General features: G+C 63.0%; 103 protein-coding genes, 5 tRNA genes and 2 pseudogenes (2 of these 110 cut by a window edge). 39 read left to right on the top strand and 71 right to left on the bottom strand.

Annotated features, from left to right (window positions below):
* Positions 1 to 406, top strand: partial view of a DNA cytosine methyltransferase gene (locus tag ACFQ24_RS02230; protein ID WP_380908781.1) — the 3' portion only. The gene continues 533 nt to the left of window position 1, outside the view; 406 of the gene's 939 nt are visible here — the last part of the coding sequence; its start codon lies beyond the left edge, outside the window; it ends in the stop codon at positions 404 to 406.
* Positions 407 to 496: 90 nt separating this feature from the next.
* The gene (locus ACFQ24_RS02235) at positions 497 to 1312 is read left to right on the top strand and encodes a DNA adenine methylase (RefSeq protein WP_380909036.1); all 816 of its coding nucleotides are present in this window, start codon (positions 497 to 499) and stop codon (positions 1310 to 1312) included.
* 172 nt (positions 1313 to 1484) lie between these two features.
* Here ACFQ24_RS02235 and ACFQ24_RS02240 read toward each other — a convergent pair whose 3' ends face one another.
* The 3 genes from ACFQ24_RS02240 to ACFQ24_RS02250 form a co-directional block, all read right to left on the bottom strand.
* Positions 1485 to 2207, bottom strand: a complete 723-nt coding sequence (locus tag ACFQ24_RS02240) for a hypothetical protein (RefSeq protein ID WP_380908783.1) — start codon at positions 2205 to 2207, stop codon at positions 1485 to 1487.
* 19 nt (positions 2208 to 2226) lie between these two features.
* Positions 2227 to 3480 (bottom strand): tyrosine-type recombinase/integrase, encoded by a 1254-nt coding sequence (locus tag ACFQ24_RS02245; RefSeq protein ID WP_380908784.1) that lies wholly within the window; start codon positions 3478 to 3480, stop codon positions 2227 to 2229.
* A 158-nt stretch (positions 3481 to 3638) separates the two neighbouring features.
* Positions 3639 to 3715, bottom strand: a tRNA-Pro gene (locus ACFQ24_RS02250).
* 159 nt (positions 3716 to 3874) lie between these two features.
* Here ACFQ24_RS02250 and ACFQ24_RS02255 point away from each other — a divergent pair.
* On the top strand, positions 3875 to 4183 hold the full coding sequence (locus ACFQ24_RS02255) for a hypothetical protein (protein WP_380908786.1): 309 nt from the start codon (positions 3875 to 3877) through the stop codon (positions 4181 to 4183).
* Positions 4184 to 4262: 79 nt separating this feature from the next.
* Here ACFQ24_RS02255 and ACFQ24_RS02260 read toward each other — a convergent pair whose 3' ends face one another.
* Both ACFQ24_RS02260 and ACFQ24_RS02265 read right to left on the bottom strand, forming a co-directional pair.
* Positions 4263 to 4475, bottom strand: a complete 213-nt coding sequence (locus ACFQ24_RS02260; RefSeq protein WP_380908788.1) for a hypothetical protein — start codon at positions 4473 to 4475, stop codon at positions 4263 to 4265.
* Positions 4476 to 4631: 156 nt separating this feature from the next.
* Entirely contained in the window at positions 4632 to 6005 is a 1374-nt protein-coding gene (locus ACFQ24_RS02265; RefSeq protein ID WP_380908790.1) for a M28 family peptidase, read from the bottom strand.
* 113 nt (positions 6006 to 6118) lie between these two features.
* Between ACFQ24_RS02265 and ettA the strand changes: the two genes are divergently transcribed.
* Together ettA and ACFQ24_RS02275 are read left to right on the top strand one after the other, a co-directional pair.
* Entirely contained in the window at positions 6119 to 7804 is a 1686-nt protein-coding gene (gene ettA, locus ACFQ24_RS02270) for an energy-dependent translational throttle protein EttA (RefSeq protein WP_380908792.1), read from the top strand.
* A 384-nt stretch (positions 7805 to 8188) separates the two neighbouring features.
* Positions 8189 to 9130, top strand: a complete 942-nt coding sequence (locus tag ACFQ24_RS02275; RefSeq protein WP_380908793.1) for a glutaminase — start codon at positions 8189 to 8191, stop codon at positions 9128 to 9130.
* 3 nt (positions 9131 to 9133) lie between these two features.
* On the opposite strand, the gene ACFQ24_RS02280 is transcribed toward ACFQ24_RS02275, so the two are convergent.
* The 7 genes from ACFQ24_RS02280 to aroA all read right to left on the bottom strand — a co-directional run bounded on the left by ACFQ24_RS02280 (position 9134) and on the right by aroA (position 15712).
* Positions 9134 to 10918, bottom strand: coding sequence for a cation:proton antiporter domain-containing protein (locus tag ACFQ24_RS02280; protein WP_380908795.1), 1785 nt, complete (start codon positions 10916 to 10918; stop codon positions 9134 to 9136).
* 80 nt (positions 10919 to 10998) lie between these two features.
* Positions 10999 to 11084: transfer RNA gene (locus ACFQ24_RS02285), tRNA-Leu, on the bottom strand.
* 58 nt (positions 11085 to 11142) lie between these two features.
* Positions 11143 to 11433 carry an integration host factor subunit beta gene (locus ACFQ24_RS02290; protein WP_066766338.1) on the bottom strand — a complete coding sequence of 97 codons (291 nt, stop codon included), beginning with the start codon at positions 11431 to 11433 and terminating at the stop codon, positions 11143 to 11145.
* A gap of 177 nt (positions 11434 to 11610) precedes the next feature.
* Positions 11611 to 13323 (bottom strand): 30S ribosomal protein S1, encoded by a 1713-nt coding sequence (gene rpsA / locus ACFQ24_RS02295; protein WP_380908797.1) that lies wholly within the window; start codon positions 13321 to 13323, stop codon positions 11611 to 11613.
* Between the two features lie 162 nt (positions 13324 to 13485).
* Complete coding sequence (gene cmk / locus ACFQ24_RS02300; RefSeq protein WP_380908799.1) at positions 13486 to 14130, bottom strand: (d)CMP kinase; 645 nt, start codon at positions 14128 to 14130, stop codon at positions 13486 to 13488.
* Entirely contained in the window at positions 14127 to 14375 is a 249-nt protein-coding gene (locus ACFQ24_RS02305; RefSeq protein WP_380908801.1) for a CBU_0592 family membrane protein, read from the bottom strand. Before ACFQ24_RS02305 ends, cmk begins: the two co-directional genes overlap by 4 nt.
* Entirely contained in the window at positions 14372 to 15712 is a 1341-nt protein-coding gene (aroA, locus tag ACFQ24_RS02310) for a 3-phosphoshikimate 1-carboxyvinyltransferase (protein WP_380908803.1), read from the bottom strand. The genes ACFQ24_RS02305 and aroA overlap by 4 nt, the downstream gene beginning before the upstream one ends.
* Before the next feature lie 145 nt (positions 15713 to 15857).
* On the opposite strand from aroA, the gene ACFQ24_RS02315 reads away from it, so the two are divergent.
* The 3 genes from ACFQ24_RS02315 (at position 15858) to ACFQ24_RS02325 (ending at position 16625) form a co-directional block, all read left to right on the top strand.
* On the top strand, positions 15858 to 16193 hold the full coding sequence (locus tag ACFQ24_RS02315) for a TIGR02300 family protein (RefSeq protein WP_380908805.1): 336 nt from the start codon (positions 15858 to 15860) through the stop codon (positions 16191 to 16193).
* Positions 16194 to 16285: 92 nt separating this feature from the next.
* Positions 16286 to 16361 (top strand) — tRNA-Ala (locus tag ACFQ24_RS02320).
* Between the two features lie 188 nt (positions 16362 to 16549).
* Positions 16550 to 16625 (top strand) — tRNA-Ala (locus tag ACFQ24_RS02325).
* Here ACFQ24_RS02325 and ACFQ24_RS02330 read toward each other — a convergent pair.
* Both ACFQ24_RS02330 and ACFQ24_RS02335 read right to left on the bottom strand, forming a co-directional pair.
* Positions 16613 to 17083 carry a hypothetical protein gene (locus tag ACFQ24_RS02330; RefSeq protein ID WP_380908807.1) on the bottom strand — a complete coding sequence of 157 codons (471 nt, stop codon included), beginning with the start codon at positions 17081 to 17083 and terminating at the stop codon, positions 16613 to 16615. The genes ACFQ24_RS02325 and ACFQ24_RS02330 overlap by 13 nt on opposite strands.
* A gap of 8 nt (positions 17084 to 17091) precedes the next feature.
* Entirely contained in the window at positions 17092 to 19368 is a 2277-nt protein-coding gene (locus tag ACFQ24_RS02335; RefSeq protein WP_380908809.1) for an ATP-dependent helicase, read from the bottom strand.
* A gap of 112 nt (positions 19369 to 19480) precedes the next feature.
* On the opposite strand from ACFQ24_RS02335, the gene ACFQ24_RS02340 reads away from it, so the two are divergent.
* Together ACFQ24_RS02340 and ACFQ24_RS02345 are read left to right on the top strand one after the other, a co-directional pair.
* A complete protein-coding gene (locus ACFQ24_RS02340; RefSeq protein WP_380908811.1) occupies positions 19481 to 19885 on the top strand; it encodes a GFA family protein in 405 nt (134 codons plus the stop codon).
* A 116-nt stretch (positions 19886 to 20001) separates the two neighbouring features.
* Positions 20002 to 20457, top strand: coding sequence for a Fe-S oxidoreductase (locus ACFQ24_RS02345; protein ID WP_380908813.1), 456 nt, complete (start codon positions 20002 to 20004; stop codon positions 20455 to 20457).
* Positions 20458 to 20531: 74 nt separating this feature from the next.
* Here the strand turns inward: ACFQ24_RS02345 and rsmD are convergent, their stop codons facing one another.
* Both rsmD and ACFQ24_RS02355 read right to left on the bottom strand, forming a co-directional pair.
* Entirely contained in the window at positions 20532 to 21071 is a 540-nt protein-coding gene (gene rsmD / locus ACFQ24_RS02350; RefSeq protein ID WP_380908815.1) for a 16S rRNA (guanine(966)-N(2))-methyltransferase RsmD, read from the bottom strand.
* Positions 21068 to 22162 carry a pseudouridine synthase gene (locus tag ACFQ24_RS02355; RefSeq protein WP_380908817.1) on the bottom strand — a complete coding sequence of 365 codons (1095 nt, stop codon included), beginning with the start codon at positions 22160 to 22162 and terminating at the stop codon, positions 21068 to 21070. The genes rsmD and ACFQ24_RS02355 overlap by 4 nt, the downstream gene beginning before the upstream one ends.
* Positions 22163 to 22337: 175 nt before the next feature.
* Between ACFQ24_RS02355 and ACFQ24_RS02360 the strand changes: the two genes are divergently transcribed.
* Both ACFQ24_RS02360 and ACFQ24_RS02365 read left to right on the top strand, forming a co-directional pair.
* Complete coding sequence (locus tag ACFQ24_RS02360; protein WP_380908819.1) at positions 22338 to 22796, top strand: response regulator; 459 nt, start codon at positions 22338 to 22340, stop codon at positions 22794 to 22796.
* A 78-nt stretch (positions 22797 to 22874) separates the two neighbouring features.
* A complete protein-coding gene (locus tag ACFQ24_RS02365) occupies positions 22875 to 24197 on the top strand; it encodes an AmpG family muropeptide MFS transporter (RefSeq protein ID WP_380908821.1) in 1323 nt (440 codons plus the stop codon).
* Here the strand turns inward: ACFQ24_RS02365 and ACFQ24_RS02370 are convergent.
* From ACFQ24_RS02370 to ACFQ24_RS02400, 7 genes are all read right to left on the bottom strand, one after another.
* Positions 24185 to 24622 carry a DUF6628 family protein gene (locus tag ACFQ24_RS02370; RefSeq protein WP_380908823.1) on the bottom strand — a complete coding sequence of 146 codons (438 nt, stop codon included), beginning with the start codon at positions 24620 to 24622 and terminating at the stop codon, positions 24185 to 24187. The genes ACFQ24_RS02365 and ACFQ24_RS02370 overlap by 13 nt on opposite strands.
* A 67-nt stretch (positions 24623 to 24689) precedes the next feature.
* Positions 24690 to 26024: a bifunctional folylpolyglutamate synthase/dihydrofolate synthase gene (locus tag ACFQ24_RS02375; RefSeq protein ID WP_380908825.1), complete on the bottom strand. Its 1335-nt coding sequence runs from the start codon at positions 26022 to 26024 to the stop codon at positions 24690 to 24692.
* Between the two features lie 37 nt (positions 26025 to 26061).
* Complete coding sequence (gene accD, locus ACFQ24_RS02380) at positions 26062 to 26913, bottom strand: acetyl-CoA carboxylase, carboxyltransferase subunit beta (protein WP_380908827.1); 852 nt, start codon at positions 26911 to 26913, stop codon at positions 26062 to 26064.
* Positions 26910 to 27725: a tryptophan synthase subunit alpha gene (trpA, locus tag ACFQ24_RS02385; protein WP_380908829.1), complete on the bottom strand. Its 816-nt coding sequence runs from the start codon at positions 27723 to 27725 to the stop codon at positions 26910 to 26912. The genes accD and trpA overlap by 4 nt, the downstream gene beginning before the upstream one ends.
* Positions 27725 to 28966 carry a tryptophan synthase subunit beta gene (gene trpB / locus ACFQ24_RS02390; RefSeq protein ID WP_380908831.1) on the bottom strand — a complete coding sequence of 414 codons (1242 nt, stop codon included), beginning with the start codon at positions 28964 to 28966 and terminating at the stop codon, positions 27725 to 27727. The genes trpA and trpB overlap by 1 nt, the downstream gene beginning before the upstream one ends.
* Before the next feature lie 99 nt (positions 28967 to 29065).
* Entirely contained in the window at positions 29066 to 29707 is a 642-nt protein-coding gene (locus ACFQ24_RS02395; RefSeq protein ID WP_380908833.1) for a phosphoribosylanthranilate isomerase, read from the bottom strand.
* A 28-nt stretch (positions 29708 to 29735) separates the two neighbouring features.
* Complete coding sequence (locus ACFQ24_RS02400) at positions 29736 to 30599, bottom strand: lysophospholipid acyltransferase family protein (RefSeq protein WP_380908835.1); 864 nt, start codon at positions 30597 to 30599, stop codon at positions 29736 to 29738.
* A 53-nt stretch (positions 30600 to 30652) separates the two neighbouring features.
* On the opposite strand from ACFQ24_RS02400, the gene ACFQ24_RS02405 reads away from it, so the two are divergent.
* Entirely contained in the window at positions 30653 to 31759 is a 1107-nt protein-coding gene (locus tag ACFQ24_RS02405; RefSeq protein WP_380909038.1) for a glycosyltransferase, read from the top strand.
* A 117-nt stretch (positions 31760 to 31876) separates the two neighbouring features.
* Here ACFQ24_RS02405 and ACFQ24_RS02410 read toward each other — a convergent pair whose 3' ends face one another.
* Together ACFQ24_RS02410 and gyrA are read right to left on the bottom strand one after the other, a co-directional pair.
* Complete coding sequence (locus tag ACFQ24_RS02410; RefSeq protein WP_380908837.1) at positions 31877 to 32224, bottom strand: DUF952 domain-containing protein; 348 nt, start codon at positions 32222 to 32224, stop codon at positions 31877 to 31879.
* Positions 32221 to 34914, bottom strand: a complete 2694-nt coding sequence (gene gyrA, locus ACFQ24_RS02415; protein ID WP_380908839.1) for a DNA gyrase subunit A — start codon at positions 34912 to 34914, stop codon at positions 32221 to 32223. The genes ACFQ24_RS02410 and gyrA overlap by 4 nt, the downstream gene beginning before the upstream one ends.
* A 261-nt stretch (positions 34915 to 35175) precedes the next feature.
* Between gyrA and ACFQ24_RS02420 the strand changes: the two genes are divergently transcribed.
* Both ACFQ24_RS02420 and ACFQ24_RS02425 read left to right on the top strand, forming a co-directional pair.
* Complete coding sequence (locus ACFQ24_RS02420; protein WP_380908841.1) at positions 35176 to 36453, top strand: hypothetical protein; 1278 nt, start codon at positions 35176 to 35178, stop codon at positions 36451 to 36453.
* Between the two features lie 77 nt (positions 36454 to 36530).
* Positions 36531 to 37775 carry a tetratricopeptide repeat protein gene (locus ACFQ24_RS02425; protein ID WP_380909040.1) on the top strand — a complete coding sequence of 415 codons (1245 nt, stop codon included), beginning with the start codon at positions 36531 to 36533 and terminating at the stop codon, positions 37773 to 37775.
* Between the two features lie 26 nt (positions 37776 to 37801).
* Here ACFQ24_RS02425 and ACFQ24_RS02430 read toward each other — a convergent pair whose 3' ends face one another.
* Positions 37802 to 38275 carry an Lrp/AsnC family transcriptional regulator gene (locus ACFQ24_RS02430; protein ID WP_066766295.1) on the bottom strand — a complete coding sequence of 158 codons (474 nt, stop codon included), beginning with the start codon at positions 38273 to 38275 and terminating at the stop codon, positions 37802 to 37804.
* A 190-nt stretch (positions 38276 to 38465) separates the two neighbouring features.
* Between ACFQ24_RS02430 and ACFQ24_RS02435 the strand changes: the two genes are divergently transcribed.
* The 4 genes from ACFQ24_RS02435 to ACFQ24_RS02450 all read left to right on the top strand — a co-directional run bounded on the left by ACFQ24_RS02435 (position 38466) and on the right by ACFQ24_RS02450 (position 42885).
* Positions 38466 to 40196 (top strand): sensor histidine kinase, encoded by a 1731-nt coding sequence (locus ACFQ24_RS02435; protein ID WP_380908843.1) that lies wholly within the window; start codon positions 38466 to 38468, stop codon positions 40194 to 40196.
* A 48-nt stretch (positions 40197 to 40244) separates the two neighbouring features.
* On the top strand, positions 40245 to 41285 hold the full coding sequence (locus ACFQ24_RS02440; RefSeq protein ID WP_380908845.1) for a polysaccharide deacetylase family protein: 1041 nt from the start codon (positions 40245 to 40247) through the stop codon (positions 41283 to 41285).
* Positions 41286 to 41315: 30 nt separating this feature from the next.
* Positions 41316 to 41391: transfer RNA gene (locus tag ACFQ24_RS02445), tRNA-Ile, on the top strand.
* Positions 41392 to 41553: 162 nt separating this feature from the next.
* A complete protein-coding gene (locus tag ACFQ24_RS02450) occupies positions 41554 to 42885 on the top strand; it encodes a tyrosine-type recombinase/integrase (protein ID WP_380908847.1) in 1332 nt (443 codons plus the stop codon).
* Positions 42886 to 42947: 62 nt separating this feature from the next.
* On the opposite strand, the gene ACFQ24_RS02455 is transcribed toward ACFQ24_RS02450, so the two are convergent.
* Positions 42948 to 43247: a helix-turn-helix transcriptional regulator gene (locus tag ACFQ24_RS02455; protein ID WP_380908848.1), complete on the bottom strand. Its 300-nt coding sequence runs from the start codon at positions 43245 to 43247 to the stop codon at positions 42948 to 42950.
* Positions 43248 to 43404: 157 nt separating this feature from the next.
* Between ACFQ24_RS02455 and ACFQ24_RS02460 the strand changes: the two genes are divergently transcribed.
* On the top strand, positions 43405 to 43851 hold the full coding sequence (locus ACFQ24_RS02460) for a hypothetical protein (protein ID WP_380908850.1): 447 nt from the start codon (positions 43405 to 43407) through the stop codon (positions 43849 to 43851).
* Here the strand turns inward: ACFQ24_RS02460 and ACFQ24_RS02465 are convergent.
* The 21 genes from ACFQ24_RS02465 to ACFQ24_RS02565 all read right to left on the bottom strand — a co-directional run bounded on the left by ACFQ24_RS02465 (position 43835) and on the right by ACFQ24_RS02565 (position 65438).
* The gene (locus ACFQ24_RS02465; protein ID WP_380908852.1) at positions 43835 to 47554 is read right to left on the bottom strand and encodes a conjugal transfer protein TraG N-terminal domain-containing protein; all 3720 of its coding nucleotides are present in this window, start codon (positions 47552 to 47554) and stop codon (positions 43835 to 43837) included. The two genes, ACFQ24_RS02460 and ACFQ24_RS02465, sit on opposite strands and share 17 nt — an antisense overlap.
* A gap of 16 nt (positions 47555 to 47570) precedes the next feature.
* Positions 47571 to 48935, bottom strand: a complete 1365-nt coding sequence (locus ACFQ24_RS02470; protein WP_380909042.1) for a conjugal transfer protein TraH — start codon at positions 48933 to 48935, stop codon at positions 47571 to 47573.
* Positions 48936 to 49081: 146 nt separating this feature from the next.
* Positions 49082 to 49627, bottom strand: coding sequence for a hypothetical protein (locus tag ACFQ24_RS02475; protein WP_380908854.1), 546 nt, complete (start codon positions 49625 to 49627; stop codon positions 49082 to 49084).
* A gap of 38 nt (positions 49628 to 49665) precedes the next feature.
* On the bottom strand, positions 49666 to 50517 hold the full coding sequence (locus ACFQ24_RS02480) for a conjugal transfer protein TraF (RefSeq protein WP_380908856.1): 852 nt from the start codon (positions 50515 to 50517) through the stop codon (positions 49666 to 49668).
* Positions 50514 to 50993, bottom strand: a complete 480-nt coding sequence (locus ACFQ24_RS02485; protein ID WP_380908858.1) for a S26 family signal peptidase — start codon at positions 50991 to 50993, stop codon at positions 50514 to 50516. Before ACFQ24_RS02485 ends, ACFQ24_RS02480 begins: the two co-directional genes overlap by 4 nt.
* Before the next feature lie 91 nt (positions 50994 to 51084).
* Complete coding sequence (locus tag ACFQ24_RS02490; RefSeq protein ID WP_380908859.1) at positions 51085 to 51924, bottom strand: type-F conjugative transfer system pilin assembly protein TrbC; 840 nt, start codon at positions 51922 to 51924, stop codon at positions 51085 to 51087.
* Complete coding sequence (gene traN, locus ACFQ24_RS02495) at positions 51896 to 52981, bottom strand: conjugal transfer protein TraN (protein WP_380908861.1); 1086 nt, start codon at positions 52979 to 52981, stop codon at positions 51896 to 51898. Before traN ends, ACFQ24_RS02490 begins: the two co-directional genes overlap by 29 nt.
* Positions 52978 to 54915, bottom strand: a complete 1938-nt coding sequence (locus ACFQ24_RS02500) for a hypothetical protein (protein ID WP_380908863.1) — start codon at positions 54913 to 54915, stop codon at positions 52978 to 52980. The genes traN and ACFQ24_RS02500 overlap by 4 nt, the downstream gene beginning before the upstream one ends.
* 406 nt (positions 54916 to 55321) lie before the next feature.
* Positions 55322 to 56335, bottom strand: coding sequence for a TraU family protein (locus ACFQ24_RS02505; RefSeq protein ID WP_380908865.1), 1014 nt, complete (start codon positions 56333 to 56335; stop codon positions 55322 to 55324).
* On the bottom strand, positions 56332 to 56919 hold the full coding sequence (locus tag ACFQ24_RS02510) for a conjugal transfer protein TraW (RefSeq protein ID WP_380909044.1): 588 nt from the start codon (positions 56917 to 56919) through the stop codon (positions 56332 to 56334). Before ACFQ24_RS02510 ends, ACFQ24_RS02505 begins: the two co-directional genes overlap by 4 nt.
* 46 nt (positions 56920 to 56965) lie before the next feature.
* Positions 56966 to 57139 carry a hypothetical protein gene (locus ACFQ24_RS02515; RefSeq protein ID WP_380908867.1) on the bottom strand — a complete coding sequence of 58 codons (174 nt, stop codon included), beginning with the start codon at positions 57137 to 57139 and terminating at the stop codon, positions 56966 to 56968.
* A 62-nt stretch (positions 57140 to 57201) separates the two neighbouring features.
* Positions 57202 to 57531: a hypothetical protein gene (locus ACFQ24_RS02520; RefSeq protein WP_380908869.1), complete on the bottom strand. Its 330-nt coding sequence runs from the start codon at positions 57529 to 57531 to the stop codon at positions 57202 to 57204.
* Complete coding sequence (locus ACFQ24_RS02525) at positions 57531 to 60059, bottom strand: TraC family protein (protein WP_380908871.1); 2529 nt, start codon at positions 60057 to 60059, stop codon at positions 57531 to 57533. Before ACFQ24_RS02525 ends, ACFQ24_RS02520 begins: the two co-directional genes overlap by 1 nt.
* Positions 60056 to 60664 carry a TraV family lipoprotein gene (locus ACFQ24_RS02530; protein ID WP_380909046.1) on the bottom strand — a complete coding sequence of 203 codons (609 nt, stop codon included), beginning with the start codon at positions 60662 to 60664 and terminating at the stop codon, positions 60056 to 60058. The genes ACFQ24_RS02525 and ACFQ24_RS02530 overlap by 4 nt, the downstream gene beginning before the upstream one ends.
* 32 nt (positions 60665 to 60696) lie before the next feature.
* The gene (locus ACFQ24_RS02535; RefSeq protein ID WP_380909048.1) at positions 60697 to 62055 is read right to left on the bottom strand and encodes a TraB/VirB10 family protein; all 1359 of its coding nucleotides are present in this window, start codon (positions 62053 to 62055) and stop codon (positions 60697 to 60699) included.
* Positions 62056 to 62078: 23 nt separating this feature from the next.
* On the bottom strand, positions 62079 to 62846 hold the full coding sequence (locus ACFQ24_RS02540) for a type-F conjugative transfer system secretin TraK (RefSeq protein WP_380908873.1): 768 nt from the start codon (positions 62844 to 62846) through the stop codon (positions 62079 to 62081).
* Positions 62830 to 63462: a TraE/TraK family type IV conjugative transfer system protein gene (locus ACFQ24_RS02545; protein ID WP_380908875.1), complete on the bottom strand. Its 633-nt coding sequence runs from the start codon at positions 63460 to 63462 to the stop codon at positions 62830 to 62832. Before ACFQ24_RS02545 ends, ACFQ24_RS02540 begins: the two co-directional genes overlap by 17 nt.
* A gap of 8 nt (positions 63463 to 63470) precedes the next feature.
* Positions 63471 to 63737, bottom strand: a complete 267-nt coding sequence (locus ACFQ24_RS02550; RefSeq protein ID WP_380908877.1) for a type IV conjugative transfer system protein TraL — start codon at positions 63735 to 63737, stop codon at positions 63471 to 63473.
* A gap of 113 nt (positions 63738 to 63850) precedes the next feature.
* Complete coding sequence (locus ACFQ24_RS02555) at positions 63851 to 64183, bottom strand: hypothetical protein (protein ID WP_380908879.1); 333 nt, start codon at positions 64181 to 64183, stop codon at positions 63851 to 63853.
* Positions 64184 to 64374: 191 nt separating this feature from the next.
* Positions 64375 to 65154 (bottom strand): DsbC family protein, encoded by a 780-nt coding sequence (locus tag ACFQ24_RS02560; protein WP_380908881.1) that lies wholly within the window; start codon positions 65152 to 65154, stop codon positions 64375 to 64377.
* Positions 65151 to 65438 carry a hypothetical protein gene (locus ACFQ24_RS02565; protein ID WP_380908883.1) on the bottom strand — a complete coding sequence of 96 codons (288 nt, stop codon included), beginning with the start codon at positions 65436 to 65438 and terminating at the stop codon, positions 65151 to 65153. The genes ACFQ24_RS02560 and ACFQ24_RS02565 overlap by 4 nt, the downstream gene beginning before the upstream one ends.
* A gap of 70 nt (positions 65439 to 65508) precedes the next feature.
* On the opposite strand from ACFQ24_RS02565, the gene ACFQ24_RS02570 reads away from it, so the two are divergent.
* Entirely contained in the window at positions 65509 to 66132 is a 624-nt protein-coding gene (locus ACFQ24_RS02570; protein ID WP_380908885.1) for a hypothetical protein, read from the top strand.
* Positions 66133 to 66295: 163 nt separating this feature from the next.
* Here the strand turns inward: ACFQ24_RS02570 and ACFQ24_RS02575 are convergent, their stop codons facing one another.
* A complete protein-coding gene (locus ACFQ24_RS02575; protein ID WP_380908887.1) occupies positions 66296 to 66643 on the bottom strand; it encodes a hypothetical protein in 348 nt (115 codons plus the stop codon).
* 59 nt (positions 66644 to 66702) lie between these two features.
* Between ACFQ24_RS02575 and ACFQ24_RS02580 the strand changes: the two are divergent.
* The 5 genes and pseudogenes from ACFQ24_RS02580 to ACFQ24_RS02600 form a co-directional block, all read left to right on the top strand.
* Positions 66703 to 66894 (top strand): annotated as a pseudogene (locus ACFQ24_RS02580) (GntR family transcriptional regulator); the annotation flags it as partial.
* Between the two features lie 36 nt (positions 66895 to 66930).
* The gene (locus ACFQ24_RS02585) at positions 66931 to 67380 is read left to right on the top strand and encodes a hypothetical protein (RefSeq protein ID WP_380909054.1); all 450 of its coding nucleotides are present in this window, start codon (positions 66931 to 66933) and stop codon (positions 67378 to 67380) included.
* 125 nt (positions 67381 to 67505) lie between these two features.
* Positions 67506 to 67640, top strand: coding sequence for a benenodin family lasso peptide (locus tag ACFQ24_RS02590; protein WP_380908889.1), 135 nt, complete (start codon positions 67506 to 67508; stop codon positions 67638 to 67640).
* 64 nt (positions 67641 to 67704) lie between these two features.
* On the top strand, positions 67705 to 68370 hold the full coding sequence (locus tag ACFQ24_RS02595) for a lasso peptide biosynthesis B2 protein (protein ID WP_380908891.1): 666 nt from the start codon (positions 67705 to 67707) through the stop codon (positions 68368 to 68370).
* Positions 68370 to 70187 carry an asparagine synthase-related protein gene (locus ACFQ24_RS02600; protein WP_380908893.1) on the top strand — a complete coding sequence of 606 codons (1818 nt, stop codon included), beginning with the start codon at positions 68370 to 68372 and terminating at the stop codon, positions 70185 to 70187. The genes ACFQ24_RS02595 and ACFQ24_RS02600 overlap by 1 nt, the downstream gene beginning before the upstream one ends.
* 17 nt (positions 70188 to 70204) lie before the next feature.
* Here ACFQ24_RS02600 and ACFQ24_RS02605 read toward each other — a convergent pair.
* From ACFQ24_RS02605 to ACFQ24_RS02620, 4 genes and pseudogenes are all read right to left on the bottom strand, one after another.
* A pseudogene (locus ACFQ24_RS02605) lies at positions 70205 to 72229 on the bottom strand (Atxe2 family lasso peptide isopeptidase); the annotation flags it as partial.
* Positions 72226 to 74817, bottom strand: coding sequence for a TonB-dependent receptor domain-containing protein (locus ACFQ24_RS02610; protein ID WP_380908895.1), 2592 nt, complete (start codon positions 74815 to 74817; stop codon positions 72226 to 72228). The pseudogene ACFQ24_RS02605 and the gene ACFQ24_RS02610, both read right to left, overlap by 4 nt.
* 83 nt (positions 74818 to 74900) lie before the next feature.
* Positions 74901 to 75884 (bottom strand): FecR family protein, encoded by a 984-nt coding sequence (locus ACFQ24_RS02615; RefSeq protein ID WP_380908897.1) that lies wholly within the window; start codon positions 75882 to 75884, stop codon positions 74901 to 74903.
* 52 nt (positions 75885 to 75936) lie between these two features.
* The gene (locus ACFQ24_RS02620; protein ID WP_380908899.1) at positions 75937 to 76575 is read right to left on the bottom strand and encodes an RNA polymerase sigma factor; all 639 of its coding nucleotides are present in this window, start codon (positions 76573 to 76575) and stop codon (positions 75937 to 75939) included.
* A 474-nt stretch (positions 76576 to 77049) separates the two neighbouring features.
* Here ACFQ24_RS02620 and ACFQ24_RS02625 point away from each other — a divergent pair, with 474 nt between their 5' ends.
* Positions 77050 to 77385 carry a sigma factor-like helix-turn-helix DNA-binding protein gene (locus ACFQ24_RS02625; protein ID WP_380908901.1) on the top strand — a complete coding sequence of 112 codons (336 nt, stop codon included), beginning with the start codon at positions 77050 to 77052 and terminating at the stop codon, positions 77383 to 77385.
* Positions 77386 to 77490: 105 nt separating this feature from the next.
* Entirely contained in the window at positions 77491 to 78888 is a 1398-nt protein-coding gene (nhaA, locus tag ACFQ24_RS02630; RefSeq protein ID WP_380908903.1) for a Na+/H+ antiporter NhaA, read from the top strand.
* Here the strand turns inward: nhaA and ACFQ24_RS02635 are convergent.
* Positions 78885 to 79694, bottom strand: coding sequence for an N-formylglutamate amidohydrolase (locus ACFQ24_RS02635; protein WP_380908905.1), 810 nt, complete (start codon positions 79692 to 79694; stop codon positions 78885 to 78887). The two genes, nhaA and ACFQ24_RS02635, sit on opposite strands and share 4 nt — an antisense overlap.
* Positions 79695 to 79709: 15 nt before the next feature.
* Here ACFQ24_RS02635 and ACFQ24_RS02640 point away from each other — a divergent pair, with 15 nt between their 5' ends.
* The 3 genes from ACFQ24_RS02640 to ACFQ24_RS02650 are packed head-to-tail and all read left to right on the top strand — an operon-like array spanning position 79710 to position 83486.
* Positions 79710 to 80660: a transglutaminase family protein gene (locus ACFQ24_RS02640; RefSeq protein ID WP_380908907.1), complete on the top strand. Its 951-nt coding sequence runs from the start codon at positions 79710 to 79712 to the stop codon at positions 80658 to 80660.
* Positions 80654 to 81469, top strand: a complete 816-nt coding sequence (locus ACFQ24_RS02645; protein ID WP_380908909.1) for a transglutaminase-like domain-containing protein — start codon at positions 80654 to 80656, stop codon at positions 81467 to 81469. Before ACFQ24_RS02640 ends, ACFQ24_RS02645 begins: the two co-directional genes overlap by 7 nt.
* Positions 81447 to 83486: a M3 family metallopeptidase gene (locus tag ACFQ24_RS02650; RefSeq protein WP_380908911.1), complete on the top strand. Its 2040-nt coding sequence runs from the start codon at positions 81447 to 81449 to the stop codon at positions 83484 to 83486. Before ACFQ24_RS02645 ends, ACFQ24_RS02650 begins: the two co-directional genes overlap by 23 nt.
* A gap of 336 nt (positions 83487 to 83822) precedes the next feature.
* Here the strand turns inward: ACFQ24_RS02650 and ACFQ24_RS02655 are convergent, their stop codons facing one another.
* The gene (locus ACFQ24_RS02655) at positions 83823 to 85034 is read right to left on the bottom strand and encodes a phospholipase D family protein (RefSeq protein WP_380908913.1); all 1212 of its coding nucleotides are present in this window, start codon (positions 85032 to 85034) and stop codon (positions 83823 to 83825) included.
* Between the two features lie 332 nt (positions 85035 to 85366).
* On the opposite strand from ACFQ24_RS02655, the gene ACFQ24_RS02660 reads away from it, so the two are divergent.
* Both ACFQ24_RS02660 and ACFQ24_RS02665 read left to right on the top strand, forming a co-directional pair.
* A complete protein-coding gene (locus ACFQ24_RS02660; RefSeq protein ID WP_380908915.1) occupies positions 85367 to 86542 on the top strand; it encodes a nucleoside triphosphate pyrophosphohydrolase family protein in 1176 nt (391 codons plus the stop codon).
* A complete protein-coding gene (locus ACFQ24_RS02665; protein WP_380908917.1) occupies positions 86539 to 87243 on the top strand; it encodes a uracil-DNA glycosylase in 705 nt (234 codons plus the stop codon). The genes ACFQ24_RS02660 and ACFQ24_RS02665 overlap by 4 nt, the downstream gene beginning before the upstream one ends.
* On the opposite strand, the gene ACFQ24_RS02670 is transcribed toward ACFQ24_RS02665, so the two are convergent.
* On the bottom strand, positions 87210 to 87998 hold the full coding sequence (locus tag ACFQ24_RS02670; protein ID WP_380908919.1) for a hypothetical protein: 789 nt from the start codon (positions 87996 to 87998) through the stop codon (positions 87210 to 87212). The two genes, ACFQ24_RS02665 and ACFQ24_RS02670, sit on opposite strands and share 34 nt — an antisense overlap.
* On the bottom strand, positions 87970 to 88305 hold the full coding sequence (locus ACFQ24_RS02675) for a C1 family peptidase (RefSeq protein WP_380908921.1): 336 nt from the start codon (positions 88303 to 88305) through the stop codon (positions 87970 to 87972). The genes ACFQ24_RS02670 and ACFQ24_RS02675 overlap by 29 nt, the downstream gene beginning before the upstream one ends.
* Before the next feature lie 202 nt (positions 88306 to 88507).
* Between ACFQ24_RS02675 and istA the strand changes: the two genes are divergently transcribed.
* Together istA and istB are read left to right on the top strand one after the other, a co-directional pair.
* Positions 88508 to 90013 (top strand): IS21 family transposase, encoded by a 1506-nt coding sequence (gene istA, locus ACFQ24_RS02680; protein WP_429614824.1) that lies wholly within the window; start codon positions 88508 to 88510, stop codon positions 90011 to 90013.
* Positions 90013 to 90822 (top strand): IS21-like element helper ATPase IstB, encoded by an 810-nt coding sequence (gene istB, locus ACFQ24_RS02685; RefSeq protein ID WP_380908923.1) that lies wholly within the window; start codon positions 90013 to 90015, stop codon positions 90820 to 90822. The genes istA and istB overlap by 1 nt, the downstream gene beginning before the upstream one ends.
* A 217-nt stretch (positions 90823 to 91039) precedes the next feature.
* Here istB and ACFQ24_RS02690 read toward each other — a convergent pair whose 3' ends face one another.
* The 6 genes from ACFQ24_RS02690 to ACFQ24_RS02715 all read right to left on the bottom strand — a co-directional run bounded on the left by ACFQ24_RS02690 (position 91040) and on the right by ACFQ24_RS02715 (position 96624).
* A complete protein-coding gene (locus tag ACFQ24_RS02690; protein WP_380908925.1) occupies positions 91040 to 91450 on the bottom strand; it encodes a hypothetical protein in 411 nt (136 codons plus the stop codon).
* Complete coding sequence (locus ACFQ24_RS02695; RefSeq protein ID WP_380908927.1) at positions 91447 to 92457, bottom strand: ImmA/IrrE family metallo-endopeptidase; 1011 nt, start codon at positions 92455 to 92457, stop codon at positions 91447 to 91449. Before ACFQ24_RS02695 ends, ACFQ24_RS02690 begins: the two co-directional genes overlap by 4 nt.
* 2 nt (positions 92458 to 92459) lie before the next feature.
* Positions 92460 to 92822 (bottom strand): helix-turn-helix domain-containing protein, encoded by a 363-nt coding sequence (locus tag ACFQ24_RS02700; RefSeq protein ID WP_380908929.1) that lies wholly within the window; start codon positions 92820 to 92822, stop codon positions 92460 to 92462.
* Positions 92819 to 93160: a hypothetical protein gene (locus ACFQ24_RS02705; RefSeq protein WP_380908931.1), complete on the bottom strand. Its 342-nt coding sequence runs from the start codon at positions 93158 to 93160 to the stop codon at positions 92819 to 92821. Before ACFQ24_RS02705 ends, ACFQ24_RS02700 begins: the two co-directional genes overlap by 4 nt.
* A 73-nt stretch (positions 93161 to 93233) precedes the next feature.
* Complete coding sequence (locus ACFQ24_RS02710) at positions 93234 to 95378, bottom strand: caspase family protein (RefSeq protein WP_380908933.1); 2145 nt, start codon at positions 95376 to 95378, stop codon at positions 93234 to 93236.
* Between the two features lie 31 nt (positions 95379 to 95409).
* On the bottom strand, positions 95410 to 96624 hold the full coding sequence (locus tag ACFQ24_RS02715) for a hypothetical protein (RefSeq protein WP_380908935.1): 1215 nt from the start codon (positions 96622 to 96624) through the stop codon (positions 95410 to 95412).
* Between the two features lie 379 nt (positions 96625 to 97003).
* Here ACFQ24_RS02715 and ACFQ24_RS02720 point away from each other — a divergent pair, with 379 nt between their 5' ends.
* Positions 97004 to 98719: a KAP family P-loop NTPase fold protein gene (locus ACFQ24_RS02720; RefSeq protein ID WP_380908937.1), complete on the top strand. Its 1716-nt coding sequence runs from the start codon at positions 97004 to 97006 to the stop codon at positions 98717 to 98719.
* 5 nt (positions 98720 to 98724) lie between these two features.
* Entirely contained in the window at positions 98725 to 99177 is a 453-nt protein-coding gene (locus ACFQ24_RS02725) for a hypothetical protein (protein ID WP_380908939.1), read from the top strand.
* Positions 99178 to 99425: 248 nt separating this feature from the next.
* On the opposite strand, the gene ACFQ24_RS02730 is transcribed toward ACFQ24_RS02725, so the two are convergent.
* The 4 genes from ACFQ24_RS02730 to ACFQ24_RS02745 all read right to left on the bottom strand — a co-directional run bounded on the left by ACFQ24_RS02730 (position 99426) and on the right by ACFQ24_RS02745 (position 104754).
* Positions 99426 to 100394, bottom strand: a complete 969-nt coding sequence (locus ACFQ24_RS02730) for a hypothetical protein (RefSeq protein WP_380908941.1) — start codon at positions 100392 to 100394, stop codon at positions 99426 to 99428.
* 419 nt (positions 100395 to 100813) lie between these two features.
* Positions 100814 to 101566, bottom strand: coding sequence for a tetratricopeptide repeat protein (locus ACFQ24_RS02735; RefSeq protein WP_380908943.1), 753 nt, complete (start codon positions 101564 to 101566; stop codon positions 100814 to 100816).
* A gap of 76 nt (positions 101567 to 101642) precedes the next feature.
* Positions 101643 to 104090 (bottom strand): TonB-dependent receptor, encoded by a 2448-nt coding sequence (locus ACFQ24_RS02740; protein WP_380908945.1) that lies wholly within the window; start codon positions 104088 to 104090, stop codon positions 101643 to 101645.
* A gap of 55 nt (positions 104091 to 104145) precedes the next feature.
* Entirely contained in the window at positions 104146 to 104754 is a 609-nt protein-coding gene (locus ACFQ24_RS02745; protein WP_380908947.1) for a type IV toxin-antitoxin system AbiEi family antitoxin domain-containing protein, read from the bottom strand.
* Positions 104755 to 105006: 252 nt separating this feature from the next.
* On the opposite strand from ACFQ24_RS02745, the gene ACFQ24_RS02750 reads away from it, so the two are divergent.
* Positions 105007 to 105696: a response regulator transcription factor gene (locus tag ACFQ24_RS02750; RefSeq protein ID WP_380908949.1), complete on the top strand. Its 690-nt coding sequence runs from the start codon at positions 105007 to 105009 to the stop codon at positions 105694 to 105696.
* Between the two features lie 3 nt (positions 105697 to 105699).
* Positions 105700 to 107085, top strand: a complete 1386-nt coding sequence (locus tag ACFQ24_RS02755; RefSeq protein ID WP_380908951.1) for a sensor histidine kinase — start codon at positions 105700 to 105702, stop codon at positions 107083 to 107085.
* A gap of 376 nt (positions 107086 to 107461) precedes the next feature.
* On the opposite strand, the gene ACFQ24_RS02760 is transcribed toward ACFQ24_RS02755, so the two are convergent.
* From ACFQ24_RS02760 to ACFQ24_RS02775, 4 genes are all read right to left on the bottom strand, one after another.
* Entirely contained in the window at positions 107462 to 109648 is a 2187-nt protein-coding gene (locus tag ACFQ24_RS02760) for a TonB-dependent receptor (protein ID WP_380908953.1), read from the bottom strand.
* Positions 109649 to 109774: 126 nt separating this feature from the next.
* Positions 109775 to 111106 (bottom strand): sensor histidine kinase, encoded by a 1332-nt coding sequence (locus tag ACFQ24_RS02765; RefSeq protein WP_380908955.1) that lies wholly within the window; start codon positions 111104 to 111106, stop codon positions 109775 to 109777.
* On the bottom strand, positions 111103 to 111777 hold the full coding sequence (locus ACFQ24_RS02770; protein WP_380908957.1) for a response regulator transcription factor: 675 nt from the start codon (positions 111775 to 111777) through the stop codon (positions 111103 to 111105). Before ACFQ24_RS02770 ends, ACFQ24_RS02765 begins: the two co-directional genes overlap by 4 nt.
* An 8-nt stretch (positions 111778 to 111785) precedes the next feature.
* A protein-coding gene (locus ACFQ24_RS02775) for an efflux transporter outer membrane subunit (RefSeq protein ID WP_380908959.1) crosses the window boundary here: on the bottom strand, positions 111786 to 113033 show its 3' portion. 147 nt of this gene lie beyond the right edge of the window; only the last 1248 of its 1395 coding nucleotides appear in the window; the start codon falls outside the window, past its right edge; its stop codon occupies positions 111786 to 111788.

A 113033-nucleotide genomic window follows, 5' to 3' on the forward strand; every position in this document is an offset into this window, starting at 1 on the left:
CGCCAACGGCGAGCGACGGGGGATATTTTCCGGATCTGGTGATTGCGGACCAGGCGCTGACAATGACGGGGCCTTTCGACTGCTCGATGGGGAGTGGTGGACAGTTCGGCCTCAGCACGTCGGCGCGCAGCTGGACGTCGCTGTGGTTGACGATGAAGGCGCTGGGCTGGACGCCTGCCGCCAGATCGACCGCATCTTCCCCCCGGGTCCGGGTGAGTTTCAGGAGTGGGACAGGATCCTTCATCGCCGACCTGACCTCCAACCCGCGCTTCTCCGATCAGATGATGGGGTGGCCGATCGGGTGGAGCGATCCCGGGCGGCCGGCAACGGGGTTTGCAGCCTGGCTGCAGCTGTCGCGTGGAAGACTCTCTCAGCTGCTCACCTCGGCCGCGCAGCGGCCCCCTGAATAAGGATTTCCGACGAGGCCACCGAGCCCGCACTCAGACCGCCGGTTGAGCGGCCGAATGAGGCAACTTCATTGTCCCTTACCAACGTCATGCCCGTATCTCCTGCCGCCGGTTATCTAGGCGGCAAGCGCAACCTGGCCCGCCGGGTCTGCGCGATCATCCAGTCCGTCGATCATGACGGCTATGCCGAGCCGTTTGTCGGCATGGGCGGCATTTTCTTCCGACGCGCTGCGCGCCCGCGCTTCGAAGCGATCAACGATATTTCCGGCGACGTGACCACGCTTTTCCGCGTGGTGCGCCGTCACTATCAGGCGCTCGTCGACGAGCTCGACTGGCTGCCGGCGAGCCGCGAGGAATTCGACCGGCTGAAGTCGATCGACCCAGCCTCCCTCACCGATGTCGAGCGCGCCGCGCGTTTCCTGTATCTCCAGCGCCTGGCGTTCGGCGGCAAGGTCGTCGGGCGCAACTTCGGCGTCTCGACGACATCGCCGGCCCGGTTCAATCTCGCGCGGCTGCGCGCCACGCTCGCGGCGATCCGTGACCGGCTTCAGCCGGTCGTCATCGAGCGGCTGCCCTATGGCGACTTCATCCGGCGCTATGACCGCGCCGGCATGTTGTTCTATCTCGACCCGCCATATTGGAACTGCGAGGAGGATTATGGTGCCGGCGTCTTCGATCGGGCCGACTTCGAGCGCCTGGCCGAGCAGCTGCTCGGCATCCGCGGCAAGTTCCTTCTCTCCATCAACGACACGCCCGGCGCGCGCGCGGTCTTTTCGCCGTTCCACATGCGCGGCGTCGGTGTGACCTACACCGTCGCCTCCGGCACAAATGCGACGCGCGCGGGCGAGCTCCTGATCGCCAATTTTCCGCTCGACGAAGCCGCCGGGGCTGTCCTGGGCGGGTAAAGGACCGTCCCGACCTCTTGGTCCCCCTGGGGAGCCAAGCGGGGAGGCCAAAGCCTCCCCGTCCCCCGCTGCCAAGGAGAGCGGGGGGTGCCAAAGTGCAGAGCAAAGGGTGCGCCGTAGTATGGCCGACTAGGCCATTCCTTATCCTCTTAAACCCCTGTGAGGGTAAACATCATGATTTCCAAACTCGCGCCTCTCCCGCGGCTTCGACCCGTTTGAGGGCCGCCTCCAGCGCGGGATCGGTGGGTTTTTCGGCCGCAGGAGCCGCGTGGGGCGTGGGGTTGGCAGGGACCGGGGCTTTAGCCGCGCGACGGCGGCGGGCCTCTCTGAGGTTCAGGAAGCGCGCCTTGACGGCCTTGCCAGCGTCACCGACTGCGCGGCCGAGGCGGCCGATGTCGAAATGATAGGCGTTGGTCGCCTGCATGCGCTGGGGGCCGGCCTCACCGACGTTGGTCGTCTTCTCGCTTCGTCGGACCCAATCCAGGAAGCCATGTTCGCGCAGCCGCTTGAGCGCATCGACCACCGCATTCTTTGAAAGGGCCGTACGCTTCATCAGCGCGGTGATCGCCGGGTCCAGTTGCCCGGTCTTGAAGTCGAGAAATTCGCGGAGCAGCACCTCGAGCACGCGAATGCCGTTCGCCATGAGGGGGCTGCGCTCGCCCTTCTTCTTGTGGACGAGATCATATTCCTTCGCGAGGCGAAGGTAATCGTCAGCCCAGGCAAGGCCACCGGCCTTGGTCCCATCGGCGATCGGGCGGAAGACGTCCGCCTGGCGGCTGTCCACGTCGAAGCTATGCCGCCAGACCGGATCGGCGCCGCGGCGTTTGCCGCCCAGCTTGCCGCCGGCATCCCTGATGAGCCTGCGCGTATCTCGCGCGATGGAGGCGGCGCTCATGCGCGTGCCTCCCGCCGCGTTACTTGCGCGGCGTCATGAGAATGGACGAAACCGGGGGAAAGCCGAGAAGCAGCAGGTCGGCCCATTCCTGCGCGATCTCGGCGCGACGCTTCATGTAAGCGGAGCGATTGTAGATCGGTTCGATACCGCGCTGCCGGTGGGCGAGCATCAGGTCGATGACGACGCGGTCGCCCGGCCGCTCCTCCTTCATGGCGATCTCGTTCATGATCGTCGAGAAGGCGCTGCGCCATCCATGAGGGACGTGCTGATCGGCGAACCCGGCCTGCCGGTAGAGTTTTGAGACGGACACGTCGCTGATGTGCTTTTGCGGGCTGTTCGGGCTGCAAAAAGCGTAGGGCGAATGTCCCGTGAGCAGCTTCAGTGTGTCCAGCAGTTCCACCGCCTGCCGCGCCAACGGTACCGGATGCTCCATCAGGCTGTTCAGCTTCTCCTGCACCGTCAGCTTCATCCGGGCAGCCGGAATCCTCCAGATCGGATCGGCGCGGTCCATGTCCGAGAATTCCGCCCATGGTGTCGCCTGCACCACGCCGGGCCTCACGGCTGTCAGCGCCGTTAGCCGTGAGGCGAGCTTGGCGATCGGATGCCCGGAAGCATTTTCGATCTTCCAGAGCATGGCGCGCAACTGCTCGATCTGAGTCAGCGCGGGATGCCGCTTCAGCGGCGCGACCTTCACCGGGATTTCGTCCGCCGCCGGGTTGTCCAGTGCGAAGCCCATCCCCCGCGCATAGTCGAACACCGATGAAAGCGTGGTGCGATACCGCCGCGCCATTTCCAGCGCGCCACGCGCCTCGATCTTCTTGACTTGCTGCACAATCATCGGCCGTGTGATGGCCGTGATCGGCAGGCCGCCGATCGACGCGAACACCTCGCGCTCCAGCATGTTGAGTGTCCGGTCGGAATGCGATCGGCTCCACATGCCCGATCGTTCCTGATACCAGGCGCGGGCCACGATCTCGACGGTCGTCTCCGACGCCGCCAGCGCGGCCGCCTTCTTCTGATGCTTGTCGATCGCTGGGTCGATGCCACGCGCCAGCAGACGCCGCGCGTCGTCGCGCATTTCCCGCGCTTCCCTGAGCGAGATGGCCGGGTAGGGGCCGAAGACGATCCGCTTCTTCTTGCCGAGGAAGCTGTATGCCAGCCTCCAGCTTTTGTAGCCGGTCCTGGTGACGTAGAGGTGCAGCCCCTGCGCGTCGGTCAGCTTGTAATCGGATTCGCCCGGCTTGCTGGTGCGGCAGGCCGCGTCCGTCAGCAACCGATGACTCCCGTGCCCAAACCCAATGCCCCCCTGATGTCTTCCCATGCCATGAGCTTGTAAGAGAATGTATGAGAAGGCATGGCAACCCTAAATCGCGCTTATCCGCCGATTTTTGGCTCAAGTGAGAAGCCATGGCAGGCCATGGCAAGGGTAGGTGGTCGGGGAGACAGGATTCGAACCTGCGACATCCTGCTCCCAAAGCAGGCGCGCTACCAGACTGCGCTACTCCCCGGCCGCTGGTCCCTTAGGGTCTGGAGACGGATAACGCAACGCCGCTTCTCCGTCGCTCGCATATTAAATGCCGGTCGTCGCGAATCTCAATCAAATGAGTAGACATTGGATTGTGTCAACGGCACCATCCCGACGAACGACTCATGAGGATGAGGCAGGCATGTTCGGTAAGATCAAGCGGTCCAGGCGGCTGATTGCGCAAATACAGGCCGCATTGGACGATGGCGTGGAGGCGGGGCTTTTTCCCGCTGGCTGGCTGGTGACGGATCGCTGCCTCGCGCTGATGGCCGGCGAAGCAGGTTTGAACGGCTCAACCTTGCTTGGGCTGCCGATCCTGCGCGGCGAACCGGATGGGAGGCAGCCTTACGCGCTGATCTCCGTTGGCGACCCCAGGCTGACGAACCGCGCAAGGACGAGGGCTGTCCCGCATTCGACCCCGCTGTCCCTGTCTTCGCCTCTGACAGCCTGACTGCGCCCGGCGCGGACATATGAAAAGGGCGGGCCGCATGGTGCGACCCGCCCTTTTTGAATATTCGCCGAAGCGAAGATTACATCGCGTTCGCGCTGTTGGCGGCAACGTTCGCAGCGCTGTTGGCGGCGTTCGCGGCATTGTCAGCAGCGTTGGCGGCATTGACGGCGTTGTCGACGACGTTCTCGACGACGGCGTTCGAAGCGTTCGCGGTCTCGTTGGCCGGCTTCTCACCGCAAGCGGCGAGCGCCATCAGGCTGGCCGAAGCGAAAACAACTGCGATCTTCTTCATTGTGTGCGGCTCCCATAGCATTATGCCGCGTCTGGCCCATCATTCCGAGGCCCTACGCGAGCGACCCGCATTAACGTGTGCGCTGCACAAATCAATGCTTTTCTGTGCCGGTGAAACGATGGAATCACGCGACGGAATGTTGTCTACAAGACAAGTTCAGTTAACGCCTAATGTTTCCGATGCATTGGCTACCATGTCCAGCGTCACCGCCCAGGCGGCGACATTCTGCCGCAGTTGTTCCGGATCGACCTTGTCCAGTGTGTCGTCGGGCGTGTGGTGCAGGTCGAAGTAGCGGGTGCCGTCCTGTTGCAGATCGATGACCGGCACACCGGCGTTCACCAGCGGCGCGATGTCAGCGCCGCCGCCGGCAGGCTGGCTGCCCGTGCCGACGCCCAGTGGCGCAAGCGCCTGGGCGATCCGGGTGCCGAGCGCCGCATGACCCTGCGGCAGTTTGAAATCGACGCGCCAGATGCGGTCAGCGCCGAAATCCGACTCCAGTGCGAGCGCGTGCTTTTCCGTCCCGTGCGCCTTGAAATAGGCGCGCGCGCCGTCGCCGCCCACTTCCTCCGCGCCCGCCATCAGCACGCGTATGGTGCGGCGCGGCTGTCCGGCCTTCGCGACCTGAAGCGCGGACGCGGCGGCGATGCCGCACCCCGTCGCGTCGTCGATGGCGCCGGTGCCCTGATCCCAGCTATCCAGGTGGCAGGCGGCGACGACGATCCCGGCCGCAGGATCGCTGCCCGGAATTTCGGCGATGACATTGCCCGACGGCTGATCCTTCAACATTCTGGATGTCAGCGTCAGATGCACCCGTACCGGCTTGCCCCGACCCATGATGCGGGCGAGTTGTTCCGCGTCGGGCACGGACAAGGCTGCCGCGGGGATCGGCGTAGCGCCCTCTGCCCACATCTGGACGCCGGTGTGCGGCACGCGATGATGGTCGGTGCCGATCGAGCGGATGAGGATAGCGATGGCGCCCTTCTTCGACGCGATGCTTGGCCCCTGCCGGCGGGCGGCGCCGAAATAGCCGTAGGAGGAGCCGTCCTGCGTCGCCTTCATGCCATGATCGACGAAGACGATCTTGCCCTTGAGCGCTGACGCGGGCGCGGCTTCCAGATCGGCGATGCTGGGGAAATAGACGACTTCGCCCTCGATCCCCTTTTCAGGCGTGGAGCCGCTGTTGCCGAGTGCTGCGAGCACGAGATTCTGCGGGAAGGGTGAAAGGATTTTGGCTTCGTCGCGCCCCCGCAACCAGACCGGCATCACATAGGGTTCGGCGCGCACATTGCTGAAGCCCAGCGCCTTGAGCTTGGCCACCGCCCAGTCGCGGGCGCGCGCTTCCTGCGGCGTGCCAGCGGGTCGGGGACCGATCTCGGTAGTCAGCCCCTCCGTGAAGGCGTAGGCGACATCGTCCCGCAGGGCGGCTTCCCGAATCGCGTCGCTGCGCGGCGGGGCGGCCTGAACGGCGGTGGGAATGACGATGCTGCCAAGGGCGAGGGCGGCCAGCGTGCCCGATCGGATTTTCTGCATGGGTTGAGGGGTAGCGGCGCAGCCCCCATTTGCCAATATGTTCCGCGTCCGCTAACCCGGCGCGAATTTTCGACCCGACTTTCCCTACCTGACTTTCGGAGCTGCGCGCACCCATGTCCGCCTCATCGCAATATGCCTATGTCATGAAGAACATGACGAAGAGCTTTCCCGGCGCCCAGAAGCCGGTGCTCTCCAACATCAACCTGCAATTCTACCGCGGCGCCAAGATCGGCATCGTCGGCCCCAACGGCGCGGGCAAGTCCACGCTCATGAAGATCATGGGCGGCATCGACACCGATTTCACCGGCGAAGCCTGGCCTGGCGAGAACATCACCGTCGGCTACCTGCCGCAGGAGCCGCAGCTCGACCCGACCAAGACCGTGCTGGAGAACGTCAAGGACGGGGCGCGCGCGATGGCGGACAAGCTGGATCGCTTCAACGAAATCAGCATGATCATGGCCGATCCGCCCGAGGACGTGGATTTCGACGCGCTGATGGAAGAGATGGGCACGCTGCAGGAGGCGATCGACGCCGCTGACGGGTGGACGCTCGACAATCAGCTCGAAATCGCGATGGAAGCACTGCGCTGCCCGCCGTCGGACTGGGCGGTCGATAATCTGTCGGGCGGTGAAAAGCGCCGGATTGCGCTCACCCGCCTGCTGATCCAGAAGCCTGATATCCTGCTGCTAGACGAACCGACCAACCACCTCGATGCCGAAAGCGTCACATGGCTGGAAAATCACCTGAAGGAATATGCCGGCGCGGTGCTGATGATCACCCACGACCGCTACTTTCTCGACAATGTCGTGGGCTGGATCCTCGAACTCGATCGGGGCAAATATTTCCCCTACGAAGGCAATTACTCCACCTATCTGGAAAAGAAGGCTCAGCGGCTGGAGCAGGAAGCGCGCGAGGAGTCGGGCCGTCAGAAGGCGATCAAGGACGAGCTGGAATGGATTCGGCAGGGGCCCAAGGGTCGCCAGACCAAGTCCAAGGCGCGCATCGCCAAGTTCGAGCAGCTGGTCGCTTCCCAGGAAAACCGCACGCCGGGCAAAGCGCAGATCGTCATCCAGGTGCCCGAGCGGCTTGGCGGCAAGGTGATCGAAGCGAGGAACATCAGCAAGGCCTATGGCGACAAGCTGCTGTTCGAGAATCTGTCGTTCATGCTGCCGCCCGGCGGCATCGTCGGCGTGATCGGGCCGAACGGCGCGGGCAAATCGACCTTGTTCAAGCTCATCACGGGCCAAGAAACCCCTGATTCGGGCGAGATCGACATCGGGTCTACGGTGCGCTTGGGCTATGTCGACCAAAGCCGCGATCACCTCGATCCGTCGAAGAATGTCTGGGAAGAGGTTTCGGACGGACTCGATTACGTCAAGGTCAACGGCCATGACATGTCGACGCGCGCTTATGTGGGCGCCTTCAACTTCAAGGGGCAGGACCAGCAGAAGAATGTCGGCAAGCTGTCGGGCGGTGAGCGCAACCGCGTTCACATCGCCAAGATGCTGAAGAAAGGCGGCAACGTCCTGCTGCTCGACGAACCGACCAACGACCTCGACGTCGAGACGCTGGCGGCGCTGGAAGAAGCCATCGAGAATTTCGCCGGCTGCGCCGTGGTCATCAGCCACGACCGCTTCTTCCTGGATCGTCTGGCTACGCACATCCTGGCGTTCGAAGGCGACAGCCATGTCGAGTGGTTCGAGGGCAATTTCGAAATGTATGAGGAGGACAAGCGCCGCCGCCTGGGCGATGCCGCGGATCGCCCGACCCGTCTGGCCTACAAAAAACTGACGCGCTGACGGTCTTCTTGGGCCGGTTGCAATCTTTGCAACTGCGAGAAGCTATTTCGCACTTGCGATGGTGGCGCTAACATTTCATAAGGAGCGGGCCTTTCAGGCATCCTCTCCTAAAAACTTTCAGGCCGGTCCCCTTGGGATCGGCCTTTTTTTCGGCCCGACTTAGATGCGTGATGCGGACGGCATCGTTCAGGTGGCGCTCCGAGCGCGGCTTTGCTGAGCCGGCCTCCAGCAATGCGCGCGCATGACCTTTCGTCCTCGACCTTGCCGGATGAATCAGGCTGCCCGATCCGCAGGGATGGGTACAGGCGCGGCTTGTTTCGCGGGCCCGACCGGCTAAGGCTGGGCCTGGACAGCAGGGCGAAGCGAAGGGGAAGAGACAGCGTCATGCCGGGGGCCGATCTGGACGCCATCGTCGCCGACATCGCCGGCACGCTGGCACGCGCCGAGGATTGGGGGGAGGTGGCGAGCTACATCCCGGAACTGGCCAAGGTCGATCCGGCGCAGTTCGGCATCGCCATCGCGACCGCGGACGGCCGGATGCTTGTTGGCGGCGACGCGGATACCGGATTTTCCATCCAGTCCATTTCCAAGGTGTTCGCGCTGACGCTGGCGCTGGGGAAGGTGGGCGACCAGCTATGGGACCGGGTGGGTCGGGAACCGTCGGGCAATGCCTTCAACTCCATCGTGCAGCTTGAGCAGGAGCGGGGCATACCGCGCAATCCCTTCATCAATGCCGGGGCGATCGTGGTGTCGGACGTCAATCTGGGCAGCTATCAGCCGCGCGTCGCCATTGGGGAGATATTGCGCTTCATCCGCTATCTTGCCGGGGACGACAGCATCGCCATCAATGGCGAGGTCGCAGCGTCCGAGACGGCAACGGGCTTTCGCAACATCGCGCTCGCCAACTATATGCGCGCGTTCGGCAACGTCCACCACGCGGCCGATCTGGTGCTTGGCCTCTATGTCCATCAATGCGCGATCGAGATGAGCTGTCGGCAGCTTGCCCTCGCCGGACGCTATCTGATGCTGAACGGCCGGCACCCGGACGGGGGGCGGGTAGTACCGCCCGGCCGCGCACGGCGGATCAACGCGCTGATGCTGACCTGCGGCCAGTATGACGCGTCGGGCGACTTCGCCTTCCGCGTCGGCATACCCAGCAAGTCGGGCGTGGGTGGCGGCATCCTTGGGATCGTGCCCGGCCGCGCGTCGATCGCGGTGTGGTCGCCTGGCCTCAGTCCCTCGGGCAATAGCCATCTGGGCACCCAGGCACTGGAAATGCTGGCGCAGCGCACCGGCTGGTCGGTGTTCAGCCCGCCCGAAGGCTGAGCGTCAACTGACCTCGTCAGGGCGCAGCCGGCGGAGCTTGGGTGCCTTGTCCATCTCCGCCGCATCCTTGATGCCGACGCGCAGATCCTCGCGCATTTGATGGATCGACGCGATGACCGGCCCCATGGCGACGCCCAGGTCCACCAGCGCGGTTTCCGCCAGTTGCAGCGAGCTTTCCAGCGTTTCGGGCACGGCGTCGCTGGCGCCCGCCTTGTAGAGCTGTGCGGCATGATCGGTGTCGCGCGCGCGGGCGATGATCGGAAGGTCCGGCACCCAGCCGCGCACGCGCTTGGTCACGCGAACCGACAGCACCGGATCGTCCATCGTCAGGATGAGAGCGCGGGCGTGGCCCAGGCGCAGCCTGTCCAGCATTTCCGTGCGGGATACGTCGCCGAAGAGGATCGGGTAACCGAGTCGTCGCGCCTCAGCCACCACGTCCGGGTCCGATTCGACAACGATGAAGCGCTGGCCATGGGTTTTCAGCAGGTCGCAGACCATATGGCCAACCCGTCCGAAGCCGATGACGACGGCGGCTGCCTCGGTCTGTTCCTCACTGACCTCCGCCCGATCCTCGCCCAGCGCCATTTCCAGCCGGCGCGCGATGTCGTGGCCGATGCGGGCGAGGAGGGGCGTGATGGTGAGGCCGATGGCTGTGACAATCTGCCAGAAGGCCGCGGTGGACGGCAGGATCAACTGCGCGGCGGCGGCGGCTGACAGCACAATGAGGGTGGTTTCGGACGGGCTGGACATCAGCAGTCCGACTTCCATCGCAACGCCCTTGCGCGCGCCGGTGACGTAGAGGAGCGCTGCCGTCACCAGCGTCTTCGCCAGCACGACGCCGACCACTGCCAGCAGCAGGCTGGGCCAGTTGGCCAGGATTACGCGTATGTCGAGGCTCATGCCCACGGTGATGAGGAAGACGCCGAGCGCCAGCCCCTTGAAGGGCGCGGTCATCACCTCGACCTCGCCATGATAGTCGGTTTCGGCGATCAGGAGGCCGGCGAGCAGCGCGCCGACGATCGGCGAAAGGCCGGCGATGGACGTCGCCAGACTGGAGACGATCACCACGAGCAAACTGGCGGCGAGGAACACTTCCGGGCTTTTGGTGCGCGCAGCCTGGCTGAAGACATGGGGGAGGAAGAGGCGGCCCAGCACCAGCATGATGGCGATGGTGACGCCGCCCTTCAGCAAGGTGTTGGCGAGCTCGCTCCACGCGCCTTCCGGACTGGCGGCTACGGACGGGGCGAGCGCGCCCAGCATGAAGATGATGGGGACGAGGGCGAGATCCTCGAACAGCAGCATCGAGAAGGCGGACCGGCCGACCGCGCTTTGCGTGCCCACCATGGGCAAAACGACGGCGGTAGAAGACAGCGCCAGGGCAAGGCCCAGGCCGATCGCGCCGGCCGTGGGCTGGCCGAGCAGGTAAAGACCGAGCGCGATCAGCAGGCCGCTGCCGATCAATTCCGCCGCGCCCACGCCGAACACCTGCGTGCGCATCGTCCATAAGCGGCGGAAGCTGAGTTCAAGGCCGATCGAGAAGAGCAGCAATATGACGCCCAACTCCGCGAACGGCTCTATCGCCTCGCGATTGGAGATGGTGACATGGTAGAGCCAGGGATATTGCCCGACCAACGCGCCGAGCCCCGCAGGGCCGACCGCCAGGCCAACGAGGATGAAGCCGATGACCGGGCTGATCCGGAAGCGCGCGAAGCCGGGGATGACGAGACCCGCCGCGCCTAGGATAACGAGCGAGTCGCTGAAACTTTGAGGGTTGATCGCGCCGGCCATGTCGCATCATTGCCGGTGCGGCCGCGAATTGCCAGCCCGCGCTGCCAGAAAAGCGCCGATTTGGCCGAATTGCCGAACCATGGTGCGGACGGCGGGACTTGAACCCGCATTCCCGGGGGGAGGCGGATTTTAAGTCCGCTGCGTCTACCGATTTCGCCACGTCCGCTTGGAGAGCCGCCCGGACCCTTAAGGCCGGCGGGCGACAGGTCAAGCGGCAGATCGCGTCATGCTTCGGTCTTGACGTTCAGCCGTTCGCGCATTTCCTTGCCCGGCTTGAAATAGGGCACGCGCTTGGCCGATACCGGCACCTGTTCACCGGTGCGTGGATTGCGCCCGGTTCGCGCGTCGCGCGATCGGGTGGTGAACGCGCCGAAGCCCCTCAGCTCGACCCGGCCCCCCGATGAAAGACGATCGACGATTTCCTTGAAGAAAAGATCGACGATCTTTTCGACTTCCTGAAGATTCAGCCCAGGATTTTCCTCGGCCAGTTTCTGGATCAATTCCGAACGGATCATTGGTTCACCAGCGCCCCTCTGCTGTACCCCGCGACCATGATAGAGATTCGGCAAGCCGTTGACAATCGGGCAGCAAGAAGATCGTTACGGAACGGCAAGGATCTGTCGCCCAGATATAGGAAAACCCGCCAGACCATGTCCGGCGGGTTCCCTATTTTCAGCAAAGTCCGACGAATATCAGGCTTCGTTCTTGGCCTTGAGCGCTTCGCCCAGAATGTCGCCCAGCGACGCGCCGCTGTCGGACGAGCCGTACTGCGCCACCGCCTGCTTCTCTTCGGCGATCTGCAGGGCTTTGACCGAGAAGGTCGGCTTCTTGGCGCGGTCGAAACCGGTCACCAGCGCGTCGAACTTCTGGCCGATCTGGAAACGTTCCGGACGCTGCTCGTCGCGGTCGCGGCCGAGATCGCTGCGCTTGATGAAGCCAGCGGCGCCATCTTCGCCAGCCTGGACTTCCAGGCCGCCGTCGCGGACTTCAAGGACAGTGACGGTCACGGTCTGGTTCTTGTTGAGACCAGCAGCCGCAGCGGAGGTGCCACCGGCGGCGGGGCCGCCACGCTCAAGCTGCTTCATGCCAAGGCTGATACGCTCCTTTTCGACATCGATGTCGAGAACGACGGCCTGAACCGTCTCACCCTTGCGGTGCAGCGCCAGCGCGTCTTCGCCCGAAATGCCCCAGGCGATGTCCGACATGTGGACCATGCCGTCCACGTCGCCATCGAGGCCGATGAACAGGCCGAATTCGGTCGCATTCTTGACTTCGCCCTCGACGGTCGAGCCAACCGGGTGACGCTCGGCAAAGCTGTCCCAGGGGTTAGAGATCGCCTGCTTGAGGCCAAGGCTGATGCGGCGCTTTTCGGGATCGACTTCCAGGACGATGACGTCGACTTCCTGGCTGGTCGAAACGATCTTGCCGGGGTGGACGTTCTTCTTGGTCCAGGACATTTCCGAAACGTGGACCAGACCCTCGATGCCGGGCTCCAGTTCGACGAACGCACCATATTCGGTGATGTTCGTGACGCGGCCCGACAGCTTCGCGCCGACCGGATATTTGGCGCTCGCGCCTTCCCACGGATCGCTTTCCAGCTGCTTCATGCCGAGGCTGATGCGCTGGGTGTCGCGGTTGATGCGGATGATCTGGACACGGACGGTGTCGCCGATGTTGATCATCTCGTTCGGGTGGTTGATCCGCTTGTAGCTGAGGTCGGTGACGTGCAGCAGGCCGTCAATGCCGCCCAGGTCAACGAACGCACCGTAATCGGTGATGTTCTTGACCACGCCTTCGATGATCTGGCCTTCGGCCAGCGTCTGGATGAGGCCGCTGCGCTGTTCGGCGCGGGTTTCTTCCAGGATGGCGCGACGCGACACGACGATGTTGCCGCGGCGGCGGTCCATCTTCAGGATCTGGAAGGGCTGCGGAATGTCCATCAGCGGGGTGACGTCGCGTACGGGGCGGATGTCGACCTGGCTGCCGGGCAGGAACGCAACGGCGCCGTCGAGGTCGACGGTGAAGCCGCCCTTGACGCGGCCGAAGATGACGCCTTCGACGCGGGCGTTTTCGGTGAATTCGCTTTCCAGCTTGTCCCAGGCGGCTTCGCGGCGGGCGCGGTCGCGCGACAGCATGGCTTCGCCATGGGCGTTTTCGACGCGGTCGACATAGACTTCGACTTCGTCGCCGACCTTGAGGTCAGCCTTCTGGCCCGGCGCGGCGAATTCGCGCAGCGGCACGCGGCCTTCGGACTTCAGGCCGACGTCGATCAGCGCCATGTCGTTTTCGATGCCGGTTACGGTGCCCTTGACGACGCGGCCTTCGAAGCCGCCGTCCTCGCCACCGAGGGAATCATTGAGCAGCGCGGCGAAATCGTCGCGCGAGGGGAATGCCGTAGAGGCCATTAAGTTATTCCTTCACTCGTCATTGCTGGCCAACCGGTTGTGTCCGATGGTCTTTGGCCAAACTACGTGACGGATCGGATATCCGGCACGTATCCAATGGGTTATGCGGCGGAACGCGCAAGCCGTGAAAAGCGAAAAGGGCGCCCGGACTCTCCGCGCGCCTTATCGGATCACGCCGGAGGCGCGACCTTCAAGCTGAGCGTCCACAAGCGCGATGGCCCGCTGGACGGCCGCGTCTATAGTCAAATCGCTGGTGTCTAGCAAGTCCGCGCCGTCGGCTTGCTTGAGCGGTGCGTGGTCGCGGCTCATGTCCCGCGTGTCGCGCGCCTGGATGTCCGCGATCAGGCTGTCCATGTCGGGATGGCCGCCGTGCGACAGCGCATCCTGAAAGCGGCGCTGGGCGCGTACCTGGACGCTGGCGGTCACGAAAATCTTGGCGTCGGCGTCCGGCGCGATCACCGTGCCAATATCGCGTCCGTCGAGGATCGCGCCGCCCGGCTGGGTCGCGAAATCCCGCTGCCGCTGGACCAGCGCGTCGCGCACGCTCTGATGCACCGACACGCGAGAGGCGAGGCTGCCCACGGCCTCGCTGCGCAGCGCGGGATCGGCTAGCGTTGCATCGTCGAAGCCGCAGGCGGCGAGCGCGTCATCCTCATGATCGGGATCGCCGCCAGCTTTCAGCACGGACAGGCCGACCGCGCGATAGAGGAGGCCGGTGTCGAGGACGGGCAGGCCGTAATGGTGCCCCAGCGCCTTGGCGATGGTGCCCTTTCCCGATGCGGCGGGGCCGTCGACGGCGACGATCATGGCGTCTTCCTCTTAATGCTGTTGTAGAGGCCCAGCAGCGCGATGGCCGTCCAGGCGATCTCCATCACCATCGATGCGAGATTGAAATGGACCGTCAGAGACCAGATCAGCAACAGCGCGCCCGCCAGATTGAGCAGGTTGAAGATGATGAAATTCATCGCCTTCGCCATATTGCTATAGGCATAGGCGATGATCGTTACGGTGCTGCCGAGCAGCCCGACGATATTGGCGAGGTCGAAGGTCATTCCATCGCGCCGAGCGACTGGAGCAGCGGCAGGAAGGTCGGAAAGCTCGTCGCCACCGGCCGCATGTCGTCGATGGTCACGCCATTCTTCGACACCAGGCCCGCGACGGCGAAACTCATGGCGATGCGATGGTCCAGCTTCGTCGCGATGGGGCCGCCCCCGGCCAGCGGCGCGCCGCCGCTGCCTTCGATGACAACGCCGTCCTCCAGTTCCTCGACCGCGACGCCGATGGCGCGCAGCCCTTCCGCCATGGTGGCGATACGGTCCGATTCCTTGACGCGTAGTTCCTCAAGGCCCCGGAACAGGCTGCGGCCCTCCGCCATCGCGGCGGCGATGAACGCGACGGGATATTCGTCGATCATGCTGGGCGCGCGCGCGGGGTCGGGCTCCACGCTCTTGAGCGACGATGCCGTGACGATCAGGTCGCCCACCGGCTCGCCGCCGACTTCGCGTGCGTTCACCACGTCTATGGACCCGCCCATTTCGCGCAGCAGGTCGATCAGGCCCGCGCGGGTCGCATTTAAACCGACATTGGCGATCGTCACGCGAGAGCCGGGCACGATCAGCGCCGCGACCATGGGGAAGGCGGCGGAGGAAGGGTCGCTGGGCACGATGATCTGCTGCGGCCGCAGTTCGGCTTCTCCGACCAGCGAGATGATACGCGTGCCGTCGCCTTCGATGTCCACGGTAAGGTCCGCGCCGAAGCCCTTCAGCATCCTTTCGCTATGGTCGCGGGTCGCGATCGGTTCGACCACGCGGGTGATGCCGGGGGTGTTGAGACCCGCCAGCAGGACCGCGGATTTGACCTGCGCCGAGGCGACCGGCAGGCGATAGTCGAGCGGGACGGCGGGGCAAGCGCCGCGCATGGTCAGCGGCAGGCGATCGCCGGGGCTGGTCATGAAGCTGGCGCCCATGCGGCTCAGCGGCTCGGTGACGCGCGCCATCGGCCGTTTGCTGAGCGAGGCATCGCCCACGAAGGTCGCGGTCAGGTCATGGCTGGCGAGCAGGCCCATGAGGAGGCGTGTGGAGGTGCCGCTATTGCCCATGTCGAGCGCGGTCTGCGGCTGGAGCAGCCCCCCGACGCCCACGCCATGGATGTGCCAGACGCCGTCCGCGTCCCGCTCTATGTCGGCGCCCATCGCCCGCATCGCCGCTGCGGTGGCAAGCACGTCCTCGCCTTCCAGCAGTCCTTCCACCCGGCTTTCACCGACAGCGAGGGCGGACAGCATGAGCGAGCGATGGGATATGCTCTTGTCCCCAGGCACGGCGACTTCGCCCGACAAGGGCGGGGCGGCCGTGAAAGTGCGGGGGGCGGGTTGATCGTTTGTCGGGGTCACGGGGCATCCGTTGTCATGGAACCGAAAAAATGCGAGCGGCTTTTGACAGCGCGGTTTGCCTATGGCAAGGCGCGCGACGTTTCGTGGCCGACAGCCGTTGCGCCGCGTGATTTCTATTTGATGATCAAGAAGGAACAGGCCGGACATGGTGAAGGCTGAATGGGGCACGAAGCGGACCTGCCCGAAATGCGCGACTCGCTTCTATGACCTGGGCAAGGACGATCCGGTCGTCTGCATCAACTGCAACACCGCCTGGGAGCCGGAGCCGGTGCTGAAGTCGAGGCAGCCGCTGCCCTATGAGGAAGTCGCGCCCAAGAAGGTGATCGAGACCGCGGACGGCGAGTTGGAGACGGCGGACGACGATCTGGACCTCGACATCGATGTCGATGATGACGGCGATTCGCCTGACAATGACGTGGATCTGGGCGGCGACGACGACCTGGGCGTGGACGCCGGCGGCGACGAGGACGAAGACAACTGAGTTATCATTTTCCGCTTGCCAACCGGATCGCCTGATCCTAGAGGCAGCGACCTCCGAAGCGCCGGACCCAAACGGCGCTTCGGGTTGGTGACGGGGCCTTAGCTCAGCTGGGAGAGCGCCTGCATGGCATGCAGGAGGTCAGCGGTTCGATCCCGCTAGGCTCCACCAATTTCGCCGAAACTGAAGCCGTCCGGGGGACGGCTTTCGGCGAAATTCCCGAGCGTAAGCGAGGGGTGCTGTGGGTTGAAGATCAACCTCGAACGGCGCTCTTCTGGTTGCGACGGAACCTCAAAATCAGGCCGACGGTCGTCACCGGACATGGCCTTGACCATATCGCCGTCCGCAACGGCGCGGATGGGGCCTTAGCTCAGCTGGGAGAGCGCCTGCATGGCATGCAGGAGGTCAGCGGTTCGATCCCGCTAGGCTCCACCATTCAGCTTAAGAGCAAGTAGCCGACAAGCATATTCCTTCTCGCCCCAGCGAGTTGCGAAGGTTTGCGATATTTCGAGCCATTCGCCTGATTTGCCCTGCCCATGGTTCTCGCCCATGCAGGAGCATTGGCACTCGTGCCCTTTGGCGTTCCAACACATCTCAGAGCATACTTCTTGCACTCTAAACGGCTGGATCACGTATAGCTTACCATATTTCTGTAGCAGTTGCTTCAGCAGGTCGTTGAACCATGCTGCAGGCACTTCCCAATATCGTCGCTTGTAATCAGCTTCTGGAATCGTGTGGCGGCCAGAGCGTATCCAGTGCCTTGTTTTAGCCATATCAGCGTAGCTGTTCCAGTTGCAGGGTAAGCGCAAGCGCGGTCTGCCGTCCTCTCGTCGAAGAAAGACTGGTATCTCAGCCTGGTTCCAAATCTTCTTTAGCCTGGCAGGGTCTTCCATAGGCAACCTCAAACCACGCTCACGAAACTGTCCATCACCCGCTTGCGGCCGGCGGTCTCGAAGTCGATCTCCAGCTTGTTGCCTTCGATCTCCGCCACCGTGCCGTAACCGAATTTCTGGTGGAACACCCGGAGGCCAACGGTCATGTCTTCGCGGCCCTTGTTGCCCAGCGATACCGCCGAGGCGCGGGCCTCCACGATGCGCACCGGTTCCCGGCTGAACTGGCCGGAGGATTGCGCCCGCTGCCAGCCCGGGCCGCGCCCCGTGCCGCGCGCGACATTGGCGAAGGGGTCGTCGCGTTCCGACCAGTTGGCGCGCCAGAGCGACGCGCCGCCGCTCATGCTGCTTTCCTCCTCGACATGCTCTGGCGGCAATTCGCCGACGAAGCGGGAGGGGATGGAGCTGGTCCACTGGCCGTAGATGCGGCGATTGGCTGCATGGAGGATGGTGCAACGCTTGCGCGCGCGGGTGATCGCGACATAGGCGAGGCGGCGTTCCTCCTCCAGGCTGTTGAGGCCGCCTTCGTCCAGCGCCCGCTGCGACGGAAAGATGCCTTCTTCCCACCCGGCGAGAAAAACATGGTCGAACTCCAGCCCCTTGGCGGCGTGGATGGTCATGATTGTGACTTTGCGCTCTTCGGCCTGCGCCTCATTGTCCATCACGAGGCTGACATGCTCCAGGAACGCGCCCAGCGTCTCATATTCCTCCATGGCGCGGGTGAGTTCGGCCAGGTTTTCGAGCCGGCCGGCGCTCTCGGTCGAACGCTCCGCCTGGAGCATGGCGGTATAGCCGCTCTCGTCCAGTATCTGCCGCGCCAGTTCGGCATGGGGGAGCTGCGCCGCGCGGTCGCGCCAGCGAGCGAGATCGCCGATGAAGGCGCCCAGCGAGCGGCGCGCCTGCGGCGTTAGTTCGTCCGTGTCGAGAATGCGCGCCGCTGCCAGCGTCAGCGGCACGCCTTGCGCGCGGGCGAGGCGATGAAGCTTCTCCACCGCCTTGTCGCCAAGTCCGCGCTTGGGCACGTTGACGATCCGCTCGAACGCGAGGTCGTCGGCGGGCTGGTTGACGAGGCGCAGATAGGCGAGCGCGTCGCGAATTTCCGCGCGCTCGTAGAAGCGGAAGCCGCCGACGATGCGGTAGGGCAGGCCGATCTGGATGAAACGGTCTTCGAACTCGCGGGTCTGGTGCTGCGCGCGGACGAGGATCGCGACTTCCTCAAGCGATGCACCGCTGCGCTCGATCGCCTCGATCTCCTCCCCGACGCGGCGCGCTTCTTCCGGCCCGTCCCATATGCCGACGACGCGCACCTTTTCGCCCACGTCGATGTCGGTCCAGAGCGTCTTGCCGAGGCGATTGCCGTTCTCCGCAATCACGCCGGACGCCGCGCCCAATATGTGGGGCGTGGAGCGGTAATTCTGTTCTAGCCGGATGATCTTCGCGCCCGGAAAGTCCTTTTCGAAGCGGAGAATATTGGCGACCTCCGCGCCGCGCCAGCTGTAGATGGACTGGTCGTCGTCCCCCACGCAGCAGATATTCTTGCGCTGCTGCGCCAGCAGACGCAGCCAGAGATACTGGCTGCTATTGGTGTCCTGATATTCGTCCACCATGATGTAGCGGAATTTCTGCTGATATTGCTCCAGCACGTCGCGATGCGTCTTCAGAATCGTGGGAACGTGCAGCAGCAAGTCCCCGAAATCGCAGGCATTCACGTCGCGTAGTCGTGCCTGGTAGGCGGCATAGAGCTTCTGCCCCTTGCCATGGGCATAGGCTTCCGCTTCGCCGGCACCCACCTCCGCCGGGGTCAGGCCCTTGTTCTTCCACTGGTCGATCAATCCGGCAAGCTGGCGGGCGGGCCAGCGCTTTTCGTCGACGCCTTCCGCCTGGATCAACTGCTTCAGCAGGCGAAGCTGGTCGTCGGTGTCGAGAATGGTGAAATTGGATTGCAGCCCGACCAGTTCCGCATGGCGGCGCAGCATCTTTGCGGCGATGGCGTGGAATGTGCCGAGCCAGGGCATGCCCTCCACCGCATCGCCGATCATCGCGCCGACGCGCGCGCGCATTTCGCGCGCGGCCTTGTTGGTGAAGGTGACGGCCAGGATTTCTGACGGCCATGCGCGGCGCGTGGCGATGAGATGGGCAAGCCGCGCCGTCAGCGCTGCCGTCTTGCCTGTGCCCGCTCCTGCCAGCACCAGGACGGGACCGTCCGTGGTCAGCACCGCTTCCCTTTGTGGCGGATTGAGTCCGCGCAGATAGGGCGGATCGTCGGGGGAAGGAGCGGGAAGGGTCATGACGGACAACTAGGGTCGAGAGAGTTCAGGGGCAAGGGCGAGGCGGGGGCGAGGCCCTTGCGGCGAAGGCTCTTCTATGAGAACAAAAGGCGAATCATGCAAGGAGAGGATGATGGCGACAGGTGGATGTCAATGTGGCGCGATCCGCTATGAGGCGACAGGCGAGCCGGCCTACAGCGCCTTGTGCCATTGCGCCGATTGCCGCAGGAGCGCCGGGGCGCCGATGGTGGGATGGGCGCTGTTTCCGGAAGAAGGCGTGACGATCACGGGTGAACCGGCGCAGTACCAGTCGTCCGAACATGCGACGCGTCATTTCTGCGGCACCTGCGGCACAGGCCTGTTCTACACCAACCCTGCGGTGTTCCCGGGATCGATCGACATACAGACGGGCAGCCTGGACGATCCGGCTTCGCTTCCGCCACAGGCGCACATCCAGATGGCCGAAGCCGCGCCGTGGATGGACAGGGTGTCCGACCTGCCGAAATATGACCGCTATCCGGAAGGACCGTCCGGCTAGCCGTCGCGGGTCAGGCACATCCGGTCGCCGGCATAAGGAACGACAAGGCTATCCTTCTTGTTCTATCCCTCGCCTGAGCGGGCATAAGGGGCAGAACATAGGAAAGGATGATCCCGATGCGCGCATTCCTCTTGGCAAGCGCCGCCCTCCTGAGCATTTCCACCGTTGGCAGCGTGGCCGTGGCGCAGGGCGCGCCGGCTGGACAGCCGCCCGCCGATGCCGCCGCTCCACCGACCGGCAGCGATCCCAGCGCGATGCCCGCACAGCCCGCCAATCCTGGCATGGGCACGCCTGGTACGCCAGGCTCGCCCGCCATGCCCAGCCCCCCGGCGGACCCCAATACGGGCCAGCCGACCGGTGCCGTGCCACCGCAAACCGGCATGGTTCCCGCGCCTGCGGACGCACCGCGCGACCCGGCGGCTCCAATGGGTTCGGCGAACAATCCCGTCACCGTCGGCGGCAACATGACGCCGCCGCCGACCGAAACCAAGGATTATCCCCTGTGTTCGCGCACGGTTCAGGACAGCTGCGTCAATCCCGGCGAGGCTCGCAAGGCGCGCGCACGCCGCTGATCCGCTGAGCGGCGTCAAATGAGAAAGGGCGGCTCCCGTTGGGCCGCCCTTTGTCGTTCACGCTGGCGTAGCGTTCATTCTTCCGCCCTCAGCAGCGTGAGCCGCGCCTTTCCGACATCGCGGACCGCATCGATGGCGAACCCCTTTACCGCGACATCTTCCCGCCGGTCGGTTTCGATGCTGATCCAGGTCGCAGCCGTCGTCCATCCCAATCGCGCCAGCTTGCCGAGCGCCACCTGGCCCGCGCAGCTTTGATAGGGCGGGTCCATGAAGATGAGGTCGAGCGGCTTGCCCGCCGGACCGAGGGACAGGACGCTGCCGGCGCGAATGTCCGGGCGAATGCCCAACCGGTCGCCATTGGCGCGGATCGCATCCAGCGCTGCCTTGTCCTGCTCCACGAACAGGCAGGATGCCGCGCCGCGCGACAATGCCTCGAACCCCAGCGCGCCCGATCCTGCGAAAAAATCGCCCACGGACAGGCCTTCGAACGATCCCAGCCGGCTGGTCAGCATGGAAAAGAGCGTTTCCCGCGTCCGGTCGCCGGTCGGACGGGTGGCGTCCCCCTTTGGCGCAACGAGCGGGCGGCCGCGCCACTGGCCGGATATGATCCTCATTTCGCCACCGCCTTCAGGCTGTTGCGGAACTGGATCAGGTCGTGCTGGCGCACTTCGTCCACCGCGCCGGCGGCCATATCGCCGAGCACGAAGGGACCGTAGGCGGTGCGGATCAGCCGGTTGACCTTGAGACCCAGATGTTCGAGCACCCTGCGGACCTCGCGGTTTTTTCCTTCGGTCAGCGTCATTTCTATCCATTGGTTGCGGCCGGTGCGCCGCTCCAGATTGGCCTCGATCGGGCCGTAGCGGATGCCGTCGATCTCGAGGCCGTCGAACAGATCTTCCAATTGCTGCTGGCTGACCTCGCCAAAGGCGCGGGCGCGGTAGGTGCGCGGCACGCCGGTGGCGGGCAGCTCCATCTGGCGCTTGAAGCCGCCATCGGTGGTCAGCAGCAGCAGCCCTTCGGTATTCATATCCAGCCGCCCGATGGGCATCACCCGCGGCAGGCCTTCGGGCAACCGGTCGTAGATGGTCGGCCGGCCGGCCGGATCGCGCTCGGTCGTGAGGCAGCCGGTCGGCTTGTGGAAGAGGAACAGGCGCGCGGGCGCAGGCGCGGCGACCGTTACGCCATCGACGGTGACGCCATGAAGCGAGGTAAGCAGTGTCGCGGGCGTGTCCAGCGCGATGCCGTCCTTCGCGACCCGGCCTTCCTCGATCATGCGCTCCACTTCGCGGCGGGACGCGACGCCCGCGCGGGCCAGCAATTTGGCGATGCGTTGCGGTTCGTTCCGGTCTGGCGGATTTTTCGCTGCTGCGGCGCGCGCGGGATGCGGGTTTGCAGTGCCCGGTGTCGCCGGCTTTTCGCGAGCAGATTTGCGGGCCGTGTCGGGACGGTCGCGCTCGCCGGGGCGCGCGGTGCCGGGACGGCCGGATGCACGCTTCTGGTCAGCGCGATCGGGGCGCGGGCGGTCAGTTCGGGCGCGGCCTGGATGCCCATCGGCCTGCGCTGCGTCGCGTTTGCCGCGGGACGACGTCGCGTCGCGCCCATCCGCAGCCTTGCCGCCGTCCGGCTTCCTGCCGGGGCCACCCGGACGTTTCGGGTCGCCGGGGCCACCCCGGCGCGGCGGTCCGGATTTTTTCGGCGGTTCCACGAGTCGATTCCTTTTCTTGGCGACTGGCCATTCCCATATGGGTGAAAAGCCAGCATCAGGCTGAAATGTGCAACGTCGGCGCTTGAGTGAGCGGCTTGTGGCGAACGGGCGGCAACCCAGCGCACATCCCCGGCGTTTCACCGGGTGCATGGCGGATACAGGGCGGACTTGGCAAATGTTTTTCGGGCTGTTGAAACAGGAACCGACCACGCCAAAGCGGCGCGCCAACATCCGTACCGTCCTGATCGTGGAGGACGAGCCGCTGGTCGCCTTCGACAATGAACATGCGCTCGAACAGGCGGGCTATCGCATCGCGGCGACCGTCAACGACTATGACCATGCGGTGCGAGTCATCGATGAGGGCGGGGTTGATCTCGTCATCGCGGATGTAGGCCTGCATGGCGAGCGCAACGGGATCGACGTGGCGCGCCATGCCGCCTCTCGCGCCTTGCCGGTCCTGTTCGTGACGGGCCGCTGCCCCGGCGATGCACGCGCCATCGCCATGGGGTGCCTGGCGAAACCCTATGCGCCGCGAGACCTGATCGCGTCGATCGTCGTCATCGACGCCCTGTTGCGGGGCGTGCGCCGTCCCAAACTGCCGTCGGGGCTAAGTCTGTTCGCCGCTGGAAGCTGATCGCGGTATTGGGCGCTTGCCTGCTGCGTCGCAGGCCATATGGTGACGCGATCAACGCCATCGGGGACGCGCATTTTCATGACCGACGCCACGCAGGGAAGCCGTAGCTGGCAGGGTCCGGTGAAACCCTATGTCGAAAAGGCCCCGCTGGCGGCGTTCTTCCTAGGGGTATCGTCCGGCTTTCCCTATGCGATGATCGGTGCGACATTAACGACCCGACTGGCACAGGACGGGATCGACAAGAAGGCGGTCACCGCCTTCACCCTCGCCTTCCTGGTCTATAATCTCAAATGGCTGTGGGCGTGGGTGGTGGATGGCGTCCGCTTGCCAGTGATCGGCCGGCTGGGCCAACGCGTGTCCTGGCTGCTGCTGGCAGGCGTGCTGGTGATGGCGGCGGTGGTCAATCTGGCGCTGGTGGATCCCACGACCAGCCTCATGCAGACGGCCTATGCAGCCGTGCTGGTGGGCGCGGCCGGCGCGACCTACGACATCGTCATCGACGCCTATCGCATCGAGGTGCTGAAGCCGGAGCAACTTGGCGTCGGTTCGGGCATGTCGCAATATGGCTGGCGCATCGGTTCGGTCGCGGCGGCCTCGCTTGCGCTGGTTCTGGCGGCGCGCATCGGATGGCAGGGAGCTTATCTCGCCTGCGCCGTCTTCGCATTGCCGGCGATGTTGACCGGGCTGCTGCTGGGCGAACCGGAGCGGCATCGCGATCCTACCGGACGGCGCGGCGTGGGCGAAGTGTGGCAGTCGATGGCGGGACCACTTGTCGAATTCTTCCGCCGGCGGGGCGCGTTTCTGGTGCTGCTGTTCATCCTGCTGCACAAGATCGGCGATACGTTGGCGAACCTCACTTTTCGCCTGTTGTTCGACGATCTGGGCTACACCAACGACGAGATTGCCATTTATGACGTCGGCATCGGCTTCTGGGCCTATCTGCTCGGGATCTTCGTGGGCGGGGTGCTTTATGCGCGGATGGGCATGAAGCGATCCGTGCTGCTCAGCCTCGTCCTGATGGGCGTGTCCAATTTCAGCTTCGCCGCGCTGGCCGCCCTGGGGAAGAGCAATTGGGGCATGGCGGGCGCCATCGGGTTCGAGAATTTTGCGAGCGGCATCGGCGGCGTTACCGTCGTCGCCTATTTCTCGGCGCTTTGCGACCTGCGCTTCACCGCCGCGCAATATGCGCTGATCTCGGCAGCGGCGAGCATCGTCGGACGGTTCCTGACCGGTACGACCGCTGGCGCGCTGATCGAGCGGTTCGGCTATGTCGATTTCTACCTGCTCACCACGGCGCTGGCGGCGCCGGGCATCCTGCTCTTCTGGCTGATGATGCGCGCTGGCCTGATCGACGCGAGTGTGGGAACGGCGGCGACGGAAACCGCCGATCAGCCGGCATAAAGATCGAGCGGGCGGCCGAGGTCGGCATGGGCCTGCGCGACGGCCTGGAGGCAGGTGAGCGCGCCGAGCGCATGGTCATTGCCGAGCAGGGCGCTGACCTGTTCATAGGCGCTGTTCGGATCGCGTAGCGCGATGCCGGCCGCCTGCATCAACAACCCTTCGTCCGCCGTCATCCGCGCGCAGCAGCATGGCGCGACCAGAATCTTGCGGCTGGATACGCGCGCAAGTTCCAGCATCATCGCGCGCATCAGGATGAGGGGGCGGCGGTAGCTGCGGCCGAACGCGCCAAGCATGGCGTTGGCGGCGTGCGCATCGTTGACGCCGCTGCTCGCCATGCGGCGCATGACGAACAGGAACAGCCGGTTGCCATAGCCGCCCGGCATTGGCCGGGGCAGATCGAGGGGGGACGTCTCTCCATAGGCCATAGAATCGCGCCTTTCTGCGTTAGTCGTGTACGCAGAATAGGCTAATGCGAGTCAGTCGCAAGTAAATTCAGTCGGGCATCTGCTCGTTGAGCCTGAGCACTTCGCCCGCGAGGTAAAGCGAGCCGCCGATCAGCAATTTAGGCGTCGGATCGCCTTGGGACGCCGCATCTGCCGCGACGGAATGGACAGCTGCGGCCGGCGTGTTATGCGCCGTGCAGCCGATGCCCCATCGATCCGCCACGGCCGTAAAGCGTGCCGGCGGATGATGGTCATGACCGGGCACTGGCAGCGCATGGATGTGGACCACCTTGCCCGCAAAAGGCGCGAGGAAGCTGTCTACTTCCTTGTTCGCCAACATGCCGATGATGAGGTGCAGCGGCTGCCCTTCCAGCCGGTCGTCGGTGAAATAGGCGGCGATCGCTTCGCCCGCGGCGGCATTGTGACCGCCGTCGAGCCAGGCGGTGGCACCGTGAGGAAGGGGCGCCAGCAGCGGGCCGCGCTCCAGCCGCTGGAGCCGGGCGGGCCAGTGCGCCCACAGCGGAGCGGCCTTGAGCGCGGCTTCAGGCAGCGGCACCGCCTGTTGATGGCGAAGCATGGCGAAGGCCAGCGCGGCATTCTGCACCTGATGCGCGCCGGCAAGGCGGGGCAGCGGCGTGTCCAGCCGTCCGAACCGATCTCGATAATGCAGCCGATCACGATAGGCCGCGGCGTCCCAATCGTCACCCTGGCCGATCCAGTCCGTACCGGCTCTCGCGACCGCATCGATCATCACGGGGTGCAGCATGTCGGGATAACGCTGCGTCACCAGCGGCGCGCCGGCCTTCGCGATACCTGCCTTTTCGGCGGCGATCTTCTCCAGCGTGTCGCCAAGGAACGCCTGATGATCGATCCCCAATTGCGCGATGCCGCAAACGACCGGGTCGACCAATATGTTCGTCGCGTCGAGGCGTCCGCCAAGTCCCACTTCGACGATGCAGGCGTCCGCCCGATGTTCGGCGAAGGCGAGAAAGGCGGCGGCGGTCGTCACCTCGAAGAAGCTGGCGTTCACGTCCTCCGCGATGTCCAGCACGCGTTCCAGATAGCGGGCAAGCGGGGCGTTCTCGATCAACGCGCCCGCTATGCGGATGCGTTCGTTGAAGCGGACGAGATGGGGGGAGGTGAAGACATGGACCTGTTTGCCATCCGCCTCCATCGCGGCGCGCAGGAAAGCGCAGGTCGATCCCTTCCCATTAGTGCCGGCGACATGGAAGACGGGAGGGAGGGCGCGATGCGGGTCGCCGAGCCGCTCCAGCAGCCGGGAAATCCGCTCCAGGCCCAATATGTCCGCGCCGGGGGAGAGGGACCAGAGTCGGTCGAGTTGCGCCTGAACCTCAGGGTCGTCCGAAACGGCGTGGTCGGCCATGGCGCGCGTGTCCCCCGGTGGCGCGGTTCGACGTGGGTCAGGCGGCGACGCGCGGCGTCAGATAGCCGATGACGCGCGCCAGCGTATCGCGCAAGTCGCGGCGATGGACCACCATGTCGAGCATGCCGTGCTCCAGCAGATATTCGGCGCGCTGGAAGCCTTCGGGCAGCTTTTCGCGGATCGTGCTTTCGATCACGCGCTGGCCGGCGAAGCCGATCAGGGCATTGGGCTCTGCGATCTGGATGTCGCCCAGCATGGCGTAGCTGGCGGTGACGCCGCCCGTGGTCGGATCGGTCAGGACCACGATATAGGGCAGGCCGGCCGCATGCAGCTTCCGGATGGCGACGGTGGCGCGGGGCATCTGCATGAGGGACAATATGCCCTCCTGCATCCGCGCGCCGCCGGCGGCGGTGAAGATGACATAGGGGCATTTGTGCGCGATCGCGTCATTGACGCCCTGGATGAAGGCCGCGCCTACGCCCATGCCCATCGATCCGCCCATGAAGCCGAAATTCTGCACGCCCATGACCAGCGGCACATCGTCGATCGCACCGCGCGCGTTGATGAGCGCATCCTGATCCCCAGTCGACTGACGGGCGGCCTTGATCCGGTCGGGGTAGCGCTTCGTATCGCGGAACTTGAGCGGGTCTTCCTGCACCTGGGGCGTTGGCAGCAGGATGAAGCCGGCGTCCAGTATCTGCTCGAACCTGTCGTTCGGGCCGATGCGGCCATGATGGTCGCAGCGCGGGCAGACGGAGAGATTTTCTTCCCATTCCTTGATGAAGATCATCTCCATGCAGGACGGGCATTTGTGCCACAGCGTCTCGGCGGTGGTTTCCTTCTTGGCGATGAAGGGAAGGGCGTTGCGAACGCGGTTGATCCAGCTCATGCGGCGGTCTCCTGGGTTCGGTGGGTGAGTGCGCCGGAGAGCGACGCGACGAATTGCTGGATGAAGGGAGCGGCGGCGTCACCATGGCTGCCGACGATATCGACGATGGCAGAGCCTACGACCACGCCATCGGCGACGCGGCCGATCGCTGCCGCCTGTTCGGGGGTGCGGACGCCGAAGCCTACTGCGATCGGCAGGTCCGTGGCTGCCTTGAGCTTTTCGACCGCCATCTCGATCGATGCCTGCGCCGCCTGCTGCTTGCCGGTGATGCCGGCGACGGCGACGTGATAGAGGAAACCGCTCGCGCCATTTAGCACGGCGGGCAGGCGCGCGGCGTCGGTGGTCGGGGTCGCGAGGCGGACGAGATGGACGCCGGCCGCGCGCAGGGCCGGGCCGATCTCGGCATCCTCTTCGGGCGGCACGTCGACGCAGATGACGCCATCGACACCGGCCGTCCGGCATTGATCGGCGAACCAGTCCGCGCCGCGCACCTGCATCGGATTGGCATAGCCCATCAGGATCAGCGGCGTGTCGGGATGGCGCGCGCGAAAGTCGGTGGCGAGGGCGAACACATGCTTCGTCTTCGTGCCTGATCCAAGGCTACGCAGGTTGGCGAGTTCGATCGCCGGACCGTCCGCCATCGGATCGGTGAAGGGCATGCCAAGCTCGATGATGTCCGCTCCGCCCTCGACCAGAGCATCCAGTATGGCGGGCGTGGACGCCACGTCGGGGTCGCCGGCGGTGACGAAGGTGATGAGCGCGGCGCGGCCCTGCGCCTTGCAGGCGGCGAAGCGGGTGGAGAGGCGGTCCATCACATCTCCACTCCCAGCGCGTCGGCCACGGTGAAGATGTCCTTGTCCCCACGGCCCGACAAGTTGACGACGATGATCTTGTCCGCGTCCAGCGTCGGCGCGACCTGCTCGGCGGCGGCGATGGCGTGGGCGGATTCGAGGGCGGGGATGATGCCTTCCAGCTTCGACAGCGTCTGGAAGCTCTCCAGCGCCTCGTCATCCCTGATCGGCAGATATTTGACCCGGCCGATCTCATGCAGCCAGCTATGTTCCGGGCCTATGCCGGGATAGTCCAAACCGGCGGAGATGCTGTGCGCCTCCGTGATCTGGCCGTCCTCGTCCTGCAGTAGATAGGTACGGTTGCCGTGCAGGATGCCGGACGCGCCGCCCGCAAGTGATGCTGCGTGCTTCTTGTCGAGACCTTCGCCCGCCGCCTCGACGCCGATCATCGCGACTTCCGGGTCGTCGAGGAAGGGGTGGAACATGCCGATCGCGTTTGAGCCGCCGCCGACCGGCGCGATCAGCATATCGGGCAGGCGGCCTTCCGCCTCCAGCATCTGCGCGCGGGTTTCCTTGCCGATCACCGACTGGAAATCGCGCACCAGCTCTGGGTAAGGATGCGGACCGGCGGCGGTGCCAATGATGTAGAATGTGTCGTGCACGTTCGACACCCAGTGCCGCAGCGCGTCGTTCATCGAATCCTTGAGCGTCGAAGAGCCCGAGTGGACCGGGATCACTTCCGCGCCCAATAGCTTCATGCGGAACACGTTGGGCTTCTGCCGCTCGACATCCTTTGCGCCCATGAAAATCTTGCATTCCATGCCGAACAGCGCCGCCACGGTCGCGGTGGCGACGCCATGCTGGCCCGCGCCCGTTTCCGCGATCACCTTCTTCTTGCCCATGCGGCGGGCGAGCAGCGCCTGGCCGATGCAGTTGTTGATCTTGTGCGCGCCGGTATGGTTGAGTTCCTCGCGCTTCAGGTAGATTTTCGCGCCCTTGCCGGGCTCCGCCTTCGCGCGTAGCGCCTCGGTTAACCGGGCTGCATAATAAAGCGGGTTGGGGCGGCCGACATAGCTGCGGAGCAGTTCCGTAAATTCTTCATCAAACGAGCGATCGGCCTTGGCGGCCTTATAGACCTTCTCCAGTTCCAGGATCAGCGGCATCAGCGTTTCGGCGACGTAGCGGCCGCCAAAGGAGCCGAAATGGCCGCTTGCGTCGGGCTGGCTGCGAAGGCTGTTCGGCAGGGTGATGCTGTCGGTCATGATGTTCGATCTTTCAAAGACATAAATGGGCGTTCGCTTCGGATTGCGGAAGCGATCAGCGCCATCGTCCTTCGATGCGCATGGTGTGAATGTGCGGCGTCAACATGCCGACACCGCTTTGCAGAAGGCCATGATCTTGTCCACACTCTTGATGCCCGGCGCGTCCTCTATGCCCGAAGAGACATCGACCAGGGGCGCGCCGGTCAGGCGGATCGCTTCGCAGACGGTTTCGGCCGACAATCCTCCCGACAGGCCCCAAGGCGCGGTGATCGATAGGCCACGAAGCAGCGTCCAGTCGAACCGGAGGCCCATGCCACCCGGCAGCGTGCCGGGCGGCGTCTTTGCATCGAACAGCAGCAGGTCGGCCGCGCCCACATAGGCTTTGGCTGCGTCTATGTCGGCACTGGTCTTGACCGATATGGCCTTCCAGACCGGAAGGCCGGAAAGCCGCCGGACGGCGGCGACCCGCTCAGGGCTTTCACTGCCATGGACCTGTAGCGCCGTCAGCGCGCCGATGGCCGTCAATCGTGCAATCTGGTCGTCGTCTGGATCGACCAGCACGGCGACCCGCGCGACATGGGACGGGACGGGTGCGGCGAGCGCCCTGATCTGTTCCGGCTCGACATGGCGCGGACTTTTGGGGAAATGCACGAAGCCGAGATGGGTCGCACCCGCGCGCACGGCGGCGCCGACCGTTTCCGGCGTCGAAAGGGCGCACATCTTGATCGCGAGTCGGGACATGGCTGCGCGCTTTAGACGGGAAAGCGGATCAAGTCACATCATGTCCGGGCATGGTCAGGTCCATGTCGTGCAGCGCCAGCCATTGGTCGGCATGGGCGATGCAGGCGTCCCCCAGATAGCGGTCCAGCGTGGCGACGATGTCGGCATCCGTCATATGGCGCGGATCGAGCGGGGGGTGCCAATGCAGGGCGAAATGCGGTCCGCTGGTGCGTACGAGGTAGAAGGGCAGGAATTGCGCGCCGACCTTTCGCGCGAGGCGCAAGGCGATCGACAGATTGCCCGAGGGTTCGAGCGGGCGGCCGAAGGTGGGGAACCAGACCTGCCGGTCGCGCCGTTCGTCCGCGAGGATGTAGAGGGTGGCGCGATCCTTCTGCGTCAGATGCTTGAGCACGCCGCGCGCCGCACCCTCGCCGCCGATCGCTTCGCCCATATAGCTTGAGCGGGCCTTCTTGAGCTGCGCCGCAATCTTCGGATCCTCCGGGTCTTCATAGACGCCGAGGCCCGGCCGGTCGGTCGACCATTTGATATGGGCGGCCAGCAAATCCCAATTGCCCAGGTGACAGGTGAAGGCGATCATCGGGCCGGGGCCGTCCAGAACCTGCTGGTAGCCTTCCTTGTCGATCACCGTCACATGCGCGTCGTTCACCAGCCGATCGATATTGGCGAGTTCGGCCATGGTGCGGCCGATGTTAACCCAGCGACGCGTCAGGATCGCCTCCCGCTCGGCCTCTGAAAGGTTGGGGCGCAGGATGGCGAGGTTTGTGCGGGCGCGGGCGTCGCGCAGCTTCATGGTGCGCCGCGCGACGTTGGCGGAGAGCCATCCGCCGAGCCAGGATGCCGGGCCGGCGGGCAGATGCCGCATCAGCGCGAAGAGAAAGGGGTTGGAGAGCATCGCATGAGCGTCATACAGGAGCAGGCGAGGCGGTAAAGGGCGTGACGCTGACGATGATATGGGTTTGGGCGATCCTTCAGGCGCTGACCGTGGCTGGCGTGCTGAACTATTGGCGGCACTTGCCCAGGGATCGCAAGGTCGAAGCGCCGGAAGGGGCGGTCGTGATCCTCAGCCTGCGGGACGAGTGGGATGGCGGCGCGGACCTGATCGCGCGGCTGCAGGGGCAGTGCGCGCCGTTTCGGCTATTGCTGGCGACTTCGGGTACGTGTCCGGCGGCCGAGGCCCTGGGGGCGCGGGAGCCGGATCGGGTTCAGGTGGTCGCGGCGGGCGTCGCCACCGACGAAGGGCAGAAGGTGCACAAGCTGCGCGCGGCCCTGCGCGCCTTGCGGCCGGAGGATCGCTGGCTGGTCTTCATCGACGCCGACATTGCGCCGCCGGAGCGGCTGGTGGGGCGGCTGCTCTTCCCGCTGGTGCGGGGAAAGGCGGACATTGCGACCGGATACCGGCTGCTGCTGCCGCAGGGGTGGGGCATGGCGGCGCTGGTCGGCGCGGTCGAGATGCAGCTGGCGACTCTGCCCCGTTCGCCCAGCGCGACGATGCCGTGGGGCGGCGCGATGGCGATGAGCCGGGACGTGGCGGAGCGGCTCGATCTGGACCAGGTGCTGGCGGGCAGGCTGTCCGACGACATGAGCATCGGCCTTGCAGGCTGGCGAGCGAAGCTGCGGCTGCGGCCGGTGCGCGACCTGCTTGTGGCAAGCCCGATTGGCGGCAGCGGGCTGCTGGGCTTCGGGGTGCGGCAATATCGGCATATCGTCACGAACAGTGCGGGCATGTGGGCGCTGGCGACTGGAGTCGTTGCAGTGCAAGCAGCGGGCTGGCTGTGGGCGCTGGGCTGGGGCGGCTGGAGTGCAGTGGCGATTGGCTATGGCGCGGCGTGGGTCAGGGCAGGCGTGCGGTCGCGGATCATCGGTTCGGCAGTGGAGCCGGATCAGGCGCGGTTGGCGCGGCGTTCGCTGCTCTGGGACACGGCCGCGCCGTTCGTGGTATCGTGGGCGCATCTGGCGGTGCAACTGGCTGCCGCGACATCCCGCCGCATCCGCTGGGGCGGGTGGAATTATGTGGTAAGGCGGGGGCGGGTCATCCGCATGACGCGCGCTTAACTTCGCACATTTCCCGTACATCTTGACATTTCGATGCGCGGATAGGAAATTTGGTTTCCTATCAAATACTTCTATCGAATTTTATAGCATAGGTGGCAAGAGACGGACAGAGTGGGATTAGAAACCGGCGGGGAACAGATGCCATCCATCATCACCGATGCGCAGCACCACCTTGCCCGCTACCGCGCTCATCGGCAGATCGGCATAGAGGTGGGGGAAGAGCGCGCCGCCGCGCGACACCTCCCACTTCACCTTCTCTCCGAAAGGCGCGAGGTCGATCATCAGCATGACCAGCCTGTCCTGTCCGGCGAAATGTTTGGCGACCGTTTCCGCCGCCTGGTCGCGGGTGGACATGTGGATATAGCCGTCCGCAAGATCGACCGGCGCGCCCTTGAACACACCGTCCGCCTTGAACTGCGCATATTGATCGGCGGTCAGCACCTTATAGGCGAAGAGATCGCTCACGCTTCGCCGCTGTCCACTTCGCTGTCCGCCCCATCATCTGCTGCATCGCTCTCTTCGATCTTCGCGGCGCTCACTACATGCTCATTGTCTGAGACGTTGAACAGGCGGACGCCCGCCGAGTTGCGGCCGATGACGCGCAGGGAATCAAGGCCCATGCGGATCAGCTTCGCCTGGTCGGTGACGAGCATGAGCTGATCCGCGTGTGTCGCGGGGAAGCTGGCGACGACCGGCCCGTTGCGGGCGATATTGTCGATGTTGGTGATGCCTTGGCCGCCGCGTCCGGTGCGGCGATATTCATAGGCCGAGGACAGCTTGCCATAGCCGTTGGCGCAGACGGTCAGGATGAACTGCTCGGCTTCCTGCATATGCGCGAACATCTCGCGGTCCTGCATCTCGCCGTCCTTCTCGGGCTTCCACGGGGCGAAGCGGAGATATTCCTCGCGCTGTTCGGCGTCCGCGCCGGAGCGGTGCAAGACGGACAACGAGATCACCTCGTCCTTGTCGGCCAGCTTCATGCCGCGCACGCCGGTGGAGTTGCGGCTCTGGAATTCGCGCACATCCTCCGCCTGGAAACGGATCGCCTTGCCCTGACGCGTGGCGAGCAGAACGTCGTCGCTTTCGTCGAGCAGGGCGACGCCGATCAGCCGGTCGTCCTCATCCTCGCCCTCGAACTTCATGGCGATCTTGCCGTTGGACGGCACGTTGGCGAAGGCGTCCATGCTGTTGCGGCGCACGGACCCCTTTGCCGTCGCGAACATGACGTGAAGCTTGCCCCAGTCCGCCTCGTCCTCGGGCAGCGGCAGGACAGTGGAGATGGTCTCGCCGGGGCCGAGCGGCAGCAGGTTGATCATAGGCCGCCCGCGTGTCGCCGGGCCACCTTCGGGCAGGCGCCAGACCTTGAGGCGATAGACCTTGCCGGCGGTCGAGAAGAACAGAACCGGCGTGTGCGTGGACGTCACGAACAGTTCGGTGACGGCGTCCTCGTCCTTGGTCGCCATGCCGGAGCGGCCCTTGCCGCCGCGCGCCTGCGCCCGGAAGGTGTCGAGCGGGGTGCGCTTGATATAGCCCTGCATGGTCACCGTGACGACCATTTCCTCGCGTTCGATCAGATCTTCGTCCTCGATGCCATCGGCGGCGGCCGTGATCTCCGACAGGCGCGGGGCGGCGAACTCGCTCTCGATCGCCTCGAACTCCTCGCGCATCACCGCGTAGAGTTTCACCCGGTCCGCGAGGATGGCCAGATATTCGGCGATGGCTTCGGCCAGTTCGGCCAGTTCCTTGCCGATCTCATCGCGACCGAGTGCGGTCAGACGGTGCAGGCGCAGGTCGAGGATGGCGCGGACCTGAATGTCGGACAGCTTGTAGCTGTCGCCGGTGACTTTGGTCTCGATCGCTTCGACCAGGCGGAGATAGGGCGCGATTTCCCCGATGGGCCATTCGCGCGCCAGCAGCGCCTCGCGCGCTTCGGCGGGGCTGGCCGATCCGCGGATGATCTTCACCACTTCGTCCAGGTTGGTGACGGCGACGACGAGACCGAGCAAGATGTGCGCCCGGTCGCGCGCCTTGTTCAGCTCATATTTCGTCCGCCGGGTGATGACCTCCTCGCGGAACTTGATGAAGGCCTCGATAATCTCGCGCAGGCCCAGCAGTTCAGGGCGACCGCCGCGAATGGCGAGCATGTTGGCGGGGAAGCTCGACTGCGCGGGCGTGTTGCGCCACAGCTGGTTGAGCACGACTTCGGGCGTCGCATCGCGCTTCAGATCCATGACGATGCGCACGCCTTCGCGGCTCGATTCGTCGCGGATGTCGCTGATGCCCTCGATCCGCTTGTCCTTGGCGGCTTCGGCGATCTTTTCGACCAGGCCCGACTTGCCGACCTGGTAGGGGATGGCGGTGAGGACAATCGACCGGCGGTCGCCGCGTCCTTCCTCCACATCGTGGCGCGCGCGCATGATGATGGAGCCACGCCCGGTGTGATAGGCGCTGCGCGCGCCGGACTGGCCAAGGATCAGCGGGGCGGTCGGAAAGTCGGGGCCGGGGACGATCTGGATCAGTTCGTCGGTGGTGATGCCGGGATTGTCGATATAGGCGAGGCAGGCGCGCAGCACCTCGCCCAGATTGTGCGGCGGGATGTTGGTTGCCATGCCGACCGCGATGCCGCCTGCGCCGTTGACCAGCAGGTTGGGGAAGCGGGCCGGCAGCACCTGCGGCTCGTTTTCCGAGGCGTCGTAGTTGGGTGTGAAATCGACCGTATCCTTGTCGAGATCTTCCAGCAGGGCGTTCGCCACCTTGGCGAGGCGCGCTTCGGTGTAGCGCATCGCGGCCGGCGGGTCGGGGTCCATCGATCCGAAATTGCCCTGACCGTCGATCAGCGGCACGCGCATCGACCAGTCCTGCGTCATGCGCGCCAAGGCGTCGTAGATCGAGCTGTCGCCGTGCGGGTGATATTTACCCATGACCTCACCGACGAGGCGGGCGGACTTGCGATAGGGCCGGTTGTAGACGAAGCCTGATTCCTGGGCGGAGAAGAGAATGCGGCGATGCACCGGCTTCAGCCCGTCGCGCACGTCCGGAAGGGCGCGGGCGACGATGACGGACATGGCATAGTCGAGATAGCTGGTCTTCATCTCCTCGACGATGGAGATGGGGCTGATGTCCGAAGGGTCGGCGAGGACGGTCTCGTCGGTCAATGCGATTCTCTTTTTTTGGATGAATGTGCCTTTGTCCCATCCCTAGCGAAGCGAAACAAATCTGTCACCCCTCGCGCGCGTACGCGCGCCTGCGCGCGCCGCCAAGGCGGTGCATGGGGCTGCCGGAACGAAGCCCGCGCATAACGGTTGCAAAACATGCCGGAATAGGCTTGTTCAAAGCCCGTTCACGCGCCGGCCCCTAATCGGCGCAGCAACCCCTTGAAAGGTCGCCTGGTCCCAGGCGCAGAGGAGATGAGGATCATGCGTTTTGTAACCCCCGTGGCGCTCACCCTGGCTTTGGCGATGACCGGAGGCGCCCTGTCCGTTCCTGCCTTCGCCGCCAAGAAGGAAGAGAAGAAGGCGGGCGCCCCCAAGCTCAACGTGTCGCCCGACGTGATCAAGTCGCTCCAGGCCGCGCAGAAGGCACTGGAGGCGCAGGACTTCGCCGGCGCGAAGGCGGCGCTGGCGGAAGCCGACGGCAAGGCCAAGTCGAACGACGACAAATATCAGATCGGCGCAATCAAGCTGAACGCCTCGATCGCGGCGAAGGACAATGCTCTTCAGACCGAAGCGCTGAACCAGATGCTCGACAGCGGCCTGACGCCGCCGGAACAGGCGGGCCAGTTCAATGCCGTGGTCGCGGACCAGGCCGTGGCCGCGAAGAATTATGACGTTGCGATCCAGCGGGCGCAGGCTGCGCTGGCGGCGGGCTACAAGCCCGAGGCGGTCAATCCTACGCTGGCGCAGGCCTATTTCGGCAAGGCGGGCACCACCAACGTTTCGGCTGAGCCGGCGCGCGGTTTCACTGTTCAGGGCCTTGCAGCGCTCAAGGCAGCGGCCCAGGCCATCAAGGCCTCCGGCCAGCAGGTTCCTGCACAATGGTATCAGATCGGCGTCAGCCGCGCCGAAGCGGCCAAGCTGCCCGAAGTGACCGAATGGGCGACGATGGCGTACCAGGCCGAACCGAGCGGGCAGAATCTGCGCACGCTCGTCCGCCTGTTCCAGCGCGCCAATCCCAACATCTCCAATCGCGAAAACCTGGACGTGCTGCGCCTGCTGGGTGCATCGGACGGCCTCGTGATCGCCGCCGACTATACCGAATATGCGGAAATGGCGTCGAAGACGGGCATCTATGGCGAGGTCAAGTCGGTCATCGACAAGGGCCGGTCGAAGGGTGTGCTGAACGCATCGCAGGGCGGCGACGTGTATCAGCCGGCCGTGGCCAAGATCGCGGGCGACAAGGCTTCGCTTGGTTCGGCCGAGGCCGATGCGCAGAAGGCTGCCAACGGCAAGATCGCGGCGGCGACGGCTGACGCCTATCTTGGCTATGGCGACTATGCCAAGGCCGCTTCGATGTTCGAGCTTGCCAAGCAGAAGGGCGGCGTGGACGCGGATGAAGTCAACACGCGCCTCGGCATCGCCAAGGCGATGGGCGGCGACATGACTGGTGCGAAGGCCGCTTTCTCGGCTGTGCAGGGTGGTTCGCGCAAGCAGGTCGCTGGCCTGTGGCTGGCCTATCTCGGCACCAAGGGCGCCTGAACCTTTAGCGTGGCGCCGCCCCTGGGGCGGCGCCACGCTCTTGCCGGATAATGATTTTGGGGGAGGCCCTGTTGGCCGTGCGTTTCCGATTTTCCGTTTCCCGCCTGCCGGTCGCCCTGGCCGCGGCAGCGATCCTCGCCGTTCCGGCTGTCGCCAGGAAGAAGGAACCGCCGGTTCCTGGGCCGCCCATCATCATGTCGGATGGCTTCCGTGCCGGGGCGCAAGCCGCCGGGGCGGCGCTGCGCGCGCAGGATGTCGGCACCGCCGCGACGCGGGTGGCTGCGCTCATGCCCAGCAACGATATGGAAGCCTATATCGCGGCGGGCTTGCGGTTCCAGCTGGCGGTGCAGCAGCGCAACCCGCAGGCGCAGCGGATCGCCCTGACCGACATGTTCAAGACGAATTCGGTGCCGCGCGCGGACGCGCCGCGCCTCCGCTTCATCGCCGCCTATCTGTCCTACACCGTGGGCAATTATGACGATGCGGTCGCCCAGCTCGATTATGCCAAGACGCTGGGCTACAGCGGGGTGGATGCCATCATGCTGCGCGCCGACATCGCGCTGCGCCGGAACAAGCCCAAGGAAGCGCGACCGTTCGTGCAGCAGGCCATTGCGGCGCAGAAGGACGCAGGCAAGGGCGTGCCGCTTTCCTGGACCGATCGCGCGATATCGATGGCCTATCAGGCAGGCGATTGGGTAGAGGTCGGGCAGCTTTATCGCGACCGGCTGAACATTCAGGATAGTAAGGAAGATTGGCGCACGGCGCTGGTCAATTATCAGGCGGCGGCCGACCTCGATCCCCAGCTGGAGCTGGACCTGTATCGCCTGCAGGCTGCAAACGGCGCGATGGCGAGCGAACGCGATTATCAGGCTTATGCCCAGGCTGCGGAAAAATCGGGCTATTATGCCGAAGCGAAGGCGATTATCGAGGCAGGGCGGTCCGCTGGCAAGCTGATGCCGACGCAGGCTGCGACCAGCCAGTTGCTGAAGGCGGTCACGCCCAAGGCGCCCAAGGAAATTGCGGGTCTGCCGGCGCTCGCCAAGAAGGCGGCTGCTTCCAGCAGCGGCAAGGAAGCCATCGCATTGGCGGACGCCTATTTCTCGCTCGGGCAGTTTCCGCAGGCGGCCGAGCAATATCGCGCCGCGCTGGCCAAGGGTGGCGTGGACGCCAATCGGGCGAATACCCGGCTTGGCGTAGCGCTGGCGCGATCCGGCGACCTTGCCAATGCGCAGGCCGCGCTGACGCAGGCGTCCGGCAAATGGGCCAGCGTCGCGGGTTTCTGGGCGGTGTGGGTAGAGCATCAGAACCGCAAGGCGGCCTGAGCCGGCAGCCGCCCGGCAAGGTCGCCTTAGACCGGCAGCGGAACGCCCGGCAGGTTCTTCGACGTGCGGATGGTCAGCGACGTCTTGACGCTGACCACATTGGGGGCGGGCGTCAGCTTCGATGTCAGGAACTGCTGGAAGCTCTGCAGATCCCTGGCCACCACTTTCAGGATGAAGTCGATTTCGCCGTTCAGCATGTGGCATTCCCGCACTTCCGGGAGCGCGGCGACATGATCCTGAAAGGCCTTGAGGTCTGCTTCCGCCTGGCTTTTGAGGCTGACCATGGCGAAGACGGTGATGGTATAGCCAAGCATCGCCGGATCGACGACGGCGTGATAAGAGGTGATCGCGCCAGCCTCCTCAAGAGCGCGTACCCGGCGCAGGCATGGCGGCGCCGTAAGCCCGACTTTGCGGGCCAGCTCGACATTGGTCATCCTGCCGTCCTTCTGCAATTCTCCCAGGATTTGCAGGTCGATATCGTCAATGTTGGGGCCGGCCATTAGCGTCGTTATTTCCTGTCCTGTTATCCTGAGGCATCATAATAATATTTCAGGGCATTGCAATTGTCCCACTATGCGACGATCGCTTTCGTTCGCGGCAACCGCCTCTTTCCCTTTGCCTCGTCCGGGCCTATCCACGGTGGAGAGCCGGTCGCGATGCAGTGCTCGACGATGCGCAAGCAGACGCAAAATGGGGACTTCGGTGCGTTTCAATGATCTCATGCAGACGGTGCTGGCGGGCGATGACCGCAGTGGCCTCGGCGGAGTGACCTTATGGCGGCAGTGCGTCGACCTGCTGGCGCAGGGCGATCGCGCGGGCCGGTCGGCGATGACCGCAGCGGAGCGCGCGGCATTGCTGGAGCGGCTTGAAAGCCTGCGTCCCAAGTTGAGTGAAACGCAACGACTCGCGACTGTGGTGGAACTGGGCGGAAGGCTTCGGTCGGCCAGCCTCGTGCGGTTTTTCGCCCATGACCGGCCGTCCGTCGCGGCTGCGGCAATGTCTCGTGCGCAACTGCCGGATGAGGCATGGATTGCCCTGCTGCCGGATTTGACCCCCACTGCGCGGGGCGTGTTGCGCGCCCGGCGGGATGTCGGCGCGACCACGCGACAGGCGCTGGAAGCGTTCGGCGCCCACGATCTGGTATTGACGACCGAGCGGACCGACATGGTCGGCGACACCTACATGCTGCTGACGCAGGACATGGAGGCCGATGAGACGGCGGAAGCGCTAGCCCCCGCTACCGCCACTGTCACGCGCTTGCAGCCGCCGAAAAGCGACGAAGGACAGATCCGCAGTCTGGTCGATCGGATCGCCCGGTTCACCAGCGGCCGGAAGGCCGTCGAGCCGGAGGCGAGTCCAGCCGACGCGCGCCAGGTCGATATGCCCGCGCGATCCTTCGCGTTCGAAACCGACGCAGCCGGGGTCATCCTGTGGGTGGATAAGGGGCCAAGAGCGGCACTGATCGGCCTGTCGCTGGCGGAAATCGCGCTGGAAGGCGGCAGCGGCCCGGACGGCGCAGTCGCGGGCGCCTTCGCCCGGCGCAGCGCGTTCCAGCATGGCCGTTTCGCGATCGTCGGCGGAGCACTGTCGGGCGAATGGCGCATGTCGGCCACGCCTTTCTTCGATCCGCGGTCCGGCCGTTTCCAGGGCTATCGCGGACAGGCGCGGCGGCCTCATCTGCATGAAGTGGCAAGCCAGCCCCGTCCCTCGACCATGGCTGTGGCCGGCCTGTCGACGGATTCGCTTCGCCAGTTGGTGCATGAATTACGCACGCCGTTGAACGCCATTTTGGGCTTTGCCGAAATCATAGAGCAGGAACTGTTCGGTCCGGCCGGCGGCGAATATCGCGACATGGCGGGAAAGATCGTGGTCGATGCGCGGCACTTACTGTCCGCCTTTGACGACCTCGACCTGGCAGCGAAAATAACGCGCGGTGATGGCGCGGGCGTGCCGCAACTGATCGATCCCGCCCTGCTGGTGACGCAGGTCGCGACCCGGTTCCGCGATCAGGGAGGGCCGCCGGTCGATATCGCCATCGCACCGGAACTGCCGCACATGCGGATCGACCCGGTGCAGGGCGAGCGCATGGTTCAGCATCTGCTGCGCACCGTCATTTCACTCACCACGCCCGGCGAGGCGGTGCGGGGGGCTTGCTGGCTCCAGCCTGACGGCGGCGGGGGACGTGTCGCGCTCAGCATCGACCGGCCTTCGAGCATCATGGGGCTGGACGAGGGGCAACTGCTCGATCCGGGGCATGACGGGGATTGGGCCGACGGACCTTTGCTTGGGCTGGGTTTCTCGCTGCGCCTGATCCGCGGCCTTGCGGCGACAAGCGGCGGCGGACTGGACATCGAAGCGCGTCGGCTGGTGCTTACTGTTCCAGCCGTCAGCCTTGCGACCGACGCCGCTGGGCAGGCCTGATCCGCCGAGGAAACCCATTCGCAACCATTGATTGCTAAGGCATGTGCCATGAGCTTGGCCCCGCATGACGGCAATCTGTTGCTGCCCCCTGACCCGCACGACATGATTGATCTGGATGCCGATTTCGGCACGCGGTTCATGCTTTTCGTCGACACCGAAGAGGAGTTCGATTGGAACGCTCCATTCCAGCGTAGCGGTCATGGCGTAACGGCGCTCGCCGGCATGGCGCAAGGGCAGGCGTTCTTCGCAGGCGCGGGCGTCAGGCCGGTCTATGTGACGGATTATCCGGTTGTTGACGATGATGCGGCGGCCGCGATGATGGCGCAGTGGGTCGATGCCGGAACGGCCGATATCGGGGCGCATCTGCACCCCTGGGTCAACCCGCCCCATGTCGAGGAGGTGAACGCGACGAACAGCTATGTCGGTTTCCTGCCGGTGGAGGTCGAGAAAGCGAAGCTGGAAGCCTTATGCCAGAGGATCGCGCAGCGGTTCGGCCGGCGTCCGACCGCCTACCGCGCCGGGCGTTATGGGGTAGGGCCCCACAGCGCGCGGTTGCTGGAAGAAGCAGGTTTTCGGCTGGACAGTTCGGTCCGCAGCCGATTCGACTATAGTCATCAGCATGGTCCCGACTTCAGGGGATTGCCGCAACATCCCTATTGGGCCGGGCCCCGCCGATCGCTGGTCGAACTTCCCCTGTCCACGGCCTTCGTCGGCTTGCTGCGGGGTGGGGGGGAGAAGCTCTATCAGGCGACGCGGAAGATGGGGCCTCTGCCTGGCGCCCTTTCGCGCGCACGAATGTTGGGCCGCGTGCCGTTGACGCCGGAAGGCGTGGCCGCGAACGAGGCGATCGCCGCGATCGACGCGCTGCTGGAGGAAGGGGTCAGGCTGCTCAATTTCAGCTTTCATTCGCCGACATTGGAGCCTGGCCATACGCCCTATGTGCGGGACGAGCGCGATCGCACCGCCTTCTATCGCTGGTGGGACAAGCTGCTTGCGCACATGGCGAAGCGCGGCGTACAAGCCGCCAGCCTGGATCAATTGCTGGGGGCCGTGCCGGCGCGCCAAGCACGGGCTTGCAAAGCGGCGTGATGCTGCCTAATCCGCATCGCTCGACAGGTGGGGCCTGTAGCTCAATGGTTAGAGCTGGCCGCTCATAACGGCTAGGTTGCGGGTTCGAGTCCTGCCGGGCCCACCAAAACTACCATCCAGCACAGTTCCATGCTATCAATAATCCGTTGTAAAACAAAGGATTATGATGCCATGGGCGTTCAGAATAGTTCGTAGCAGTTTGAAACTGGTCACGAATCGAGGGGTAGATTTGGGGGTATCGGAGCTCCAATTTTGGGGTATTTTTCCGATGGCACTTACGCACAATAAAATCGCAAACGCCAAGCCCGCAGAGCGGGATTATAAATTGTTTGATTCGAAAGGCTTGTTCCTGATCGTCTCGCCGGCGGGAGGAAAATCCTGGCGCTTTAAATATCGCTTCGGCGAGCGTGAGCGTCTTCTGACGTTGGGTAAGTTTCCCGAGGTCGGTTTGGTCGCGGCGCGCGAAGCTCGAACACGGGCCGCCGAACTTCTTGCGCAGGGTAAAAACCCGGCCGTTGAGAAAAAGAAGGTCAAGCTACAACGCCGGGCTGCGTCGGAGGCGACCTTTCGAAAACTGGGCGGGGAATGGCTCGCAGACATGAAGCCGACCTGGTCCCTCTCAAATTACAAACGCGTCAAGAATCGGCTGGAACGCGATCTCTATCCGCAATTCGGAAGCATTCCGGTCGGCGACATAGAGAGCGAGGCGATCCTGCGTGCGCTGCGAAGGATAGAAGCGAGAGGATCGATCGAGACGGCCAAACGCGTGCGCGGCTATGTCTATAGCATCTTCAGACGGGCGAAAGGGGAGAAGCTCGTCGACCTCCCCATCCTCATGGAAATCGATGAGATCAAAAGCGCATTGAAACCCGCCCGTCGGGGTAGACGCCAGCCTGCCCTGACCGAGGTCGCCGATATCATCGAGTTCCAGCGCTGTGTCGATCGATCAACCTCGAATCTTCTCACGAAACTGGCATCCCGGCTTTTGGGCCTGACCTTGGTGCGCGTTGGGGTCCTTCGGGCGGCACCATGGTCGGAGTTTCAGGGAATAAACTGGGACGATCCTGACGAGGCGCCCGACCAGCCAATCTGGCGCATTCCAGCGGACCGGATGAAGCTTGGCGTGGAGGACAAGGAAAATCCCGCTTTCGGGCACGACGTTCCTCTCTGCCATCAGGCCGTCGAGGTGCTCAGAATAATAAGGATGGTCACAGGAAGCCTTCCAATCCTGTTTCCGAGCGCGAAAGGCTGGCGGCAACCCATGTCGGATGCAGCGCTCAGTACCATGTACAAGCGGATGGCAGGGGGGCGGTATCAAGGCCAGATGGTTCCCCACGGTTGGCGTTCGTCATTCTCGACGATCATGAATGAACGAGCCGCCGAGCTTGAACGCGACGGCGATCGCATGGTCATCGATATGATCCTGGCGCACGTTCCCGAAGGCATTTCGGCTTCGGAATGGTCCTATAATCGATCGCGCTATCGCAAGCCGCGAACGTCGCTGCATCAGGTGTGGGCTGACCTAATTTCCGAGGGACTGGTGTCTCCTCACGAACTTCTTTCGCGGGAGACGAGCCTGAAGGGTGGCGGGGCGGCCTGACTGTGTCGGTCGCTCCCGTGTGAAGTATGGGCGCGACCGATACAACATTTTGGGCCTTTGTATCAGGCCTGGCTTGGAGGCAGATAGCCGCGAAGTTCGATTCTGGCAGGACTGCTCGATGGCTGATATCCCATAGGGTTCGCGATGAACTCCTCGATCTCGCTCTCATACCACGCAACTGCCCGGACACCGATGCGCAGGCGTCTGGGGAACCGACCGGCGAGCTCGCGACGATAAATCGTCGATATCGGCATGCCGGTCCTCGAAATGACGGCCTTCAGCCTTAAAAGACGGTCAGGCTGGCGCCTTCGATCCCGGTATGAGGGGTCGGGCTCTGAGTTTGGAATGCGTTCACGTGTCATTGAGCATCCTTCTTGATGAAGGTCTGCCCGCCGTCAGAAATTATGCTTGATAACCGGCCAACTGACAAGATCGCTGGTAGAAAAGACCCGCCGAGCAAGGCATTTTTCACTTTCCGGCAGCGGTCGAAATGCTAAACTTGTCATCAGGAACAACTCCATGACGAACGCAGAATCTTACGATGCTATTTCAACCGCTGAGCCGCCTCTGCGGATCAGCGATTGGCTATGGTGTCCGCTGTATGCCAAACTCTGGTGGGCTGCAGTTCCGATTTACTGGGCTGGCATGGCGGTCAGTGGCCACGTCCCATCGCTCGATGCATTCTATGACTCGGCAGCGGCTGGGTTCGCGATGATTGCTTTCTTTCCGCCACTTATCGCATGCGTTTTGTGTTTCGGCTTTTTCCGCGAGTGGTTGGCAAAGCAACACTTTGTCGTCGAGGAAGATGACTCACAATCATCAGTGTCACCATCTCATTATTCGCCGCCACTAGGGCCATCGGGCATTCCGGCAGCGCTTGATCCGCTAGATTTTCGTTCCGGCCTATTATGGAACGGCAATCCTGCAAATCCGAGCAATCCGATCGGGTTCAATCGCGTGTCTTGAATTCGCCATTACCATCGGTGGGGCCAGATTTTAGGTCTGTTGAAAGCCGCCCTTTTTCGAGAATGCTCGCTTGTTCAAAAGATGTGACGGGCGCAGTGATATCAGTCGTACCGCGACCGCTATCCGCCTGTCCAAGATAGCGATTGCGGAGGCCATTTGGACCAACGATCTCTGCAGAGAGGTGGTCAGCAAAAGTTGCTTGAGGAGATTGCGATCGAGAGGCCGCGCGCTCCGAATTCGCGATCGCTTGCCTCACATCGAAGTTGACGACGTCGAGCAGCGCGGAAGCGGTTTCGTTTGTCGTGCCACTTTCGACGCTCGAAATAGAAAATGCGCCGCCAAGCCGGCCTGATGTGGTATTGGTGCCACCGCCGTTCTTCGATCTACCAGTGCTGTCGACTGAGCCCGCCAACTCTCCGCCTGCACTCACACTAAAGCCGTTTTGATCTTGCGCTGTCCGTCCGATCGAGCGCTGCCATCCGGTCTGCGCCATGATGGCCTGAACGTCACGCTGCAGGGTATCGGCAACCTGTGGTTTTAGGCGCCAGTCGCCTTTGCGATCCATCTCGAAACCGCCGCGCAGCCAATTGGCCATGGCGGCACGGCCTTCGGCGCCGCCTCCCATGAAATGCTCGATCGTATCTGGCCCAGCCTGTTTGCCGGCTTCGAACCTGGTGCTGGTGTCATTGCGTGCTGACTTCTCGAAGCCCGCGCTGCTCGAAACGAGGAGGTCATTATGGGCGAGGCTCAAGCGCGCGTGACCGCCATTGGCAACGGCGCCCAACTGGCTTTCGTTGAGGAGCCCTGCCTGCCACATCTGGGCGGCGGTGGCAGGGGTCAGATTGAGGCTGAAGTCGCCATTCTGGTCCATCGCAATCTGGCGCCTGCTCATCTCGATCCCGTTCGCGCGCAGCAGCGACTGCATGCGGGTCAGGCGCTCCTTGTCCACAATGCTGGACATGCGCGCGTTGCGTGCGCGGTCGGCAATCCCTTCTGCGCCACCTTCGGCGATATCAACCTGGTTGCCCGATGTGTCGCTTAGCGTTCGGATGAAGCTGTCGAGGCGCGCGGCCTCCCGCGTCGATACGCCTGCGGCTGCCGCGCCTTCTGCAAAGCCGAAATTTTCAGATTGCCGGCGCTGCTCGCCGATCCGCGCGGCGCTCCGCGTCCCGTCATGCCCCACTTCGCGCTGTGCATCGAGCTTGCCTGAGCGCTCGGCAAAGTCATAGCTTGCTGCTTCTCTGGTGCGGCCATAGACGCTGGTGCCTTCCCGCGCTGCTTCGGTCGTCGCGCCGTCTGCCGTCCCGAGATCGGTGGATGCCCGGTAGGTTTCTAGCGCTCGTGCGACCTCAGCCTCATTCCGACCCGTCGCGCGGGAGAGTTGGGAAATGGCGGTCGAGCGCGCTTCGCCGGAAAGGGCGTTGATGAAGGAGATGCGGCGGCTCATTTCATCGACCGGCAATCCAAGCATAGCGGCGGCCTGGCGCTGGCCCTCATTTCCGCCCGTGCGGTGTGCCTGCTCGGTCGACACATTGCCCCGTTCGATCGACACGACTTGGTCGCCCGCATAGTCACGGCGGCCTTCCATCGCGCCAACCTGGACCTGGGCGGCCGTCAGGTCGTTGCGCAGCATCTGTTCCTGAGCGAAGCTGTTCGCGATCAATTTGGCGAAGGTTGGATCGGCGCTCGCTTCCGCGATAACGCCGCTGGCTTTCAGCTGGGCATCCTGCACCGAATAGCCGGCTCTTTCGAAATGCCGAGTCGCTCCCTGCATCATCATGCCATAGGCTCGCGAGTCGCCGAAGGCGCGCCATTGGACGAGATTTTGCGTGAAACCGGCGAACGCCTTTTCGCCCGCTTCCCCGGCGCCGAAATAGCCGGTGCCAAGATTTCGCAGGGCATCCTTTTCAGCGAAACTGTGGATCGCACCTGTAGCGGCCGCCGCGCGCACGGCGCTGGCCGTGGCGGGATCGCTGAGATCCTTGCCCGTCAGCGCCGGGGCGAGGCCGCCCAGTTCGCGCGCCGCGTCGATGCCTCCAAGCGCCATTGCAGTACCGCCAGCGCTGCCGTCGCCATGCGCGGCGCCGATCGCCCCTGCCGCGCCGAAGCTGCGATTGGCGGCAAAGCTCGAGCGCTCACCAAAGTCGCCAAAGCCCGAGGCTGCAGCACGGCGGGCGCCGGTGCCCATTGCGGAGGCCTGCGCTTCCAGAGCGGAGGCATAGCCTTCCGAAGTCGACACGTTGGCGGCTGCGGAGGAGCCCTGCGCCTGGACACCGAGCGACCCGCTGGTGAAGGCCGAAAAGACGTTGCCAGAGAAGCGGAAGACGGTGAAGACGAAAGCGCCGGCAAGTCCTGCGGCGGCCGTCCGGAAGCTGCCGAAAATGGCGAGAGCCTTCATCGCGGACGAAGGCGCGAGCATCCAGGCATTGGCCGCCAGATGGTTCGAGCGCATCTCCGCTAGCACCGCCATCGCTCGGCCCAGCGTCAGCTGATAGATGCCAGCATCAATCACTCCCCAAAGCGCGACGAACACGAAAAGTCCGAGCGCAAAACTCGCGACGCGCAGGTTGATGGGGGTCAGGACGAAGAGCAGCGCGATCGGCATCATGAACAGCATGATCCCGAACACCGTCGCTCGGATCGTCGGCATCCATTCATTGGCCGTGGACATCGTGGCCAGGCCGGTTGAGACAATCGCCCTGTTTGCCATGACCCTTGAGGCTGTCGCCGGGCTGTCCTCGAAGAGAACGTCGCCCACGCTGTTGCCAAGAAGGATGTTGGTAAGGAACGCCTGAGCAGTAAGCGGCGTCCCCAGCATCATGTCGCCCATCTCGGCGAGGTTCGAGCGGCATCGGGCAAACTGATCCGCTTTTCCGATGTCATAGCCGGTGCGCTGGCAGACCTGGGCCGAATAGCCTTCGAAGACGGCGGCGTCGGAAAGACGCTCTGAAATATGCTGCCAGGCCTCCTCACAGCTGACCGTCGTGCCGCCCTTGTCCGCTGAAGTGAAGACGGTGCTGAAGGTTGCAGGCCCTGCCATGGCGGCGAAGGCAGCAGGGAGATCGGAACTGGTGCGGAAAAGCTGATCGTCATCGATCCCATAGGCGGGAGACACGCGGGCGACTGGATAGCATTGGCGGACATAATCCTTGATCGTCGCGTCGAGGAAGGCGTCGGTCATGGGGCCACGCGGGGACACGGCATTGAGAAATAGGTCGAAGGCATGGCCGCCAGCGCCGAATTCCAACTTTGCGTGGGGATCGAGCACATTGTCGTCGATCGTCTCGGCGAGCGCGCGCTCCATCATGTTGGTGACGCCCGCAACCAGGACAATGAGATTGGGGACATCGCCGACAGGCTGATAGGCGTTGCGGACCCGGTCATAGACATGGACGGTCCCGGTGGTCGCGACGAGGCCGACGAAGAGGCCGATCCCCACCAGCATCTGGAGACCGAAAGCGACAAGCCCCATGCCGGTGCCCCGGATCATGGCGAGAACCGCGCCCAGAGCGAGGCCAACGACGGCTATGATCAGCACCAGCGTTTCATAACGCGGATCGGAAAAGATCATCGAGACGAGGCGGAAAGCATCCACCGTCTCGGCAAAGCCGTCATAGGTGTGAAAGCTCGCCTCCAGCGCCAGCGCGGGGGAGGTGGAGATAAGGGCGGAGAAGGCTGTTAGAGCGCGGAGGGTTTTGCGCATGGGGCGGGCCTTCAGATCAGCGGTTGCGATTGGCGGCAGCGCCGGCGGCATCGCGCGCATCCTTGTCGCGCTGGCGAATGAGCCCGGCGTAGCTCGTCGAAAGGTTCGTCTGGGAGAGGGCCGCGAGATAGGATTGGCGCATCTGCGCGCGCTGGCGCAGCACTTCCTCCCGCAGATCGCGCAGCTGCTCGATCCCCTTGGTCAGAATGCGGGTCTGGCAGATATTGGTGCTGCTGCTGTCAGCCGCGCCGGCTGCCGTGGTGCCTCGCTCTGCGTTGGAGAGCGCAAAGTCGATGCTGCGCGTCAGATCGTTCAGCATCTGGTAGGCGAGGGTGAGCGCGACCAGCTCGTCGGTGTCACCGATCACGGAATCCACCACATCCTGCCGCACGCCCCATTCCAGCATCCGATAGACAGGGAGCGTCCGGACATTGGCGACGAATTGGCGCTCTTCGGCTGTGAGGGCGGTCCTCGAGCGGATTTTCTCTGCGATGCCGGTCATGCGCTCGCGCGTCAGAGTGAGCGCGCCCTTGCCGCCATCCTGGGTGCAATCGGCGCTGGACGCCGGCACATTGAGCGCGCGCCGCATCACCCTGCCGCTCAGGAAATCGTCAGGGGAATCGCTATCCTGCGCGGCGCAGGCGGGGATGGCTGAGAAGAGTGGAACCTTGTCATTGTCGTCCCAGCGCATGTAGACGTCGCCGACCCGCGCCCGCATGACGCTGGCCCAGTCCGATGCGCCGACGCGGGCCGCCGCATGAGCGAGGAGGGAGCCCGTCTTGAAGATGTCGGTGACGTCGGCCGGGCAGTTGGCGAGCGCGTCCTTCAGATCCTCGGTTGGGTTGTTACCATTGGACTGAATCTTCTCGCGGCTCTGCTGGTAGCTTTTGGAGAGGCCGGCCTTTACCGATTTGTAGCCGGTCATCTCCTCGATGATGCCCGACATATTATCGTCGCCCTTGGCGATCTGGACCATGCGGTTGGCAAGGCGGCAGTCATTGACCTGGATGCTATTCAAGTAATTGGTGGCCGCTTCCATCTTCGAAATGATGTTCCCCATCTTCTCGTCGAGCGTCTCAAGCAGATATTGAAAGGCGACAGCCGGCGCTGCCTGAAGAATGCTCTCGAGCTTCTCGACCAGATAGTCGGGATCAAGAAAGGACATGCCGCCCAAGAACATGTCGATGCCGCCGCAGCCTGCCTTCACCTTGGGAAGAGAGAGACTCATCAGATAGTCATTATGGACATCGACCCTTCCGGACATGCCGCCCGCGGTCACATAGCCGCGCGTCTGGTCTTCGAAGCTGCCTGGGCTGGTGTAGGTCACATTGTCGAACCAATGCTCGGCCCAGCTCTGCGCGCGCGCGGGTGCTGGCGTCATGCCGCAGCTAGCAAGGATGAGCGCGGCCGTGATCGCGATGTGGCGGATCAGCCAAGTGGGGATCAGGCAAGCGGGACGGGCGGCAAGGACCATGGCGGGCTCCTGAGAGAGGTGTGGGGCAGGGGAAAGGGAGAGCCCGCCATTGCTCAGTCTTTCCGTCCTTTTGTGGAGGGGCGGGTCGTGGCTGCGCCGACGATCCCGGTGAATTTCGCCATGGCGCGCACGCCGACGGCCGGTCTGACGCCAGTCTGCATCTTTATGCCAAGGTAGATGTTGCGCGCGAGATTGGCCTCAAGATCGGTGCCGATCGCGATGGGAATGAGCCGATTGGAATCGCCAACGGGCCGCAGCCAGGCGACTGGGTGCCCAATCCAGGGAAGGCCGAACCGCCCGGATCGCAGCATCGCCTCTTTCTCATCGATCGTGCGGACCGCAACGCCGAAGCGTGCTCTCAGCTTTCCGAATTTCCCCCAAAGGTCGCCGCAGGGAAGGCAGCCCGGCGCGCTGCTCATTTCGACGAGGAATGCCGATCCCTGACCGCGCAGGGTCGTTTCGAAATCGGGAGGATAGTCGTTGGTCCGCGGCACCCGGCTGAGCCAGTGGCGCATGGCTGCCTCGCTTGCGACCGGATGGATCGCTGCACGCGCCGCATCTTCCCTGCTCGGGCTTGCCGCAGCCAGCGGCGTAGTCATGGCGGCAGCAGTGCACAGAGCCAGAGCGGCGCGGGCCTTCATGGCTGGACCCGATCCGCGCCGACCGAAGGATCGCCGGCCGCGACGGGACCATTGGCCAGGGCGTCGAAGAAGCCGCCTTCTTCACCTGCGCCTGTCAGGAATTGCTCGGGCCTGATATCGCCCGAGAGCAGTTTCACCGCCTGATAGGCCGTCTGTATGAGGTTGGGATAGGCCTCGACCCCGTTTGCGATCACCATGCGCTGTCTTGTGCCACGGCGGATGATCATGGTCGTGGGCGTCACCTCGACACCATATCTCGCCTTGAGGTCCGGGCGGCGGTCGAGATCCTGGGTGTTTACCTGCCAGCCCATTTCATCCTGGAAGCGCTGGATGAGGGGCCATTGAACCCGGCAATAGCCGCAGCTCGCGCGCGAGAACATGACAAGCGCAAATTCATTGCCTTTCGAGCGGAGATAGGCGCGTCGCGTCGCATCCTTTTCAGCCCCCTGGGCATCGCGCGCGTCGCCCACCACAGGATAGGCGCTACGCGCGCTGAGCTCAGGATGGGTGAGGAGTGCAAGCTGCGTCACGCCGGCAAAGGCGCGCGCCTTGCGACGGGCGAAATCCTGGAGGCGCCAGAAGTCGGCGACGGCATCAACGGTGAGGACAGTTGCCGCATAGTCGCGCTGCTCAGTGATGAGCCTGGCGATGCGCGGAGGGCTCCATCGCGCAAGCTCCGCCATGGGCGGGATGAGCGGCGGCTTGGGGTCTTCCTCCTCCGCCTCGGCAGGCGGCCTGGGCAGCTCATACCACCAGAAGCCGCGCTTTACCGCGTCGGTCTGTGCCGTGGCCGGGCTGGCGATGAGCAGACCTGCCAGCGGCGCAAAGGCCGTGAGGGGCCATCTCACAGCACACGCTCCATCCGGGTCAGCCGCTCGATCCGCACCGGTCCAAAATAGCGGCTATCAAAACCATCGGGGTGATCAGAGCCGACATAGATATAATCTGTTGGTAATGGATGGTCGCCCCAGCGCAGATGTTCGAGATGCTGCCCCTTCTTTCCAAATGGACGGCTGGCGCCCAGATATTGGGTCCCGCAATAATAGAGGCTTCCCGTAACTGCGCCGTCATGAACCGAGCGTCGCTCCACTTCGCGCAGGCGTTCACCAGGAAGGCAGAGCGCCCGCTTGGTGACGCTAACGGGCCGTGGCCCCGCGATCGGGTGGGACAGATCGAACATCACAAGATCGCCTTTTTGGATTGGGCCGGGTGCCTTGCGTACAGCCCAGGCATCGATCGATGGGCTCATCACGATGGTTACGGCTGGAATGGCCGTCCAGGTGAGGCAGGCGACAGGCACCACGATGGCGAGGGCCAGGGCCAAGCGGCGCGGATTTGCGGGATGCTCGCTTGTCTCTCCTCCGAGCGCCACGGCCGCCTCACGCGGCAGGGATTTGAGGCGAGGCCAGAAGCTCCTAACGCCGAGAAAGACGAGCCGCAGCATCGCTGACTTCCTCCTTTCCCCCGAGGCGCGCATATTCCTCGACGAGGCCCAAAAGCGCCGCGTCCCCATAGACGAGGTGCGAGGCCCGTGGGCCTGCTTCATCCTCCCGCTCGCAATAGGGCTGGGTAGGATCGCCTGGCACCATGGCGAAGGCGGGCACCTGCGTTATGCCATGCTGGCGGAAGAGGATTGGATCGACGACGACTTGGACTTCGCGCATCGCGCACGCTGGCCCCTCGCAGCCCGGATCGATCCGCAGCATCTTTGCCGTTAACTCCGCCATCGGCCCAACCTTGGCCATGCCGCCGGGCATGCCGCGAAAGGCGATCACGCCGCCTACCCGTTCGAGCTGCGTCGCATAGATACGCAACGTCTCGACCGGCATGGACGAGGAGGCGAAAAGCAAGGGAACGAAGCGTTTTCCGGGCCGATCGCCTGGAAGCGCCGCTGTCCTTGTCTCAGTTTCCGGCGGGACAAGGCCGAGTGCCTGGTAGATGCGGGCGGTCATGGCCGGTTGCTCCGCGCCGAGCCCTATGCTTGCCATGGCCTCGGCCGTTCTCGCCCGTTCCTCCATCGCCGGCGCTCTAACCCGCTTGCGCATGGCGTCGAATGCCCGCTTCTTCATCGCAGGCGCCGGCTCGGGGAGGGTGGTTGGGCCTGCTGCTTCGCTTGGCATCCGCTTAGCCATGGCGCCTGAAAGTCGTTCGAGCGGCTTTTCCTGCGCGCCGATTGTCGTGGGCTGACTGATCAGCAGCAGCGCGGCGGTCAGCGCGGCGAGCCGGTCAGGGATTGATGACGCTGAGATAGGCATTGACCTTATCCTCCATGTCGATTTCGATATCGGACTGGGCGCGGGCCTCGATGTCCGCATAATATTCCGAGAGGTCCATCCGGCTGAAGTCGAGCGCCTGGAACTCCTCTGCTGAAAAGCCTCGGCAATACGGGTTCTTCGCCGTTCCCCAGCCAATCTCGTTGAAGGCTGCGAGCTGCGGTCGCCCCTGCTCTTGAATGATGCGCCCGAGCTTCGTGTTGAAGCAGCAATGGCCCCTGGCTTTCTGGATGCAGACCCCAAGGATGCTGGATGAGCAGTAGGTGCCGACCTCATGGCACATGCCCGAGCCCCGCAGCATGCCCGTCTCCATATCCTGTTGGTCGCACCCCTGGAGCAGCACCTCCATCATGAAGTTGATGGCGAGGCTGATCGCGATCGATGTCGGATCGAGGCCGACGATGATGGCGTTGGCGCCCGCACTTGCCGCCTCAGCCGCAGTCGCGCCTGCCTTGAAGGCGGTATAGGCGGCTTTCATGCCCGTGAAGACGCCCTTGGCGATCGCGATCTTGGTGGTGATCGAGGAGAGCGAACCGCCCATTCCGTCCTTGACGATCTCGCCCTTGTCTTTGCAGCAATTCTGAAAGGTGACGCTGGCGCCGCGCGGGCGGCAGCGCAGTGCCCGGCCGCCGAATATCTCGATCGTCCCAAGGCAGTTGCCGTCGGCATCGACCGGCCCATCATTGGCAGGACCCGGATCGTCGGCGGGCGTTTCTTCCTCGATAGGTGTTGCTGCGGTGTCGACACAGACGCCCGGTGAACAGGTCGGCGCGCCGCCGTTTGCGGGCGCAACGCACGGATGGTCAGGCCCGAGAGGACAGGCATATTGGCCAACGGCATCCATGACGCAGGCGCTCTGCTCAATCGGGCATTGAACAGCGCCGCCCGCCATGGTGACGCAGCTTGTCATCTCGCCTTCATCCGCCGCGTCGCCATTGCCGTTGCGGTCAACGGCGCAAATCTGCGCGGCGCGCGCAATCCCGGAGGGCGCAAGCATGAGAAACGCGAAGCTCAGCAGCAGGAGGGCTGGGCGGTTCATTGTGAGGCCGCCGTGCAGGCAAGGTCGGAGCCAGCGAGGCGAACAGTCTGCATCATGACAACCGCCTCGGGAAAGTCGTCGATACAGCCGCATGGCGTGACGATCTCTTCGCCCTCGCCCAGCGGGCAGACGGAATCCGCCGAGCAGACATGGTAGAAGCTGTCCCAGCCAGTCGGATCATTCTGCCGTTCGGCAACGGCGCCTGCGGGCGCCACACCGCTGTTCGCCTTGGGCGCGCGGGTCTTGCAGATCGCCTCGCAGGAGGAGACGGCCGGGCGGTCTGGCATGGAGAAGGCCCTTGTCGTTTCGCTCACACTGCCGTCGGCCGACTGGATGCGATCAGCCAGCATCGTCTCGGTCGAATGATCAATGATGTAGCTGGCGCGCGAGAGATCGGGATCGCTTGTTGTGGCGCTGTCGGTGAGGCAGCTGTAGCGGCGGCTCCGCAGGAAGAAGTCGCGCGAATATTGATAGCTGCAGTTCCCCGAGCCGAAGAGGCGGGTCTGCGCCAGAGGCTTGAGGCCGGTATTGACGCCGTTGCGGACGGTTTCGACGCCGTCGACATCTTCGCTCAAGAGGCGGCAGGCGCTGTTGCCTGCATAGCCAGCGCAAAGATCGACGAGTCGTTCGCTGACCTCGCAGGCGGTATCGACGATGACTTCGACCGTGACATAGCCCCAGTTGCCCCCGCCGCCGCCGCGCACGCGCGCGCCCACGATGGTGGCGCCCGCCTTGAGCTGGGCGGTGGTGTCGATGGGGTTTCGATTGTACCAGGGGTCATCCCCGATACGACAATCGCCGGTCGGAAGGCCTGTCCCCAGCCACTGCCGCTTACCGGCATAGCCGACGATTGCGCCATTAACCCGGGCCTGGACCCAGTCGTCTGCGCCCATCTCGACGATGCGTGCAGAGACGATCCGGGCCGGTGCGATGGGATCGAAGGTTGCGGTGTAGATAGGCGGCGTGCTGCCGCAGGTTCCAGCCCCCCGGATCTGATAGCGTCGACAATTGGCGCCGCAACTCGTCACAGAAGCGATCGAACCGCTGACGGCAAGGATATCGTCATAATCCCAGCTTCTGACCTCAATCTCCCGCTCGATCGTGCAACTGCTCGTTACCTCGGCCTTGCCGCTTGCCGCAGGCGAGGCGGCAAGGGCGGTAAAAACCGAACTGGCCTGTGAGGCGGAATAGGCATCGCTACTGATTGCGGTCGGGTTGGCACGATAGCCGGTCGCGGAAACGGTGGGGTCATCGGTGCAGGCCGTGGTCTGCGCTCCGACATAGCGAATGACCGGTCCATCGACGCTCGCCTGCACGACGCCGACCCTCGGATCGGCCGTCGTGAGCGCGCCTATGACGCCGCCGCCCAAATCCTTGAGGACGGACGCGAGGTTGCCGGAAACAAGGTTAGAACCACAACTTGCATTGACGCAGTAGCAGCCCGATAGCTCAGGTAAGCCGACCTCCGAAAGTTTGAGATCGCCCGATGCGCCCACATCCCATTTGAAAGGCCTGCACTGGTCCCAGGTTCCGGCTTCACACGAGATGATGCCGTTCGCGCAGATGCCTGAGACGGCCACAGGTACGGTGAGGCTACTGTCAAAACTGCCATCCAGATCCTTGTCGCGCGTGATGGAAAGATGGGTGATGTCGCCGCTGGGGCCGGGCTGAGCCAGGAGTTCCAGCATCGTCGCGCTTTGCTGGCAGGCGAGGCTGGTCGCGAAGCGCTGGCTTCCATCGACGGTGCTGACAGGCTGGTTCGACAATCCAGGTGTCAGATAATTTTGGGAAATGGCGTCGCTTTCGCTCGATTTGGCGCGCGAGGCCGCTGCAGCTGCCCGCGCGCGCGCTTCCATGTCCTGCGCGAATGCCGGCGCGGCGAGGGTAGCGGTCAGCGCCAGCGCGCAAAAAGAAAGGCGGAGGCATCGGCTCATGAGCCTCGCTCCCCAAATCCGGCGCGCCCGGTCGCTTGAAGCCGAAAGCAGGTGCGCCGATCACAACGTTTTTGGGTCGGGAAGAGGCACAGAAACGCGCCTCGCCCGTCTATTATGGTCAGCACGGCCGAGATCGGGATGGGGAGTGGAGAGGGGGCGACCCATCCTGACCGGGGGTACCTTCCGGCCGTGCTGACCTTCCCCTTCAGCCCTGCCAGGGAAACAGGCAGCGCTTCGGGAGAAACGGGAATCTGGGGAAGTCTATGTTGGGGTTTTCGGGTTGGAGCGACGCCGGGGCGCACCGGCGCCGCTCCGGCCTCGCAGCGTCCGGTCAGACCATCATGATCCTGGCGGGCAGACCAAGTACGAAGCCGAAGCGCTGTGGGGCATGGGGGGAGGGATCTGCTCATGGGGTCGAGACCCCCGCGCAGCAGATCGCCTTTTCGAAAAGCATGAACTGAGCATTGTCCTTGCCCGGGGCATGTTTGCCGCTGGACCAAAGCGCGCCTGGCCGTCCGATGTTGACGCATTTGCCGCCTTTGACGGGCTCCATGATCTGGAGCTTGTAGCGGCTCTTGGTCCAGATCGGCTGGGCCTTGAAGGAGCAGCCGTCGGCTGAGGAAATGGTGAGCGCGCCAAGCCGGCCCATCATGAAGGTTCCGCGCGCTGCAAGTCCCGCCCAGGCTTCGACGCTGTCGCCAAAATGGATGTCGCCCGCGACCGGATAAGTCGCGCCCCAGCTCCCCATGCACCAGAAGAGTGGGTCGAGAACCTTGCCCGCTGCGGCGGCCGCGCTATCGGCCATGCAGGCAAGGCCAGCGGCAGGATTGCCAAAGAGAATGGCTTCGGGCTGGATGATGGCGCCGAGCGTGCCAGACTGCCAGGTCGGAAGCACCTCGGTCATCATCGCGACGTCGAAGCCGTCATCCTGAACACAGGGGAGATCGGTGAACATGTCGAGCATCGCCCAGACCGGCGCGATATAATAATGCATCTGCGCGAACATCTTCTGGCTGTTCGTGCCATCGGCAATCGAGCTCTGGCTGCCCTGGAGCCTGCCCCCGGTGGGCAGGAGATCGGCGCCAAGCGCTATCATGCAGCCCGGTTCGGTCACCACATCGATCATCCGGTTGGGCGACCAGAAGCTGACTTTCACGCCAAACCAGAAGGTCGCGCCCTTCCGGCAGGCGCACAGAGGCTTGGAAGCCGACTGCGCATCAAGCTCCTTGTCAAGCTTGTCGAACGTGCCGACCCGGACGCCGCCGATGGTGATGGGGAAAATGCAGGTCCAGCGGACCTTGGTGATCGGATTGAAGATCGTGCCGGCCTCGCATTTGGATGCCTTGGCCGGCGCCGACGCGCTTCCTATCCCCAGCGCGAGGGAAAGGGCCGCTGCCCGGAAGAGAAGCCGCCGCCTCATGGCCGCGCGCTCCTGCCTGCCGGGTTCGCCGCGTCAGTGCGCAGAGGAGCATATTCGGTGAGAACGAGCTTCTTCCCCTCTTGGGCAACGATGACAGGGGCGACGGTGAGGCCCAGACGCTCCTTCACCCGTTCCTCCAGGATGAAGAGCGGTCGCCCGGTCTTTTCGGACAGGTCGATGGCGTCGCCGCCCGTCAGCAGGATGAAGTCGGTGAACCGTGCTTTGCCCAGCGCCCAGTCAAGATCGCGTGGATGGACGATGACGAGGCGTTGGGGGAGCGACACATAATCGAGCGGATTGAAGGTGAAGCCCTTGGGGTAGAGCGTCCGTCCATCGGGGAGGCGAATATCCTCCTCAACCGTGTAGAAGGGGATGAGGGTTCGAACCCGATCCGCCTTGGCCGGTCCGAGCGATGCGGCTTTCATTGCGCTCCAGGATGAGCGTGGACCAAATTGGCTCGCCATGTCGGGCGCCCTGGCCACGCGGGCCTCGATTTCGGCCATGGCGTCAGGCTCTGCAATCGGCCAGGTGCGTCCGATCGTCGAGCTTGCAGCCTTTGCAGGTCCGACCGACAGGCCGAGCATCAGCGCGCCGATGAGCGCGTGGCGCGCGCGGTGGGAATAGCGCGGATCAGCGTTCATGACGGGTTCTCCACCATGGTTGGTCCTCGGTCTCGCGCGGCCCCCGCACCGCGAAAATGAGGGCCGAGACACCCAGGACGCCGCTCATCACCAGCAGGGCCTTGAGGCCGCTAGGCAGATTCTCCGAGGCTTCGAAGACCAATATGGTCTGGATGAGCAGCATCAATTGCGTTCCCACAAGCAAACGGACGGGGCCGGGGGCTGGCGAGGCGGAAAGAAGCCCCCTCATTTGCGGCGCCTCCAGCTTTTGAGGCGGGCGATTGTGCGATCTGCGGCGCCGGTGAGGCTGATGAGAAGGATGCCGCTTGCAAAGCAGCCGGCGCCGACCATGACGGAGGCGCGCAGGACAAGGAACGCCGGCTGGCCAAGCGCAAGGCCGGCGGCAAGCACGAGGGCGCCCATCATCAGTGTCTCGATCGTGACGAGCCGGAAGCGCCAGACAAAGGCTTGGTCCCGGGCGATCCGTTCTGCCCGGGCTTTAATGAAGGCTTCCAGCGCCGGATCGGGTTCGAAGTCGAATTGCGGCTGATTGCCAGGTACGCGTGACTGACCCATCACGACTCCTCCCTGCGCGATGCCGGAGGCGATTTGCCCAGGATTTCGCCTGCATCGACGCCTGCAAGATCGCAGACCGCCTCCAGTGGCGATCGACCTGCCCTGATGCGCGCCTCGAAGGCGGCCACCTCCTGGGGAGCGCTGGTGTTGATCCAGTAGGAGAAGGGATCGACGACAAGGCGTGCGATGCCGAGCCCAAGAGGCGAGTCTATGAAGACCTCGCTATAATGGGGCTTGTTGTTCCGGACCGACTTCAGGAGATCGAGGACGAAGCCCGAATAATCGAGGATCTTATTCTCGACCGCCCGTTCATAGGTCGATCCCTGGAGCAGGAAGCGGGTCGCGGCATTTTCAAGAATGACCTGGCCCGTGCCGCCGAACAGCAGCAGGTCATTCATCGACTGGAGGACGACCCCGAAACTCCCCTGATATTTGCGCGCGCGCCGATACCCCTGGCCGAACACCTCGGCGAGACGGGAGAGATCCTGCCCGTCGGTGCGGGTCATGAACTGGGCAGCTTCATCGCACAGGACGAAGCGAGGCTTGTCTCGCGCCGAAAGATAGAGCTCCTGGCTGACCGCGTTCACCACCACCATGACGATGACGTTGAAAAGGTCGGGCATGGCTTTGAGCCGTTCCAACTCCAGCACCACGAACTCGTCCGCGGAGATGTCAAAGGTCGAGGGTCCGTTGAAATAATGGCCGTAGGCCCCGGAGCTGCCAAAATCGCGCAGGTTGAAGGCAAGCTCGCGCGCCACTGGCACCAGATGATCGACCCGGTCGAGGTCGCTCACCGCGTCGGCCGGGTAGGCGCCAAGCCACTCGCGCACCGCATCGATCCCTGCCTCCGCCCGGCCGGTGTCGACGGTCCATTGGACCGCCGATTTAAGGAGATTCCATTCCGACGTCGTGACGCCCTTGCGGGTCGCGGCATTGGCCATTTCCGCAACGATCGCGACCGCCATGCTGATCGCCGACTGGCGATCGTCGCCATCGAGAGCAAAGCCCATGTCGAAGGGGTTGAGGACGAGGGCTTCCTCGCCAATATCGATATAGCGGCCTGAGCAGAGCGTGCAGAGTTTGCGGTAACTGCCGCCGATATCGATGATGCGGATGAGCGCGCCTTGCGCATAATATTGCTGGCAAAGATTGTTGAGGAGGAAGCTTTTGCCAGCCCCACTCTCTGCCGAGACGATGAAATTATAATTGTTGATGCGCGGATCGAAGAGATCGAGCGTGATGAGCTGCCCTTTGCGACCGGCGTAAAGGAGAGCAGGGCGGCCGCCGCCGCGAAAGTCGGTCTGAACGGGCGCGAGCAGCGCTGCGGCCTTGGCCGGCATCGGGAGATCGCGTTCGAGCATCCGGGTAGTGCGACGGTCGGGATAGAAGCCGAAGGGAAGGCTCATGGGCAGCAGGATGGGATTGAGATAGCTCTCCTCCTGCATCATCCAGGGGAGCGGTTCGCTCTCCCAGAGCCGCTTGGCGCGTGCCGCCATTTCGCGGGCATGGGCGCCGTCGCGGCCGAAGACCCAGATGATCGGGACGACCGAGACGAAGCGGCTGTTTCCCGCTTCGTCGAGCACCCAGCCTATCTCCTCAATCTGCTTGCCGACCTCGACGGCAAAGCTGCCGGCAGCCTTTTGCGCCGAGAGGATTTGCGCGCGCTTGTGGATCTCGAAGGCCGAGTGGTCGAAGAGGATATTCAATGTGTAGAGAAATGGCCCGCCAATCTGGTCGCTATCTTCGGCAGCGCCGCGCATACCGCCCAGCAGCCGGTTGCAGCGCTCGGCGGTCACGCGGCGCGGCGGGGATTTGGGGGTGAGGCAGCGGGCGACCTGATTGCCGAGGAAAAGTTCGGACCCTTCGAAGAGCAGGTCCGGGCCGGCATCGATGATCTGCTTTCGGACGGGCCGCGCGGGGCGATCGGGCTCGCCGCGGGTAAAGACGCCGGGCGCGGGCGCGAAGACGCCATTGAAGACCCGCCTATAGAAGCTGATCAGCGCTTCGGGCGCGAGGCGCATGATGCCAAGCTTGGATAGTTGCTCCTCGATCTGCCGGCGCAGGTCCGCGCCCAGGGGCTGTCTCGTCTTGATCGAGAGGAGAACCCGGAAATTGCGGATCGGGATGCCGTGGAGGGCGGCGAGGCCCTGCGTGCCTGCACGCAGATAGTCGCTCATCCGCCGCGCCGACGCCTGGATCAGAGGATCGGGCCGGGATTTCAGGTCAAGATAGGCGTCGAGCGCCTGATCGATAAGCGGATCGGCAAAGCAGTGAAGCTGGACCACCGTCCCGGGGGCGAAGTGGATGTTGAGAAGGCCAAGCAGCGCCTGATGGACATGAGCGAAGAGATAGGCGCTCGGCACCAGTTCCCAGGCTTGGCCCCAGCCATCATCAATGCAGAGAAACGCCTCTTCCTCCTCGACCCATGAGACCATCGGCAGGAAATCGGAATAGGCGTCGCGTGAGACGCTCTGGCGAAGGCGCGCGAGCGTCATGCCGCCGCCATGGCGCGTGCCGGGCGCCCTCATTGACCTTCTCCCGCGGGCGGAGCGGGAATGTCGCTCTCGGGGACAAGCGCAGGCTTCTCCCGGCTCTGCTCCAGTACAGGGACGCGCTCTGTCGATTGCGCGGGCGTGACGAGATAGTCCCCCACCACCCATTGCGGCTTGTCGAGGATCGAATAGACATAGCGCGGCATGTAGAGACGGTCGGGCCGTTCACGGTCGGCATAGGGAAGAATGAGGGTGCGGATCGTCCGTCCCGGGCGCAGCATCGGCGTCACGGGGGCTTCGACAAGGCCTTTCAGCTCCTGATAGACGCTGTCGCGATAGCCAAGATAGGGCGCCGTCGCGCCGCCCTTGGTCTTTGGCCCGGTACCGGCGGCGGGCGAGATGGCCGCTCTGGCGCTGTTTGTGACCTTGGGATCGGACCTTGAGGTCCGCCCGGCGACCGCATCGGAATAGGCGCGGTCAGGGTGAATGCACTGACCATGGTCGCTATTCTTGCAGCTGAACTTTTCGGAATAAGGTGACATGGCCGAGCCGATGGCGGTGCAGGCCGGAAGCAGGCCGAGGAGGAGGAGGGCGGCCGCGGCTTTCGCGCTGGCGGGACCCGTGGAGCCGGGAGAGGGCATCATGCAAACTCCTGTTGATTGGTGGGAGACCATCAGAATTTGGCGCCGGCGGTCGGCTTGATTTCGAGAGTGACGCCTTCCTGAATCACCACCACGACATCCTTGGCGGCGCCGACTTCGACGATGGGACCTGCCTGGCGTGCGAGATCGAGATAGAAGTCGGTAAGCTTGTCGGAGGATTTGGAGAGGCCGCCGGCAATGCCGGACTTGGCGGCATCGCCAGCGTCGAGGGTCCGGATGGTGCCCAGCGCCGAGGTCGAAGTGTCGCCGAACGTGTTTTCGACACTTTGGCTCACGCCGCTGATGGTCCCAGCGATGAAGCTGCGGGCAAGCGCGGCTCCGGCCCGAGTTACGACCTTGCCCGAAAGCCCCTTCTTGCCGTCGGTATCGACGAAGAAGCCCTTGATCGGCTGGTCGACGACAGATCGCTCATCGAAATCGACGCAGGAGAGCGAGACGAGCTGGACCTCGACCCGCTCCTTGGCGAGGCTGCCGGTCGCATTGCCGATGACGAAGCAGCCGGCCAGATTGGCTTTGACGTCATTGGGAAGAACGGCCGGTGCCTGGACGCGGGCGATGAGCGGCTCGGGATTGCTGGTTGCGTCCCGGCTCGCCAGCGCGTCGATTCCTGTCAGGAGCCGCGCCTTCATGAAACCAGGTGGCAAATAGATCGTCCGGGTCTTTTTTTTAGAGCCATTGGGGGATGCGCCGCTCGCATCCGCGGCGATTGCCAGCGTGGCGGCACCGATCGATCCGACCTGCCTTTCGACCGGCGGCGCGGGCGGGGCGGCAGGCGCAGAGGGCATGGGAGGCGCGGGTAGGCTCCCGTCGGCGCTTTCAAGCTCGGCGGGCGTCGGGCTAGGGGGAAAGGCGGGGATGTCGCCGGGCAGTGCACTGGGAAGATCGCCTTCGGCGCTTGTCGGCGCGCCTGAACCGGGCAGCACCTTCCCTTCCTCGATCGCCGTGACCCGGTCACCCAGCAGGGCTTGCCCATCGAGGATCTTCTTGAGATCGCCTCGGACCTTCGTTTCCAGGCTGTCGCCGCGCAGGCCCGCTCCCATGTCGAGGCGGGAGGCGGCGGGCGCGGATTGCGTCTCCTCCTTGGAACCGCTGGATGCGGTATAAAGACCATAGCCGAACATGCCGATCACAAGGGCAATGCCGGCCTGGCGCGTACGCAGCTGCTGCTTGGCGCTCAGCATTGCCCAGCGCGTTTTAAGGTCGAGTAGCGCGGGCGCACGTGAGGGGACGTTTGGGGACAGGCGCTCGGATTGCCGGTCCTGATCAGCGTCGACAGGCTCTCGCGAGGCGCGGCGCGACTGAGAGCCCTGGCGCGCGGCGGGCGAAGGCTCGCCGCTGCGGCCACCATCCCGATCCCCATATTGGCGCATGCCATCCTCATGCCCGGGCCCGGTCACAGTGCGTCTCCGCGGCGCAGGATGATGAGGCGGGCGGTCTCGCCAGCCTTCAGGCTGAGGCGGTCGAGCGTGACGCCGAAGATCCTGGTGCCAAGCGCAGCGTCAAGGAAGAGCCGTTCGTCGACATCGCCCGGGGCGCTGGCTTCGACCCAATATTCAGATGCATTAAGACCCGCACCTTCTATCAGCACGCGCCTGCGTTCGGTGATCCGCAGTGCCGGGGCCGCGGCGAGCGTGATCGGCCGGGCATTGGCGGCGACTTGCGAGAAGCTCGCCGGCACACGGTCCTGAAACAGAGAGAGGGTGACCGAGACGGCGCGCTCCTCCTCGACCAGCGGCGCGAGCAACTCTTCATTGGCCTGCGCGCGTTGTCTGGCGCCCGGCATGAGCGTGATAGTCTGGGCAGGGATGTCTGAGGGCTCGGCGTAAAGCGGATAGATGGCGCCGTTGCAGGTGACGAAGAATTCGGAAGGACTTGTCACATAGCTGCGCGTGATCTGGCCGTTATCGTCACTTTCCTTCACAAGGAATTTGATCCAGGCGTCCGCGCCACCCTTCTCGACGGCGAGGCCTTTTTCGGCCGAAAATTTGACATCCTCGATCTCGCCGCCCTCGCATACCAGATGATTGACGTCCCGGTTGGAGAGCCGGATCATGCTCATCTGGTCGGGCAGCGCGGAAATCGACTGGGCGAGGGCGGGCGCGCTCAGTGTCGCGGCGAGCAGGCCCAGGATCACACGAGCGGGCTTACCGGATTTCGGCATCGAAATTCTCCTCGGCTAGGGAAAGGAGCCAGAAGCGGCCGGCATCGATCGTGTATCGGACGCGCAAATTGCCCCGGAATTTGCGGATGACCCCGCCGATCACGCGCACCTTCTCGACCGGCACCAGGATCTGGCGATCGGTCCAGGTGACGGGCTGATCGGGCCGGATATAGGTCGCGATCGAGAGGGTGGGATTGTTGGCGAGCTCGTCCAGTATGACGTTCAGGCTATCGCGCAGACCGTTATAGGCCGTGGGATGGACGATGCTTAAGAGTTCCTGGAATTGGCGGTCCGCCGAGTAAGCGGAATAGGTGCCCGAGAGGGCCACGATGTTCCGAGTCAAGGTGCGCAGATAAGCGGCCGAGGGCTTGCCTCCGGTCACATAGAGATCGCCGCCGGCGCCGAAGGGCACGACCACCGTGCGCTGATTGCTGGCGCTGGTGTAGAGAGCGATGCCCAGAACCGCCGTGATGCCGAAGAGGCCGGCGATCGAGAATTTGAGCAGCCGGTTTTCCTCGAAGAGGTTCGAGGAACCCTGAAGATAGCGGTGGATGCCAAAACTCGCAGGTTTGCCGAGCAGTGGATCGCTCGTCGCCTCAGATGATCTGCGGAACATGGGGAACCTCACTCGAAAAAGCGGGTCTGGGTAGGCCCGGGATAATGGGGCAGCGGGAGCAGGCCCCAGCGCCAGGCCAGATGCGGAATAAAGCCGCGGGGCTTGGTCCGCTTCCAGGGAATGAAGAGGAGAAGAACGCCGATGAGAGACCAGCCAACCAGGCCGCCGACAATGACGGCGACGAAGATGGTCGATACAACGACAATGAATTCCTGGGCGTCGAACCAGAGGATCTGGACCGGCTTGTGCAGAAATTGCGGAAGTCGTTCGTCCACGTTCTTCTCCCTTGCTTCATCACGTGATCAGACGTGATCTGCCCGGGAGCGACCACCGCGCCCGGGGCCGACGCGGGCCATGGCGAAGCCCGCGCCGGTCTCGGTTTCGACGCTCAGACGATGAGGCCGAAAGTCTGAAGGATGGAGTCGGCCCGGATGAGGCAGACCGCCGCCACGATCGTGGGAATGCCGATCATAATATTGGAAAACAGGCGGGACACGCCGAACAGGAAGGCCGCTACGCCGCCCACAAAGCCAAGCGGACCCTTCACGCCCTGGTTCACGACGATGTCGTAGATATCGTAGCCAAGGTCGCCCGCGGCGGGCGCCTGGAAGGCATGGGCCGCCGATGCCAGGGTGAAGGCGAGGAGGAAGGTCCCCAGGGCATCGGCGATGCGAAAAGAGCCGGGGCGCAGCCGCGGCAGGGCAGGAAAAAATTTGAGCATGGTAGGTCTCCGGGCAAGTGGAAGCCGTCCCCAGAACATGCCTGCCGGCAGCGATCTGCGTGTTCGTTGTCGGCCAGCGGCAGGGCTGGACGGCTCCCATGAAGGAGCGCTGCCGCCGACATTTCATGACCGCAGGAGAAGGCCCTTGCGTCTGCCGCAAGCGAAGCCTCGGGCGGTCCGCCAGAATGATTTTAGGTAGGAGGCTTTGTAGGCCTTTTCGTCGCGAGCCAGGCCTCGATCTCGGCCTGCTGGAAGCCCGATATGAGCTTGCCATCAAGGACGAGCGTTGGCGTGCCGGAGATGCCCATGGCTTTGACCGTCGCGGCGTTCGCGGCGACGCGCTCTGCGCCTTCCTTGCATTGGACGAGCGGCTTCTTCGTTTCCCCGGCATAGGCCGAGGTGAAGGCTGCCGGCGGGTCTTTGGCGCAGAGGATATGCTCTGCCTTCGAAGCGGCGTCAGGATGAATGCCGCTCACAAAATAGATCTGCCGGCGCACGGGTTTTCCTTCCGCAGCCTTCGCCGCCCAGAAACGGTCGAGCGCGCGGCAATAGGGGCAGTCGGGATCGGTGAACTCGATGACGGTCGGGGCGCCGGGCGGACCGATCGTGAGGGCCTCCCCTGGATCGAGCGACTTGAGCTTCTTGCGGGCGGCTGCGTCCTGGGCAAGTGCGGTCAGGTTGACGCCATTCCTGTCGTAGATCGTGGCGAACAGGAGATGGTCGCTTTCGGGCGCATAATAGAGAATGCGTCCGCCAGCGCTCGCTTGATAGAGAGGCCCCTGCACCGGGGCCGCTGCAAAATCCTCGAACTGGAGATTGGCAAAGCTCTGGTGGAGCTGCTTTTCTGCCTTGGCTGCGAGCGCGGAAAGCGCGGCATCCTTTTCCTCAGGAACGCCGGCGAAGGCTGCACTTGTAATCCCGCAGCAGAGCGCGGCGCCTAGCAGAAGGCGAGAGATATGTGCGGACTTCATTCGACCGCTCCTGTGACCTGACGGCTGGGCCGGAGAAGGGCTGCGTCGAGATGGACCGCGCTTCCCAGGTGGAGCATCGGCGCCGCGGCGGCGTCTGATGCCGTCCGGGCAGACCGCTCGGCGATCTGAAACTGGTTTCCGCTTTCGGTGATCGTCAGTTGGTCGATGCTGCTGGCGGGCGACGGCTTGGCTTTCGTACCGAGTGCGCCAGCAGACGCCGACATCGGCACCGATGCCGCCGCGGCTAGCATCCCGACGATTGCGATCTGCAATTGGAAACGCATCCTATCATTCTCCTCAGCATGGGGGTCCGTGACCGGACGGTGCTGCAGACATGGTCCCAAAGAAGCTGCTGTGCAGGCTTCCCGACCGGTGGGGAGGTGGTGCGCCGAGACCCGCAATCGCCGCAATGGGTGGGGCACTGACGTGCCGCTTTCGGCACCTCAGTGCCGAAAGCGGCATTTAAATGCCGCTTTTCCCAAAAGTGCAGCTTCAAATCAGGCTTTGGCGGTCATGCTCTTTGGCGGATTTCGCCCGAATCAGTTCGAGGAGAAGAAAATGGCTGCTCGCCGATCGAGGACCTATCGCCTGCGCCTGTCAGGCGAGGGGACCGAGCGCTTCCTTGCATGTCATCATCGCCTGGCGAGGCTGACCGGCAGCCTCGTTCCCTATGGCGCCACGCTCTTCGTTGCCATGCTCCTCACCGCAGGCTCGGACACAGCGGAAATCGCAGCCGAGGTCAGCCTCGCGGCTGCGCAGCGATCGCGAAGTGACAAGGAGCATTTTGTCGGCGCATCCGATCGGCTGAGCGCCATCGAGACGCAAATTGGCCATCTTGTCGAACAGACGGACATGGTCAGCGCACGACCATCCCAGGCGGCCATGTTCATCGCCGGCATCGCCATCATGGCCGCCAGCGAGGATAAGGCGATCATGGCTGCATTCGATCGAATGACCAGGCTGGTCGCTGACGGCTGAGCCCAATCAAGCCAAATCACTGACTATACTGCCGCGTCGATTCAGGCATTGCGCCCAAATTGGGATCGATAATGTTTGACCTGCGGCGTAATCCACACAAACAACAGTTTGTCGGAAATGTGCATGAGAGCTTTGGGAAACGATCAGGGAGATCCTGACGATGTCATCTCAAAGCGGGGCGCCGCATGACGGTGTCTTCATTCTTGCCGAGGTGAAGCTGATCTCGGGGCGCCGTATCGAGGAACGGCGCAAATTCCAGCGCATGACGCAGAAAGAACTGGCCGCGCTTGTGGGGATGGGCGTGCGCTGGCTCAGGGAAGTCGAGGCGGGCAGCCCCAAGTCCCGCATCGACGACCATATGCGCTGCGCGCATGGCCTTGGCCTCACCGCATCGCATCTTCTCTTCCCCATGCTGTTTCTGGAGCATCACATGCAATTTCCGCGACAGATTTTTCATAGCGATATGGCCGAACTCGAGCGTCGATGCATCGAGTTCATCGCCAGCTTTCACCTGCGTCCGTTTCTTCCCGGCGCAAACCCTCCAACAAGATAGCGGGGAGCTGCACCAGCATGTCGCCAGAGGCGATAACCGCCGACCGTGTCTACAGCGATCTCAAGCGGCGGATCGTTAGCGGCAATTGGCGGCCCGGATCGGTCCTTGCGATTTCGCAAATCGCCAATCATGTCGGGACCAGTGTGACCCCTGTTCGCGATGCGGTCCAAAGGCTGGTGGGCGAAGGCTTCGTGGCTATAATTGGTACGGGAGGCTTTTGCATCCCGAAGGTCACAAGGCGCGTCATGAGCGATCTCTACAGCTGGCACTCGGACTTGGTTCGGCTTGCCGTCCGTGACGCGCAAGACATTGCTGAAATAGGTCCCTTTCCAACATTGGCCGAACGGGACGAGGAGAGGAGCGTCGGTCATGTCGTCAGCTTGACGGAGGAGATGTTTTGCAGGCTTGCGGCCTGTTCGCCCAACGCCAATCATCTTAGCGCCATTCTTAGCGTCAACGAACGACTCCATATCATGCGCATGCATGAGCCGAGCCCCAGAAGGCGTCTGCGGGAGATCGAGGCGATCTGGAATGCGCTCGCTTTGGGAAATAAAAATAGCGCCAGAGCGACTTTATGGTCATATCATCGTCGACGTTTGTTGGCGGTTGAAAATATTTTTCAGTCCATGGTCAGGTCTGGCTATGTAAGTGAAACGAAGGAACTGCCGAGCGCTAGCGACGGGCGCGGGTCTTGAATAACATTCTGCCAACCTTGGCCGTCATATATGCCATCAAAATGGGCGCGTATATGCTCGGATAAGCCGAACATCTTGCCTTATTATTGCATTGCCGCGCTCCCGCGGCATCAATGGAGGTAAAGATGGAACGTGAATCCGCACGGAACGAAGCGCTGATCGACCTCGGCTCGGCTGTCGAGGAAACCAAGGGCATCGCCGGCAACGCCCGCGATGTGGACCAGTCGCCACTCCTGGGTATCGGCATCGTCGAGGAATGACATGCTCGGGGACGCGCAAGGCTCTTGCGCGTCCTTTCCCCTGACGATCCAAAGGGAGGACGCGATGCGCTACGCTCTGCGCAATGGCCTTCATCATGCTGACCTGGGTGGGCATATCATTTTCCTCGATATGCAGGACGGTCGCTATTTCTCGGTTCCCAATAGCTGGAATGATTGTCTGCGGAACGCGATCGGCAGCGTTGAGCTGGAGCTGGACAAGGCGGTGCTGCCCCGATTGCTGGAGGCCCGGCTCCTGGTGCCATCAGACCCGGCCGGGCATGAATCTGTTCCTGCGCTGCCCCTTCTGCCTGAGAGATCTTTGCTAGATGAGGCCCTTGCTGAAGCCAGCAGAATTGCTCGATGGCGCGCAGCGCTCGCACAGTGGCTTACCCGGCGGGCGTTGAGCCGTGACGGCCTAAGCGCAGTCACGACGGCCATGGGGAGGTTGGAGCGGCGCCCGGAAAGCAAGCCCGAGCGGGCATTGAAGGTCGCAACACGATGGGCGACGGCCTTTTTGCGGTCCGGTACGCTGGTGACGAGCGCCGATAATTGTCTGATACGCTCGACTGCTCTGGCCATCATGTTGAGGCGCAGAAATGTACCCGCCCAACTCGTTTTGGGGGTCACTGCCAGTCCATTCTCGGCCCATGCCTGGGTTCAGATGCGTGACCTGCTCTTAAACGATCGCATCGAGCATGTGCGTTCCTTTACGCCGATCTGGGCTTTGTGATGGCGGACAGATTTCTCATGCTTGCGTCGCGCGATGCCGGCGTCCGTGCAACTGTCCTTCAATTCGCGGAACAGCGCGAATTGAGGATCGTCCGAAATGATGCAGGGCTTCTCATCCTATGCTCCGCCGACGCTGGTTGGCAAAGCTTGGTGGACGGGAAATGTCTCATTGTTGGCAGCCTGTTTGCCAAATCCAATTTTCAACCAACAAAGCTGGATGATGCTTTTGCTGGCAAAGATGGATGTCCCGCGTTCGAGGTGCTGCTTGATCGATACTGGGGCCGATATGTCGCGTTGTCCCTCGCAGAAGATACGGTTCAGATTCTGAGGGATCCTTCAGGTGGACTTCCTGCCTATCATCTCGAGTGCGACAGGTATCTCGCGGCCGCGTCGGATGCCAAGCTGCTGGTCGAGGCAGGACTGCTCCAGCCTGTGATCGACCATGATTCCATCCTGCAACAGTTTCGCCAGCCCAATGGGCGTTTGAGCGCCACGGGGCTTTGCGGGCTAAGGGAATTGATGCCGGGATATGCGCTCGAATGGCAGGGGCAGCGCGCGACGGAGAAGCCGCTTTGGTCGCCTTGGAGTCATGCCCGTCGGCGTTTCTATGGTGATTTCGAGCAGGCCGCTCGCCAGCTGCGCGAGACCGTCGACGGCTGTATAAAGGCGCTGGGCCGCCGTGAGAACGGCGCCACACTGATCGGTATGTCGGGTGGTCTGGACTCCTCCATCATCGCCGCGGCTCTGCGCGAGGTCGACTTTGGCGCCGAAGGTATCAGCATCGCGACAAAGCATCCCGATGGTGATGAGCGGCACTATGCGCGGCAGATTTGTAGCAGGCTTGGCCTGCCCTTCCATGGCGCGCAATATGATGTGAGCCATGTCGATCCCTTACGGCCAAGCGCACCTCATCTGGCGCGCCCGACGGGCGAAGGCTTTCTTCAAAGCTATGATCGGATAGTTATGGATCTGGCGAGAGAGCGGGGCGCTCGATCTATATTCCGTGGAAATGGCGGCGACGCGGTCTTCTGCTTCATGCAAAATGTGATGCCGATCCTCGATCGCTGGGAAGCGAAGCACGAGCGCAGAAATATCATGCAGACCGTCTCGGATGTGTGCCGAATGACGGATAGCGACATGCGGGCGGTTCTCAAGGCAAGCTGGGAGAAGAAACGCGGATCACCCCTTTCATCGATGTCTCGGGTGGATGATCTTTTCCTGTCGAGCCGCGATGTCGATCGCTCGCTACCGGCCGTTCCGGGGGAGGAGCAAATGGCGGATTTGCCGCGGGGTCGAATCGTCCATGCCCTATGGATCTTGCGGGTCCAGCGGTTCACCGAAGGCTATGCACGAGACGGTGAATTGGAAATGATCTGTCCTCTGCTTTCGCAGCCCATCGTGGAGCTCTGTTTGTCTATTCCAAGCTGGTACTGGATCGAGGGCGGCATCAACCGCGCTGTCGCGAGGCAGGCCTATCGTCCGATTCTGGGGCCGGAAGCCATGCAGCGGACGCGAAAGGGCGGGCCAGCCGCTTTCTGCGTGGATCTGCTCGAGGCTTATCGCCAGTCGTACAGAGAATTGCTTCTGGATGGTCTGCTGGCGCGGCATGAAGTCATAGATCGAAATGCCGTTGAGGCCGCTCTCGCATATGAGGGGCCTCAACGCGGTGATGGCTATTTGCGTTTACTTGCGCTGGCAGACGCTGAGGCTTGGGTCCGGCATTGGTCCGGGGCCGGGGCCGGGCGACTTTCCACGAATGCCGGCATGGTGGCGGCCAATGCCGGATCAAGCCATTTGCTCGCGAGAGACGATGCGTGATCGGGGTGCAGCCAATGTTCGAACCATGCGATGTTGCGATAATAGACGGCCAGACGGTGAGCAGGCTGCCATTTGATATGATGTTCGGCGGGAAAGACATATAGCGCACTCGGCACGCCATTAGCCTGGAATGCGGCCAGCGGTTCGAGGGCGCCGAGATACTCATCATCGGACATTTGCATCAGGACCGGCACTTTGAGCCTCGGGGCATTGCGGACGAGGGAGTAGCAGTTCCAGAAATCTTCGCCAGCCCCCATCGTCGGATAGCCAGACGCGATATAGCTTCTGGCGCCCGCGGGCCCTGCAAGCGGGAGAAAGGTTCCCGGTTCTTCAAAGCTACTGCTGACCGATGCAGCCGCGAAGCGGTTGCTGTTGGCCAGAGCATATTGGGTATTGCGGGTGCCGTCGCTTAGGCCGGAAATGCCCACCCTCTTTGGATCGATCAATCCGCGAGTGGCGAGCTCGTCGACAATTGTTTCGAGCGAGGAGAGGACGCTGCGCAGATCCGCCCAGTCTTCCAGATTGTGCCGGAAAAGCTCATCGCCATCCTTTGCCGGCCGCCCCATGCCGACGAAGCGGGGGCGCTCGAAACTCAGGACGGCGAAGCCTCGCCCGGCAAAAGCCTGGATGGGATATTCGTCACCTGTCCCGCCACGGAGGAATCCACGGCTGTCATATTGGACAATGATCAGAGGAAGGCGCGACTTTCCATCATAGCCTGGAGGCAACACCAGATCGCCAAAGGTCTCGATACCATAGGCATTGCGCCATTGAAGCCGCTCCGCCTTACCAAGCGCGAGTTGGCGGAATTGGGGGTTGAGGTCGAGGACAGTCGCCATGCTTCCATCCATCCCCACGAATTTGAGGCTGGCCGGGCTTTCTGCGCCTTCATGCAGGCAGAGCAGCTTGCCGTTCACTGGCTGGCAACTGGCCAGCATATCCGTGGTTACGAACAGGCGTTCCGGCGGCTTGCCGTTTCCCGGCGTCCAGCGATAAAGCGCAAGTTTGCTGCTGCCCCAACCTTCGCGGCGCAGGAACAGGACCGCATTGCTGCCCTCTGGCCACCAGAGGTCGACAATGTTGTCGCAGACATCGAAGTTGCAGGTGACCTTGGTCCCTGACTGAAGTTCGGCCTTTAGATCATATTGGGGAAGGAAGCCGCTTCCGCTGCGTGGGGAGGTCCAGATTCGAGATTGGGACGGACCCTCGGCAAAAAGCGCGGCGTCCTCCGGTTTTTGTCCGGCTCCGCGCCCGTTGAACGCTGCGATTTCACTTGGCGTTGCGTCGCGCGCAGCGGCGCCCGAATTGGGAATGACAAGATAGCGAGGTTCGGCGCCTATCGGCGGGAAGGGGCGGCTACTGGCCTTGGGAACGAACCTTCCATCATAATGATATCCCGACCGGCCTTCCTCATCGATGAGCGCGTGGGCTTTGCGCAGCCCGGGCCGCGTCACGAAAATGAGGCCATCATGCGTCCAACGCAAATCCTCGACATCGTCGATTTCGGACGTCATCTGCTCGGCGTAAGTTCCATCGGCGGCAGCACGCCAGACTTGAGCGACGTCTCCGACACGCTTGAGATAGGCGACCCATTTCCCGTCCGGCGACCAGTGCGGGGTGATAAGCTGGGCAACGCCCGTCGGAAATCCGGTGATGCCGGTACGGTTTAGTGTCCTCCGGATGAGTTCACCGCCACTGTCGATCTGCCTGAGGGTGTGGCCTGCCCCGAGAGATAGGACGAACAGGCCCTGACAGTAATCTGTGCCTGCCTTGTCCACGCGTCGGATCTGGAAGGCGACGGATTTCTGGTCGGGAGAAACGGAAATCGCGCCCGGCGTGACGATGGCTGCGCTGGAAGGGAGCCCCACATCCCGCAGACGCAGCAGATCTTCGGGAGTGACTGGCCGTCGTTTGACAGGGACCTTTTCTTCATGAGGGGCGAGGTCATTGCAATTCGCCGGCACGCTGGCGAGGGCAGGCGTGCCGGCGGCAAGGGCTAACGCAGCTGTCGAAAGCGTCAGCCCCAGAACATCGAGTTTCATTGAAACCTCTTCGTCACGGTTATGCTGACGAAGCGGCCGACTGCCGAATAATTGGTGGAGTCATAGGGCGGGTAATAAGGAGCAGCGGTGCGGATCACGTCCGGCTTGTCATTGAAGATGTTGAGGGCCGAGGCGCTGACCTCGACACCGTTGAGGAACCCGTCGCCCTCTGCGGTTCGGTAGCGGGCGGTAAAATCGAATGTGGTCATGCCATCGACAGAGACGACGGTTGCCAGCCTTCGATCTTTGAGGCCGCCAATGTAATTGCCAAACAGCCCGACGCTCAGGCCCCCGTGCGACCAGCTTGCCCCGGCCCGCCCGCGCCATTTCGGCGGATAATAGAGCGTACCTGCCGCTGGGACTGCCTCGGATGTCGGCGTCAAAATCCTCTGGCTTTCGAGATAGGCAAGATTGCCCATGAGAGAGATTGGATCGCCGGAGGCCAGCTTGAAGCCATAGCTCAGGTCGAGATCGACGCCTTTCATCGTCTGCTTCGCGATGTTGACATAGCGCCCGTCGATGACGGCAACGACATCGTCGACATCGAAAGGGGCTGTCGTCAGATTAGTGAGGCCCGACGGGGATCCCGCGATGAGGCTTTCGATTGCATCATCGCTTGGGGACAGATCGACCAGCGACTGATAGGAAGCGTTGGTGAGCAGGCCTGTATAGGAGGTGATCGCCGACGCAATCCGGTTCCTGTATCGGATATGGTAAAGGCTGACCGCCGCGCGCAAGCCTTTGATGGTCGTTGGATGAACCGCGAGCGTGCCCGAAATCGTCGTGGCGCGTTCCGGGCGAAGATTGGGATTGCCACCCGACAGGAAAAGGGTCGTGGCGGCGGCGGGATAGCCTGTAGCGCCGAAATAGCTGACAGGCAGGAGTTGCGCCGTATAGTCCAGATTCTGCTGATAGAGGGTCGGCGTCTTGAAGGAGCGTCCCCAGGAGAATTTGAGATCCGCTTCTCGTGAGGGCGCGTAGATCATGCCCAATTTAGGGGTGGTCACCTGACCCATGCCGCCTGAGTAGCGCTCATGCCGTGCTGCGGCGCTGAATTCGAGCGATCGGACAAAGGCAATGTCCTGCTCCGCGCCGATGATCGGGATGGCAGCTTCGCCGAAGAAATAGCTGCTGCTGCGATCCTTGGAGAATTGCAGAGCGGTGCTTGTTCCTGTCGCCCGGGTGACGGCGAGGTCGGCAATGAGCCTGTTCGAACGATATCCACCGCCCAGAGCCAGCCGGAGATCACCGCCAGGCAGCCTCAGCGCTGGGCCGTCGAAATTCAGTTCGAAATTGGTTGATTTGTTCGTGTAGGCGCCGATCGATGCAAAATTGAGCGCGCCTGCGACGAACAGGCGCGTGTCGATCGCGATCTTGTCCTCGCCGAACGTCGCCATGGCTGTGGCAAGCCAGTCGGCCGGCATCTTCCATTCGATCTTGGGCGAGACAGACCAGGCCGTGTTCACAGGTGTTCGGCGATAGCCCTGATCGAGATAATCGTTGCTGACGAGGGGCTGGATCGTCGTCGACTTGCGGTGGTTAAACAGCAATTCGGTGCTGAAAGTGAGGCGCTCAGTAGGCTCCCAAAAGCCTGTGCCGAGCAGATTATGCTGCCTGATCGCGGGGAAGATCGTCGTGCTGGGGAATGTCTCGCTGGTAAAGGAGCGCTGGCCGGCCTTGATGGCAGTGTTGTGATCATAGGTATAAGCGAACAGAAAGCCTGCATTTGCGGCGGTCTTGCCCACAACGACACTATATTGCTGCTGTTCGTCGCCGCCATCGGTGGCGCTGCCGAGGCGGGCGGAAACCTCCATCCCCTCATAACTGCGCTTGAGGATGATGTTTGCGACCCCGGCGACGGCATCCGAGCCATACACGGCGGAGGCCCCATCCGTGATGATCTCGATCCTGTCGAGCGCGCCCAAGGGAATCGCGGAAATGTCGATGGCCTGCGATACCCCATTATAGGCAAGACGTTTGCCGTTCAGCAGGGTCAACGTGGCATCGGGGCCGAGGCCGCGCAGATTGAGGCTGGAAGCTGAACTGACATTCTCGTTGCTGATGCCTCCGCTACCCACGGTGACCCCGGGGTTTTGACCGCCCGAGAAACTCTGGGGGAGACTGCGCGCAAAATCGCCCAGATTGCTGAGGCCAGCCATCTGGATTTCGTCTTTGCTGGTCGTCATCATGGGTGACGTGCTCGAGACGCCACGGATGCGCGAGCCTGTGACCGATAGCTGGATATCCGTCGCGCCGGTTACCTCCTCGCGCGACGGCGCCTCTCGCCCCCGCAGGGTGATGGTGCGATCCCTGATTTCGGCGGTGAGCCCCGAAGGCGCGAGGAGGGCGGCCACGGCTTCTTCGACCGTGTAGGCGCCGGCGAGAGAGGGAGCGCGAACACCCTTGAGGCTTTTGGCATCGGCGACAAGCTGATAGTCGCTGTCGCGCGCAACAAAGCGCAGGGCTGAAGCAAGATCCTGCTCAGGAAGATTATAGGCCTTTGTGGATTCCTGTGCGGTTGCATGGGTTGAAACTGCACCCATGCAGAGTGCCGCGCTGGTCAACAGCGCAATCTTTACGATGCCCATTATTTGCCCCTATTCGATCTTGCCTCTTTTTGAGGCTCAATAGGGAAGACAGCGCTCTGCTATTCTAAAGCCAGTAGCTCGAATTATTTTTTCTCGGTTAAAATCAGTCTGTGAGGCCGGGACCGATCGATGTCGAGATCGAGGAAGGCGCTGATGGCGTGTGCGACCCTTTCGATGTCGCGTATGTCGATATCGGCGAATATCTCGCGGCGGCCAAGCGCAGGGCTCGCAAGTTCGATCTTGGTTTCGCTATAGCTATTGGCTTCGGCGATCACGTCGTTGATCGGCACATTGTCGAAGCTCTTCACGCCGGTCACCCACTGCTGCTCGGATCGAGGCGCAGAAATGACAGAAAGCTCAGTGGCTTGTCCAGCCTCCAGTGTCAGCAGCTGGCCTGGGCGCAGCTGCAGCGACTTTGCCTGCCCGCCCGGGACCGGTCGCCTGACGGCTAGGGTCAATGTGCGTTCGATAGGGCTAATGCGAACGCCTTGGCGGACCGATATGTCGAAACTGCCGACCTCGCTTGTGACGTCGGCTCCTCCGCCACGGACGAGGAATGGCCTTTGGCTATCCTGCACGACGCTGAACCGTGCGCGCCCGCGTTTGATTTCCACACTGCGTTCCTTGGCAGTGATGCGCACCAACAGGAGCGTGTCCGTGTCGAGAATGACGGACGTGCCGTCGGCCAAACGCTCGGTCCGGACCTCGCCGATGCGGGTCTCGATCGGGGTGCGCGCCTCGCTCTGCGCGATCAGCGAGGGCGCAGTGCCTTCTGATCGCCACCAGATACCTGCCGCCGCGAGAAGCACGAAGGCGAGCGAGGCGGCCAGGACAAGTGGTGATCGGGTGAAGTTGTGATCCTTGACCGGCGACTTTGACTCTCGATCCCTCATGCCGAGACGGGCAGCGGCGTTGCTCCCTTCGAGGGTCTTGCGAACGATACTGAGGTAACGATCCTGGCGCGACGGATCGGCCGCCACCCAGGCAGAAAAGGCCGCCTGATGCATACCGAGGCTGTCTAGCGCCGTAGGGTCGGGGACGGCGTTTGGGTCGGCGAGGATGGTCATCGCCCATTCCATCGCCATCTGCTCGTCGCGCTCGGCTCGAGCCGCGTCTGCGTCAATCATCATTCGCCTCGCGATGGGCAACGACATGCTTGATAGCTTTGAGCATCTGTTTCTGGACCACCCAGAGGGGGACACCTAGTTCCTCGGCTATCTCTACATAGGTCTGGCCGTCTACGCGGTTGCGCAGGAAAATGTCGAGTGTCTGGGGCTTAAGCTGGTCGAGGATCAATTTCCAGCGGGCCAGATCCTGGCGCGCCTGTGTTTCACGGTGCGTGTCGCTGGGAGAGACGAGGTCAGGGCCATCACCAATGAGTGTCGATCGCCGGGAGAGGCGCGTCGAGCCGCGTGCCACGAAATTCCGCAAAAGATTTGTCGCGATCCGCGTCAGATAGGCATGGGGGCTGGCAAGGGCGTGCACCGGCGCTGTGCGGACGAAGCAGGTGAATGTTTCCTGGGCGAGTTCATCGGCGTCGGCCTGGTTGCCGAGTTGGCGCGTGAAGAAGCGCATGAGGCGGGGCTTCTCCTTCCGATAGAAGTCCGGGAAGCGAAAGCCTTCGTTGCCGGAATCCGTATGTGTCAGAGGATCGCACAGGCGGTCCTCGCTTCTGCCCTGGCTCATTGTCGCACCTATGTCCTCTCGGGGCGACGGCCAAAGCCGGATATTGGAAACCTGTTCAACGAGCAGGCGCATGCGCCTTTATCGGCAAGCCGACTGGACATGCGCGCATGCTACCCGGCCTCCAAATCTGGCGACCGAGCTTCGTTGAAAAGGGTTTCCACGCCCCGCTTCCGCGCTTTCAGCGGAAGCGGACCCAATGTGCCGGAATGACGGGGGAGCGCAACCCTAAAGAACAGACTTTGTGACGTTTTTGCGAACGGCAACTGGCGGTGGAAGCAGAAGAAGTGAGAGGTTGGGCGGCTGCCCGCTGTGCGGGCACCGCGCTCTTGCCGGCGCGGCGTGCCGCCGCACCGGCCGGGCTCGGCTGCGCCGATCCCGGCCCTGCGGGCTGTGATCGCTGCCGCGCATCGGGCCTCTCGAAAGAATTGATGCAGGCGATCTTCAAACGACCGACGCCCGCATGGCGACATACCAGCGGCGGGGAGGGGAGGAGGGGAGATAGCGGCGCCGAAAGGCTTGTTGAATTCCAGAAGGGAGTGGCCGCAGATGGCGCATCATCACAATGTGAGCGGATGTTTGGCGAGGTTCGTCGCGCGGATGCGCGATCGGGTTCCGGACGATATCTGCGCTGCGCGCATTGGGCGCTTCTTGGAGAGAAGTGCACCGGCCGATACCGCCCGACTTCCTGATGCTCTTGGACAGCGGGACGGGAGGATCGAGAAGGCGGTGGCAGATATGGAACCGCTCACACGTGGCATTTTGATCCTGGTGGTGGGACGTAAGATGTCTGTGTCGGAGGTGGCCCGGCGTTTCCGCATGAGTGAAGAGCGCGTCTGTCGGCATTTCAGGCGGGCTATGGAGATGGTGGCGGGGCAGGCATGATAGCGCGCAGGTTCGAATTTGAGCGCACCCCAACCTTGCCGGGCTGCCAGCTCCCGTGCCGGCTATAAGGCTGGAACTCTATCCCTCGGCGGACGCTTGCATGAGATGGCCATCACTCCCCGCCAAAAGGGCGCAACAAGCGCAAGGCGGCGTCATGCGCCCGCCCGCGCCGGATTCCTCGATCGAATAGAGCCGTTCTTTGCAGGCAAGGACGTCATTGGCGGGCCGCTGCTGCTCGCCACGATCGTGGCGTTGCTGTTCACAAACAGCCCGGTGCGCGAAAGCTATGAAGGCTTCTGGGACACACAGCTTCTTTTTGGCTTCGGCCGGCTGTCGGTAAGCCACAGCGTCGCGGAATGGATCGACCATGCGCTGCTTCCGCTGTTTTTCATTGTCATTGGCACAGATGTGAAACGCGAGCTTGTGCGTGGCGCCCTGTCGCAGCTGCGCACCGCTATCTTCCCGATCGCTGGCGCCGTAGGCGGTATGGTGGTTCCTGTCTTCCTGTTCTGGCTGATCGCGCGGGACAGCGATGCGATCGCGGGCTGGGGCACTGTCATCACCATGGATACCGCCTTTGGCCTTGCGCTGATCGGCTTGTTTGCCACGCGTTTGCCCGATGGGGTGCGCGCGCTGTTTCTTGCGTTTGCAGCCATCGATGACATTGGTGGGCTGCTGGTCATCGCTGCGGCCTATAGTGACGCGATCTATCTTGATGGCCTCTTGATTGCGGCCATTGGCTTTGCCGCCATCTACCTCCTGCGCCACCTGCGCTGGGGGGCGAGCATCCCTTATGTGCTGCTGGCTCTCCTGCTTTGGGTCGGTATCCTGCGATCGGGCATCCATACGACAATCGCGGGGGTGCTTCTTGGCTTTCTCGTTCCGGTCTATCCTCGGCTTGGCCGTAAGGATTTCGCTGACAATGTTCAGGATGAGATCGACGAATTTCAGCAGGCACATCGCCGTGCTGCAGGAGAAGGGCAGGGCGACGACGCCAGCCGTTCGGAAAGGAAAGCGCAAGAGCGTCTGGGCTATCTTCACGAAATGACGGGCGCCACGCATGCCACGGGAGAGCGGATCATCACGTTGCTTGCGCCCTGGATCAGTTATGTCGTGCTACCGCTTTTTGCCCTGTCGAACGTGCGGATCCACATCAGCTCCGAACTTGTGGCTGATGCTATGGGTTCGACGCTTGCACCAGCCATTCTTCTTGGCTTGTGTCTGGGTAAGCCCCTGGGCTTTCTCGGCTTCAGCTGGATCGCCGCTCGGCTGGGTCTCGCGCGCCTGCCAGACAAAGTCTGCTGGTCGATGGTCGGCGCGATAGGGGCGTTAGCAGGGATCGGCTTCACGATCTCGCTCTTCATATCGGGACTGGCGTTCAGCGACGCCAGGAATCAGGAAATAGCGTCGCTGGCGATCATCGCGGCTTCAATTTTGGCAGGTCTGATCGGTTATGCGGCGCTCAGGTTCGCAGCACGAGGCTCGGTTGAGCCATCGGGTTAATGTCCCATATGAGGGGCTTTCCCGCCCTCTTCGTGCTGCGAGGTCAAGGCTGACATGGCGGCTCTGTGAATTTTACCAGCCCAATGAAGCCGCCCCTTTTGGTCGCTGATCAGATCCTGCCTGACTTCAAGTTCCGCGTAGGGCAGATCACGCCCGATGGCGTGAAGGGGTATGCTGTAATCGGTGGAGTCCATTCGATAGGGTTCGTTATCGCCCACGCATATCGAGCTGTCGCCTTGGAATGCGAAAAGCATGGCTTTGGCGAAGTCTGTTCGTCCAAGCCAATGCAAAACCCCTACATCCCAGGGCCTGACATGTCCGTCCAGCGTCGGCGTGAAGCTGTGGAGCGCAAGCAGGATTGTCGTCATCCCAGCTTTATGTCTCGCATCGAGCATCGCTGCTATGGCTGCATGGTAGGGGGCATGGATGGCCGAGATCCTGGCGCTCAGGTCGGTATCATTGAGCGCGCAATTTCCAGTGATTGTCGTGCCGTCGGATTGGACAGGCACGGCGTCCTCCCGTTCGGGATCGCGATTGCAATCGACCACCAGCCGGGAGTATGCCTGATGGATGAAAGGCGCGTCTAGCAGGCGCGCCAACTCCCTTCCAAGGCCCCGCACGCCGATGTCGATCGAGATATGCCGCGATCGGTCCGCGGCGGTCAGGCCCAAGTCGCCCAGCGTCTTCGGGATGGCTGCCCCTGCGTGATCGCCGATCAGCAGGAACGGCGAGCGCCCTTCCGCGTTATCGATGGCGGACGGCGCCGGATCGTCCGGACCTAATAATGTCGCGGCCTGTCCGGCCATCGGGATCTTCCTTTCATGCCGTTGCTGACGATCCATCACGTCACCACCTATCGTTATCAGCAGCCGGTGTCGCTGGGCGAACATCGCATCATGATGCGGCCGCGCGAAGCCTTCGACCAGCGATTGCTGTCCGCCCGGCTCGACGTGGATCCCGAACCCAGCGAGCTGCGCTGGCTGCATGATGTATTCGGAAACTCCGTCGCCATCGCCTTGTTCAAAAAGCGCGCCTCGCATCTGGTCGTCACCAGCGAAGTGACGCTGGAACATGCGCCGCTGGCGCAGCAGCAAGTCGATGTGGAACCCTATGCCCGGCTGTTTCCGTTCACTTACTCGTCGGAGGATATGCCAGATCTGCTGCGGTCGATCGAGCGGCAGCATCTGGACCCGGAACGGGTGGTCGACAATTGGGCGCGCGATTTCGTTCGCAATGACGGCAATACCGGCACGGTCGACCTGTTGGCCCGGATCGCGACCGGCATCCAGCGCGACTTCACCTATGTCCCCCGGCATGAGAAAGGCACCCAGTCGCCGATCGAGACGCTGCGCAAGCGGCAGGGCACCTGCCGCGACTTCGCGGTTCTGATGATCGAAGCGGTGCGGGCGCTGGGCTTCGCTGCGCGCTTCGTGTCGGGCTATGTCTACAACCCGTCCCGGCATGAGGGCGTGGTGGGCGGCGGCAATACCCATGCCTGGGTGCGCATCTTCCTGCCTGGATCGGGCTGGGGCGAATTTGATCCGACCAACGGCATCATCGGCAATCGCGGCCTGATCCGCGTGGCGATCGCGCGCGATCCTTATCAAGCGCTGCCGCTGTCGGGCACCTGGTTCGGCCTGCCCGCCAGCTTTCTGGGCATGGACGTATCGGTCGATGTCCATCGCGCCGATCCCGCGCTCTTCCCCACTACCGGCCATGGCGCCATCAACAGCCGCATCGTCGGCGCTTCAGGAAAGACCCCGACATGCTGATCCGCTGCGGCTATGATATTGAATTTTCCACCGACACGCGGATGGCGATGATGGCGCTGCTCAGCCTCCACCCCTCGCGCCATCAGGATCTGCGCACGCCGCAGCGGTTGATCGCCAGCCCCGACATCCCGCTCTATCATTTCGAGGATGGGTTTGGGAATGTCGCCACCCGGCTGACCATCCCGCCCGGCAATCTCACCCTGTCCTGCGACTTCGTGATCGAGGATAGCGGAAAGCCAGACCGGCGCGCGACCGACGGGCCGCAAATGCCGGTCGAGGAATTGCCCGATGCGGTCATGCCCTTCCTGCTAGGCAGCCGCTATTGCGAGACCGATCGGCTGATGGACGTCGCCTGGGCCAATTTCGGCCATCTCGCCGCCGCGCGCGACAGGGTCGATGCCATCGTCGACTTCGTCCACAATCATATCGAGTTCGGCTATCATCACGCCCGGTCGGACAAGACCGCCTGGAATGGCTATCAGGAGCGGCAGGGCGTGTGCCGCGACTTCGCCCATCTCGCCATCACCCTGTGCCGCTGCATGAACATTCCGGCGCGCTATTGCACCGGCTATCTGGGCGACATCGGTGTGCCGCCGGTGGACGCGCCGATGGATTTCAGTGCCTGGTTCGACGTCTATATCGACGGCGACTGGTACACCTATGACGCCCGCCACAACCGCCCGCGGGTCGGCCGCATCCTGATGGCGCGGGGCCGCGACGCCACCGACGTCGCCTTGACGACCGCCTTTGGCCCGGCAAATCTGGTGCGGTTCCAGGTACATACCGATGAGGTGTCCTCCCTTGACTGATCCGATCGCCAACCCTCTGCTGCAACCCTGGACCGGCCCGCTCGGCGCGCCGCCCTTCGGAGAGGTGCGGGACGAGGATTTCCTGCCGGCGCTGACGACCGCGATCGGCTGGCATGAGGCGGAGATTGCCGCGATCGCCGGGCAGGATGCGGCAGCGACCTTCGACAATAGCATCGCCGCGCTGGAGCGGTCGGGCGAGGCGCTGGCGCGGGTGCGGCGCCTGTTTTGGACTCTGTCCTCGGCGCAGGGCACGCCGGGCATCCGCGCGATCGAGGCGGAGATGTCGGCGCGGCTGAGCGCCCATTCGGTCGCGATCAGCCATAATGCGGCGCTGGCCGCGCGCATCTTCGCGGTCCATGCCGCCCGGCATCAAAGCGGCCTTTCCGGCGAGCAGATACGGTTGGTGGAAAGCAGCCATGCCGGCTTCCTGCGCGGCGGCGCCGCGCTTGCTTCCGCCGACAAGGAACGCTTCGCCGCCATCGACGCGCGGCTGTCTGCTTTGTCGGTGCAGTTCGGGCAGAATGTGCTGGCGGCCACGGCGGCCTGGGTGCTGGATCTCGGGCCGGAGGATCTGGCGGGACTGCCGCCCGCCATGTGTGAGGCGGCCGCCGGGCGCGCGGCGGCCAAGGGGCAGGCGGGCCGCTATCATGTCACGCTCGACCGCACCGATTATGAAGGCTTCCTGACCTTCTCGCAGCGGCGCGACCTGCGCGAAACGCTGTGGCGCGCCTTCACCGATCGCTGTGACGGCGGGGCGCACGACAATTGGCCGATCATCGCCGAAACGCTGGCGCTGCGGCGGGAGCGGGCGGTGTTGCTCGGCTATGCCGACCATGCCCATTATGCGCTGGAAGACAGCATGGCGCATGATCCCGCGGCGGCGACCGACCTGATGCGCCAGCTTTGGGAACCGGGCAAGCGCCGCGCGGCGGAGGAGGCGGCGGAGCTTCAGGCGCTGATCGATGCGGAGGGTGGCGGCTTCGCCCTAGCGCCATGGGACTGGCGCTTCTATGCGGAGCAGGTGCGGCGCGCCCGCTATGCCCTGGATGGCGCGGCGGTGGCGGCGCATCTGCGGCTGGACGCGGTGCGGCAGGCGGCGTTCGACACCGCCGCGCGCCTCTATGACCTCCGCTTCACCCGGCGGGCCGACATTGCCGGCTATCATCCCGATGTCTGGGCCTGGGAAGTTACGGACAAGGATGGCGGCGCGGTGGGCCTGCTCTTCACCGACTATCTGGCGCGGCCGGAAAAGCACGGCGGCGCCTGGATGGGCAGCCTGCGGGTGCAGGAGGCGATGGACGGCGATGTTCGCCCGATCGTCTATCTCGTCGCCAATTTTGCCGCCGCGCCTCCGCCCGATCGCGGCGCGACCCGCCTGTCGATCGACGAGGCGCGCACGCTGTTCCACGAATTTGGACATGCGCTGCACGGCCTGCTCTCCCGCGTCACCTATCCCAGCCAGTCGGGTACGGCGGTCGCGCGCGACTTTGTAGAATTTCCCAGCAAGTTCATGGAAAACTGGATCGTCAGCCGCGAAGTTCTCGCCGGCTTCGGCGTGCCCGATGACCTGATCGCCGCGATCCGCCAGGCGGAGGCCTATGGCCAGGGCTTCGCGACGGTCGAACTGATCGGCTGCTCGCTGGTCGATCTCGCCGTCCACCAGCAACCGGCGGCGGAGGCGGACCCGCGCGCTTTTGTCGAGGCGGAACTCGTCCGGCTGGGGATGCCGTCCGAAGTCGGCCTGCGCCACCGCTTTCCCTATTTCACCCATATTTTCGACGGCGGCTATTCCGCCGCCTATTACAGCTATGCCTGGTCCGAAGCGCTCGATGCCGATGCGTTCGAAGCCTTTGTCGAGACGGGCGACATTTTCGACCCGCAACTCGCCGCGCGTTTCCGCGACGAAATACTGTCTGCTGGCGACAGTCGCGATCCTATGGAGTCGTTCCGCGCCTTCCTGGGTCGTGCGCCCGACGCACAGGCGCTGATGCGCACGCGGCATTTGGTGGGGGCTTGAGTGTCAGCCCTGGGACATTCTGGTCAGTCCGCTTCTTGGGACACCCTTGAATTAAGCTGCCGTCCCAAGCTGCTTTAAAGATCGCTATCAGGAACTGGAATCATTTCGCGTGAATGCATTTCGAACGGTGATTTCCATCGTTAGTCCGCTCATAGTGTTGCAATGCAGTTTCTGCATTAGGCCGGCTGGCAGCTCGGAAACGTCACGGACGATTTATCGTAGTTGTGGATATTGGCCTTCGTCACCTCTTGAGAGCGAATAGCGAGAGGGGGGTAGAACAAATTGATAAATATAACATAGAAAAACGTTACGCATGTTTTCTCTATGTCGAATTCATTAATCGGGTTTGTATAAGATGGCATCGAGCATTGCGGTACGGTTCTCCCAAATCTCACCGTCCGCACCATCAGGTTTATCGGCGTCGTACCAGTTCGAAAGCCGAATTACTTCGATTACGTTTTCCCAATAGTTATCGAGCGTAAGGGTGGTTCGTGGGAAGCTCATGCGCTGGGACGCTTGCAGGATGTTCGGCTTGCACAAGCAGATGAAGGTGTCAGGCCGCTTCATTGCAAGGAGGCGGCTGGCCGTTGGCACGCCACCTGTGCGCGAGGAATTGGCGAAGGCTTCCCTGAAGAGGCCGACGAATTTTTCATAGTGTCCCTTCGTGACCACGCCCTTCCTGGGTATGGAGTCCAGCGCATGGGCCAGATGCTGGTCGTTCCTGTCGATACGATTGGCAAAGTCGCCCATGCCCTGCATCGAGCCGAACCAGCCCCAGTCTCGCTTCAGGGAGGAATCCGTTTTCTGATTCACTCCAATGATGCCGGCAATCGCCTTCCGTTGGGCAGGCGGCAGGTCGGCGAAGGAAGCGACGGATGCGAACCATTCCTGCGCTATACGGAGGAGCGCAAGGCTGCCGCCTATATCGTGGTGGGCAGAAGCCCGCACTTCGGCGACATAGTCGTTCCAACTCATCGAGATGAGCGGTGAAGAGAAGGCGGCGGGCCTGATGCGGTCCAGCCCTTCGAGCGGATTGCTGGGAGGCTTGGGCATTCGTGCGGCCCGGCGCCAGCTGGCGCGATACGCGGTTGCGAAGTCCGCGGTGACCGGATCGCCGTATTTCCGGCAGCTGCGGGTGAACGCGAAAAGATCCTGGAAAAGCGGTTCATCGGCTCGCCCCGTCACGGCAATCGCGGCTTCGAGGTTCCGTTCCAGGCCTCCGAAGGTGAAGTTTGCGCTTCCCACGATGGCTGCTGCTTCGTCGCCCGACCTGAAGCAATAGACCTTTGGGTGATACGTTCCCTTCGGAAACCGGCAGGCGACCTGTGTATTCGGCATGCCAACGAGGGCTTCGATGAGATCAGGATCGGTCTGGCAGAAGGCCACGCCGAAGGTGACGTCCCGGAATTTCGCAGAATGTTTTAGAAAATCCTTGGCTACATCGGTCATGCTTCCCCAGGCCACCGCCCAGTGAAATTCGTCATGTTCCGCGATTAGGCCTCGCAATGCGATGGAAACCTCTTTCGCAGTCAGAAACTCAATCTTCATGTGCCTCCCAAAGTCGCTATGCGACGCCCATTCTCAAAATTCGCAGTGGGATCGTTCGGTCATATTCCTTTGTGAATAGTAAATTCCGCAGAGGGGCAGGCAGGAGATAGCCGGTGCGCATGGGGCGGCTACCGGGGTTAGGCTTCGATCGCGTCGACCCGGCCCCGTGCTTCCCACGCGCGCGACTCTTCGATGCAGGAAGAATCCGGTTCCATTTTCCTTTTCTTTCAGTGATGTTGGACGCGCGCGCAATCCAGGAGGGGGCTTGGTTGGGATGACGGCGTTCAAGGGGGAATTGGGCTGTACGCGGCGTCGGGCGCGGAGGCGCGCGGGTGACAGATGATTTCTCGCCCCTCACGATCGCGAACTACGCGGTGCAGGCCGGTTTTACGGATCAGCGGAGCGATGCCGGTTCCATAACCTTCCCGATGCTCGGACTGTTCGGCGAAACGGGCAGCCTTCTGAGCGAGGTGAAGAAGAAGCAGAGGGACAAGGCCTCCTACCTCGGCTACGCCGATACGGTCGTCGAGGAACTGGGCGACGTCATCTGGTATCTGACGATCCTGGGCTCGCGCGTAGGCGTTGGACTGGATGAACTGTTCGCCAACGTGGATCGCGGCTTCGGCGACTGGTGCGGCGGCGGCGATGCCGCGATCACCTTCGCGGCGCTTCAGCCGCCGATCATGGCCCGGAAGACGGAACCGTCTCCGGTGTTCGAAGACACCCTTCTCGAACTTGCCGGACAGGTCGGCCTGCTCATCAACGATCAGCGGACGGGCGATCTCGCGGCCAATCGCGCGGCTTTCACGGGCCGACTGATCCCCATCCTCAGGACGGTCATTAAGGCCGCCAACGAAGCGGGGGTGACGCTGGAAGCCGCGGCCATAAAGAATCTATGGAAGATCGCCGACAGGTGGCCGCGCACGCGCAGCTATCCTCCTCCGTTCGATGCGGCGATGCCGATACACGAGCAGCTGCCTCGGAATCTGGCGATGGAGATCTTCGAGCGGGAGGTGCGCGGGCAGACCTATGTGTTCCAGCGCTGCAACGAGATCAATGTGGGCGACCGCCTCACCGACAACGCCCGGACCCGCGACGAATACCGGTTTCACGACGTTTTCCACCTGGCGCACATGGCCGTCCTCGGATGGTCGCCCGTCATGCGGAGCCTGCTCCGGCTGAAGCGGAAAAGCGACCCCAAGACGGACGAGGCCGAGGATGGCGCCCGGGCTACCTTGATAGAGGAGGGCATCACGACCTGGATCTTCGGACAGGCTGACCGGCTCAATTTTTTCGACGGAATGAAGGCGGGGGAGTTGCCCTTCGACCTGCTCAAGCATATCCGCCAGTTCGTCGCTGGCTATGAGGCGGAGGCGTGCCCGCTGTGGCTTTGGGAGGAAGCGATTCTTCAGGGCTATGCCGCATTCCGATTCCTTCGCGAGCACCGACGCGGTCGCATCCACGTCGACATGAACAGTCACCGCCTGCATATCGAGCATCTGCCTTGAAGACCCCGAAATCCTTCGTTTCCGCCCTATCGCGCACCCGGCTGGAGTCGGTCTTCAACCCCTATGCGGACTGCTGCCCGCTCCACGATCGCGACGATGCCCCGGCGCTGCGGCGCCAGAACCTGCAGCTTTTCCTGGAGGCGGCGATCGAGGCGAAGGTCGATACCATGTGGATCGCGCGGGATCTTGGATATCGCGGAGGCCGGAGGACCGGTGTGCCGCTGACCGACGAGGTTCATCTCGATCATGCGGGCGCCCTGCTCGGGGGCGTCACCCTGGCGCGGGCGACGCAAGGTCCGATCGTGGCGGAGCGCACGGCCGCGATCGTCTGGCGCGTCCTCGACGCCATCCAGCAGCCCGCTGTGCTGTGGAACGTGTTTCCCCTTCATCCCCACGAACGGGGCGATTCCTTTTCCAACCGATGCCACACCCGCGCAGAACGGGAGGCGACCGAACCGCTGCTTCGCGCATTGATCAAGCTGGTACGGCCGAGGCAGATCGTGGCGATCGGGCGTGACGCCCAACTGGCGCTTCAGGACATCGGCATACCGGTGGTGGGAGTCCGTCACCCCAGCTACGGGGGGCAGGCGGACTTCATCGCCGGCATCACTTCGCTCTATGGCGTGGCTTCCGATCTGACCGGCCGGTCGCCGGAATTCAGCTTCGATCAGGCAGCCAGCGCGGGATTGGCGCACGCCTGATCGAAGTCGGCGAGCATCTTCTCCAGCTTCGCTCGCGTGGACTTCACTTCCTTCGTCTTCGGCTGGTCGACGACGGCGTGCGTTGAGACCACCGTCAGGCTTCCCACCTTGAGTCCGGCTTCGCGCGCAACGAATTCCATGAGCCGGCCCAGGCCGACGAGGTTTCCGAGCAGCTTTTCCGTATAATAGTGGTTTCGATACATGGCGGTCAGCGTCAGAGTCTTGGGATCGCCCGGTAGCAGCTTGAAGCTCAGGAAGCTGAGGCACTGGCCGCCATATGGCGAATCGTCGACGTCGCGGTCAGGATCGAACAGCGAGAGTTCGAACTTGTTGTTCGCCTTGACCGAGGGCTTCCGCATCCGCTCCACGATCTCCCACAGCTGGTTGATGGTGCCGCCGGTGACGCGCGGCACGTTGAACATCCGTTCGAAATAATATCCCGACCAGCGGCAATTCTTCCGCACCTTCGCCAGGACGCGCTCGGAGAAGCGGTCGAAGAATTCGGGCGCGCCATAGCGATAGTAATATTGTAGCGGAAAGATCGTGTTCGCGACCGTCTCGACGGACTTGTCGTAGGGCAGGAGGAAGTCGTTGACGATGGCGATGCGCGGATCGTCCGAGCCGGTGTTGGCCACCGGATCGACGATGTCGATGATCACATTGTACGCTTCATGGCCGGGGAGATCGTCGATGGCTCTGACAGCCTCGCGCCACGCGCTGGCGCAATCAGGCTGCGATGGGATGGCAAGGTACATCGACGTCCTCCAGTAGCGTGGCGGCCGCGAACAGGCGCGGCTTGAGAAAGGCTTCGGTCAGCCATCCGCAGCCGCCGTCGCCCCATTTGGGTCCCCAGCTGTTGCGGACGAGAAGGGCGGGGCGCTCGTTCACCTCGCCATGGCCGCAGGCGACAACGGCGTGGCGACGCGCAGGCTCGGGATACTCTCCTTCGGCAGGATCGATCACGCCGTACACGCCCGGAGCGAAGAACGCCGTCGACAGCATGAGAAGCAGTATGACCGGTCGATCCTGGTCGAGCGTCTCGATGATCTTGCGTGGCGACAACTACGATGGCCGGTTGAGCGGCAACTATGATGGCCGGTAGGATCGGTTGTCTGGGCTGATCGTAGGGAGGGGCGTAGCCCCGACCGGAGAGCGGACCAGACAACCGATGGCGATCTTTTTCCCCTTCTTTCGGGGTGCTGATCGGGGCTGTGGCGGGCGGTGGTATCGGAACACTCATCGAACAACGAGCGATGGGTTTGCGATGCCGGGCCACCACATTTCCGATCAGCAGGTATTTCTCTTCATGACCCATCGTCGCCAACACACCCAGGCCGTCGCGGCTGCCAAGGCCGGTATCAGCGAGCGCAGCGCACGCCGGATCGAGAACGATCCGCAGCTTCCGTCCCAGAAGAAGAAGGAGCGCCACTGGCGCACCCGCGCCGATCCGCTCGAGCCATTCTGGCCACGCGTCGAGGAGTTGCTCCAGATCGACGGTATCATTGCCGTCACGGTCTTCGAGACGCTCCAGGACGAGTTCGGCGAGGATGCTGTTCCCGATGCGATACGACGAACACTGGAACGCCGGATCGCCCGCTGGCGGGCACTGCACGGCGGCGAGAAGGAGATCTTCTTCCCGCAGCATCATGAGCCCGGTCGGCAGGGCCTGTCGGATTTCACGGTATGCGACAGTCTCAAGGTCACCGTTGCCGGCGAGACCCTGGCCTATCGCCTCTACCACTTCCGCCTGGCGGCGAGTGGCTGGGAGCATGCGGCTGTCGTGCTGGGCGGGGAGAGCTTTGCAGCCCTTTCGGAGCACCTGCAGGATGCGTTGTGGAAGCTGGGCGGCGCGCCGGCCGAACACCGCAGCGATTCCCTGTCCGCCGCCTACAAAAACCTCGACGCCGATGCGCAGCGGGATTTCACCCGAAGCTATGACGAGCTGTGCCGTCATTACGGCATGCTTGCTACCCGCAACAACCGCGGCGAGGCGCACGAGAACGGATCGATCGAAGGTCCGCATGCCCATCTCAAGCGACGGCTCGATCAGGCCTTACGCCGGCGGGGCAGCCGCGATTTCGTCAGCATCGAGGCCTGGCGCGAGTTCGTTGAGGCGCAGGTCGCCAGACAGAACCGGCGGCATGCTGTGCGCATCGATGCAGAACGCAGGGTACTCAAGGCGCTGCCCGCAAGGCGAACCACCGATTTCGCCATGGTTACCGTCGATGTCACCCGCAACGGCACCGTCGCCATCGATCGGGTTACCTATTCGGTGCCTTCCCGCCTCGTCGGACGGCGCCTCAACGCGCATCTCTTTGACGATCGCATTGAGCTCTTCCTCGGCCCGGACAGGGTAATGTCCACGCCGCGTGTGCGGATCAGTCATCCCCACCGGGGGCACAGCATCGATTTCCGGCACATGATCGGTAACCTGCGCCGCAAGCCCGGTGCACTGCGCAACCTCGTCTACCGCGAAGCCCTCTTCCCCGATCACGCCTACCGGCGGGCCTGGCAAGCCTTCGATGCCCAACTCGATGGACGGCAGGCCTGCCGCGATGCCGTCGCGCTGCTCGATATCGCCGCCAGGGGCGACTGTGTCGACGTGCTGGCCCGGCGGATCGATGAGGCTCTCGACAGCGGGCGCTTGCCCGATGTCGATGCGCTCAGGGACGAGTTCCTGCCAACCGCAAGATCGCAGCGCGATGTCACTATCCCGCCACCCGATCTGCACAGCTACAACAGCCTGATCGCCAGCGGGGAGGTGCACTGATGACCCGCACCAAGGATCAGGCCGCCGCCGTACTGCCTACCCTGCTCAAGGCCTTGCGCCTGCCGAGCATCAACCGCAACTGGAAGCGCCTCACCGACACCGCCGATCGCGATGGCTGGCCGGCCGCCAACCTGCTGGCCTCGCTTCTCGAGATCGAGATGGCCGATCGCTCCTCCCGGCGCATCCAGCGCCATCGCGACCAGTCCGGCTTGCCCGCAGGTAAGACCTTCGCCACCTTCGATTTCGACGCCGCCCCCGGCATCCGCAAACCGCACCTCTTGTCCCTTGCCGCCGGTGACGACTGGATCGAGAACGGCGGCAACCTGCTGCTGTTCGGCCAGAGCGGGACCGGCAAGACGCACGCAGTTGCCGCCATTGGTCATGCCCTTATCGACACGGGGCGGCGCGTCCTGTTCTGCTCCACCACCGACATGGTCCAGAAGCTCCAGTCCGCGCGCCGCGACCTCAGCCTGCCCGCCATGCTCGACAAGCTCGACAAGTTCGATCTCATCGTGCTCGACGATCTGTCCTACGTCCGCAAGGACCAGGTCGAGACCAGCGCCTTGTTCGAGCTCATCGCACACCGCTACGAACGCCACTCGCTCGCCATTACCGCCAACCAGCCATTTTCGGCATGGGACAACATCTTCCCTGATCCCGCTATGACTGTCGCCGCGATCGACCGCCTCGTGCACCACTCGACCATCATCGAGATGAACGGCGAAAGCTACCGCAAGCGTTCCGCCGTCGCCCGTATCAACGCCGACGATTACGACCCACCCAATGGCGCCCCGGACCGGCCATCATAATTGTCGCTGGCTTCGCGCTCGGGAGCACCCTTGCTAAGGCAACGGGTAATTGTCGCCAGCGGCAATTACATGCCAACCATCCCATGCGCTTCAGACCCTCGCTTCCGGCCAGCGTCAGCGACAATTACCCAGCGTCGTGATTGTCGCTCGACGGTTGCTCCCCGCAACAGCAAATGGTAGCCAGAATTCACCAACCGGCGCGGCCACCTATCGGCCATCATAATTGACGCCGACCGGACTCCGTAATCGTCGCGCTACAGATCTGCTCAATCGCGCTGGAAGTCATCATGCCGGAGCGGCCATAGAGTTTGCCTGGCGATGGCGGCGGCGCCCAGGGCGCTGCACCGGGCGGGATGGAAGCCGCATATGGCCATGCATGTTCGGCCGGCTGTCCGTCGTTGGCGAGCGCTTCGATCATCTTGGGCAGTAGCGCCGGTTCGGAGAGGGATCGACCCGCACGCTTCTGGGCATGAAAGTAGGCATATTCGCAGCAGAGCGGATCCCATCCTGGGCGGAGTGCCGCATGCGCGTCGCTGGCGGCGAAGGCCACGCAGGTGGGGCGGCCGCCCTGGTCGCGAACGGGGCCGAAGATCGAACGTAGATCCCGCTTGCACACCACCGACGTCATGCTGCCTCCAGCAGGACGCGGCGTTCGGCGCGAGAAAGGCCGATCTGCTCGGGTCCGGTGAAGTCGTAGTCGACGGCGAGGCTGGTCAAGGGTTCGTTCGGGTTCCAGGGGCGACGCTCATCGATTGCCAGCGTGCCACGACCCGCGTCCCGGCTGACCGCCGTGACCCGCCGCACCACGGATCCGCCGACACCTTCTAGGTCCGACGTTTCCACGGAGTCGCCGACGATCGCGAAGCCGCTGTACCGTAGCTGGTCGATGTCCCAGAGATAGCCGCCGCCGCTGTGCTCCTCCACGCGCAGAACGAACAGATCGTTGCTGCTGCCGTCGATCCGCGTCCCCGCGTCGCGTTCGGTGAGGAGCCACACGTCGCCGCGATAGTCCTGTGGCCGATGGTCGGCCAGCAGCGCGGTCTTCATCTGCTTCGGTTCGGTCTTGAGGAGGTCGGCCACCCTGTGGGATTCGAGCAGACCGTAGCGCCCGAGCGTAAGGCAGGTCGCGGTGTAGCTGGCGCCGAGGCGCAGGGCGAGCTGATAGACCGTGCTTGGCCGGGCCAGTTCCTCGCCGGTCCAGCCCTGACGCTCGCAATGCCAGGCGATCAGCCAGGACGGCATCATGAAGGCGACCGCGAAGGCGTCCGCCTCGACTTCCTGGAAATCTGAGGAGGAGGCGGAAGAGACCGCCATGCGCCGCAGGATGGACTCGTCGTCGAGGCTTGGGCTGTGCCGCAGCGAGAAATGGCCGAGTTCGTGCGCGGCGGTGAAGCGCTGGATGGCCATCGAACGTTGCGTCGTGATGAGCACGCCGGGCGTAGGTTCGCTTATATAGGCGCCCAGCAGTCCATCGAGGGGGCGCAGGAGCAGAGGCAGGTCGAGTGAGTGGATGGAGGCGAAGACGTCGATGTTCCCGCCGCGTTCGGCGACCAGGTCCCGATACGGAAGTTTGCGATGCAGCCTGCCTGCAGCCATCGTGCCGTTCCGCACCGCACCGGCGTAGCTCGTCGCCATCCTCAGCTACCCTTTCCAGCGGCACGGGCACGGAGATATTCGGCGAAACGGCCCAGTTCCTCGCGGTCGGTCTTCGACAGCTGCGCCGCGGCGCGCGCCAGATGGGCCACGTCCGGAGCGAACCCGGAACCCGCGGCCTCCTCGCCGGTGAAGTAGCCGACCGACTGCCGATAGAGACGGGCGAGCCTGGTGAGCTCGATCGCCTCGACGCGTCGCTGCCCGTTCTCGATGTCGGTGAGGGCGGTGCGGGGAATCTTGAGGTAGGTCGCCACCTCCTCCTGCGTCAGACCCAGATACTTGCGGGCTTCACGGAGGCGCTCGCCCAGAAGGCGCCGGGCCTCGTCGTCGTCATCCACGATGGTCATGGCGTGACTCCATTCCGCTTCTTCCATTCCTTCTCGATGCGCGGGAGCATGTTCTTCACCGCGCTGTCGATCGATCCATATCCGCCCGCCTTCACCACCATCTCGGGAAGTTCGATGCCGCCCAGGACCGGCTCCACAGCACAGAGTATGTCGACGCAGACGATGGAATCGATCTGGACCGGCATGATCCGGATCTGCGCGGGCGTGGCGGGCAGCGGCGTTCCCTTGATCTTGGCGAACGCGCGTACTGCCTCGGTGAGTTCGGCCACGAGGCACGCCTCCACCAGAGCCGTTGGAAAGGCCGTAGTCGTCGGAGAAGGCGGTGCGATCGTGGCCATGGCAACCCTGTCTGCTATGAGGACTAGCTATTGGTTATAATGTCTGATTATCCGACATGCAACCGATTCCGCCCTATCCCTCCAGCATGGGGGACCGGTCAGGAGAAGATGTACTGAAACCGAGCACGTCGGCCGGCGTCATCTCCCGCTCGATGCTGACGAAGGATGCGAAGGCTCCGCCTGAAGCCATGAAGCGGCTCGCAGCTTCGATGCGCCCGATCGCCCGATTGAACAGCTCGCCATGGCTGGTCGAAGCGATCCCTGGTGCGGCTACGGCTCGCCAGATCGCGGCCTGCCGCACGGCCATCGCAAGGCTGGTAGCGAGGAGAGGTGGTCCGCGTTCGGCTGCCATCATGAAATAGTGGAAGGCTTCGCGGACTGTTGGATCCGCCAGATTGGGGCGATCCATATCCGTCCGCTGCAATATCGTCTCCGCCCACAGGATCGGCGCATCGGCCAGGTACGGAAACCAGTCGGCGAGATTGCGGGGCCAGTCCGAAAGCTGATCGGTCGCCCCCGCGCGAAGGAGAAGGCCTGCTGCAAGGGCCGCTGCGACCGGCGAGAGCCGCTTCTGCATGACGACGTCGCGCATTTCCACCAGATTGGCGAGCTTTTGCGCCGCCGAACCCGTGTCGGCGAACGCCTGCGTCCGTTGGGCGTGGAACAGGGCCGACCATTGCTCCGGCAGCTCCGTCTTAGCGCCCGCCGGGTCCGCGAGCCTGGCACGCATCCGATCGACCACCGTTCGACCGTCATACCGGCCCAGGCGAATCTCCATGCGCACCGGCATGGGATGGCCCAGGTCTCGTGGAATCGTCACGGCCACCATGCCATTGTCGTCGGCGCGGCGTAGCGACAACCACACGGAACTCCTACCGGGTGCGAGCAGGAAGTCGAGCCATGTCACGGACTGTTCAGTCGTCTCCTGCGTTCGGGCTTGGAACAGCGTGATGGTTTCCAGGGGAACCTCCGCGCTGGTCGCGGCGTCGCGGAGCGATAGCGAATTGGCGAGGATCGAAGCTGTATCCTTGTCGATCATTCGACGCAGCAGTCCAAGATTCGCAAGATCGGCCGGCAGGCCGCCGATGCCCCGGAATCCTTGATAGCGCATGTTGTCTATGTCGTCATGATCGAAGGTCCGGCCGCCATCCTCGGCCTTCTTAGCCAGCCTGCTGACGCTTTCTTCCAGCGAAGGCCGGGGAGGCGGATCGACGATCGAAAATCGTCCGGCGTCCGGCGGCGGGCCATCGCGGGTCGCGACGATCATGGTTCCGTCGTAGGGAATGCCATGCGGTTCCACCGCCTGCTCATCCAGCGCATTGTGGTCCCGCAGCGCTTCGGCCACCGTCTGCTTGACGTGAGTTTCCAGCGCCGCGAATCTGAGCGACCAGGGGAGGCCGGAGGTGTCATAGGGCGCGAAGTTGGGAGGAAGTCCTTCCAGTCCGCTGAGTACGGCCTTCGTGAAAAGGGTTCCGTTGTCGCCTGCCATCTGGAACGCGTTCTGGCCGGCACCGGTCGATTGGAGGCTAATGAAGGGTTTCGCCCGGCGCGTGGATGCTCCCACTGGCTTTAGTGGTTCGCTGCCAACGATGTGGAGGAGGCGGGCGATTACCGGATCGTCGCGGCATGCGTCTATGAAGAACAGTCCGCGGTCGACGTTGAAGGTCTTCACCGCCCTCATCAGAGGGTCGACTGCGACCGCGCTGCCCGCGCCGTTGCCGATGGCCATCGGATTGAGGACGTCGCTGAGCAGGAACGCCTGATTGCCCATCACCTCGACCCCATGGCCGGAGAAGAAGAGAAGCGCCACATTGGGTTCGTCGGACAACCTGCCCGCATGAGCCATCTCGCTGGCCCAGTCCAAGAGGGCGGGTTGAACCGATCGTAGGTCTGTCTTCCCGATATGCTCCCTGGAAAGACTCAGCACCTGATCGCGTTCGTCCGGACGAGGAGCGAGATGCAGCCTGCAGCTTGCAAGAGGCGCGCCGACGATTTCCGGCGCATTGGCGAGCCACTCGAAGATGCGGGCGGCGGACAATGCGGAAACTTCGAGTTGTCCGAGGCCCCCATTGTCCTGGGCTCTCTGTTCTGGCGGGGCGGATCCCCCCGAGAGGTGAGGATAGTCGCTGATGCCGAGTACGAACGCGTGCACGCCTGCCTGATTGGCTTCGCCGGCTCGCCATAGGCCATCTTCATCGCCGACAGGCTTCAAATTCATCGGTTGCCCCCCTTGTTCGAATGGGCCTCCTCTACAACCGATTGGCCATCGCTTGGAAGAAGGTCGGTCGAGCAAGAAAGCCGGTGTGGGCAAGGGCAAGGCCGTAGCCGGTGTTGTAGCGTATGTCCTGTACGCCTTCGAACACCGGTTCCATGACGAAGCCGACCGGATCGTTTTCATCATAGAAGTTCGTCCAGGCTTGCACTCGCCGGGGGAGGGGAAGTTTGGCGGGGTCGCCCGCTCCCTGGCTCAGAAACATGCCCATTTCCGCGAACAGCGACACCTGGGAACCGAAGCTGATCCAGTGATCGACTTCCAGTTTGTCGAGGATGTTGTCGCCTTCGGCAAAGTAGGTCAGCGCGTCATAGACTAGCTGCCCTCCCATCGAATGGCTGACGACCACGATCTTTTCTCCTGTCTCGTTCTTGCGCGCCTGGGCGCGGCGCAGGGCCGCGAGAAGAAGTCGAGGGATATCGCCGGGGCGGCCCTGTTCGCCACGCTGAGTCAGATAGGTGAACACGTCCCCCGTGAATCGTGCGAAGAGCTCGTTTGCATAGGGACGGGCTTCGCCCAGCAGGACGCTGACGGCATCTCCCGGCCAGAGAGGCGCCCGCCTCACGAGTTCACCGGCACGGGCGAACCAGTCCGCTGCTCCCCCCATCGGTAGGGCCCTGCTTCCCCTGAGGTCGGCATCCACTGCCCTGACCAGGGCGCGAGCCCGGTCGCCTTCGCTCGCTTCCGCCCGCATAATCTCATCCCAGTTCGCGGCGATCATGGACGCAGCAACGGCGAGCGCAGCGACTTGCGGCCGCTCGACGACCGGATCGACGGTTCCCGGAAGGCAGGCCAGATACAGGTCGGCGATGAAGTCGGCTCGCTCATCCGGGCGGACGAGCGCGAGGCTGGACATCTGATCCGCATCTTTCGGTCTACCGAGGACCGGGCCCGACCGGACGGGTTGCGGCGCGGCGCGATCAAACGGCGTAACATCCGGATTGCCGCGCAACGATCCGAGGCCAGCCATTGCGCTTCCAGTGGCTCCCTGACGAAGAAGTTGAGTCTTGGGACGGGAAGCCAGGTTCCATCGGAACTTCACGCCATGGTCACCCCAGTAGACGGGTTCGTATCCCGGCTCTGCGCCGTTCACCCCGAGCTTCGGTCCCAGCCAGCGGCGTAACGGCTTCCCCAGGATCTCCCCATGTTCGGCCGTCCTGACGTTAACCCCGTGCACGTAGATGATCGTCATCCGGTTCCCCCGTTTGTCGTCGCTGATCCCCTCCCGGCACCCCCGAGATGCCATCGGCATGCCGTTCTACGAAACGAGTACTCTGCGCGCAACGGGACCGGCGCCCGCCGCCCGAAGGGTCGAGCACTGCTGGCGGCTACCCGCCCATATCGGTCGATCGCGGATCGCGGCGTCGAACCTGAAAATTGCCGCTCGTTCACCGCCCGAATTTAGAATGGGTACGGCGCGTGCTGATCAAGTCGCCAAACTTTCGTGGAAGGTCGACTAAGGCTGAAAGGCCCGGGCGTGGCGGGAGGACGAGCGGTATCTTTGGCGGCGGCGATCCGGCGAAAGCGCGTCTTCGTCCTCGGTTGAGATTAAGGCTATTTATTGCGTGTGAATGCAACACTATCTCAAGCTCATGAGAGAACGAGAAGAATCGGGCAAAGCTGTACGAGCCAGCGTGACTGCGGATCAACCCCGGACTAAGATCGAAGAGGATCAGCTAGGCTACCGGGACTTTGCTAATGCAATTGCAATGGGTCTGGCCGAGCGCTGTCGTGAAGACGGTCTGGTCATCGCGATCCATGGCAAGTGGGGAGCCGGCAAGACGACAGCAGTGAACATGGCCGTCGACGCGCTTGAGCGCTTGGAAGCGGCCAAGCCAGAGGAAGAGCGAACTATTGTTGTGCGCTTCAACCCCTGGTGGTTCTCCGAGCAAAAGGATCTCACGCGCGCCTTTTTCACCGAGCTGACCGCCTCGATTGGCAAGCGACTTTCGTCGAGTGTTCGCGACGGGCTGCGCATCATGGCGAAGAAGGTAAGCGGTGCCAGCGAACTCGTGTCTTCCGTCCTCGCCTGGACCCCGGCGGGCCCTGCTGCCAAGCAGGTCGCGGAGCTGGTGAAAGGGGCGGGAGAGGAGATCCTCGATGAGCGGAGCCTCGACGATGTTCGCACCACCCTCTCGAAAGCGCTTCAGAACGAAGCCCGGTCGATTGTCGTCATTATCGACGATGTGGATCGGCTTCCTGCCGACGAAGCCCGACAGATCTTCAGGCTGGTGAAGTCGGTCGCAGACCTGCCCTGCGTAACCTACCTCCTCGTGTTCGATCGTGACATCGCCGCTCGCGGCCTCGTGCAACCAGCGGACGCCGACAGCCCCGAGTGGCTGGAAAAAATCATCCAGGTCTCATTCGATCTGCCCCCGGTTGCGCAGGGCGATCTGAACCAGCTTTTTCTCGAGCGAGCCAGCGCCATCATCGGTGACGTGCCCGTGGTAGATCAAGTGCGCTGGGGCAACATATTCCATGGTGCGATTGCCCCATGGTTGCGCACCGCTCGCGATGTCGTCCGGTTGGCAAACGCGCTCGCAATGGCCTGGCCTGCTTTGCGCGATGAAGTAGATTTTGCCGATTTCATCGCAATCGAGACAATGCGGTTATTCGAGCCGAAGCTTTATGCTTTCGTTCGCAACCACAGCGAGCGGCTGACCGGTGCCGAACCTGACCGTGCTGGACGGGAAGAGCGTTCTGCGTTCGGAGAACAGCTTCTCGCGAATGTTGAGCCCGACCGCCGCAAACGGGCCGAGCGCGCCCTTTGCTATCTCTTCCCTCGGCTCGATGCGATCTTTGCAAACACATGGCGCGGCCATGATTGGGCGCGCGCCGAGCGTGAGCGTCGGATCACCTCTCGGCGCCGATTCCCGATCTATTTCAACTTGGGCCTTGGAGACGGAATCCTTTCCGCCGATGATCTCGCGGCGTTTCGCGACAGCTTTCAGAACCCGGAGGCAACGAGCGAAATGGTACGCAACTATGTCGCCACGCCGCGTCGCCAAGGCGGCACGCGGGCGGCGGTCCTGCTCGACGCGATCACTTCGGAAATTGATACGATGATGACAGGCGACCAGGAGCAGGCGGCACGGGCCCTGTTGGCCGCAGCTGACCTTTTCTTGAACCCCGCGGACGACAGAAAGGCCGCGAATGGCCTGCCAAGGATGTGGGCAGTCTCTTTCGCAATCGAGCCGTTTTTCCGGGGGCTCGCTGAGACAGCTATCGCTCAGCTGATCGGTGAAGCCATTGATGGCCCGTCACCACTTACGGCCGCTTTTTTTTGACGATAATGGCTGGTGAGCATGGTCGAGGGGGAGAGGACGCAAAGCCGGAAGACGAGCGACGTCTGTCGCTAGAGCATGTCGAAATCCTCGAACAGCGCTTGGTTGATCGCGTGGCCCGCGATGCAGCAACGGGGGACCTCGTCAAGCGCCGGAACGTCGCGAGCCTGATCTGGTGGTGGCAGGAAAGTGCGGGACCTGCGGTACGATCCTGGATTGATGCCAATCTCGATACAGGGGACTTCGCGCCCTGGTTGATGGCAACGTTCACCAGCGAAGGGGTGGGGCAAGCCATGGGCGATATGGTGGGCCAACGCATGTACACGGTGAACCGAGACTCCCTCTCAAAGCTGGTGGATATTGATCGGTTGAGTGCGATCGCGGAGCGCCGGATTGCCAATGGCGAGGACCTCGATCAAGCGGCGGCCCATTTCGTTGCTGGCCTGAAGTCGCGATACTGATATCTCTGCGGTCAGGGCGCAGACTTCCAGCCCGAAACTGTGAGGTCGCTTTTGGCCAAGGCTGCCAGACGGGGATGCGCTCAATGACGGTCGTTCGACAAGAGTTCTTGGTCGCCTGAAAGCGGCGATTCAAATCTTCACCGGGGCCGCGACAGTGCAGCGGTCTAGGCGCTGACGCGCCCACGGCAGCCGATACAGATGCCCTTACGAGATCGCGCAAAAATTCTGTCGAGCACGAACATCGGCCTCTACCGCTTTGACCGAAAAAATCGGGTGCCTATATCAAATAGCGAAACCAGTCCCGTCGCAATTGGCAGACCTCCGAAGGCCAATGTGTCGAAGGCGTACGTTCCAACCGCCTTACTTGTTATTATTCCTATATCTTTATTTCGTTTCTCCAAGTCATGTGAAGCCGTAATAATTCCTGTTATGTGATTTATTCTATCTCTCTGATCGAGATAAAAGGCTACTTGAGTTATATTCACTGGCTCCGGACTAGACAGCAGATTCTTTGCCTGACCAAATGTTTCGCCGAGCGAAAAATCTGGCTTTCTCTCTTGGGAACGAGTGGCCAAGTCGATAGCGTTCTCCCGCTTATAGTAGGTATAATTATGAGTTGAGATATTGTCCCGAAAATTGGGATGACTGATGAATGGCTCGGCATGCTCCTCTTGAGAAGCAGCCAAAATTATCCCCAAGCCGCTACCTATTCCATAAGGTTCCAGTCGCCATGCATAACTGGGGCCAAGCGAGGTTTGTCCGGTCTTCTTAAGGTGCTCTTCGGTGATTTGTTTTCCGGCACGCAGATCATACTCAGCGGGTGCTCCGAGCATGATGGCCTCGGATAGTGAAGTGATGTTATTTTCCCGCTCCATCTCACGTGCCAAATTTTCATATTTGTAGAGGTCTTTGGGAACTGCCATCCCTCGTTTGAGAGCCCAACGCAAAATTTGCGGGCCAGTCATGTATGAGTTTGGATCTAGGCTGGCATTGTCCAATGGAACACTCAAAGGCTCGGCTTTAAATCGGCCATTCTCATCTGGAAGAAGCGCGAATTTGCTGTCCGTGCCAAAGCCAGTGATAAAATCCTTTTCCTTGAAATGATCATATCGCTGGGAGACCCAAACCTCTGAATACCTGATATCAACAGATGCCAAGACGGCTATCAGCCTTGCAGGATCAAAAATGGTGGCTGCATCAATTATGATTGGACGCATGTCCGATTGTCTCCGAGTGTCGTGTAGGCCTGATTCTGCCATATCTCCTGAAATTTAGATATTTTTCCCAGAATTTTCACGGCATAGAAGGCAAAGGGACGACGTGCGTCAGTCGGCAGCCGATGACGCTTGAAAGCCAGCTATCCTCGCGCACCCTAATCCACACCCAACATTCTCCTTACGGCCCGTCTTGAGCATCCAGAATGAGAAAGCGGACCGACCGCAGTTGGGAACGGAAAATTCGCGGCTGAGCGGCCGTAAAGGGTCGATCTGGTTTGACCGACCGACGGACTGGGCGAAGCGTCGACTTTCAAACAAAGAGCCAGCGGAGGTGGACACTCCGATTGATCAACCTCTCGGGAAGCTAAGGTGGGGGTACGTTCGATAACCTAATGCCACGATCCCACCAAAGAGGTCTGTTATCTGGTCGCACTTTCATGCCCTCCGTCCAGAACTCGGATGAGGTCGGCATTCCAGGCAGGAGCAGACTGCTGTGTCATCCATAGCCGGGCCTTTTCACGAAAGGCTGGCGTTGCCGTCTGCGTCATCCGTTTCAGCCATTCGCGTGCACAGTCGATGTCGCCGGCATCGACCAACATGCGAGCATGGTTGAACTGTCCGCGGAAATCGCCTTGTTCGCCAGCCTGCTGATAATGTCGGGCTGCTTCGTCTAAGTCACGATCGACGGTCCAGCCGTCCTCATAATAACTGCCGATCATATTGACCGACTTGGCATGGCCCAGAGCGGCGGCCTGCTGGAACAGGCGAAAGGCTTCCGTCCGGTCTTCGCTAACGCCTTCGCCCAGCGTGTAGAGCGTTGCCAGATTATACATGGCCCAATCCAGGCCACGCTCGGCCGCCGACCCATACCATTGGGCGGCCAGCCCTTTGTCTACGGCCGTACCCCAGCCATGTTCGCAGCAACGGCCGACCATGTTCATGGCCATCACATTGCCCGATTGCGCGGCGAGGCCGAACCAGCGCAGCGCTTCTGTCGGATTGCGGGACACACCTCGTCCATCAAGATGGATCTGCCCGGCGAGCAACTGTGCCTCGTCATGTCCCGCTTCAGCCGCTTCCAGCAATAGTATGGCCACGTCCTCCGGCGGTCCTGCAAGCGCGGTTTCGCGGTTCGCTTGCGTCATGGCGATCAGACGGGGCTGGCTGGTCATATGTCGGCTTTCATGAAAATGGCCCACCCCAGATAAGCGGGGTGGGCCATGCTTGCCTACCGAGGATTAAGGCAGGTCAGTATTTGATGTTCAGGGTTGCAATCGCCGTCCGCCCTGCCGCCTGGTTGGCATAGTGAGCAGCATAGGCCTTGTCGTAATAACGCTTGTTGAAGACGTTGTTGACGTTGACCTGCAGGTTGATCGCGTCGCTGAAGCTGTAGGACGCATTGCCGTCGAAGCGCCAGTAGCTCGGCACCATGCGCGCCAGTTCCTTTGTGATCACGACCGCGCCGTTGGTGATGGTGCGGGTGTCGGAATAGCCGCCATAGACCTTAGCCATATAGATCGCGCCGCCGCCCACGGTGAAAGCAGGCGTGATCTTGTAGTTGGTGAAGGCGGTCAGGCTGTGTTTGGGAGTGTTCGGGAACTGCTTGCCGGTATTTACCGATGGCGCGTAACGGGTGACGCCGCTCACGGTCGTTGCGGTGAAGCCGCCATCGACGATTTCCGAGTCCATGTAGGTGTAGCCGCCGAAGACATTCCATTCGGGCGTGATATTGCCGTTGAACCCGAATTCGATGCCTTTGATCAGGCGTTCGCCGATGAAGGCGACGGTGCCGGCGTCATTGGTGGCGCGCGCATTCTTGGTCTCGGTGCGGAACGCCGCCAGCGTCAGCGACAGGCTGTCGCCGAACAGATTGGCCTTGGCACCCACTTCATAGGACTTGGTCTTTTCCACCTTGAGCGCGTCGGTCAGCGCTTGGCTGGTGGTATTGAGCGCATTGCCCTCTGAGCCGTTGGCGATGAAGGAACCGGGAGGCGTCGCCGACGTCGAGGTTGAAGCGTAAATGCTGCTATTCTCGGTCGGCTTGAACACGATGCCGGCCTGATAGGTCCACAGGTCGTCGGTCCGTTCATAGAAGGCGCGGTTGGCGGTCGAGGTCGCCGTTAGGCCGGGGCTGACGCTGGTTTCATAATGATCGTAACGACCACCCAGATTGATGAGCAGGCTGTCGCTCAGGTTGATCGTGTCGAAGAAGGAGACGGCCTTGGTCGTCGTCTTCGACAGAGTCCATGTCTTGCGCAGGCTGCGTTCGATCGTGGCGGTCACGTCCGATGTGTCGCTGGCGTAGCTGACCCAGGGATCATTGGGGTTCGGATTGTCGACCGTGGTGCAATTATAGCGCGCGATCGATGCTGTGCCGCACCGCCCGCCGACAGCGGTCGTGCCGGTTGCAAGAGCCGCGCCGGTCGCCGCGTTGGAGACATAGCTGCCGTTGCCGGCCTTTTCCTCGCTGAATTCGGCGCTGGCGGCAAAGCTGTTCTTGATCCCGGCGACGGTGAATTCTCCGAACAGGTCGGTCTGGTTCAACAGGCCTTCGGTTTCGCTGTAGCGGTTGTTGTTGCGGCGCCATACCAGTCCGTTGGCGACATTGCCCTGCTGGTCGTCGGGCTGCGTCCAGACATAGCCCTGCGTGCTGCGGCCGTAGCGGCTGGTGTTGCGCAGTGTCACGCCGCCGAAATCATGTTCGGCGCGGATGGTGAAATTGTCGACCTTCGTCTTGCGGAAATCGCGATCCTTCAGGCCATAATAGGCGCCGCGTGGGACGCTGATCGACGCGCCGTCGTCCAGTGCCGTAAAGTTGCGAGCCGGACCCGTCTCCGTCACCCCGGCGGGCGCATTGCCGATGGTGTAGAGATAGGGAATGCCCGAATCCGGCAGTTCGTCGGTGTCGAGATGATAATAGCTGATCGTCAGGCTGGTCGGGCCTTCCAGGCCGAGCTTGATCGAAGGCGCGATGCCCCAGCGCTTGGACCAGATGGCGTCGCGACCGGCGACGTCCTGATCGTGCCACATGGCGTTCAGCCGCACGCCGACAAACTCGTTGATCGGCTGGTTGATGTCGATCGTGGCGCGTTTGTAGTCGGCATTGCCCAGGCTGCCGCTGGCGGCGATGAAGCGATCGGCCTTGGGCGTCTTGGATACGAGGTTCAGCGAACCGCCTGCGCCGCCGCGACCGCCAGTGGTGCTGTCCGAACCCTTGACCACTTCGATCTGCTCAACGGCGAAGATTTCGCGGCTCTGGGCGCCCACGTCACGCACGCCGTCCAGATAGGTGCTGGCCTGGCTATCGAAACCACGGATGAAGGGACGGTCGCCCAGCGGGTTACCACCTTCGCCCGCACCCAGGGTGATGCCCGGAACGGTGCGCAGCGCTTCGGTCAGGGACGCCGACGCCGTGTCCTTGATGACCGACGCGGGAATGACCGTGATGGAACGGGGCGTGTCGACCAGCGGCGCGGTGAATTTGGGCGAATCCGCCTTGTCGACCTTGTAGCCCTGCTCATCGATCGCGGTATCGGTGACGACCATGCCGCCCAGCTTGCGACCCTGCGCATCGTCCGCAGGCTGATCGCTGTTCTGGGCGATGGCGGGCGCGGTGGAAACGAACAGGCCGACGCAACTCAAGGCAAGAAAGCTGGTGGATGCAGTCGCGCGGTCGCGCGGGTGTAGAGAGTTCATTATTGCCCCTTTCTGGCGTGAAATAACGTGCCGGTTGGGTCCGGCTCTTTGAAATTTATGCGTGGAGATGCGTGCGGTATGCGCCGCGCGGCAGAGACGGCGCGGCGCGATACCAGCCATGCCGGACACGCTGGATATAGCCGTCCTTGCACAACTGGCTCACATATTGGCGCGACACGCCGATCTGGACGAATTCATCGGTGCTGGCGACTTCCCGTGACCTGACGAGCGAAAGGGCGCGGGCGCGGGCTATCCCGGTCACGAACCGGCCCTCTGGACGTTCCGTCCGTTCGGCATGAGCTGGGCGCACAGCCGCCATACCGTGCAATCCCGCCATCGGCAGCCAGATGCCCGCGTCGCGCAACACCATCGCGCATTGAAGCAGCGCGTTGAATTCGTTCACGTCTATGGTCGCAAAAGTGCGACAAGCCTGCCGCTGCGCTGCGGCGAGATTGGCGAGCAATTCGATTTCGCCGTCGCTGATGAAGCGTGCGTCGGGCGGGAAGATGGTCACGCCGCGATGGCGGGCGAGGGTGACCAATGAAGCGAAAGCCCGCTGGCCGTCGGCGATATTGCGCAATTCGGATGATCCGGGCCCACGCAGGCACGCGATGACCTGCCGTTCATGGACATTGCGTCGGTTGAGCGATCGGCTGGATATCATGCCTCATCCCTCCCGATCCATGGGGCAAAGGCGATGTGGATAGCGAGATATCCAGCGAAGATGTCCCTATTTCCCGTCACATTGGCCCCATGTTGCGAACGATAATAATAATGACTCGCAGATGGCGCGTGTTTACTGATACGGCGCGGCAGGTCCATCAATTCGGGCAACATTGGGAAATGGTATAGAAATGCCAATGTTAAATGGGGGGCGATTTAGCGCATGGAGGACGGGAATGAGCGGGCGGGTGCAATGCGGATGTTATTGTTGGAAGACGATCAGGAAACGCGGGACTATCTCGCGCGGGGACTGAACGAACTGGGGCATCACGTCATTGTCGAAAGCGAGGGCAAGGCCGCGCTCGCCCGCACGCTGGCCGAGGCGTTCGACATTCTGGTGCTGGACCGCATGGTGCCGGGGCTGGACGGCCTAACGGTGCTCAGGCTCGCCCGCGATGCGGGGAACCAGTCGCCTGCGATCATTCTGTCTGCCATGTCGGGCATCGAAGATCGGGTCGCGGGTCTTGAGGGCGGCGCCGACGATTATCTGATCAAGCCCTTCGCTTTTGCCGAACTGGCGGCCCGGCTGGGCGCGCTGGCCCGACGACCGCCACCGGGGGAACGCACGGAATCGCCGATCGTGCTGCGCGTCGGCAGCATCGAACTCGATCTGGTGCGCCGGACGGTGAAGCGATCCGGCAGGAGCATCGACCTGCAACCGCGTGAATTTAGCCTGCTCGAATATCTGCTGCGTAATCCTGACAGGCTGGTCACGCGGACGATGTTGCTCGATCGGGTGTGGAATTTCGGTTTCGATCCCAAGACGAACATCGTCGAAACGCATATGAGCCGCCTGCGTACCAAGCTGAACGAAGGCGGCGCCGACAATCTGATCCGCACCATTCGCGGATCGGGCTACATGATCGTCAGCAGCGAGCCATAAGCCATGTTCATGCCTCGGACGATCAAGGGTCTGTCCATCCTGTCGGCCAGCATATCCGGCCTGGTGATCCTGGCGCTGGGTGCGGCCGCCATCTTCATTTCGCACCATGAAATCGAGGCGCAGATCGATCATCGCCTTGAACTTGAGATGGACGCGCTGGTCGACTATCACGCGGCGAACGGACCGGCATCGCTGGCGCGATTGGTGCATATGCGCGACGGCGGCGCTACGAACGGTACGGGCTATCTGGCCGATAGCGGACACGACGGGCGGTTGATGCTCTATGCACTGGCCGATGCCGACGGTCGGCGGATCGCCGGAAGCCTGATCCCGCACATTCCGCCGTCCGGCTGGACCGAGTTCCTGCCCATTCGTCGCCCCGACGGTTCAACCGGCGTGGCCCAGGCCCTCAGCCGTACCATGCCTGATGGCAGTCAGGTCGTGGTCGCGGGAGATCGCGATGCGCTCCGCCGGTCCGACGATCGTATCCTCATGGCGGCGCTGCTGGGGCTTGGCGTCATATTGCTGACCGGCACCGTCAGCACGATCGCTTTCGGACGGCTGGTCCGACGCCGACTGGTGCTCATCAGCGGGGCTGCACAGGGGATAATCGAAGGCGATTATACCCGCCGCATCCCGATCGACGGTTCGGGTAGCGAGTTCGATCGCATCTCCATCATCCTCAACACGATGCTGGGGCGGATCGATAGTCTCATGCGATCCCTGCGTCAGGTTTCCAGCGACATTGCGCATGACATGCGGACCCCGCTGGGACGGATCAGGCAGGATATGGAAGCGCTGCTAGTCAAAACGCCCGATGAAGGGACCGCGAATGTGCTGGAACGGACGCTCGCCGACATGGATGCCCTGCTGGACCTGTTCGCGGGCCTGCTCGGCATTTCCGAAGTGCAGGGAATGGCCGCGCGCAAGCGCTTTGTTACGCTACCGCTGGCGGACATCGTCGGTGAAGTTGCCGATGCTTATCGTCCGGCATTCGATGACGAGAAGCGAACGATCACCACGACCCTGAAGGACGTGACCATATCGGGCGACGCCCAATTGCTCAAAAGGGCTGTCGCGAACATGCTGGAAAATATTCTGGCCCATGCCGGCGAGGAAGCTGATGCTCTGATCTCCGTCGACACCATTGGAGATCAGGCGATCCTAACCGTCAGCGACAATGGAACAGGCATAGAAGAGGGCGACCGCGAACGGATTTTCGAACGTCTCGTCCGTCTGGACCCGACACGATCGAAGCCGGGCCATGGACTGGGGTTGAGCATGGTCAGGGCGATCGTCCATGCGCATCGCGGCTCGATCGAAGTCACGCGGTTGGGCGAGGGCGTTGGCTTCACTATCAGGATCCCGGTGGTTCTGCCCGTGACCTGAACGGCGGCCCGCGATTGCGCACTCCTATCGGAAGGAGACAAATTGCCGACAATCGTCTGGATATGCAGCTTGCTGCGCTACCTAAAAATGCATCGACAATGCGACGCCGCCGCCATTGCTGTCCCCCCATGGCAGGACACGGACGTTGCTATTGCGGCGTGAGGTGATGAGGAAACCCGTTGTTTGATGCCCCTGGCGCCAGAGGATGTCGCAAGGGACTGCGCCACCGAACGGTAATCCAGCAGGATGCCTTCGTCCTCCAGATGGGCCGCGCATGTCTTGAGCATGTCCTCCAAGGGACTTGTCGAAGGCGCAGTCGAACAGCCGCTCGCTTTTCATCATGCGACTGAGATGAAGCAAGCGGCTGGTCATCGGATCAGAACCGGGCGTTCAGGCCGACCTTGACGGCGGTCGGCGATCCCGGCGTGATATTGTTGTTACTGTGCGCGTAGAGATAATAGCGTTTGCCCAGAATGTTCTCGACATTGACCTGGAGGCTCAGTTCCGGTGTGATCGTATAGAAGATCGCGCCATCGACGCGGGTGTAGCCGGGCAGATAGACCTGATTGTCGGTCGATGCGTAACGCTTGCCCTGATAGATCACACCGACGCCAGCACCAAGCTGCTCGATCGGATCGAACCGGGTCCACAGCGATGCGGCATGTTTGGGCATGTTGGGCAACTGGTTGCCCGCGCGCACGGTGCCCGACACATTGTCGAGGAAGGTGCCGTCCGAATAGGTATAGGCGCCGACCATGCTGACCTGCTTGGTGATGCTTCCCGCAGCGCTCAGTTCCACGCCCTTGGTGCGCTGACGCCCCACCGGCACCGTAACCGAAGTCGCGTCATTGGGATTGCTGAGCGCCAGCACATTGTCGCGATCCAGCTGGAACACCGCCGCCGATACATTGAAGCTGGACAGGATGTCCCACTTCGCGCCGATCTCGTAATTCTGGAACTTCTCCGGGGCCAGACTCGCATTGGACAGGCTCAGACCCGCCAGCTGATCGCCGCCGCGCGGCTGATAGGTGCGCGAATAGCTGGCATAGATGGAGGCGTTCTCGATGGGCTTGAAGATCAGGCCCGCACGCGGCGACCAGAGGTTATCGGTTACATCGAAAAATTCCGGCGACGTCACGCCGCCGCTGGTGCGGAAGGCGGCGCTGCGGCGATCATGGACCTTCGTCTGGAAATGCTCATACCGTAGGCCGACCACGATATCGAACATGGGCGACAGCGCGATCTGATCCTGCACATAGCCCGCGAACACCTCGGCAAGGCCATCATTATTGGCGCTGCTGGCGATCTGGACCCAGTTGATCGGGCGACGGATGTTCGACGCGGAGATCGGCACGGTGACCGAGGCAGCATTGCCCGCGAAGCGGCCTTCCTCGCGTATATTGTCGCTTTCCTGATGGCCATATTCCGCGCCGATCAGCAGCGTGTGGCCGATCGACCCGGTGTCGAACGTCGCATTGAAATCGGTCTGGTTGATGAAATTCTGACGGACGCTGGGCGACCGATAGGCCGAAATACTGACCGTCGTCTCGGCCGCGTTGACCGCGCCGGGGAAGACGTTGGAATAGAATTTGCGATAGTCGGCATAGCGGGTGCGGTTGCGGATCGACATCGTGTCGCTGAACTTATGTTCGATGAACAGCGTGCCGGCATCGGTGTTGGTGCCGGTGGTGCTCTGCGTCGGATCGCCGAAGAACTGGCCGCGCGGCGTGCGCAGCGGGCCGACGCTGTTGGTGGGCGAAGCGCCGAAGCGGGCGGGAACGCCGCGATCGGCGATGCGATCATCCTGAAAATGCTCATAGCCCAGAGTCACGGTCGTGTCGGGCGACAGTTTGAACGATGCGGTCGGGTTGAAGCCCCAGCGATTATAATTCACGCCGTCGCGATAGCTGTCGCTGTCCTGATAGACGCCCGTCATGCGCACCGCCGCGAAATTGCTGAGCGATGTGCCAAGGTCGAACTGCGCTCGCTTATGCTCGAAGCTGCCGCCTTCGATGCGGAAGGCGCGATGCAGGTTCCAGTCGGCGACCTTGGTCACGCGATTGACGATGCCGCCAATGCCGCCACGGCCGAATATCATCGCATTCGGCCCCTTGAAGATTTCGAGGCGATCGATGTTGTAGAGGTCGCGATAGGTCTGCACGTCGTCGCGCACGCCATCGACGAAGAAGTCGCCGGTGGTCGAATTGCCGCGGAAGACCAGCGTTTCGCGATTGCCCTCGCCCTGCGCGGAAAAGACGCCCGGCACATAGCGGATGGCGTCGCCGATGCTGTTGGCGGCCTGATCCTCGATCTGCCTGACCGACACGACATTGACCGATTGCGGCACGTCGATCAGCGGCGTGTCGGTGCGCGTGGCGCTGATCGACCGGCTGACCTTGTAGGATGTCTGCGCTTCGCTTTCATCAATCGGGGTGTCGGTGACCGTGACTGATCCCAGAGACTGGTCCTGCGCCTGCGCCGGGACTGTGAACAGCGTTGCGGCGATCAGCCCGTGGGCCGTGGAAGCGCAAAGCGCGACGCGAAATATGGATGAAATGGTCAAGGCCTGATCCCCCGGTTTAATGCAAATGGTTATCATTCGCGGGGTGGATAGCTGTTTGGAACGGGCGCGCAACCGGCGCAGCGGGACATGGACATCTTGTATAATCGCCCCAATGTCCCGGTAATGTCAGCGCGCCAGACGGACCTCGATCTGAAATCCGGGGGCGGGCAGGATCGCCGCCGATCCGCCATGGATGCGCGCGACAGCGTTGACCAGCGCCAGGCCCAGACCATGACCATCGGTGGATCGACTGGCTTCGGATCGACTGAACCGGTCGAACAGGCGCGATACATCTCCTGCAGGAACGCCCGGACCATCGTCGCAGACACGCAGCAGGATGTGATCGTCCTGTGCAGACAGGGCGATCGATACGCGCGTGCCAACTGGAGTATGGCGCAACGCATTGTCGAGCAGATTGGCGACCAGCTGGCGCAACAGCCGTCGGTCGCCATGCAGGACAAGATCGGGCGCGACAGTGGAAGTCAGTCGATGCCCGGCATTTTCGAAATCGGGATTATAGGAATCGACCAGATCCTCGACCAGATCGGTCATCGACACATCCCGGAAATCGCGACGCAGCGTGCCTGCCTCGACCTCCGAAATGCGCAGGATCGCGGCAAACAGTTCCAGCAATTCATGCGATTCACCAGAGGCAGCCTCGATCGCGGCTACTCTCTCATCCCCCTCTCGCGTCAGCGCTTCATGCAATCTGTTGTGCAGGCGGGTCAGCGGCGTGCGCAGATCGTGCGCGACATCGCTCGACACCTGCCGCAGATTTTCGACCAGTGCGGCATTGCGGTCGAGCATATGGTTCAGCGTATCGGCCACCCGGTCGAACTCGCTGCCCGACCCGTCGAGCGGCATGCGCTGGGCGAGGTCACCGGCGATGATGACATGCGCGGCATCGTCGAACCGGCGCAATCGGCGCTGCGTGACCACGCCGACCGTCCATGCGCCGCCGACCGCGAGCAGCAGCATCGCGGCAAAGGCTGCCAGAAAGAGCTTCAGGATGGTGATGTCCATTTCGTCAATCACCCGACGATCGACCGCGACGAGCAGCCTGCTTCCGTCCGGCAGGCGGGTCGTCAGAGACTGGGCGATGCCGCCGTCCCGGCCGTATGGCAGCAATTCGACATAGCCCGGCGTCTCAGGCACCTGCGCGTCGAACGCGCCCGCCAGCCGCTCGCCGTCTCTATCGAGCAATATGTAGCCAAGGCTGGCCGTGCTCTGGGCGGCGTCCCGTTGATGGATCAGCGTCGCCAGTTGCGCGGTGCCTCCATTGCCCGTTCGCGCCAACAGCGATCGGGTTTCCGTAGCGATACGATGGTCAAGTTGCACCTCCATCGCTTCATGCACCACGGCATAGGCCAGCCCGCCGATCACCGGGATCGCCAGCGCGAAGCCGAGGCTGACCAGCGCGGTCAGGCCGAATGTCGTGCGCCAGGGACGGCGCATCATTCGCTCCGGATCATGTAGCCCGCGCCGCGCACCGTTTCGATCGCATCGGTTTCGAACCCGGCGTTCAGTTTCGATCGCAGGCGGCTGAGATGGGTTTCGACGATGTTGGTCTTCGGCTCGAAATCGAAATCCCACACCCGTTCCAGCAACATGGTGCGGGTCATGACGCGATGGCTGTTGCGCATCAGTTCCGCCAGCAGGGAAAATTCCCGTGGCTGGAGCGCCACTTTCCTGCCCGCCCGATGAACGGTGCGACGATGCAGATCGATCTCTATGTCGCCGACTGTCAGTTTCGCTGTCTCGATCTGTGCGGCCGGACGGCGGCCAAGCGCGTTGACGCGCGCCACCAGTTCGGAAAAGGCGAAGGGCTTGACCAGATAATCGTCCGCGCCTGCTTCCAGCCCCTCGACCCGGTCGGCGATCCGACCGATGGCGGTCAGCATCAGGACAGGCGTGCTGTTGCCCGCCGCGCGCAGCATCTTGACCAGCGACAACCCGTCCAGACCGGGCAGCATCCGGTCGACCACGATCGCGTCGAAACCGCCGTCGGTCGCCTGGAACAGGCCATCGCGCCCTTCGGCCGCCACCGTCACGGCATGGCCCATCTCACGCAGGCCGCGTTCCACGAAGTCGCGGGTTTCATGATCGTCTTCGATGATGAGGATGCGCATGAAGCCTCCTAACCGATCGGGCGCGCAGGATCGAGAGGTTGCGGCGCGCCCTGCCATCCGCCGCCCAGCGCCCGGAACAGCGCGACATAAGATTGGGCCAGCAACAGGTCCGATTGTGCCCATGCCAGCCGGGCGATCGCTCTCGTCCGCTCCGCGTCGATGGCGAGCAAGGGCGACGCATCGCCCAGTCGCGCGCGCGATGCCGTGCGGCGCGCATAGAGCGCCGCTTCGTCGGTCGCGCTGGCTAACGCGGCATTGCGCTTTGCTTCCGCCTGCGTGGCGGTGAGTGCATTTTCCACTTCGCGCAATGCACGAAGCACGGCGGCGTCCCAGCTTGCGAGTGCGCCGCGTTCTTTCGCCTGAGCGGCAGCGATTTTCGCGCGGGCGGGCGCCTGATTGGGGAAGGTCCAGGAGACAAGCGGTGAGGCGGTGGCGGCAAATCCCCCGGACAGCAGGCCCAGTGCCCCGCCGAGATTGACCTTGGGATAAAGCTCCGCGCGGGCAACTCCGATCCCTGCCGTGGCGGACGCCAGCCTGCGTTCCGCTTCGCGAATGTCGGGACGACGGAGCAGCAGCGCCGTGTCATCGCCAACCGGGATGGCATTCCTCAACCGGGGCATCGTGGCGCAATCCATCGCGGCGATTCCCGGATCGGTCGGCGACAGCCCTTGCAACGTGGCCAGCCGATAGCGCGCATTGTCGCGCGCTGCCTCGAAAGAGGGCAGGGTGGAACGGGAGGTGGCCAGCAGACTTGCGGCCTGCGACACCTCGAGCGGGGACAGTTCACCGGCGCGGAACTGCTCCTGCACACCCTTGAGATTGCGCTCCTGCGCTGCGACGATTTCGCGGGCGATCCGGCCGTTATGGGTGGCCCCGCACAGGTCGATATAGGCCAGAACCGTATCGCTGACGACGGCAACGCGCACCCCGTCCAGCGCAGCGGCCTGCGCATCTGCATCCGCCCGTGCGGCCATTGCAGCGCCGCGCAGTCGCCCGAACAGGTCGATGTCCCAACTGACCGTTGCGGCGACATCATAATCGCTGGCCGATACATTGGCCGCGCTGGGCTGACCGGATGGATTGTCGTTGCCAAGGCTGCTTTCGATGATCGGTTGCGGCAAACGCGCGGCGTCCGCCTGACGAACCGCAGCGCGGGCGGAATCCAGAGCAGCATAGGCGACGCGCAGATCGGCGTTGGCAGCAAGGCTCGACTGCACCAGATGGTCGAGTTGCGGATCATTGAACAGACGCCACCA

Origin of the sequence: Sphingobium olei, assembly GCF_042678845.1 — a bacterium.
GTDB classification, from domain to species: Bacteria; Pseudomonadota; Alphaproteobacteria; order Sphingomonadales; family Sphingomonadaceae; genus Sphingobium; species Sphingobium olei.

Coding starts and splice junctions, on each gene's coding strand:
- ACFQ24_RS02235 (WP_380909036.1), top strand. CDS start 497: ATGCCCGTATCTCCTGCCGCCGGTTATCTAGGCGGCAAGCGCAACCTG.
- ACFQ24_RS02240 (WP_380908783.1), bottom strand. CDS start 2,207: ATGAGCGCCGCCTCCATCGCGCGAGATACGCGCAGGCTCATCAGGGAT.
- ACFQ24_RS02255 (WP_380908786.1), top strand. CDS start 3,875: ATGTTCGGTAAGATCAAGCGGTCCAGGCGGCTGATTGCGCAAATACAG.
- ACFQ24_RS02260 (WP_380908788.1), bottom strand. CDS start 4,475: ATGAAGAAGATCGCAGTTGTTTTCGCTTCGGCCAGCCTGATGGCGCTC.
- ACFQ24_RS02265 (WP_380908790.1), bottom strand. CDS start 6,005: ATGCAGAAAATCCGATCGGGCACGCTGGCCGCCCTCGCCCTTGGCAGC.
- ettA (WP_380908792.1), top strand. CDS start 6,119: ATGTCCGCCTCATCGCAATATGCCTATGTCATGAAGAACATGACGAAG.
- ACFQ24_RS02275 (WP_380908793.1), top strand. CDS start 8,189: ATGCCGGGGGCCGATCTGGACGCCATCGTCGCCGACATCGCCGGCACG.
- ACFQ24_RS02280 (WP_380908795.1), bottom strand. CDS start 10,918: ATGGCCGGCGCGATCAACCCTCAAAGTTTCAGCGACTCGCTCGTTATC.
- ACFQ24_RS02290 (WP_066766338.1), bottom strand. CDS start 11,433: ATGATCCGTTCGGAATTGATCCAGAAACTGGCCGAGGAAAATCCTGGG.
- rpsA (WP_380908797.1), bottom strand. CDS start 13,323: ATGGCCTCTACGGCATTCCCCTCGCGCGACGATTTCGCCGCGCTGCTC.
- cmk (WP_380908799.1), bottom strand. CDS start 14,130: ATGATCGTCGCCGTCGACGGCCCCGCCGCATCGGGAAAGGGCACCATC.
- ACFQ24_RS02305 (WP_380908801.1), bottom strand. CDS start 14,375: ATGACCTTCGACCTCGCCAATATCGTCGGGCTGCTCGGCAGCACCGTA.
- ACFQ24_RS02315 (WP_380908805.1), top strand. CDS start 15,858: ATGGTGAAGGCTGAATGGGGCACGAAGCGGACCTGCCCGAAATGCGCG.
- ACFQ24_RS02330 (WP_380908807.1), bottom strand. CDS start 17,083: ATGGAAGACCCTGCCAGGCTAAAGAAGATTTGGAACCAGGCTGAGATA.
- ACFQ24_RS02335 (WP_380908809.1), bottom strand. CDS start 19,368: ATGACCCTTCCCGCTCCTTCCCCCGACGATCCGCCCTATCTGCGCGGA.
- ACFQ24_RS02340 (WP_380908811.1), top strand. CDS start 19,481: ATGGCGACAGGTGGATGTCAATGTGGCGCGATCCGCTATGAGGCGACA.
- ACFQ24_RS02345 (WP_380908813.1), top strand. CDS start 20,002: ATGCGCGCATTCCTCTTGGCAAGCGCCGCCCTCCTGAGCATTTCCACC.
- rsmD (WP_380908815.1), bottom strand. CDS start 21,071: ATGAGGATCATATCCGGCCAGTGGCGCGGCCGCCCGCTCGTTGCGCCA.
- ACFQ24_RS02360 (WP_380908819.1), top strand. CDS start 22,338: ATGTTTTTCGGGCTGTTGAAACAGGAACCGACCACGCCAAAGCGGCGC.
- ACFQ24_RS02365 (WP_380908821.1), top strand. CDS start 22,875: ATGACCGACGCCACGCAGGGAAGCCGTAGCTGGCAGGGTCCGGTGAAA.
- ACFQ24_RS02370 (WP_380908823.1), bottom strand. CDS start 24,622: ATGGCCTATGGAGAGACGTCCCCCCTCGATCTGCCCCGGCCAATGCCG.
- ACFQ24_RS02375 (WP_380908825.1), bottom strand. CDS start 26,024: ATGGCCGACCACGCCGTTTCGGACGACCCTGAGGTTCAGGCGCAACTC.
- accD (WP_380908827.1), bottom strand. CDS start 26,913: ATGAGCTGGATCAACCGCGTTCGCAACGCCCTTCCCTTCATCGCCAAG.
- trpA (WP_380908829.1), bottom strand. CDS start 27,725: ATGGACCGCCTCTCCACCCGCTTCGCCGCCTGCAAGGCGCAGGGCCGC.
- trpB (WP_380908831.1), bottom strand. CDS start 28,966: ATGACCGACAGCATCACCCTGCCGAACAGCCTTCGCAGCCAGCCCGAC.
- ACFQ24_RS02395 (WP_380908833.1), bottom strand. CDS start 29,707: ATGTCCCGACTCGCGATCAAGATGTGCGCCCTTTCGACGCCGGAAACG.
- ACFQ24_RS02400 (WP_380908835.1), bottom strand. CDS start 30,599: ATGCTCTCCAACCCCTTTCTCTTCGCGCTGATGCGGCATCTGCCCGCC.
- ACFQ24_RS02405 (WP_380909038.1), top strand. CDS start 30,653: ATGATATGGGTTTGGGCGATCCTTCAGGCGCTGACCGTGGCTGGCGTG.
- ACFQ24_RS02420 (WP_380908841.1), top strand. CDS start 35,176: ATGCGTTTTGTAACCCCCGTGGCGCTCACCCTGGCTTTGGCGATGACC.
- ACFQ24_RS02430 (WP_066766295.1), bottom strand. CDS start 38,275: ATGGCCGGCCCCAACATTGACGATATCGACCTGCAAATCCTGGGAGAA.
- ACFQ24_RS02435 (WP_380908843.1), top strand. CDS start 38,466: ATGGGGACTTCGGTGCGTTTCAATGATCTCATGCAGACGGTGCTGGCG.
- ACFQ24_RS02440 (WP_380908845.1), top strand. CDS start 40,245: ATGAGCTTGGCCCCGCATGACGGCAATCTGTTGCTGCCCCCTGACCCG.
- ACFQ24_RS02450 (WP_380908847.1), top strand. CDS start 41,554: ATGGCACTTACGCACAATAAAATCGCAAACGCCAAGCCCGCAGAGCGG.
- ACFQ24_RS02455 (WP_380908848.1), bottom strand. CDS start 43,247: ATGACACGTGAACGCATTCCAAACTCAGAGCCCGACCCCTCATACCGG.
- ACFQ24_RS02460 (WP_380908850.1), top strand. CDS start 43,405: ATGACGAACGCAGAATCTTACGATGCTATTTCAACCGCTGAGCCGCCT.
- ACFQ24_RS02465 (WP_380908852.1), bottom strand. CDS start 47,554: ATGCGCAAAACCCTCCGCGCTCTAACAGCCTTCTCCGCCCTTATCTCC.
- ACFQ24_RS02470 (WP_380909042.1), bottom strand. CDS start 48,935: ATGACGCCAGCACCCGCGCGCGCGCAGAGCTGGGCCGAGCATTGGTTC.
- ACFQ24_RS02475 (WP_380908854.1), bottom strand. CDS start 49,627: ATGACTACGCCGCTGGCTGCGGCAAGCCCGAGCAGGGAAGATGCGGCG.
- ACFQ24_RS02490 (WP_380908859.1), bottom strand. CDS start 51,924: ATGCCTATCTCAGCGTCATCAATCCCTGACCGGCTCGCCGCGCTGACC.
- traN (WP_380908861.1), bottom strand. CDS start 52,981: ATGAACCGCCCAGCCCTCCTGCTGCTGAGCTTCGCGTTTCTCATGCTT.
- ACFQ24_RS02500 (WP_380908863.1), bottom strand. CDS start 54,915: ATGAGCCGATGCCTCCGCCTTTCTTTTTGCGCGCTGGCGCTGACCGCT.
- ACFQ24_RS02505 (WP_380908865.1), bottom strand. CDS start 56,335: ATGAGGCGGCGGCTTCTCTTCCGGGCAGCGGCCCTTTCCCTCGCGCTG.
- ACFQ24_RS02510 (WP_380909044.1), bottom strand. CDS start 56,919: ATGCTCGGCCTGTCGGTCGGACCTGCAAAGGCTGCAAGCTCGACGATC.
- ACFQ24_RS02515 (WP_380908867.1), bottom strand. CDS start 57,139: ATGCTGCTCATCCAGACCATATTGGTCTTCGAAGCCTCGGAGAATCTG.
- ACFQ24_RS02520 (WP_380908869.1), bottom strand. CDS start 57,531: ATGGGTCAGTCACGCGTACCTGGCAATCAGCCGCAATTCGACTTCGAA.
- ACFQ24_RS02525 (WP_380908871.1), bottom strand. CDS start 60,059: ATGAGGGCGCCCGGCACGCGCCATGGCGGCGGCATGACGCTCGCGCGC.
- ACFQ24_RS02530 (WP_380909046.1), bottom strand. CDS start 60,664: ATGCCCTCTCCCGGCTCCACGGGTCCCGCCAGCGCGAAAGCCGCGGCC.
- ACFQ24_RS02535 (WP_380909048.1), bottom strand. CDS start 62,055: ATGCGCCAATATGGGGATCGGGATGGTGGCCGCAGCGGCGAGCCTTCG.
- ACFQ24_RS02540 (WP_380908873.1), bottom strand. CDS start 62,846: ATGCCGAAATCCGGTAAGCCCGCTCGTGTGATCCTGGGCCTGCTCGCC.
- ACFQ24_RS02545 (WP_380908875.1), bottom strand. CDS start 63,462: ATGTTCCGCAGATCATCTGAGGCGACGAGCGATCCACTGCTCGGCAAA.
- ACFQ24_RS02555 (WP_380908879.1), bottom strand. CDS start 64,183: ATGCTCAAATTTTTTCCTGCCCTGCCGCGGCTGCGCCCCGGCTCTTTT.
- ACFQ24_RS02560 (WP_380908881.1), bottom strand. CDS start 65,154: ATGAAGTCCGCACATATCTCTCGCCTTCTGCTAGGCGCCGCGCTCTGC.
- ACFQ24_RS02565 (WP_380908883.1), bottom strand. CDS start 65,438: ATGCGTTTCCAATTGCAGATCGCAATCGTCGGGATGCTAGCCGCGGCG.
- ACFQ24_RS02585 (WP_380909054.1), top strand. CDS start 66,931: ATGAGCGATCTCTACAGCTGGCACTCGGACTTGGTTCGGCTTGCCGTC.
- ACFQ24_RS02590 (WP_380908889.1), top strand. CDS start 67,506: ATGGAACGTGAATCCGCACGGAACGAAGCGCTGATCGACCTCGGCTCG.
- ACFQ24_RS02595 (WP_380908891.1), top strand. CDS start 67,705: ATGCGCTACGCTCTGCGCAATGGCCTTCATCATGCTGACCTGGGTGGG.
- ACFQ24_RS02600 (WP_380908893.1), top strand. CDS start 68,370: ATGGCGGACAGATTTCTCATGCTTGCGTCGCGCGATGCCGGCGTCCGT.
- ACFQ24_RS02610 (WP_380908895.1), bottom strand. CDS start 74,817: ATGGGCATCGTAAAGATTGCGCTGTTGACCAGCGCGGCACTCTGCATG.
- ACFQ24_RS02615 (WP_380908897.1), bottom strand. CDS start 75,884: ATGACCATCCTCGCCGACCCAAACGCCGTCCCCGACCCTACGGCGCTA.
- ACFQ24_RS02620 (WP_380908899.1), bottom strand. CDS start 76,575: ATGCGCCTGCTCGTTGAACAGGTTTCCAATATCCGGCTTTGGCCGTCG.
- ACFQ24_RS02625 (WP_380908901.1), top strand. CDS start 77,050: ATGGCGCATCATCACAATGTGAGCGGATGTTTGGCGAGGTTCGTCGCG.
- nhaA (WP_380908903.1), top strand. CDS start 77,491: ATGGCCATCACTCCCCGCCAAAAGGGCGCAACAAGCGCAAGGCGGCGT.
- ACFQ24_RS02635 (WP_380908905.1), bottom strand. CDS start 79,694: ATGGCCGGACAGGCCGCGACATTATTAGGTCCGGACGATCCGGCGCCG.
- ACFQ24_RS02640 (WP_380908907.1), top strand. CDS start 79,710: ATGCCGTTGCTGACGATCCATCACGTCACCACCTATCGTTATCAGCAG.
- ACFQ24_RS02645 (WP_380908909.1), top strand. CDS start 80,654: ATGCTGATCCGCTGCGGCTATGATATTGAATTTTCCACCGACACGCGG.
- ACFQ24_RS02650 (WP_380908911.1), top strand. CDS start 81,447: ATGAGGTGTCCTCCCTTGACTGATCCGATCGCCAACCCTCTGCTGCAA.
- ACFQ24_RS02655 (WP_380908913.1), bottom strand. CDS start 85,034: ATGAAGATTGAGTTTCTGACTGCGAAAGAGGTTTCCATCGCATTGCGA.
- ACFQ24_RS02670 (WP_380908919.1), bottom strand. CDS start 87,998: ATGTACCTTGCCATCCCATCGCAGCCTGATTGCGCCAGCGCGTGGCGC.
- istA (WP_429614824.1), top strand. CDS start 88,508: ATGCCGGGCCACCACATTTCCGATCAGCAGGTATTTCTCTTCATGACC.
- istB (WP_380908923.1), top strand. CDS start 90,013: ATGACCCGCACCAAGGATCAGGCCGCCGCCGTACTGCCTACCCTGCTC.
- ACFQ24_RS02690 (WP_380908925.1), bottom strand. CDS start 91,450: ATGACGTCGGTGGTGTGCAAGCGGGATCTACGTTCGATCTTCGGCCCC.
- ACFQ24_RS02695 (WP_380908927.1), bottom strand. CDS start 92,457: ATGGCGACGAGCTACGCCGGTGCGGTGCGGAACGGCACGATGGCTGCA.
- ACFQ24_RS02700 (WP_380908929.1), bottom strand. CDS start 92,822: ATGACCATCGTGGATGACGACGACGAGGCCCGGCGCCTTCTGGGCGAG.
- ACFQ24_RS02705 (WP_380908931.1), bottom strand. CDS start 93,160: ATGGCCACGATCGCACCGCCTTCTCCGACGACTACGGCCTTTCCAACG.
- ACFQ24_RS02710 (WP_380908933.1), bottom strand. CDS start 95,378: ATGAATTTGAAGCCTGTCGGCGATGAAGATGGCCTATGGCGAGCCGGC.
- ACFQ24_RS02715 (WP_380908935.1), bottom strand. CDS start 96,624: ATGACGATCATCTACGTGCACGGGGTTAACGTCAGGACGGCCGAACAT.
- ACFQ24_RS02720 (WP_380908937.1), top strand. CDS start 97,004: ATGCAACACTATCTCAAGCTCATGAGAGAACGAGAAGAATCGGGCAAA.
- ACFQ24_RS02725 (WP_380908939.1), top strand. CDS start 98,725: ATGGCTGGTGAGCATGGTCGAGGGGGAGAGGACGCAAAGCCGGAAGAC.
- ACFQ24_RS02730 (WP_380908941.1), bottom strand. CDS start 100,394: ATGCGTCCAATCATAATTGATGCAGCCACCATTTTTGATCCTGCAAGG.
- ACFQ24_RS02735 (WP_380908943.1), bottom strand. CDS start 101,566: ATGACCAGCCAGCCCCGTCTGATCGCCATGACGCAAGCGAACCGCGAA.
- ACFQ24_RS02740 (WP_380908945.1), bottom strand. CDS start 104,090: ATGAACTCTCTACACCCGCGCGACCGCGCGACTGCATCCACCAGCTTT.
- ACFQ24_RS02745 (WP_380908947.1), bottom strand. CDS start 104,754: ATGATATCCAGCCGATCGCTCAACCGACGCAATGTCCATGAACGGCAG.
- ACFQ24_RS02750 (WP_380908949.1), top strand. CDS start 105,007: ATGCGGATGTTATTGTTGGAAGACGATCAGGAAACGCGGGACTATCTC.
- ACFQ24_RS02755 (WP_380908951.1), top strand. CDS start 105,700: ATGTTCATGCCTCGGACGATCAAGGGTCTGTCCATCCTGTCGGCCAGC.
- ACFQ24_RS02765 (WP_380908955.1), bottom strand. CDS start 111,106: ATGATGCGCCGTCCCTGGCGCACGACATTCGGCCTGACCGCGCTGGTC.
- ACFQ24_RS02770 (WP_380908957.1), bottom strand. CDS start 111,777: ATGCGCATCCTCATCATCGAAGACGATCATGAAACCCGCGACTTCGTG.